Raw genomic sequence first — 82,806 nt, 5'->3', positions numbered from 1 at the left:
GCCGGCGAGCCGGGCCAGCTCCTCCTCGACGATCGACGGGTCGAGCTTGCGGAAGACCGGCTTCGGCGCCGCGAGCGGCCGGCCCACCTGCAGCGGTACGGACTCCCAGCGCGCGCCGACCGTGTAGTCCCCGGTCAGCACCGGGTACGCCGGCCCGCCGTCGAGGTCGTCGACCTCGGAGATCACCGGCATCGGCGCGTGCACGCCGGTGCCGCCGAGCAGCTCGTGGATCTTCTGCGCGGAGTGCGGCAGGAACGGCGTGAGCAGCGTGTTCGCGTCGCTGACGACCTGGAGGGCGACGTGCAGGATCGTGCCCATCCGGGGCTTGTCGTCCTCGCCCTTGAGTTTCCAGGGGGCCTGCTCGGAGAGGTACCGGTTGGCCTCGGCGACGACCCGCATGGCCTCGCCGATGGCCTGCTTCTGCCGGTGCCGGGCGATCAGGTCGCCGACGGTCGCGAAGCCGGTCCGCGCGGTGGCGAGCAGCGCCTCGTCGGCCTCGGTGAGCCCGGCCGGGTCGACCGGCGGGATCGCGCCGAAGTTCTTCGCCGCCATCGAGACGGACCGGTTGACCAGGTTCCCCCAGCCGGCCACCAGCTCGTCGTTGTTGCGGCGGAGGAACTCCGCCCAGGTGAAGTCCGTGTCGTTGCTCTCCGGGCCGGCGACGGCGATGAAGTAGCGCAGCGCGTCCGCGTCGTACCGCTCGAGGAAGTCCCGCACGTAGATGACGACCTTGCGGGACGAGGAGAACTTGCGCCCCTCCATGGTGAGGTACTCGCTGGAGACCACCTCGGTGGGCAGGTTGAGCCGGCCCAGGGCGCCCGGTGAGCCGTCGCGGTCGCCCGCGCCGGAGTACCCGCCGAGCAGCGCCGGCCAGATCACCGAGTGGAAGACGATGTTGTCCTTGCCCATGAAGTAGTAGCCCAGGGCGTCCTTGCCCTCGGCGTCGGCGGACCACCACTTGCGCCACGCCTCCGGGTCGCCGGTGCGGCGGGCCCACTCGATGGAGGCGGAGAGGTAGCCGATGACCGCGTCGAACCAGACGTAGATGCGCTTGTCGGGGCGGTCCCGCCAGCCGTCGAGGGGGATCGGCACACCCCACTCCAGGTCACGGGTGATCGCCCGGGGCTGGAGGTCGTCGAGCAGGTTCTTCGAGAACCGCAGCACGTTGGGCCGCCAGCCCTCCCGGCTGTCCAGCCACCGCCGCAGCGCGTCGGCCAGGGCCGGCAGGTCGAGGAAGAAGTGCTCCGTCTCGACGAACTCCGGCGTCTCGCCGTTGATCTTCGACTTGGGGTTGATCAGGTCGACCGGGTCGAGCTGGTTGCCGCAGTTGTCGCACTGGTCGCCCCGGGCGCTGTCGTACCCGCAGATCGGGCAGGTGCCCTCGATGTAGCGGTCGGGCAGGGTGCGCCCCGTCGACGGGGAGATGGCGCCGATGGTGACCTTCGGGACGATGTAGCCGTTGCGGTGCAGCCCGGCGAACACCTCCTGCACCACGGCGTAGTGGTTGCGGGTGGTGGTGCGGGTGAACAGGTCGTACGACAGCCCGAGCGCCCGGAGGTCCTCGGCGATCACCCGGTTGTACCGGTCGGCCAGCTCGCGCGGGGTGACCCCCTCGGCGTCGGCCTGCACCTGGATCGGGGTGCCGTGCTCGTCGGTGCCGGAGACCATGAGCACGTCGTGGCCGGCCATGCGCATGTACCGGGCGAAGACGTCGGAGGGAACGCCGAAACCGGAGACGTGGCCGATGTGGCGCGGGCCGTTGGCGTACGGCCAGGCTACCGCCGCGAGAACGTGACTCATGACCAGCAAGCCTAGTGACCGCCTCGCGCGCCCCGCGAACCAATGGGGCTGCCGACGCGCCGCGCGCCGGGTCGGGCCGCCGCGACGGCCCGGTGCGGCACGCGGCACGACCTCGCCCCGGCCGATCCTCTCCCCGCCCGAATTGTCGCCGACACGCGGCCTGAGCTGCCCTTCATCCGGCCCCGGGCGGTGTCCAATGAACGCCGTGACTGGCAGACGAGCCGGCCCGGAGCACGAGGACGCGTCCTCCGGCCCGGCGGCCGACGACGACCCCGGACCGCCGCCCCGGCCCGCCCCGGTCGCGCCGCACCCCCGCCCCGGCCCGCCGGGCGAGCTCGGTACGCCGCCCGCCCCGCCGGGCGACCCCGGTGCGCCGGGCAATCCCGTTCCGGCCGGCGGTCCCGTCCCGGCCGGCAATCCCGCCCCGGCCGGGGGTCCTGGCGCGCCGCACCCCCGCCCCGGGCCGTCCGGCGACCCCGGACCGCCGCCCGCTGCGGCCGGGGGTCCTGGCGCGCCCGGCCCGCCCGAGCAGTCGACCGGCCGCCCGCACCGCCCGGTGGAGGTGGAGCCGACCACCGGCGCGCCCGTCGACGCCGTACCCCGTCGGGTCCCGGTCCGGCAGCCCGGCGGCCGGATCGGACCGACTCCCGGCGCGGGCGCGCGGGCCGACGACGAGGGGCTGTTCTGGGCGCCGATCGAGCAGGCGCACTGGGACGGCACGCCGCTGCGCGAGGAGCACGGCCGGCGGCGCTGGTGGTGGCGGGGCCTCGACCCCGCCTCGGGCGTGCGCCTGCGTCGGCGGCGGACCGCCGACCGCCGACCGCACCCGCCGCAACCCTGGCAGGGGCTCTCGGCGCTGCTGGCGCTGAGCCTGCTCGCCGCGTTCTTCGCCTGGGTGAGCGCCGGCCCGTTCTGGCTGGCCGTCGGGCACGGCACCGGCGGCAGCGCGGTCGTCGGCGAGTGCACCGGCGGCGGGCTGACGCAGCGCTGCCGGGGGATCTTCACCGCCGACGGCGACCGGTTCGTCGCCTTCGGGGTGCGCATCAGCGGGGTCCCCGGCGAGCGCGCCGCCGCCGAGGCCACCCTGCCGGCCCGGATGACCGGCCCGGACGGCGACACCGCGTACGCCGACACGGGCGCGGCCCGGCACCTGCGCTGGCTGCTCGGGCTGGCGCTGGTGCTCGCCTGCGGCGCGGGGATCGCCCGGTACACCGGCGCGACCCGGCTCGCCGACCGACGGGCCCGCCGCTGGGCGGTGACGGTTGCCGTGGCGGGCCCGCTCGTGATCACCGCGGGGTTCCTCGCCGCCGCCTGGTGACCCGCCTGCCCCGACCGCCCCGCCCGCTCCGCCCGCCGGCGACCCGCCCGCCGGACGAGGTTAGGAAGGGACCCTTCCTCTACCGAATGCGTTAATAAGGTGCCCTTCCTTACACCGTGTGCACGACGGTGTAGAGGTCGCGTCGGCGCAGGCCGTGCTCGGTGGCGACCTCGGTGATCGCGTCGCGCCGGGACAGCCCGGCGGCCTCCCGCTCGGCGACGGCGGCGCGCAGCGTCTCGTCGTCGGGGCGGCGGGCGGCGGCCGGCGGCGCACCGGCCACCACGAGGGTGATCTCGCCGCGCGGCCCGCTCCCGGCGGCCCACGTCGCCAGCTCGCCCAGCGGGCGGCGCACGACCTCCTCGTACGTCTTGGTCAGCTCCCGGCACAGCGCGGCGGGGCGGTCGGCCCCGAACTCGGCGGCCAGGTCGGTCAGCGCCCCGGCGATCCGGTGCGGTGCCTCGAACAGGACCAGGGTCCGCTCCTCGGCGGCCAGGGCGCGCAGCCGCGACCGCCGCGCCCCGGGCGTGCGGGGCAGGAAGCCCTCGAAGCAGAACCGGTCGCTGGGCAGGCCGGACAGGGCCAGGGCCGTGGTGACGGCACTGGGCCCGGGGGCGGCGGTGACCGGCACCCCGGCGTCCAGGGCGCCCCGGACCAGCCGGTACCCGGGGTCGGAGACGCTGGGCATCCCGCCGTCGGTGACGAGCGCGACGACGTACCCCGCGCGGAGCACCTCGACCAGTTCGGGGGTGCGACGCTCCTCGTTGCCCTCGAAGTAGGAGACGATCCGGCCGGGAACGGTCACGTCGAGATCCCGGGCCAGCCGGGTGAGCCGGCGGGTGTCCTCGGCGGCCACCACGTCGGCGGCGGCGAGCACCTCACGGAACCGGGCGGACGCGTCGGCCGGGTTGCCGAGTGGCGCGCCGAGGAGGATCAGGCGGCCAGATTCCGGCATTTCACCCACGACACGCACTCCTTCATCGACAGTTGTACCGGTATCGGAGACGACGGGCGCCACCGGGCACCTCCGCAGCCTACGATCGCAGCGTGACGAGTGCGTCGACAGCGCAGAGCGCGAGCGCGGGCCAAACGGGATCGGAGCACGCCGGGGCTGCCGGCGACGCGACCGAGGCACCCGAGGCTCCACCGACCTCCAACCGGGGCGTCCCGGCGATCGTGCGGCGCCGGCTGGCCACCGTCGAGGCCCGGCTGGACGGGTACTCGTGGCTGGCCACCGCCGTGGTGGTGGCGATCGCGGCGATCGTGCGCTTCGTCGGCCTCAGCGGCCCCAAGGGCAAGGTCTTCGACGAGATCTACTACGCCCGCGACGCCTGGGGGCTGGTCGAGCGGGGCGTCGAGTGGAACTACAAGGACAACGCCGCCTCGTACGTGGTGCACCCGCCGCTGGGCAAGTGGCTGATCGGGCTCGGCGAGTGGGCGTTCGGGTACGCCGACGCGGAGCACAACATCTCCGTGCCGGGGCACCTGATGACCACCGCGCCGGAGTTCGCCTGGCGCTTCGGCGCCGCGCTCGCCGGCACCCTGTCCGTGCTGCTGCTGGTCCGCATCGGCCGCCGGCTGTTCCGCTCCACCGTGCTCGGCTGCGCCGCCGGCCTGCTGCTCGCCCTGGACGGCTTCCACCTGGTGCTCTCCCGCACCGCCCTGCTCGACATCTTCCTGCTGCTGTTCGTGCTGGCCGCGTTCGGCGCGCTGGTCCTCGACCGGGACGCCCGGCGGCGGCGGTGGAGCCGCGCCCTGGACGCCGGCCTCGATCCGACCCTGCCGGGGCGGGCCGGGCGGCCGGCCGGCGGCTGGCGGAACTGGCCGTGGTGGCGGCTGGCGGCCGGGGCGCTGCTCGGCTGCGCCTGCTCCGTGAAGTGGAGCGCGATCTACTTCCTGCCGGCCTTCGCGCTGCTGGCCCTGCTCTGGGAGGTCGGCGTGCGCCGCTCCGCCGGGGTGCCCCGGCCGTGGCGGGAGGCCCTGCGCGGCGAGCTGCCCTGGCTCGCGCTGGCCGGCGTGGTCATGGTCGTCACCTACGTCGCGACCTGGTCGGGCTGGCTGCTCAGCGACGACGGCTACTACCGGCGGGCCGTCCCCGGCAACCCCGCCCTGAGCGACACCCCGTTCATCGGGGCGCTGAACAACCTGTGGGAGTACCACAAGGCCGCGTACGGCTTCCACACGCAGCTCGACGACGAGCACAAGTACCAGTCCTGGCCCTGGCAGTGGCTGTTGCTCGGCCGCCCGGTGGCCTTCTACTGGTCGGGCGAGGGCGCGTGTGGCGCGCCGAGCTGCGCCGCGGAGATCCTGCTGCTGGGCACGCCGCTGCTGTGGTGGTCGTTCCTGCCGGCCCTGGTCGGGGCGGCCTGGATCGGCCTGGCGCGGCGGGACTGGCGGGCCGGGGCGATCCTGCTCTGCGTGGCCGCCGGCCTGCTCCCCTGGTTCTGGTTCGCCCTCGACGGCCGCACCATGTTCTCCTTCTACGCCGCGCCGGCCCTGCCGTTCCTGGTGCTGGCGGTGGTCTACGTGCTCGGCGCGATCGCCACGCCGGCCACCGCCCGGGCGGGGCGGGCGTCCGCCGGCTCCGACGACGACGTGGCCGAACGCCGGCTGGTGGGCAGCATCGCCGTGGGCGCGTACCTGCTGCTGTTCACGCTCTGCTTCGCGTACTTCTATCCGATCTTCGTGGGCAAGCTGCTGCCGTACGCGGAGTGGTCTGCCCGGATGTGGCTGGACGGCCGTTGGATCTGACGTCACCGGCCGGGCTTCTCCCCCGCCCCACCCCATTGATCAAGAGGTTTGCGTCGGGATCGGGCCCACCGCAGACCCAAACTTCTTGATCAACGAGCCGGGCGGGGCCGGCGCGGTGGGGCGGGCAGGGCCGGCGCGGCCGGGCCGGCGCGGCCCTGCGCGTCGGGTGACCGAGCGGTGGGAGGCCGGTCGGTGCGCGGTTTTGGTCTGGATATCGGACACCGGGTGACCGGCGGCGGGGCGCGGACGCCTGCGCGCAGGCCGGCGGGTCGGCCCCGGGCACACAGAAGCGCGCCCCGATCGCCTGCCACGGGGGAAGCGGGCGATTGGGGCGCGCAACAAGAGCTTAGCCACCGTGCACCACCGGCACAACGGTCCGACTCAGGTCAGATTTCCGATGAACGTCACCCCGCCGAATGGTTTACGTCCGACAGCTAACCGACAGTTATCGGCGGGGTCTCGCCGACGCCGCGCCACCGGGCGGGCCCGGCGGTCGGGGCTGCCCGAGCCTCCCCTGTGGATCTCACTAGAATCCGCCCGGTGATCAACAACAGACGATCGACAGCCGTCATCCGCGGGCTGCTGGCGGCGACCGTCCTGCTCGGCACGGTGGTCGCGCCGGGCGCACCCGCCCGGGCGGACGAGGAAACCCCCGCCGGACCACCCAGGGTCGAACTGGTCCTCGACGTCAGCGGCTCGATGCGGGCCAGGGACATCGACGGGCGCAGCCGGATCTCGGTGGCGCAGCAGGCGTTCAACGAGGTCGTGGACGCGCTGCCCGAGGAGACGCAGCTCGGCATCAGGGTGCTCGGGGCCACCTACAAGGGCAAGGACAAGAAGGTCGGCTGCCAGGACACCCAGCAGATCGTGCCCGTCGGCCCGGTGGACCGCACGCAGGCCAAGGCCGCCGTGGCCACCCTCCGGCCCACCGGCTTCACCCCGGTCGGCCTGGCGCTGCGCTCGGCCGCCGAGGACCTCGGCTCCGGCGCGACCGCCCGCCGGATCGTGCTGATCACCGACGGCGAGGACACCTGCGCCCCGCCGGACCCGTGCGAGGTGGCCCGGGAGCTGGCCGCGCAGGGCACGAAGCTGGTGGTGGACACCCTCGGCCTCGCCCCGGACGAGAAGGTGCGCCGGCAACTGCTCTGCATCGCCGGGGCGACCGGCGGGACGTACACGGCCGCGCAGAGCGCCGACGAGCTGACCGGCCGGATCAAGCAGCTCGTCGACCGGGCCCGGGACACGTACACGGCCGCGCCGGCCGTGGTGGGCGGCTCCGCCCGTTGCCCGGACGCCCCGCTGCTCGCCCCCGGCGTCTACACCGACCGGGAGCGATTCTCCGAGCACCGCTGGTACCGGGTTCCGGTGCGCGCCGGGCAGGAGCTGCGCGCCTCGGTGAGCATCGCGCTGGACCGCCCGGTCGCCCCCGACCACGGGGTGCTGCTGCGGGCCACCGCCCCCGACGGCCGGGAGCTGGTCCGGGGCGTGGACGCCGGCAGCGGCCGGACCGACGTGGTCTCCGCCGGCCTGCGCTGGTCGGCCGACGCCGACGCCGAGGACGCCGACGAGGCCCGGGACGCCGACGACGCCGAGGGCGGGGAGACCCCGGCCCCGGGCGGCGTCGACGCCGCCCCGACCACGGTCTGCCTGGTGGTCAGCAACGCGTTCGCCCCCCGCCCCGGCACCCGGGCCACCCCGGGAATGCCGATCGAGTTGACCGTCGACGTGGTCGCGTCGTCGCCGGCCCCGGCCGGGCCGGACCTGGGCCGGGGGTGGTGGCTGCTGGTGCTGCTGACCCTGGCCGGGCTGGCCACCGGCCTCGTCGCCGGCCTGCTCACCCGCTGGTGGGTCGCGACCTGGAGGGAGAACTGACGATGCGTACCCCGCTGATCCGTTCGGGGGCGGCGCTGGTCGCCGCCGCCGCGCTCACGCTGCCGGCCGCCCCCGCGCTGGCCGCGCCCACCCCCTCCCCCGGCGCCGCGACGGTCACCAAGGCCGGCACCTCGTTCCTCACCGCGACCGGGATCACCGCCGGTCAGCCGGTCCGGGTGGGGGCCTCGACCGGCGACTACCTGTACTGGTCCTTCCCGGCCGACGCCGGCCAGGTGCACGAGATCACCGGCACGGTCACCTTCCCCAAGGGCCGCACCGGCGCCTCCACCTGGACCGTCGAGGTCTTCGACGGGCTGCGCCGCCGGCAGGCGTGCACGGCGGGGGCGCAGACCCCGACCGCCGCGGCGTCGGCGACCAGCGTCGCGCTCGGCTGCACGCTGCGCCAGGTCCGGTCGTGGGCGGAACCGTGGTCGGCCGACCCGCTGCCCGGCACGTACTACGTGCGGCTCTCGGTCGTGGACCTGCCGGAGCCGGACCTCGGCCTGCCCGTCGACGTGGAGCTGCTGGTCTCCGCCGTCGGCGACGGCGATGCCCCCGACGACGGGGAGCTGAGCGCGCCGCTGGTGCCGAACACGAAGGCCGGGACGGTGTTGACCGCCGAGCCGGCGACGCCGGCCGAGGAGGACGACGAGGGTTTCCTCGACGGCTGGCTGCCCGACCTGTCGTCGCGGTGGATCTGGACCACGACCGGCGGCGTGCTCGCCGCGGTGGCCGGCGTGGTCGGCTTCGCGCTGACCCGCCGCCCGCGCCGCCCCTGAACCGGTCCGGTGGCCGCCCCGCACCGGGGCGGCCACCGGCGCAGGGCGGGTTGACCACGGCACGAGGCGGGCCGGTGCGAGTTGACCACGACACGAGGGGGCCGGCGCGAGCTGACCATGGCGCGAGGCGGGCCGGCGGCCGGCACGAGGCGGGGGTGTCGGGGTGTCGCCCGGCTGCGGTACGTTCGGCCTCGATGAGCATCCGGTACCTGCCCGGCCCCGCCACGGGGGGCGCAACGGTCGTCCCGGTGGCCCGGCGTGCGTGACCTGCTGCCGCCCGAGGTCGCGGTGGCCGTCGCCGGCCCCGACGACTGGCGCGGCGAGCTGCTGCCCGAGGAAGGGGCCTGCCTCGGTGAGCGGGCGGTGGAGAGCCGTCGCCGGGACTTCACCGCCGGGCGGGTCTGCGCCCGGCGCGCGCTCGCCCGGCTCGGCGTGCCGGCGGTCGCGGTTCCGTCCGCGCCGAACCGCGCGCCGGTCTGGCCGGCCGGGGTGGTCGGCACCATCACGCACACCCCGGGCTACTGCGCAGCCGCCGTGGCCCGCGCCGACGAGGTGCGCTCCGTGGGCATGGACGCCGAGCGGCACCGGGAACTGAACGCAGGGGTACGCCGGCTGGTCGGCCTGCCCGAGGAGTGGGACGACTGCGCGCGGCTGCCCGGCGGGATCTCCTGGGCGGCGGTGCTCTTCAGCGTCAAGGAGACGATCTACAAGGTGTGGCACCCGGTCGTCGGCACGTGGCTCGACTTCCACGACGCCCGGGTCACGCTCGACCCGGAGTCCGGGCTGTTCACGGCCCGGATCGCCCCCGCTCGGCTGGACGCGGCCCCGGTGCCCGATCCACCCGCGACGGTCACCGGCCGGTTCTCGGTCGACGCCGACCTGGTCCGCAGCGCCGCCGTGTTGTCACCGCGCTGAGCCGGTGGCGGTGACCGCGATTTGGCCGGCGACGATACCGTCAGGGCGTTCGAGACCGCCATGAGGTGCCGAGGAGTACGGTGAGTCACCCCCAGCCCCCCTACGGGCCGCAGGACCCCTACCAGCCGAGCCCGGACCCGACCGCCCCGGCTCCGCACTGGCCGGCCGACCCGACCGCACCCCTGCCCCCGCCGACCACCCCGCAACCGCCGGTCTCCGGCGCGCCGTGGACGCCACCGCCGGTCAGCGGCGCCCCGCAACCAGCCTCCGGCTCGCCGTACCCGCCGATCTCCGGCTCGCCGTACCCACAGCCGGGGCCCTTCTCCGCGCCGCTCGCACCGGACGCGGGCTACCAGCCGGGTGCGGCCTACCAGGCACCTGACCTGGGCGCCGCCTACCCGCCGGGCGCGGCCTACCCACCGCCGCCCCCGGGCGCGGCCTACCCGCCGGTGTCCGGCGCGCCGTACCCGCCCGTCTCGAAAGCGCCGTTCCCGCCGTACCCGCCGGGCGGCCCCGGCTACCCGCACGGCCCGGGCAAGAGCAGCAGCGCGAAGCCCGTCTTCATCACCCTGGCCGTCGTGGCGGTGCTGGCACTGCTCTGCTGCGTCTGCGGCATCGTGGTGATCGGCAAGGGCATCGACGAGGCCGCGAAGAAGGCCGATCGGCCCCAGCCCTGGCTGACCAGCGCCCCGGACCGACCCGGAGTGGCCGGCCCGGTCTCCCCCACCCGCCCGAGCAGCGGCAGGGCCTTCAACCTGAAGGCCGGCGAGACCCTGGTCATCGACGACGAGGACGGCACCCTGGAGATCACGGTGCTGCGGTTCCGCACCTCGACCAAGGGCTGCCGGTCCTACTCGCCCGATCCCGACAAGGGCCTCTACCTGACGGCGGACGTGACCGCGACCGTGAAGAAGGGCAGGATGTCGATCAACCCGTTCTACTTCCAGTGGGTGGCCACCGACGGCACCACGCAGAACGGGCTCGCGAGCGCGCTCGCCGGCTGCGGCGACCTGCTCGACTCGGGCGTGAACCTGCCGGAGGGCAGCAAGCGCACCGGCAGCGTGACCTTCGACGTGGCGGACAAGGACGGCGTCATGGAGTACCGGCACAGGCTGGAGACCGCGGGATCCTGGAAGCCGTAGGCCCCGGTGCCGTAGGCCGCGCGGCTCGTTCCTCGGCGGAGGCCGCCCCGACGGGGGCGGCCTCCGTTGCACAGGTGGCCCGGGACGGACCTACCGCCACCTGCCGCGCGCGAGCCGTACGCCGAACGCGACCGCGCCGACGACGAGCACGGCACCCAGGAGCTGGAGGCCCGGGGAGTCGTCGGCCTCCCCGTGCACGATGCCGGCGACGCCGGCCGCGACGGCGAGGACGACGACCAGGCCGAGGACGTACTTCATGGCTGCCCCTCTCATTCCTCGACCCATTCGAGGAGGTCGCCGGGCTGGCAGTCGAGCACCCGACACATCGCCTCCAGGGTGCTGAAGCGGACGGCCTTGGCGCGGCCGTTCTTGAGCACCGCCACGTTGGCCGGGGTGAGCCCGACGCGCTCGGCGAACTCGCCGACGCTCATCTTGCGTTTCGCCAGCTCGACGTCGATGCGGACGACGATGGGCATCAGATCACCGCCTCCATGTCGGTCCGCAGCGTGGTGGCCTGCCGCAGCAGCGCCCGCATCACCACCATCAGCAGCCCCAGCGCGGCGACCCCCACCAGCAGCAGGAACAGCAGCAGCGGCAGTCCCGGGTCGTCGGCCTGGAAGCCGACGTAGAGGAACACGCCCAGCAGCACCACCCAGGCGGCGGCGATCGACCACACGATCGCGTCCACCCAGACCAGGGCGGCGTCGCTGAAGATGCGGTCCCTCTGCACGAGGGTGAGCAGCCGCCAGGTGCACACGACCACCGCCTGGACGCAGAGCACCCAGAAAACCGTGACGGCGGTCATCGGCCACCGGAGGTGGGCGAGGTCCGGGGACTCCCGGGCCATGTGGGCGAACTGCCCGGGCAGCGAGAAGGTCTGCAACATCACCAGGATGCCGAACAACAGCACGAGGAAGACTCTGAGCGGCGCGACCGCTCGACGCTCCGTAACCATATATCGAATATCGCTTTGATTCTATCGATTGTCAATAGGTTCTGGGAATCGGAGCGGCATCCCGCCGGGACGGCGCGTGCGGGCCCCCGGGACACGGCGCAGGGCTTACAGTCGCGCGATGAACGTGGAGCAGGTCCAGCGGGCGTACGCCTCCGTCGCGGATCTCTACATCGAGCTGTTCGGCACGACCGGGCAGGTGCCCGCCGACGACCTCGCCCTCATCGGGCGTCACCTGTCGAACCGGCCCGGCCGGGTGCTCGATCTCGGCTGCGGGCCCGGTCACCTCACCGCGCACCTCCGGTCGCTCGGCTCCGACGCGGCGGGCATCGACGTCGTCCCCGAGTTCATCGCCCACGCCGCGACCACCCACCCGACTGTCGAGTTCCGCCTCGGGTCGATGACCAACCTCGACGTCGCGGACCACTCGGTCCACGGCATCCTGGCCTACTACTCGTTGATCCACCTGCCGCCGCAGGACCTCGACGGCGTACTGGCCGAGTTCCGGCGAGCGATGGCCCCGTCCGGGGCCCTGGTGGTCGGGTTCTTCGACGGCGACGAGGTCGCCGCCTTCGACCACAAGGTCGTGACGGCCTACCGCTGGCCCGCCGACGAACTTTCCGAACGGCTGGCGCGGGCGGGCTTCACAGAGGTCGAGCGCCTCCGGAGGCCCGGCGACGACACCCATCGACCGCAAGCCGCGATCGCCGCGACCGCGACGGACCTGCGAGCCGGGGCCGGAGAGCGGCGCGCCTGATGATCGAGGGGGCAGGGCCTCGCGCCGGCGGGACCTGCCCTCCGGGCAGCCACGGGGCCGACGGCCTCTCAGCGGAACGGGCCCGCCCGACTGCCGCCCAAGACCCGAAAGGCCGTCTCCGACTTATCGGAAACGGCCTTTGAACTGGGTGGAGCTGAGGGGATTTGAACCCCTAATGCCTTGGGCCAAGTAAAGATCATCCAGAATCGGGCAGATCTGGCCCCTGATCAGGGCTGGAGTCCTCAGCGTCTCTCGACGTTTTACAGGCGCTTCCGGGCTCAGTTGTGCCGGATCTGTGCCCGATGATCATGCCAGAGCATCGAACTTGATCGAGCTTTCGGCGTACGGATTCCGCTACAGCGTCAGGTACGCGCTGACGTACAAAGATCCGCCCGCTCCGAGAAGCAGCATGCCGCTGGCCATCGGCCCAGCCAGCCTCCGCATCAAGGCCTACGCTCAGTTACCGGCAGCAGTCGGCCAACGCCCGGATCGCGGCAGATCCGGATGACCGTTGGCAGGGGGACATCTGATTTATCGAGGCACTACCTCTCGCAGCGCCGCCGCGCGAGATGGAGGGTGATGTCGGCGGCAATCTCGACCGTCTCAGGCAGGACCTGCATGATCCGGCTATATACCTGCTCTTGCTCGGAGGCCGGCAATACGAGATAAGCCGAGATGGTCGAGAGATGGCCAACGTAGTCGCGAGCACTCATCGTCAAGCGCCGCTCGATCATGGACTGCTGAACATCGGCGAACCACTCAGACCGTTGGAGCTCCGTACCCGGCCACTGCATGTCATGTCCCAGAGGCGTCCCATCTGGAGACGGAACCTCGTCGCTCTCCAAGAACGGTGCCCGGGCCGCGCGCACAGCCTCCTCCACCGCCGGGTCAGCCAGCCGGACTGGTCCACCGCACGAGGCAAACACGCCACCCGGCTTCAGCAGCGCGGCCATGCGCGACCACCGACTCTCCGGGTTCGTCCAATGCAGCGCCGCTGCCGCATAAACCAGCCCGTAGCTCTCGCCCGGTCGCAAGTCCTCGAACGCGGCTTGCACGGTCTTGACGTTTGCTGGCACGTGCTTACGCAGCTCGGCGAGCATGGCCCCGTCAGGATCGGTCGCGGTGACCGTGAGCCCCCGGTGAGCGAACAGGCGGGTTGCTTTGCCTGTCCCAGCGCCAATCTCGAGGGCAGTCCGAACCGGCTGACCCGCGTACGTCATCACCATGTCGAAAAGCTCCACGGGATACCCCGGCCGGAACCGTTCGTATGCTTCCGCCATCGCTCCGAAGCTCAGTGCGCGACCAGACATGCCGAGCATCCTGGCACGATCTGCGCCGTCGATGCTCGGTCTTTTCGCGCGACCCAGCCGCCGATCACGGGCAGCGGAACTCTGAAGCAACGACGACCGGTCATCGGCAGATCAGGACGCCGCCAGAAACGGTCCGTCGTCACTCAACGTAATGATCGATCGTCCGCATCCCGATGTCGTCTGGCTCACTCCGGTGCTGACGGCCGACACCCAGGGCGACAAGGCAACCTGTCACACCTCGTTCGTCGGCGGCCTGCGCTCTATTCAGTGCGGCTTTACGAACGTGCCCTTCCCGGGCACCACGTAGACCAGGTCCTCAGCGACCAACACCCGAACCGTGTGCAGGATCGTGCCGCGCGCCAGGCCGTACGACCGCACCCGACCAGCGGTGGTGCGGCGACATCACCTACCTGCGCGTCGGTGGCGGCTGGCTCTACCTGGCCACGGTCATCGACATCGCCACCCGCCGCCTGATCGGCTGGTCGATCAACACCCACATGCGCGCGGAACTGGTCATCGACGCCTTGGACGCCGCAGCCGCCGCCCGCGCCGGCCAGGTCGACGGCGTGATCTTCCACTCGGACAGGGGCGCCCAATACGGCAGCGGTGACTTCGCCGACGCCTGCCAACGGCACGGCATCCGCCGCTCGATGGGGCGCACCGGCTCGTCGTACGACAACGCCCTGGCCGAGTCGTTCTTCGCCACCCTGAAGCGAGAGTTGGACGTCGACCGCCGACGCTGGACATCCGAGACTGATGCCCGCCGCGACATGTTCCGGTGGATCGCCTTCTACAACCACCGGCGCCGCCACTCCGCACTCGGCTACCTCAGCCCCGCCGATTACGAACAGACCCTTGCGCCGACTACGCTGCATCAGGTCGCGGCATAACCCGGTGTCCACATCCCGGGGGGAACCTCACCTCAAGCCACCTATCCAGGCTGGGTGTGGCTGACGGGCTACCAGCTCGATGAGCGGGGCAACGCTGTCAACAAACGGGAGATCTTCGTCAGGCTGGCGGGCCTGCACTCTGCCCGTCGATCTGATGGGCGCCCGGGGTCGGGGTCGGCTTTCGTGTCACGGTCCGGCACCCGGCGGACACCGCCACAGCGGCGCTCTTGACCTAAACCGCGACCAGGCGCGGAGTCGGCTCCTGGCCGATCGCCCCGACCCCGGCGGCTGCCCACCCCCTTCCAGGCGCAGGGTTTGACCTGACCCGGACTCGGTAGGAGCTGGCACAGGGGTCGTCTGCTCGGACACCGCAGACGCCGCCCCCATGCTTGGGGCTTGCCGGTCCTGCCCCGCGCGTCATTCTCGGCGCTCAGTCCCCGGCGGCGGCCCGTTCTGACGCCGGGGCACACGAGGGGTTAGCCCAATCGGCCGTGGAGCTGCACTGCGGCTGTCAAGGGCTCCCCTGATACGCCGTGCGCCGGGGCGTGACCGGCCGCCAGGCCGCACGCGCGCCCCGGCGCGAACACGGCGGCGGGCCGCAGGCCCGCCCTTGACGACCATGTGGCGCTGGTGCTCGCGGAACACGTCCGCAAGTACCCGCCCGCGTTGGTCGAGCTGGCCGACATCACCGCCGGGACACCCGACCCGGGGAAGCCGGCGAAGCGGCGGGCGGTCCCGCTGCTGTTCACCGACGAACAGGGCAGGCCGATTCATGATCAGCGTTGGTCCGACCTGTGGCGTGGTTGGCGCCGGGCGGCGGGCTGGCCCGACGAGGGCACGTTTCACTCCCTGCGGCACTACTTCGCGACGCGTCTGATCACCTCGGGTGCCGACCCGACCGACGTGCAGAACGCGCTACGGCACTCCAGCCTGCGGATCACGTTGGAGACGTACGTGCACTGGTGGCCGAAGAAGAACCGTCGCCGCAACATCGTCAGCACGGCGCTTCGGGAGGCTGCGGGCAACCGCTCGGGGGTGGGCCTTCCGGGCTGAGTTGTGCCGGATCTGTGCCAAACGATCAATGGCCAGCGTTTCCGCTGGCCATTGATGTTCTGGGTGGAGCTGAGGGGATTTGAACCCCTGACCCCCTCGATGCGAACGAGGTGCGCTACCGGTCTGCGCCACAGCCCCTCCGCCGGCGAACCGGCTTCGGTCCCACCCGGCTTTCACCGGGCGGGCCGGCGACAAGACTAACAGCACACCCGCCCACCGAGCGAATCCGCCCCACCTGTCGCCGAAAACCCCGGTCGAGGGCGAGGCCGGACGCGGTGACGGCGACATGGCGGGGTCACCGGGGGTGGGATACCGCGATGTCGCCGACACGGAGTCAATCAAGGCCGGCGGGGCCGATCAGGGCCGCACCGTGCCGATCAAGGCCGCGCGGAGCCGATCATGGGCGCACGGGGGCCGACCAAGGTCGCGCGGGGCCGGCTCATTCCGCGCCCGGACACCGCAGACCGGTGAAGCGGGGCTCAGGCCGAGTGGGAGGTGCGGCCCGACTGGTACGGGCGGCCCCGCAGCCCGCCCGCGCGCCGGTACGACACCGAGCCGCCGCCGCTGGCCGCCGGGGGAAGGTCGGCCGGGCGGTCGAGGCCCATCGCCGTGCGGCGTACCGCCTCGCGCTGGGCCGCCAGGCGGCGCTGGGCCTCCCGGCGGGCCGCCGCCCGGCGGGCCTGCTCCCGGCGCACCTCGGCCTGGCGTGCGGCCAGCCACGCCGCCTCGCGGGCCCGGGCGCGCCGCCGCCGGCGCTCGGCCAGCACCAGCCTGCGCAGGTGCACGACGTACGCCAGCAGCAGGGTCGCCGTGACCGAGAAGCTGATCCAGAACCCGGGGCCGACCACGACCACGCCGATCAGCTCGACGAAGTTGAGCAGCAGCAGGGCGGCCAGCACCCGACGGCGGCGGTAGACCGCCGGGGTGTGCTGACGGCGGCGGGCGACCCGTCGGCGGGACTTGCCGGGGGGCGGGACGGCGCTCAGCCGGCGTCGCCGCCGGGACGGGGCGGGCGGGGCGGAGACCGGCGCGGTGAGGCTTCCAGTGGTCGCATCTTCGCTCAGGGTGACCACAAGGGCACGCGGCGCGTTCACCGGGCGGCGGCCGGGGACAGTGCGACGCCGCCGGCGGCGCTGGAGCACCCGCGCCGTCGACTGCGCCCGCTCCGCCACCAGCCGCTCGGCAGCGTCGTACCGGCGAACCAACGCCGGCGCGAGGGCGAGCAGACCGGCGGCGGCGAGGACGGCGAGGAGCACCGAGGTCGGCACCCTCACCCCTCCCGTCACCGAATTCGGGGCAACCGTCGCGTGACCGCACAATATTCGACGAACCCCGCTTCGGGCGGCCGATCGTGCGGGCGTGCAGCGCTTGCCACAGCTTGCAGTTACTTGAGGTTACGGGCCGCCAACCATCTTGATTGTGCGCCGCGCCGATCACGTCCGGGTGGGACGGTTCACCTCATCGCTGCACGCAGTCGGTGCCAGCGGGCCAGCAGCCCGCCCTCGGCCGCTACTTCCTCGCTGGTCATGGCATATCCGATATGGTCGCGCCAGGCACCGTCGATGTGCATGTACCGCACGTGGTACGACTCCTCGCGGAAGCCCAGCTTCTCCACCACCCGGCGGGACGGCTTGTTCTCCGGCCGGATGTTCACCTCGATCCGGTGCAGCCTCCCGGGGCCGAAGGCGTGGTCGACGGCGAGCGCCAGGGCGGTGGGGATGACCCCCTGACCGGCCACCCGGGAGTCCACCCAGTACCCGGCGTACGCGGAGCAGAACGCCCGCCGGACGATGCTGCCGATGTTCAGGTGCCCGACCAGCCGCTCCCGCCCGTTCTCGCGCAGGCAGACCGCGAAGGGCATCCCCTCGCCGGTGCGGGCCGACCGGCGCTGGTCCCGGCGCACCCAGCGGAACGCGGCCGGCGAGTTCAGCTCGTGCCAGCTACCCGGCAGCGCGGACTCCCACGGCGCCAGCCAGGCCTGGTTGGCGCGGCGCACCTCCGACCAGTCCGCCGCGTCGGAGCGCCGGTACGGGCGCAGCAGCACCGGGCCGTCCGCCAGCACCACCGGCCACCCCGGCGACCGCCCGCTCCACACAGAACTCACCCAGCCCGCCTTCCGCTCACGACCGCAGGGCTCGCAAGCTCACTCCTCGCGCTCACCGAGCCCGCCCCGCTCGCGACTACGGGGCTCGCAAGCTCACTCCTCGCGCTCACCGAGCCCGCCCCGCTCGCGACTACGGGGCTCGCAAGCTCACTCCTCGCGCTCACCCTGCCAGCCCTGCTCGCGACTGCGGGGCTCGCAAGCTCACTCCTCGCGCTCACCGGCGCCGGTCGAGTAGGAGGACGTCCACCGTGGAGCCGGCGGCGGCGGTCGTGACGCGCTCGCCGAGCACCATCAGGCCGTTCGCGTCGGCCAGGCCGGAGAGGGTGAACGGCCCGCCCGCCAGCGGCTGGACCGTGTACCCCCCGCCGCGCCGCTCGGCGACGTGCGCGGGGCGGAACTCGCGCAGCCCGCCGGGCGAGGTGCAGGTCTCCAGCAGGTGCGCGCGGACGCTCGGCCGGAACACCGGCTCGGCCCCGGCCAGGAGGTTGATGGCGGGCCGCGCCAGCACCTCGAAGCCGATCAGCGCCGCGCCGGGCTCACCGGGAAGACAGACCACCGGCACCTCCTCGGCGCCGACCGTACCGAACCCCAGGGCGGTGCCGGGATAGAGGGCCACGTCCGTGAAGGTGACGGGCCCGGCCCGGCCCCCCTCCCGGCGGGACAGGATGCGCCGGACCATGTCGCCCGGCCCGGTGCCGGTGCCGCCGGTGGTGATGATCAGATCCGCGCGCAGCGTCTGGTCCTCCAGCAGCCCCCGCAGCCCCTCCGGGTCGTCGTCGCAGATCCCCACCCGGTACGCCAGCGCCCCGACCTCGGCGGCGGCGGCGGTCAGGGCGTGGGAGTTCGCGTCGACCACCTGGCCGGGCTGGCTGCCCCGGCCCACGTCGACCAGCTCGTCGCCGGTCGCCACGATGACGACCCGGGGGCAGGGCCGGACCACCACGTGCCCGATCCCGGTGGCGGCGAAGACCGCGACCAGGGCCGGGGAGACGTACGCGCCGGCGCGGGCGAGCACGGTGCCCGCCGGCAGCTCCTCGCCCGCGCGGCGCACCCCGTACCCCCGCTTGGGGGTGCGGAAGATCTCCACGGCGGCCATGCCCTGGTCGGTCCACTCCACCGGCACCACCACGTCGGCGGCGATCGGCAGCGGCGCCCCGGCGGCCACCGAGAAGCAGGAGCCGGGGGTGAGCCGCACGGGACGCCAGCTCGCCGCCCCCAGGTCGCCGACCACGTTCAGCCGCAACGTGCGGGAGCCGGGCGCGCCGGAGGCGGCGTAGCCGGCCGCCCGGCCCACGCCGGAGAGGTCGTCCCAGCGGGCCGCGTACCCGTCCACGGCAGCCTGGTCGAAGGCGGGGAAGGAGTGCGGCGCGACGACGTCCTCGGCGAGGACGTTGCCGTACGCCTGGGTGAGGTCGAGGTCGAGCGGAGGCAGCGCGCGTAACCTGCGCAGCACGCTGCCCAGGTAGTCGGCGAGCGGCGTCAACTCGTTCGCGGCCGCCTCGGCGTCGGCCGTCGCGGTCATGTATTAGAACCGACCGACGCGTCGGCCTTCACGAACTCGCCGAGCCAGGCGCGGAACTCGGCTCCGAGGTCGTCCCGCTCGGCGGCGATCTGCACCACCGTCTGGAGGTACCCCAGCGGCATTCCCGTGTCGTAGCGGGTGCCCCGGTAGACGATCGCGTGCACCGGGACGCCCTCGGTGCGCAGCAGCTCCATCGCGTCGGTGAGCTGGATCTCGCCGCCGCTGCCCGGCTCGGTGCGCCGGATCGCGTCGAAGATCCGCCCCGGCAGCACGTACCGGCCGAGGACCGCGAGGTTGCTCGGCGCGTCCTCCGGCTTCGGCTTCTCCACCATGCCGGTGACCTTCACGACCTCGCCGACGTCGGTCAGCTCCGCCTCGGCCGGCTCGACGGAGGCGATGCCGTACCGCTTGGTCTCGGCCGGGTCGACCTCGAAGAACGCCAGCACGACCCCGCCGGTGCGGGCCTGAAGCTCCAGCATCGCCGGCAGCAGCGGCTCGGACGGCTTGACGAACTCGTCGCCCAGCAGGACCGCGAAGGGCTGGTCGCCGACGTGCGACTCGGCGTACCCGACGGCATGGCCGAGGCCGAGCTGCTCGGGCTGGCGGCAGGTGTAGATCTCGGCCAGCTCGCTGGGGCGGCGCACCGCCTCCAGCCGCTCGGCGTCGCCCTTCGCCTCCAGCCGGGCCTCCAGGTCGGGCCGCCGGTCGAAGTGGTCCACCATCGATGTCTTGCCGCGCCCGGTGATCAGCAACACGTCCTCGATGCCGGCCTGGGTTGCCTCCTCGACGATGTACTGCAGCACCGGCCGGTCCACGACCGGCAGCAGTTCCTTGGGCACCGCCTTCGTGGCCGGCAGGAACCGGGTGGCCAGGCCGGCGGCCGGGATGACGGCCTTGACCGCGCGGGAACGACCGGCGGCGGCCGGTGAGGGGTTCGCTGAGTGCTCCGACATGTCGCGAGACTATCGGCCACGGGCGGACCGCGACGGGTGAGGACCGGAAGACGCGCCGCCCGGCCCGGACCGCGCCACCGGCGGATCCGGCCACCCGGGGCCCCGGTCGGGCGGGCCGACGGTCGCCCCGGCGGGGGCCGGCGGGCCGGACGGATCGGCCGCCGTGCCCGCCGGATCGCTCCCCGCACCCGGCGGATCGGTCGCCGTCACAGGTGGATCGGCCGCCGCACCGGCCCGGGGCAGGCCGTCGGGCGGGCTGACCGACGTCGTCGGCACGACGATCTCCTCCACCGGGGGCCAGGGCCGGGCCTCGGCGAGCCGCCAGGTGTCCCGGCCGGCCGCCTTCGCCGCGTACAGGGCGACGTCGGCGGCGTCGAGGGCCTGCTGGCCGGTGGTCGCGTGGTCCGGGTACACGGCGATGCCGACGGAGACGGTCACCCTGATGGCCGCGCCGCCGGGCCCGTCGAGCGGGACGGGCACGTCCCGGGTGGCCGCCCCGAGCCGCTCAGCCACGATGGCCGCCCCCCGGGCGTCGGTCTCCGGCAGCAGCACCACGAACTCCTCCCCGCCCTGGCGGAAGGCCAGGTCCACCTCGCGGATCTCGCCGCGGACCCGACGGGCGAACTCGGCGAGCACGGCATCCCCGGCGGCGTGCCCCCAGGTGTCGTTGATCGCCTTGAAGCGGTCCAGGTCCAGGGCGAGGACGCTGAGCATCCGGCCGAACCGGCTGGCCCGCTCCACCTCCCGGCGGAGCGACTCGCGCAGGTAGCGGTAGTTCCACAGCCCGGTCAGCGGGTCGGTCAGGGAGAGCCGCTGGGCCTCCTCGTGCATACGCACGTTCTCCAGCGCCACCGCCGCGTGCCCGGCGAAGGTCCGCAGGGTCACCAGGTCGTCGTCGTCGAACTCGTCCCCGCCGAGCCGGTCGTAGAGGACCAGCACCCCCAGCGCCGCTGCCGGCTCCGACCCGGCCTGTTCCACCCCGGCCCGCTCCGGTCCGGCCTGCTCCACCCCGGCCCGCTCCGGTCCGGCCTGCTCTGCCCCGGCCCGCGACGGTGGGTCGGCCGGGCCGCCGGGGGCGGCGAAGGGCACCGCGACGTACGCCTCGCAGCGCGGCTCCCCCGTCGGTTCCGCCGACGGGTCGGCCCGGCCCCGGGACGGCTCGCCGGTGGCCGCCACCGCGCCCACGATCCCCCGGCCCACCGGCACCCGCAGCGCCCCGGCGTCGATCGCCTCCGGCCCGCTCGCCTCCGACCCCGCCCCGGCGTCCGGCCGGCGGTCGTCGGACCCCCTCCCCGCGTCGGGCCGGCGCCCGTCGAGGCCAGGCCCCACGTCGGGCCGGCCGTCGAGGCCCGGCCCCGCGTCGGGCCAGCGGCCGTCGAGGCCCTCCGCGCACTGGCCGACCAGCGCGCCGCCGTCGACCAGCAGCACCGCCCCGGCGCGGGCCCCCGTGGCGGCGATCGCGCTACGCAGGATGACCCGCAGGATGCGGTGCAGGTCGTGGGTGCTGGCCAGGGTGTCGCCGAGCACCGCGAGGTGCCCGCGCAACTGGTCGCGGCTGCTGGTAAGCGCCTGGACGTAGGCGGCGGTCTCCCGGGTCATCCGGTTGAACGCGCCGGCCAGCCGGCCCAGCTCGTCGCGGCTGCGCACCGGCACCCGGGCGTCGAGGTCGCCACGGGCCACCCGGTCCACCGCGCTCGCCAGCTCCGCCAGCGGGCGGGTGGTGACCCGGGCCAGCCGCCAGGCGGCGGCGACCGCCAGCAGCCCGGCCAGCACCACCGCGCCGACCAGCGCCGCGTAGAGGCCGGGGGGCTGCTCGCTGGGGACGGAGAGCACCAGTGGCAGCGGCTGCCCCGGCGACGGGCCGATCCGGCGCACGTACCGGCCGTCGCCCGTGTCGGCGACCCGGTCGTCGGTGGCCCGGCGGGCGGCGGCGAGCACCGCGTCGCGTACCCGGGGGGCCTCGGTGGTGTGGACGGCGCCCGGCGCGCCGTCGAGGACGGTGACCGCGACGCCGGTGACCGCCGCCAGCCGGGCCACGAACTCCGGGTCGACCGGCTGGGCGGCGGCGACCGTGCCGAGGTCCGCGCCGGTCGGGTCGCGCAGCCCCACCCGGGCGGCGAGGGCCCGGACCGGGCCGGCGGCCGGGCCGGCGGCGGCGCAGTCGCGCCAGGGCCGCGCCGGGGCGCCGGGGGTGGTGTAGGCGGGGCTGCCGGTCACGTCGGTCACCAGCACGGCGGCGGCCAGGCCCCGGCTGACCACCTGTCCGGCCGCGCCCGCCCGGGCGGCGGGGCCGGCGAGGGCCACCGCGTCGGCCGCCGCGCGCAACTGCTGGCAGAGGGCGTCCACCGAGGTACGCGCCGTCGCGGCGGCCAGGCCGAGCCGTTCCGCCGAGCGGCTGCGGTCGACGGCCGCCAGGGTCGAGCCGACGAAGAACGCCCCGAGCAGGACGGGACCGAGCGCCACCGCGAGGAAGGCCGCCGTCAACCGCCCGCGTAGCGTCAACGCTCCCCCCGGAAGTTCGCGCCCGATGTAGCGATGCTGACACAGTGCGACCGAGCGGCAAACGTTGCGTCAGGAGTGTTGCGTGCCTGATTTTTCTCATGAAGCGGAAGTGGCCCGTGAGGCGAAGCGCGGCGCCCGGCGCGAGCTGCTCGCCCGCCGCCACGCGCTGCCCGCCGAGGCCCGCGCGGAGGCGGCGGCGCGCGTCCGGGCCACGCTGACCGACCTGGTACGCCGGCTGCGTCCCGCCCGGATGACCGCGTACGTCCCGGTCGGCTCCGAGCCGGGCGGCCCCGGGCTTCCCGAGGCGCTTCGTGCGGCGCTGCCGCCCGGGGGCGAGCTGCTCCTGCCCGTGCTGCGCGACGATCTGGACCTGGACTGGGCGGCGTACTCGGGGCCGGGCTGTCTGGTGGCGGCCGGGCGCGGGTTGCGGGAGCCGACCGGCCCCCGGCTCGGCCCCTCGGCGGTGGCCGGAGCGCGGCTCGTGCTGGTGCCGGCCTTGGCGGTGGACCGGCGCGGGCGGCGGCTGGGGCGCGGCGGCGGCTCGTACGACCGGGCGCTCGCCCGGGTCGGCGACACCGCCCTGACGGTGGCCCTGCTGCACGACGGTGAGCTGCGCGAACGCCTCCCCGTCGAGCCGCACGACCGCTCGGTCCGCGCGGTGGTGACCCCCGGCGGCGGCCTGCGTACGCTGACGGGCGACTCCGTGGCGGTCCCGGGACTTCCGCTGGACGAACCCGGGTCCGATGACGCACCATTGGCACTCGAATGAGTCGAGTGCCAACCGGCCGTGCCAGATCCGGAGGAGAACGTGCCCACGTACCAGTACGCCTGCACCGCGTGCGGCCACCAGCTCGAGGCGGTGCAGTCCTTCTCAGCCGAGCCGCTGACCGAGTGCCCGGCGTGTGAGGGGCGGCTGCGCAAGGTCTTCAACTCGGTCGGCATCGTCTTCAAGGGCTCGGGCTTCTACCGCACCGACTCCCGCTCCGGCTCGGACCCGGCCAAGAACGGCACGGGCAAGCCGGCGAAGTCCGAGTCGTCCTCCGGTGGCGACTCCGGCTCGTCGAGCGGGTCGGCGGGCGCGTCCTCGGGTTCGTCGTCCAACGGGTCCTCGTCCGGGTCGTCCGGCTCGTCGTCGGGGTCGTCGTCCTCGGGCGGCTCAGCGAAGGCGTCGGCCGCCACCGGCTCCGGCGCTTCCTGACCGGCCACCGGCTCCGCGCCCTTAGCAGATCATCGGGCCCGGTGGGGGTCGTCCACAGCCGGCTCCGTTGTCCACAGGCCCCGCCCCGACGCGGGCGGGGCCGACTGCTTCCCGGCTAGCCTGCTGCTCCCGACGCCGTCGCGGCGCGGGGACGAAGGCGGACGCCCCGACACTCGCCGGGGCGGGGCGGGAGGGCTCCGTGGCGGACACCGGGTCACTACGTCCGGTACGGCGGCCCCGGCTCCCCGGGCGGTCGGCCCTGCTGCGCGCCGCGCTGGTCGCCGCCCTGCTCGGCCTCGCCGCCGCCGTCCTGCACGCCCCGCCTGGCTGCCCACCGCCACCGGCAGCGTCACCCGGCTCGGCCGCAACGCGACCTCCGGGCGGCCCGCCTACCGGCTCCGGCACCGCGCCGTCCGGCACGTCCGCCTCCCACGGGCGGGCGTCCCCTCCCGGCCCCGGGGCACCGCCGTCCGCGCTGCCGCTGCCCGACGGGGCGGTCGGCGTCCCGATCCGACTGGCCGAGCCCGCCGCCCTCGCGGTGGTCCGCCCCGGCGCCCGGGTCGACCTGCTCGCGGTGCCGGCCGGCGGCCCGCCCGGCGGGGCGGGTTTGGTGGCCCCCGGCGCGCTGGTGCTCGACGTCATCGGGGCCGACGCGACGGACGGCTCCTCGGCCCTCTACCTGGCGCTGTCCCCGCCCCAGGCACGCAAGGCCGTCACCCTCCCGGACAACACCCGCTTCGCCATCATGATCCGCAACTGACCCACCCCGGCACCGAACCGCCACCCGCCCTGCCGCGCAGGCGGCCTGCGCAGGGCCTTCGGCCCTGCGCGGAGCCGAGGCCCTGCGCGGAGCCGATCAAGAGGTTTGCGTCGGGGTCCGGCTGGTTTCCCGACGCAAACCTCTTGATCACCTTGTCTGCCGACCGAGGGCGGCCCGGCGGGGCGGTCAGCCCCAGTGCGGGGGGCGCTCGGCGAGCAGCCAGTCGTCGTTGCCGCCGGACGACTCGCCCCAACCCCGGTCGGTGTCGTCGGAGGTCTGCTCGGGCAGCACCACGAAGTCCTCGCTCAGGTCGACGGCGCGGTCGTCGTCGCCGCGTGCCTGCGTCCCCGGGTCGATGCTCACGAGCGGCAAGACTACCCGGGCCCGGCCCGCGTCCGGCCGGCCACGCGCCTGCGGTGTTGGTAGCGTCGGACGGCGTGACGACGCCCAGCGGTGACCGGCCCGAGGACGACTACTGGCGCCGTCCGCCGGAGCACGCCGGCACCGGCGGCGCGCCGGCCGGACCGGTGCCGCCGGGCGGCACCGGCGGCCCGGCCGCCGGGTACGGCGGGCCGCCGGCCGGCACGCCCCCGCTGCCCGGCTGGCGGCCCCCGGTGCACGTGCAACCGGCCCCGCCCCGACGCCTCCCGCCGCAGGACATGGCCGAGCTGGACGCGGCGGAGCAGCGGGCGCAGCGGGTCACCTGGGGCGTCGGCGGGGTCGTCGCCGTGGTGCTGGTCGCCCTGGTCTGCCTGCTCTGCTCCCGCGCGATCTTCTGAGGGCCCCGGGCCTCGGCCGACGTGACGGGCGCGGGCACCGGCCGACGCGGCAGGCGCGGGTGCCGGGCGGCATGACAGGCGCGGGTGCCAGCCGGTCAGAGGATCTGGCCCCAGGCCGCCTCGGCGCCGGAGTCGCCGGTCAGGTAGACGTAGACCAGCGCGGCCGCGCCGAGCGCGATCACCACCACAGTCAGCAGCAGGGGCACCCAGGACGGCAGGCGGGAGACCCGGTCGCCACGGGTGACCAGCAGCAGGAGGATGGTCGCGACCGCCAGGCCGAGGGTGAACCAGAGCAGCCTCCCCCCGTAGTCGGCGTGCGCGCTGATCTGGGCGAGCAGGGACGGGTCGAAGCCCTTCTCCTGGAACGTCTCCTGCAGCGCCTTGCCGGATACGGTCGACACCACCGTGACGATCGGGGTGAGTACCGCGAGGATCGTCACCGCCCAACCCAGCCGGGCACGCCACTTCGGCACCAGCCCGTAGGCGGCGGCGAGCAGCGCCAGCAACGGCACGAACACCACTGTCGCGTGGATAACCAGGACGTGGGTGGGCAGCCCGTTGACATCCCTCAACACCGTCACCTCCGGCGGCGGACGCGGTCCGTCGCGGCGGGCCGGCGTACGACGACGCGGCCCCCAACGACGGTTCTGACGACCGGGTACACGCGCGCTGGTCGGGTCCGGTTCAGCGTTCCGGCAACAATCTGCGGTCGTTTCGCTACGCGGCGGCGACCGCCTTCGGGTCGGTCGGGCTGTGGCGCGGGCCACCCCCGCGCCCAGCTCGCTTGTCCCCTGCTGGGGGCCGTGCTGTCATGGGACGCGTGCCCGGTGGTGAGGAACTGCTCCGGTCGAGGGGCCTGCGGGTCACCCGACCGCGCCTCGCCGTGCTTGGCGTCCTCGCCGAGGGCGGCCACCTGGAGGTGGACGAGATCACCCGCCGGGTGCGCAAGCGCCTCGACTCCGTCTCCACCCAGGCCGTCTACGACGTCCTCGGCGCGCTGTCCCGCGCCGGGCTCTCCCGCCGGCTCGAGCCGGCCGGCAGCCCCGCCCGGTACGAGGCCCGGGCCGGCGACAACCACCACCACGTGGTCTGCCGGGGCTGCGGTGAGATCGCCGACATCGACTGCGCGGTGGGCGCGGCGCCCTGCCTCGACCCGAACACCGCCCACGGCTTCGAGGTGGACGAGGCCGAGGTGACCTTCTGGGGCCTCTGCCCGACCTGCCAGCGACGCCGCACCGCCGACGTCTGACCCGCCCGGCCACGTCCGCTCCCGCCCCGGCGACTTCCGGCCCGTCCGGACCGGCGTGGCACCCTTGGTCGGGTGGACTCCGATGACCTCGGCCTGTTCGGTCCCGGATCGGTGACGTGGAAGGTGCACGAGGAGCCGATCCTGATCGTCGCGGGCCTGCGCTCGCTCTACCTCCAGGCGCTGCACCCCCGGGCCATGGCCGGGGTGGCGCGGAACAGCAGCTACCGCACGGACGCGTGGGGCCGGCTCGTACGCACCTCCACCTACGTCGCCACCGTCATCTACGGCACCACCGCCGAGGCGGAGGCCGCCGGGGCGCGGCTGCGCCGGCTGCACGGCCGGCTGCGGGCCACCGACCCGTTCACCGGGGAGGAGTTCCGCATCGACGACCCGGAGCTGCTGCGCTGGGTGCACGTCACCGAGGTGGAGTCCTTCCTCGGCACCGCCCGCCGGGCCGGCCTCCCGCTGACCGACGCCGAGGTCGACGGCTACTACACCGAGCAGCGCCGGGCGGCGGCCCTGGTCGGGCTGGACCCGGCCGACGTGCCGGGCACGGCGGCCGAGGTGGCGGAGTACTACCGGCGCATCCGGCCGGAGCTGCGGATCACCCGGCAGGCCGCGGAGACGGCTCTCTTCCTCGCCGCGCCGCCCCTGCCGTGGAAGCTCAGCCTCCCGGCCCGCATCGGCGTCAACCTCGGCCCGCCCCGCCTGGCCTACCTCGGCGTCGCCGGCACCGCGTTCGCGCTGCTGCCACCCTGGGCCCGGCGGATGTACGGCGGGCTGGGGCTGCCGACCACCGAACTGTCGGCCGACGTGACCGTCCGCGCCCTGCGGCTCGGCCTGGCGGCCCTGCCGCGCCGCTGGCGGGAGGGCCCGCTCCAGCAGGCCGCGAAGGCCCGGGCGGCGCGCCTCGCCGCCGGCCTGGCCGACCCCGCCTAGACCCCGGGCCAGCCCTGGCGCGGCTCGCCGCCGACCCCGCCCAGCCCTCGGTTCAGCCCAGGCGCGGCTCGCCACCGGCCCCGCCCAGCCCTCGGTTCAGCCCAGGCGCGGCTCGCCACCGGCCCCGCCCAGCTCGGGTCAGCCCTCGGCGGGGCGGCGGTCCATCGCCGCCCACGGCTCCTTGCCCGGCACCTGCGCGCCGGTGGGGCAGGTGCGGCGGTAGTCGCACCAGCCGCAGCGCGGCCCGGCGGTGGTCGGGAACGCCTCGTCGGGGTCGACGCCGTCGGCGACGGCCTGCTCGGCGGCCATGATGTCCCGGGCGGTCTCCTCCGCGCGGGTGACCTGCCGGGCCAGCGACTCGGCGGTGTGCTCGTGCGCGGCGACCGTGCCGGTGGGCAGGTGGTGCAGCTCCACCCGACGGCACGGCCGGCGGAACACCCGCTCGGCGGCGTACGCGTAGAGGGCCAGCGCCTGCGAGCCGCGCGCGTCGTCGGCGCCCAGTCCGGTGCGGCCGGTCTTGTAGTCCACGATGACCAGCTCGGGGCCGGACGCGCCGGGGCGGGAGTCGATCCGGTCGGCGCGGCCGTTGAAGGCCAGCACCGCCGTCTTGACCGCCACCACCCGCTCGACGCCGACCGGCTCGGCCTCTGGCTCCAGCGTGCCGACGTAGGACTCCAGCCAGGCCAGTGCCCGCCCGTAGGCGTCGCGCTCCTGCTCGTCGTCGCGGTACCCCTCGCGCACCCAGGTGCCCTTGAGTAGCCGGGCCAGAGCCTCGGGGCGACGGCGGTCGGCGGGCAGCGCGTACCAGTTCTTCAGCGCGTTGTGGACGCTGGCGCCGAGCGAGTTGTGGGCCCACGGCGGGCCCTTCGGCGGCGTCGGCCGGTCGACGTAGGAGTAGCGGTAGCGACGGGGGCAGTCCGCGTACGCGCCGAGCTTGCTGGGGGTGCAGACGAACAGCCGCTGCGGCATGCCGTCGAAGCCGAGCTGCTCGGGCTGGCCGGCGCGGGCGCGCGGGGGCCGGCCGCGCCCGACGGATCGGCCTTGCTCGGCGGATCGGCCTTGCTCGGCGGATCGGCCGCGCCCGGAGGAAGGCCCGGAGGAGGAGGCTGGTCGCACCCGACTGATCCTGCCACCCGTGTACGACAGCGGTCGGCGGGGCGGGGCCCGCTCAGGCCATGTCGATGTACTGCGTCACGAAGGCGGCGATGGCGTCGGCAATGAGCTGCACCGCGATGGCGGCGAGCAGCAGGCCGGCGATGCGGGTGAGCACCTCGATCCCGCCGGGACGCAGGATCTTGACGATCCCGCCGGAGAAGCGCAGCACGATCCAGACGGTGAGCATCACCGCCAGGATGGCCGCCGCGATCGCCCCGTAGTCGACGGCCCGGTCGGCCTGCTGGACGAAGAGCATGGTGGCCACGATCGCGCCCGGGCCGGCCAGCAGCGGGGTGCCCAGCGGCACCAGGGCGATGTTGGAGGTGGCCTGCTGGGCGGGGTCGTCGGCCTTGCCGGTCAGCAGCTCCAGGGCGACGAGCACCAGCAGCAGCCCGCCGGCGGCCTGGAGCGCCGGCAGGTCCACGTGCAGGTAGTCGAGCAGGGTCTGCCCGGCCACCGCGAAGATCACGATCACCCCGAGCGCCAGCGCCACCGCCTGCCAGGCGGCGCGGTTGCGGTCGCGGGCCGGCAGCGGTCCGGTCAGCGCGAGGAAGATCGGCATCATGCCCGGCGGGTCGACGATGACCAGCAGGGTCACGAAGACCTCGACAAAGAGCTTGAGATCCACCCGGACACGGTAGCCGCGCGGGCGGAGACGATCAGGTCGAAGCGACCGGGGTCACCCCGCCGGCCTCGGCGACGATCCGCGCGTACGCCTCCGGGGCGGTGGTGAACGCGCCCAGCCGGACGGTCTTGTGGGTGCCGTGGAAGTCAGACGAGCCGGTGACGAAGAGACCCAGCCGGGCGGCGAGGGCCCGCACGTGCTCCCGCTCGGCCGGGGAGTGGTCCTCGTGGTCGGCCTCCAGCCCGGCCAGCCCGGCCGCCGCCAGCTCGACGATCAGCTCGTCGGGCACGATCGGACCCCGGCGGCTGGCCCTCGGGTGGGCGAAGACGGGCACGCCGCCGGCCGCCCGGACCAGCCGGACCGCCCGGAACACGTCGATGTCGGCCTTGGGCAGCCGGTACCGCTGGCCCAGCCAGTCCGGCCCGAACGCCTCGGTGGTGGTGGCCACCAGCCCGGCCCGGATCAGCGCCTGGGCGATGTGCGGCCGGCCGACCGTCCCCCCGGCCGCCGCAGCGAGGATCTCCGGCCAGCTCAGGTCGACCCCGTCGGCGCGCAGCAGCTCGACGATCCGCTCCCCGCGCACCTCGCGGGCCGCCCGCACCCGGGCCAGCTCCGCCGAAAGCTCCGGCTCCTCGGGGTCGAAGAGGTACGCGAGCAGGTGCAGCGCCACCGGCGGCTGCGCGTCGTACCAACGGCAGGAGATCTCCGCGCCCCGGACCAGGGTGAGCCCCGGGGGCAGCGCCGCCACGGCGGGCGCCCAGCCGGCGGTGCTGTCGTGGTCGGTGATGGCCAGCACGTCCAGCCCGGCGTCGGCCGCGGCCCGGACCAGCTCCGCCGGGGTGAGGGTGCCGTCGCTGGCCGTCGAGTGGGCGTGCAGGTCGATGCGGGCGTCGGCGGTCACGGGGCACGGGGTCATCGTCCGAAGCTACCCGCCGCCACGCGCGGCCCGCCGCCGGCCGTCCGCCACGCGCGGGCTGTCGCCGGCCGTCCGCCAGACGGGGCAGGGCTGTGGCGGCTCGCGGCGGGGATCACCGGGCCGGGTCGGTGACGACCACCGGCCGCCGCCCGGCCGCCTCGACTCCGGCCACCGGCTCGGCGGCCCGGTTCCCGGCGAGCACCCGGTCGACGGAGAACGAGACCAGCCGGTCCCGCGCGTCGACGTACCAGGCGGTCCCCGCCGGCGTCCAGGACACCGCGCCGGTCAGCGCGGGGCCGGCGGGCCGGGCCACCGGCGTCCCGGCGAGGGTGGTCAGGTCGACCAGGAGCGCCCCGGTGGCGCCCGACGCCGCTCTACGGCCGTTGAGCAGCAGCCAGTGGCCGTCGCCGGAGACCCCGCCGGCCCCGTCGCTGTCAAGGGCGGGCCCGCAGGCGGTACGGGTGGGCGTCAGCCCCCGGGCGGGGTCGAGCAGCGCCAGGCAGGGTCGTCGGGGCGTACCGGCGTCGACCAGGCCGACCAGCCGACCGTCCGGCAGCGCCCCGTGGACGGCGAGGACGTCGCGCCAGGGGTCGACGGGGAGGACACCCGTGGCGGGCCGCCAGAGCGCGTACCCGGGACCTCCCGGCTCCCGGCGCACCAGGACGGCGTCCCCGGCGAAGCCGGCCGGCACGGCCGCGCCCGGGGCCGGCGTGCTGGTGACCGCGACGATCTGGTCGCCGACGATCCCGGCGACGGAGAGGCGGTCGCCGGCGCGCCAGGCGACCCGGTCACCGGCGGGGGCCACGGCGATCGCCTCGGCGCCCGCGAGCAGCACCCGGGTGGAGCCGCCCGGACGTACGGCGAGCAGGGCCCGCCCCGCCACCGTGGGCTCGCCCACGACCAGCCAGCCGGCCCGGTCGGGCAGACGCTGGGCCCGGTCGGCCGCGACCAGCCCGAGGGGAATGGCCGCAGCCCCGGTGGGGTGCAGGGCACCGCCGAGGACCAGGTCGACCGTGACGCCGTCCGGCACCCGATCGGGGGCCGACGGCGGGCTCGGCACCGGCTCGGGGGCCGGCCGGGCGGAGGAGCCGCGCGGGTCGCCGAGCACCACGGTCGGCGTGGTGTGGTGCCCCGCCTGCCCGGCGAGCTGCGTCACACCGGCGCCGGCCAGCACGGTGGCCAGCCCGGCGAGGGCCGTGCCGGCGAGGGCGCGGCGGCGGCGCGCCCGGACGGCCCGACGGATGGCCAGGCCGGCCGGGTCGGCGGCGAACGGCCGGGGCATGGCGACCTGCCGGGCGAAGGTCTCCCGGACGGCGCGCTCCAGCTCGTCCGTCGTCATGCTTGTGGAACGCCCGGAGGTGGCGTGTCGGTTGTCGGGCCGTCGCACGCCGCTCACCTCCCCTCCGCGCCGGTGTAGGCGGCCGGCACCGCCGTGACCGGCCAAGCGGCGGCGTCGCCCGGCGGCGCGGCGGCCCCGGGAAGCGCGACCTCCGGGGGACGCGGGGCCTCCGGGGGACGCGGGGCCCGGGGCGGCGCGGTGTCGGTCGGGCCGGTGCCGGGCGCGGCAGCGGCCGGGACGGGCCGGCGCGGCGTGCGGCCGACGGACATGGTCGCCGCGCCCCTGTCGGCTCCGGCCGACGTGCGGCCGGCGGGCCGGGTCGCCGTGGGCGGCGCGGCCGGCAGGTCGAGGGCCGCCTGCTCCCCGAGCCGCCGCCGCAGGGTGGCCAGGGCCCGGGAGGTCTGGCTCTTCACCGTGCCCGGGGAGATCTCCAGCAAGGCGGCCGTCTGCGCCTCCGACATGTCCTCGTAGAAGCGCAGCACCAGCACCGCCCGCTGCCGGCTGGGCAGCGCCCGGAGGTGACGCCAGAGCAGGTCCCGGTCGAGCTGCTGCTCGATCTCGTCGGCCCCGGCCCGCTCCGGCAGCACGGCGGTCGGCCGCTCACCGTGCCAGCGCCGCCGCCACCAGCTCGTCGAGGTGTTGACCATGACCCGGCGGGCGTACGGCTCGATCGCCTCGATGCCGCCGAGCCGCTTCCAGGCCAGGTACGTCTTGGTCAGCGCCGTCTGGAGCAGGTCCTCGGCCGTGGCCCAGTCCCCCGCGAGCAGGTACGCGGTGCGCAGCAGGGCACCGGAGCGCGCCGCGACGAACTCCCGGAACTCCTCCTCCAGCGGGTCCCTGCCGACCACCGCCCACCTCCCCCGCCCCCGTGTCTGCTGGCAGGCTGCCACGGCGGTACGGCGCGGGTCGACGGCGAAAGGTGCGCTGTTTCCCCGATGTTCGGACGAGAGGCTTCACGCCCCGTCGTCGGCCTTGGCCTCGTCCGCCTCCTTGCCCAACCGCGCCTCGACCGCCTGCGGCTCGTACATCTCCTCGACGACGCGCAGGTAGAGCTCGTTCGGGTTGGGAAGGTTCTTGATCTCACGGAGCGCCTGGTCCTGGCCGGCGGACTCCAGCACGAACGTGCCGTAGTTGAGCGCGCGACCGGCGGGGCTCTGCTCGTACTTCATGTCGGTGACCCGGGCCAGCGGCATCATCGCCACCTTCCGGGTGACGATGCCGGTGACCACCATGACCCGCTTGTTGGTCAGGATGAACCGGTCGTACCACCAGTCCGCGACCTTCCAGGCGACCCAGCCCATCACCGCGAACCAGAGCAGCACCGCGACGGTGGTCAGGGCGCTGACGTCCCGCCCGGCGAGGAAGCCGGAGAGGTAGCCGAGGATGAAGGTGGCGGCGATGCCCACGATGATCGGGGTGGTGAGGTGGATCCAGTGCCGCTTCCACTCGCCCCGGTACCGCTCCGTGGGGAAGAGGTAGCGCGCCACCAGCGAACTGGGCTCGTCCTCCAGGGGAAGGACGCGCCGGGGGCCACTCGGCATGCCGGAGGCGTCGACCCGCAGGCCGGCCAGTTCCTCCTCGGAGATCTGCGGAGGCTGGTAGCTGGCCTCGGGGTCACGCACCCAGGCGCGCCCGGAGCGGCCCTCGCCCGCGAACGGGCCGTCGCCGTAGCCGACATCGTCCGAAAAGGGCGGACCGTCGGAGAAACCCGTCCCCCGCCCGGGGCCCGGTGGATCGTCGGGCCCGATGCGGGGAATCGGCTCCGTGTCTCGATCCCGGCGCTCCCGGTCAGGGTCGTCGGGGTCGAAGGGTGGACCGGAGGGGCTTCCCATCGGCGGCTAGGCGATGAGACTCGTGAAGAAGTCGCCAAACCCCTGGGCGATGTCCATGATGCCGCCACCGATCGACTTGAAGACGTCTGCGGCCGAGCTCGGCCGATACGCAACAAAGAAGATCAAGAATGCGATACCGGCCCAGGTGAGGACCTTCTTGACCATGGCGGGCCCATCCTCTCGCGCGGCGCCGGGTCCATTTACCGCAGCGGCACCCAGAGTATCAGTTAGGTGTCCTACAGTGAATCTCTGCGTCCGTTCTCCGACAGAACGGGAGACTGCCCGGGGCGTGGTGGCCCCGTCAAGCCTTCCCGTGCAGGTACGGAGACGGTGCGCCGTACACGAGCTCGGTAGGCGTCCACTCTGTGAGGTCGTGCAACTCCACGTCCTCGGCGAGCAGATGCCCCGCACTCGCTGGCCAGGCTATCGCATGAAGCCACAATCCCCGAGCCTCTCCGGCGTACGCACTTCGATCTGTCGGGGAACTCACGAGCCACAGTGGAGTCGGGTGCCCGGCCACCCGGATCCTGGCCTGCCCGACATGCTCGGGATGCCCGGGGCCGGGGTCGTCCAGCGCCTCGGCGAGTTCGGGGCCCGGGTCGGGGCCCGCCGTCCCGGCGAACCGGGTGCCCAGGCCGACGCCCGGCTCCTCGGCCACGAAGATCAGGTCGGCGGGGCCGCCGCCGAAGGGCTCGGGCCCGGCGCAGGCCACGACGGTGGCCCGCACGCCGCCGCGCTCGTCCCCGGCGTACGCCACCCCGGTGAGCGTCCAGCCGGGCGGCAGCGGCCAGGGGCACCAGACCGGCGTCGCCGGCGCCGCCTCGGGCGCGGCGGCGGCGACCCGGCCCACCACGCTGGCCACGATCTCCGCCCCGATGTGCTCGGGGACGTGCAGCGGGGGTACCGGCCCGCAGCGGGAGCACCGCCACTCGGCGTGCATCAGGTCCGGTTCCCGCACGGATCCACCACATCTGGGGCAACTCACCGCGACGCTCACGTCTTCCACCGTCACCCCGCAGCCGTGCGGCGTCAAGCGGAGCGGGCGAGACACCGCGAAATCGCCGACCCGGCGCGATTCCGCCGCCGCCGGGATCGCTCCATGTCGGCGACATGGCGCGGTCCCGCCCCCGAGGACACCGCCACGTCGCCGACACGATGACGCAAGCGCCCGGGGCGGCGGGGCCCGGTGCGGGCGGGGAGCGTCAGGCGGGCGGGGGCCCCGCGTGGGCGCGGATCCAGGCGTGCATCGCGATCCCGCTCGCCACCCCGGCGTTGATCGAGCGGGTGGAGCCGTACTGCGCGATCGAGAAGAGCTGGTCGCAGGCGGCCCGGGCGGCGTCCGACAGGCCCGGCCCCTCCTGGCCGAAGAGCAGCACGCAGCGGCGCGGCAGGGTGGTGGTCTCCAGCGGGTGGGAGCCGGGCAGGTTGTCGATGCCGACCACCGGCAGCTCCCCCGCCACCGCCCAGGCGGCGAACTCCTCGATGGTCTCGTGGTGCCGGACGTGCTGGTACCGGTCGGTCACCATCGCGCCCCGGCGGTTCCACCGCCGTCGCCCGACGATGTGCACCTCGGCGGCCAGGAAGGCGTTGGCGTTGCGGACCACCGTGCCGATGTTGAGGTCGTGCTGCCAGTTCTCGATGGCCACGTGGAAGTCGTGCCGCCGCCGGTCGAGGTCGGCCACCACGGCCTCGCGCCGCCAGTACCGGTACCGGTCCACGACGTTGCGCCGGTCGCCCTCGGCGAGCAGTTCCGGGTCGTACCGCGGATCGTCCGGGAGGTCGCCGGGCCACGGCCCCACGCCGACCTCGATCTGGTCACCGGTCACGGTCTGCAGAGGGTACGGCCCGCGCGGTCGCGCCGGCCGGCCGGGTGAGGCGGATCAGCCCAGGTCGAGCGCCGCGCCGAGCCGGTCGAGGAAGCGCCGGTCGGCCGGCGCCACGGGCGCGTCCGCCGGGGCCGGGGCCCCCTCGGGGGTGACCCGGCAGACCCGGGCCGCCACCGACTGCACCCACTGCCGGTACGCGGCCGAGTCGGCCGGGTCCGCCCGGCGGCGCAGCACCCGGACCGCGGCCCGGCAGGCGGCCAGCAGGTCGACGAGGTCGACGGCCGGGGCGCTCGTCCCGTCGAGCCGGGAGCTGACCTCGTCGCGCCCGGAGTGGGCCCCGTCGTGCCCGGAGCAGGCGTCCTCGTGCCCCGAGCAGGCCCCGTCGTGTCGGGAGTAGATGGCGGCGACCACGGCGCGGACCAGGTCGCTGTCGGAGGCGCGGCCGGCGGCCACGGCGTCCACGCCGGCGAGCCCGGCCGCGACGCCCCGCGTCGGGTGGCTCGTCGCGGGCCTCGTGGGATCGGCCGTGGCGGACCGCATGGGGTCGGTCGTGGCGGGCCGGGCAGCGGCCACGAGGACGCGGCCGGGGAGGCCGGTCAGCAGGTCCCACTCGGCGGCGGAGTAGGCGGCGGTGGTCAGGGGCGCGGCGCGGCGGCCGGCCGGGTGCGGCCCCCCGGCGACGGAGCGGCTCATGGCTACCTCCGGCGTCAGCATATGGGCCCCGTAGGGCGCACCGGGCCCCTTCCCCGGGGAACGTCGCCGCGGCCTCGCCCCCGGGCCCCTCCTCCCGGGAGCTGAGAGAAGGGGGGCGGCTCAGCGCGGGTCGGGGAAGCTCGGCCGCTCGGGGTCGACGCCCTCGGGGACGGCCGCCGCCGCGTACTCCCGCTTGCCGACCATGACCCGGCGGCGGAAGACGCAGACCATGGTGCCGTCCTGCTTGTAGCCGCGGGTCTCCACCGTCACCACGCCCCGGTCCGGCTTCGACTCGGACTCGCGCTTGTCCAGCACGGTGGTCTCGCCGTAGATGGTGTCGCCGTGGAAGGTCGGGGCGACGTGCCGCAGCGACTCGACCTCCAGGTTGGCGATGGCCTTGCCGCTGACGTCGGGCACGGACATGCCGAGCAGCAGCGAGTAGATGTAGTTGCCGACCACGACGTTGCGCTTGAACTGGCTCGCCGACTCGGCGTAGTGCGCGTCCATGTGCAGGGGGTGGTGGTTCATCGTGAGCAGGCAGAAGAGGTGGTCGTCGTACTCGGTGACGGTCTTGCCCGGCCAGTGCCGGTAGACCGCGCCGACCTCGAACTCCTCGTAGTAGCGGCCGAACTGCATCGGTGTCCCCCTCAGGGCGGCGACGAAGTTCGGGCCAGCATGCCTTATCGATGGTTAAGGTCGCGCCCCGGGCGGATCGGCCGTGGAAATGTCACACCGGCCGCCTCCCCTGGGGGGAGACGCAATGAGCGGCGGGGCCCTCCCCGGCACCCGCCGCCCACGCTCTGATGGAAGAGATTCTGCCGTACGCAAGCGGTCTTGGAACAGAGACCCGCATCACATTTATCAGTTCGTAACAACACGTGGCGTAACTGCCAGTGAGCCCGAAAGCGATCTCCGCAGGTCGGATCGGCCCTAGTCAGGCGATGGATCGCCGATCGGGGTTGCGCGCTCGGGCGATCCGACCTGGAAGCGCTCCCATCACGTCCGGTCACGCAAATGCATAACGCACGTGCGCTCCGCAACTCGGAGAGCGACAGACAGTGGTCGATTCCAGGAGGAGCCTCCCCAGGCGGGGGCCGGTTTCGGGGGGAGCCCCCCGGGAATTCGACGGGACCCGTCCTGGTTCCAGGACGAGTAGGTGATTCCGCGGTGATCGGAGAGTCCACATGGCAACCGTTGAGCTGACCACGGCGAACTTCGACGAGGTGGCGGGCGGCGACGGCATCGTCCTCGTCGACTTCTGGGCCGAGTGGTGCGGCCCGTGCAAGCGGTTCGCCCCGGTCTACGAGCGCTCCTCCGCCAAGCACCCCGACATCGTCTTCGGCAAGGTCGACACGGAGGCGCAGCAGGAACTGGGCGCGAAGTTCGACATCCGCTCGATCCCGACGATCATGGCGATCCGGGACGGCGTGATCGTCTTCGCCCAGCCGGGCGCCCTGCCCGAGTCCGCCCTGGAGAACCTCATCGAGCAGGTCCAGGCCCTCGACATGGACGACGTCCGCAAGAAGCTGGCCGAGCACAACCACTGAGTTCCGAGCCCCACGACGCGACGGCCGGGCCCCGCACGGGCCCGGCCGTCGCGCGTCTCGCCCACCGGCGACCGACGGCCCGGCTCGCCCACCGGTCGGTGCCCCGCGCCCGCGTCACCGGTACGGCTGGCCCGCGCCGCCCGACGGAAGGAGCCGGAGCGCCCCTTCGATCCCGTATGGTCCTGAACCGATGGAGACGCTGACCCCGCAGGGCCGGGCGGTCCGGCTGTTCGCCACGGCACTGGGCCTCGCCGTGCTGCTCGCCGGCACCGCCTGGGGCACCGACGACGACTTCCCGTTCGGCCCGTTCCGGATGTACTCGACCTCCGACCCGGCGAACGCCGCCGCCCCGGACACCCGGATCGAGGGCGTCGACCGCACCGGCGCGGTGGTCGACCTGGGCGAGGACGCCACCGGCCTGCGCCGCGCCGAGATCGAGGGCCAGCAGAGCCGGTACGTCGCCGAGCCCGCCCGACTGCGCCAGGTCGCCGACGCGTACGCCGAACGCCACCCCGACGCCGCCGGCCTGGTCGAGGTCCGCATCGTGATCCGCTGGTACGGCATCGAGGCCGGCCGCCCCACCGGCCGCTGGGCCGACGAGACCGTGGTCGCCTGGCGGGCGGAGCCGTGATCGGCTGGCTGTTCGAGGCGGTCCCGCGCGGCCGGGTGGCCGCCTTCCGCACCCTGGTCTACCTCTTCGTCGCCGCCGACCTCGTGGTCTTCACCCCCTGGGTGCGCACCCGGGCCGCCGTCCCCGGGGAGCTGTACCAGCCGCTGCTCGTCGGCCGGGTACTGCCGCTGCCCACCCCGACGCCCGCGCTGGTCGCCGCGGTCTTCTGGGCGCTGCTCGTCGTCGCCCTGCTCGCCGCGACCGGGCGCGCCCACCGGCTGCTCGGCTGGACGGTCTTCGCGCTCTACCTGGAGTGGATGATCATCGCGATGAGCTACGGCAAGGTCGACCACGACCGGTTCGGCCTGCTCGTCGCGCTCGCCGCGCTGCCCGCCGCCGGCCGGGCCCGGCACGGCGACCCCACCCGCACCGAGGCGGGCGGCTGGGCGCTGCGGGTCACCCAGATCGCGGTGATCTGCACGTACTTCCTGGCCGCGTTCGCGAAGTTCCGCTTCGGCGGCCTCGACTGGGCCACCGGGTCGGTGCTCGCCAAGGCGATCATCCGGCGCGGCACCGACCTGGCCGACCTGGTCGCCTCGGTGCCGTACCTGCTGCTCGTGGCGCAGTTCGGCATCCTCGCCTTCGAGCTGCTCAGCCCGGTGGTCTTCCTGCTGTCCGAGCGCTGGCGGCTGGCCACGGTCGGCTTCTTCTACTCGTTCCACGCAATCACCATGGCGACGATCACCATCTCGTTCGCGCCGCACCTGGTGGCGATGGCCAGCTTCCTGCCGCTGGAGCGGGTGCGCCCGGTGGTCTGGGCCCGCCGGCTCGCCGGCCGCCGACCCGGCCGGACCGGGGGCGCGGAGGACGCGGCCACCGGGGGGCCGCCGCCCGGCCCGGCGGTCGACGGCGGGCTGCCCGGTCAGGCCCCGGTGGTCGGGCGGCCGGCCGGGCCGTAGAGTCGCTCCCGCGCCTCCTGGGGCAGCGAGCAGGCGGCGGTGCCACCCGGCAGCCGGTGCCGGTTCCGGGCCACCCAGCGGTACGCCGGCCAGGCCGCCGCGCGCACCGGCGGGAACCGCAGCCCGCCTCCCGCCACCCGCCAGAACGGGCCGCTGTCGCCGAGCAGCCGCGCGATGGCGTCGGGGCCGGCCGCGCGGGAGCCGTCCGCGCCGACCCACTGCACCGCCTCCTCGCACTCGGCGGCGGTCAGGCCGAGCGCCTCCAGGTCGGCGAACTGCCAGGGCAGCACCCGCGCCCCGGTGGGGATGCGGCGCTCGATGAACTCCGCGCACTTCGTGCAGAACGCGCAGTCGCCGTCGTAGACGAAGGTCGACCTCTCCATGGCCCCATCCTCCCCCCGGCCGGCGGCGGGCCGCGCCGGGGTGTCCGACAGGTCACTTGCACGTCGTTAGAACGTGTGTTCGAATGATGGTCATGCGCTGGGACAACCTCTCCGCTCCCCCGGACGAGGGCCGTCCCGAGCGGGCAGCGCCGGCGGCACCACCCCTGCCGCTGGCGCTGCCCGGCGCGACCGTCCGCACCTTCGACACCCCCGGCTTCGCCGGGATGACCTTCCACGAGGTGCGGGCGAGTGGTACGCGCACTGGCTCGGCCGGGAGCACCCGCGCCTGGTGCCCCGCTACCGGGAGCTGTACCGGGCGGGTGCGTACGCGCCGCAGGCGTACCAGCGGGAGCTGACCGCCCGGGTGCGCATCGCCGCCCGCCGGCACGGCCTGCCCCGGGCCGCCCCGACCGGGGGCCACCGGTTGGCCAGGCCGCCCGCGCCGCCGCCCGCTGAGCAACTCACCCTGCTCTGAGCGCGGCGAGCGGCTATCGTCGCGGCGTGCGCAGCGCCCAGCAGATCCTCGCCGAGTCCGCCGTCATCGCCGTCGTGGGCGCGTCCCGCGACCCGGCCAAGGCCGCCCACCGGGTGCCGGCCCAGATGCAGCGGTACGGCTGGCGGATCGTCCCGGTCAACCCGACCGTCGAGGAGCTGTTCGGCGAGCGGGCGTACGCGTCCCTGGCCGACATCCCGCACCCGGTCGACCTGGTGAACGTGTTCCGCCCGGCCCGGGACGCGGTCGAGGTGGTCCGGGACGCGGTGGCGATCGGCGCGCCGGCCGTCTGGTTGCAGCTCGGGATCGTCTCGCCGCAGGCGCGGCGGATCGCGGAGGAGGCCGGCATCGACTACGTCGAGGACCGCTGCCTCATCGTCGAGCGCGCCGCCGCCGGTCTCACCCGCCTCGGCTGAGGCCGCCGCCCCCGGTGGTTAGGAGGGGACCCTTCCTCTACCGAAAGCGTTAACAGGGGGCCCTTCCTTGCACCTCAGAGCTTGTACTCCTTGAGGAGGCCCCGGGAGATGATGGTCTTCTGGATCTCCGAGGTGCCCTCGCCGATCAGCAGGAACGGGGCCTCCCGCATCAGCCGCTCGATCTCGTACTCCTTGGAGTAGCCGTAGCCGCCGTGGATGCGGAACGCCTCCTGGACGACCTCGGCGCAGTACTCGGAGGCGAGCAGCTTCGCCATGCCGGCCTCGACGTCGTTGCGCTGGCCGGCGTCCTTGAGCCGGGCGGCGTTGACCATCAGGGCGTGCGCGGCCTCGATCTTCGTGCCCATCTCGGCGAGCTTGAAGGCGATGGCCTGGTGCTTGGCGAGCGGCTGGCCGAAGGTGCGGCGCTGCTGGGCGTACGCGACGGCCAGCTCGAACGCGCGCAGGGAGATGCCGCAGGCGCGGGCGGCGACGTTGACCCGGCCCACCTCGATGCCGTCCATCATCTGGTAGAAGCCACGGCCGACCTTCTCCTCGCCGCCGAGCACGGCGGAGGCGGGGACGGTGACGCCGTCGAGGACCATCTCGGTGGTCTCGACGCCCTTGTAGCCCATCTTGTCGATCTTGCCGGGGATGGTCAGGCCGGGCGCGGTCTCGCCGAAGCCCGGCTCCTTCTCCAGCAGGAAGGTGCTCATGTTGCCGTAGACGGAGTCGGCGCCGGTGTCGGTCCGGACGAGGGTGGCCACCACCGAGGAGTACGCCCCGTTGGTCAGCCACATCTTCTGGCCGTTCAGGACGTAGTCGTCGCCGCTGCGGACCGCCTTCGACTTGATCGCCGAGACGTCGGAACCGCACTCCGGCTCGGACATCGAGAACGCGCCACGCACCTCGCCGGTGGCCATCCTCGGCAGCAGCCGGGCCTTCTGCTCCGCCGAGCCGTGCTGGGAGATCAGGTACGCCACGATGAAGTGCGTGTTGACGATGCCGGAGATCGACATCCAGCCCCGGGAGAGCTCCTCGACCACCAGCGCGTACGTCAGCAGGGACTCGCCCAGCCCGCCGTACTCCTCGTCGATGGTGAGGCCGAACAGCCCCATCTCGCGCATTCCGTCGAGGATGTCGGTGGGGTACTCGTCGGCGTGCTCCAGCCGCTGGGCGTGCGGGATGATCTCCTTGTCGGCGAACTCCCGGACGGTCTCCAGGATCGACTGCTGCACGTCGGTCAGGCCGGGCGTCTGGGCGAGTCGGGCCATCTCAGCCTCCGGGGGATCGGGGCAACTACTCACGGGTAACTGAACGTTCGGTCAGTATCGACGTCCCGGCCGCCCCGGCCAAGGCGAACAGTCGGCCCAACCGCTGTGAAAAGGTTCACCGCTGCGGGTAGCGTCCGCAATGGGTGGGTCACGACGGGTGCGCGGGAGGTGCCGGATGAGTTATCCACCGCAGGAGCCGGAGCAGCCGCCGTCGCCCTACGAGCCCCCGCCGGGCCGGCAGGACGAGCCCGGCCCCGGGCACGGGCCGCAGGCCCAGCCCGACCCGTACCAGCAGCCCGAGCCGTACGGCACTTACCAGCAGCCGGAGCACCACGGCCAGTACCAGCAGCCCGAGCCGTACGGCAAGTACCAGCAGTACGGCCCGCCGCCCCCCGGGTACGGCGGGTACGGCCCGCCCGGCCCAGCCCGGGGGACGAACGTCCTCGCCGTGCTGTCGCTGGTCTTCGCGTTCGTCTTCTCGCCCGCCGGCATCGTGCTCGGCTACGTGGCCAAGCAGCAGATCCGCCGCACCGGCGAGGAGGGCGAACAGCTCGCCACCTGGGGGCTGATCCTCGGCTACGTCTTCACCGCGCTCGGCCTGCTGATCTGCTGCGGCTGGGCCGCCCTGGCCTTCGTGAGCGGCTCCGGCGGCAACTCGTACTGACGGCGGTGCCGCCCGGCGCGCGGGTCAGCGGAACTGCGACTCCCGGACGCTGTTGCCGCCGTCCACCACGATCATCTGCCCGGTGATGTACGACGCGGCCGGCGAGCAGAGGAAGACGATCGCGGCGGCCACCTCGTCGGGGGTGCCGGGGCGGCCGACGGGGGTGCCGAGGCCCTGGCGGAGCTCGGCCACCGTGGAGGCCGCCGTGTGGATCGTGCCGGGGGCCACCGCGTTCACCGTCACCCCGTCGGCGATCATCTCCATCGCCAGCGCCCGGGTCAGCCCGACCACGCCCGCCTTCGCCGCCGCGTACCCCGCCTCGGTGGGCAGGGCGTTGACCGGCCCGGCGGTGGCGGCGAGGTTGACGATCCGGCCCCAGCCGCGCTCGGCCATCCCGCCGATGAACGCCCGGCTGCACAGGAACGCGGTGCTCAGGTTCCGGTCGATCTCGCCGCGCCACTCGTCGTAGCTGAGCTGGGCCACCGGGCGCAGCACCTCGGGGCTGGCCCGGCTGGCCAGGCCGGCGTTGTTGACCAGCACCTCCACGTCGCCGAGCTGTTCGGTGACGGCGTCGGCGAGCGCGCCGACCTCCGACTCGTCGGTCAGGTCGGCGACGAACCCGGTCGCCCCCAGCTCACCGGCCCGCTCGTGGATGCGCCGGGTGGTGGAGACGATGGCCACCCGGGCGCCCAGGTCGACCAGGCGGCGGGCGGTCGCGTACCCGATGCCGTCGGGGCTGCCCGCCCCGGTGACCAGGGCGACCCGGCCGTCGAGCCGCATGGTGACCGGCTCGGCCAGCGGCGCCGGGTCGTCGTCCTCCCCGGTCGGGCCGGCCCCGACGGTGGTGCGACCGCGTCGGACCAGGCCGGGGCGGCTCACGTCCCGTCGTGGTCGGCTGCCGGAACGGTCCGCGGCGCGCGCGTCGATTGCCATGCCGCGATCCTGCCCGCTCCGCCTCCCCCGGGCAACGCGGCACCCGGTGACGGGGCCAACGGTTCTGGGCGGCCCTGGCTACCCTGACCGCGCACCCTCGACAGACGCGGAGACACCGATGACATACCCCCCTCCGACCGACGGCCAGAACGAGCCGTGGTCCCAGCCGTCCGCCCCGCCCGTCGACCCGACCCTCGTGAGCGGGCAGCCGGCCGGCCTCGACCCGTACCCGCCCGCCGACCCGTACGCGGGGATGAAGGTGGAGCGGGCCGCCCCGGTCGCCGACCCGTACGCCGCGCCGGGCTACGCGCCAGCCGGCTACCCGCCCCCCGGCTACCCCGGCTACGGCTACCCGGTCGCGCCGAAGACCAACGGCCTGGCCGTCGCGGCGCTGGTGCTCGCCCTGGTCGGCCTCGCCTCCTGCATCACCGCGCCCATCGGCGCGATCATGGGTCACGTCGCCATGAAGCAGATCCGGCAGACCGGCGAGGCCGGCGAGGGGATGGCGAAGGCGGCCATCATCGTGGGCTGGATCCTCACCGGCCTGCTGGCGCTGTTGATCATCTTCTACATCGTGGTGATCGTCATCGCGATCTACGCGGGCAGCACGAGCGGCAGCAGCAGCTACTGACGCGCGCGGTGCGGCGGGTGCCGCCCCGACCCGGGGCGGCAGCGCCCCGCTAGGCCGGAGGCGTGAAGCTGGACGTGCGGGTCATCCCGGCCGCGCGACCCTTGGCCGCGATCACCAGGGCCATCTTGCGGGACGCCTCGTCGATCATCTCGTCGCCGAGCATCACCGCGCCGAGCCGGCCGCCCGCCTCCGAGGTGAAGTGCTCGTACGCGTCGAGGATCAGCTCGGCGTGGTCGTAGTCGGCCTGGGCCGGCGAGTAGACCTCGTTCGCGGCGTCGATCTGGCCGGGGTGCAGCACCCACTTGCCGTCGAAGCCCAGCGCGGCCGAGCGCCTGGCCACCTCGCGGAACCCGTCGACGTCGCGGATCTGGAGGAACGGGCCGTCGATGGCCTGCTTGTCGTGCATCCGGGCGGCCATCAGGATCCGCATGAGGATGTAGTGGTACGGGTCGCCCGGGTAGTCGGGGATCAGCGCGCCCACCACCAGCGACTTCATGTTGATCGAGGCCATGAAGTCGGCCGGGCCGAAGATGATCGTCTCGACCCGGGGCGACGCGGCGGCGATCGCGTTGATGTTGACCAGGCCGGCGGCGTTCTCGATCTGCGCCTCGATGCCGATGCGGCCGACCGCCAGGCCGAGGGTCTTCTCGATCTGGGTGAGCGTGAGGTCGAGCCACTGCACCTGGGCGGCGTTCTGCACCTTCGGCAGCATGACGCAGTCGAGGTTGGCCCCGGCGCCCTCGACGACCTCGACGACGTCCCGGTACGTCCACGGGGTGGTGAGGTCGTTCACCCGGACCACCCGGGTCTTGCCGGCCCAGTCGCCCTCGTTCAGCGCGGCCACGATGTTCTTGCGCGCGTCCGGCTTGGCCAGCGGGGCGACGGCGTCCTCCAGGTCGAGGAAGACCTGGTCGGCGGGGAGGCCCTGGGCCTTGCCGAGCATCTTGACGCTGGAACCCGGCACGGCGAGGCAGGACCGGCGGGGGCGACCGACAGCGGCCATCGAATGCGCTCCTTCCCGCGTCGACGCGGCGGGTCGACGGGCAGACAGGGGCCCGCCGCAGCGGCGGACTTAACGATCGCAAAGGTGTTTGTGACGCCACGGTAACCTCGCGCCATGAGCGGGGTGAACGGAGCTGTGGAAGATCTCACTGGGCGTCGGACCGTCGTGGTGACCGGGGCCAGCTCCGGCATCGGGCTGGCCGCCGCCGTCGACCTGGCCCGGCGCGGCGACCGGGTGGTGCTCGTCGGCCGGGACCCGGCCCGCCTCCAGGCCGCCGGCGACCGGGTACGGGAGGCCAGCGGCGAGCGGCCCGAGCTGTTCCGGGCCGACTTCGCCGTCCTCGACGACGTGCGGGGGCTGGCCGAGCGGCTGCGCGCCGCGTACGACCGGATCGACGTGCTCGCCAACAACGCCGGGGCGATCGTGTTGCAGCCGGTGACCACGGTGGACGGGTTCGAGCTGTCGATGCAGGCCAACCACCTGGCCCCGTTCCTGCTCAGCGTCCTGCTGCGCGACCGGGTGGGCCGGATGGTGGTCACCGCCTCCGCCGCGCACCGCAGCGGGGTGCTGGACCCGGACGACCTCAACCGGACCCTGCGCGGGTACGGGCCGATCCGCGCCTACGGCACCAGCAAGCAGGCCAACATCCTGTTCACCGCCGAGGCGGCGCGGCGCTGGCCGGAGGTCGCGGCGTACTGCTTCCATCCCGGCGTGGTGCGGAGCCGGTTCGGCACGGACAGCCGCCTGGTCGCCCTCGGCATGCGGCTCCTGCCGTTGCGCAGCCCGGAGAAGGGCGCGGAGACCCTGGTCTGGCTCACCAACCAGGACCGGGCCCGGCTGGTCGACGGCGGCTACTACGCCGACCGCCGGCCGCGCCGACCGCTGCCCAGGGCCGCCGACCCCCGGCTCGCGGCCCGGCTCTGGGCGGCCAGCGCGAGGGCGGTCGGCGTCGAGGCGTGACCCACCGAGGGCCGTGAGGCGGGGCCGGGCCGGAGCCGGTAGGCGGACCGACGGAAGGCGGGGTCCGGGAGGCGGGTCCGGCGTGCGTCGTCACTCGCCCAGGTGGACCGGGACGCTGGTCACCACGACGCCGGGCAGCGCCTGCAACGCGCCGCGCAGCCGGTGCTCGGCTCGGCTGTGCAGCGGCCGGTGCCAGCGGCGGCGCGGCACCACCTCGGGCACGATCACGGTGAGCACCAGGTCGGCCCGGGAGGCGTGCAGCGCCTCCAGGTAGTGCGCCAGCGGCCCGACCACCGCCCGGTACGGCGACACGATCGTCTCCAGCCGCAGGTGGTCCCCCCACGCCTCCCACTGCTCGCGGAACCGGTCCGCCTCCCCCTCCTCCGGGGCGATGTGCACCGCCAGCGTCGGCTGGCCGAGCGAGGCCGCGTACGCCAGGGCGCGCAGCGACGCCCGGTTCAGCCGCGCCACCGGCACCACCACCAGGTTGCGCACCTGCTGCGGCAGTTCCTCCCCCTCCGGCGGGGCGGCCCCGGCGGGCGGGGGCGGGCGCAGGGCCAGCGCCCGGTGCAGCGTCCGGTAGTGACGCTGCACCCGCTGGAAGACCAGCACCAGCAGCGGCACGGCGACGACCACCACCCACGCGCCCTCGGTGAACTTGGCGACGGCGGCGGTCGCCAGCACCAGCCCGGAGACCGTCGCGCCGAACGCGTTGACCGCCAGCCGCCGCCGCCAGCGCCGGCCCCGCTCGCGCCGCCAGTGCACCACCATGCCGGCCTGGGAGAGGGTGAACGCCAGGAACACCCCGACCGCGTACAGGGGGACCAGCGCCTCGGTGTGCCCCCGGAAGATGACGAAGACGGCGGCGGCCGGGAGGCAGAGGGCGACGAGCCCGTTGCTGAAAGCCAACCGGTCCCCCATGTGCAGGAACCGGCGCGGGGCGTGCCCGGCCCGGGCCATGAAGTACAGCAGTCGGGGGAAGTCGTTGAAGGCGGTGTTCGCGGCCAGCAGCAGGATCAGCGCGGTCGCCGCCTGCACCAGCGCGTACCAGGGGCCGGTGGGGAAGCTGGCGCGGGCGAGCTGGGACAGCAGGGTCTGCCCCGGCCTCGGCGCGAGCCCGTCGAGGTGCACCAGCACGGTGATGCCGGCGAAGAGCAGCACCAGCATGGCCACCATCCAGCCGAGGGTGGTGCGCGCGTTGCGCCACTCCGGCGGGCGGAACGCCGGCACCGCGTTCGACACCGCCTCGATGCCCGTCATCGACACCGCGCCGGAGGAGAACGCCCGCAGCACGAGCAGCAGGCCCAGCCCCTCCACGGCCGGCACGTCCGGCGGCGGCAGCGCCGCGAACCCCCGGCCGGCCGCGTCGTGGAACCCGGCGCCGAGCACCGCCAGCAGCGCGACCACGAAGGCGTACGTGGGCAGGACGAACAGGTTCCCGGCGGTACGGACGCCGCGCAGGTTCCCGGCGAGCAGCGCGGCGATCACCAGCACGCCGAGCGGGACGGTGAACCCGGCGAGCCCCGGCAGCGCCGAGGTGACCGCGCGCACCCCGGCGGAGACCGAGACCGCCACGGTCAGCACGTAGTCGATCATCAGGCCGGCCGCCGCCGCCAGCCCCGCCAGCGACCCCAGGTTGTCGCCCGCCACGATGTACGAGCCGGCGCCGTGCGGGTAGGCCGGGATCGTCTGCCGGTAGGAGACGCCCACCGCCACCATCAGCAGCACCAGCGCGGCGGCCAGCGGCAGGGACAGCGCCAGCGCGCCGCCGCCGGCCAGCAGCAGCACGGTCAGCATCGCCTCCGGCCCGTACGCCACCGAACTGAGCAGGTCGGAGGAGAGCACCGGCAGGGCGACCAGCTTGCGCATCCGCTCGTAGAGCACCGCCGCGCTGGTCAGCGGCGGGCCGAACACGGTACGCCGGAGCCGGGCGAGGCCCCGGCCGAGGCGGGACCCGGGCAGGTTGGCCCGTTCCGTGGCGACCAGCTCGTCCGGCTCGCCGACGCGGAACAGCTCTATCGGCGTCAGCCGGCCGAACCGGCTCGGGGCGGGACGCAGGCGGTACCGCCCGAGGGTCGGGTCGACCGGCAGCGGCGCGGCCCGTCCCGCCGCCCGCGCCGCCCCCCACCGTTCGCCGACGCGGCGCAGCGCCCGCACCTCGTCCGGCGTCGGCGCCGGGAACTCCGCCGCCGGTGTCACGGAGAGGCCGTCCCCGCCCTCCTCGCCCACCCGCCACCACCCCCTCCCCTCGCACTCTGGACGGAACGGACCCGGCCCGGCGGCGGAACGGCGACTCTCGGGGACGATCCCCGCTTCAGGCGGAGGGGCGCTCGGTCGACGGATCGGCGTCGGCCGACAGCGTCGCGTCGGCCGGGAGCGGGGTGGCGTCGGCCGGGAGCGGGGTGGGCAGGGCGCGGCGGCCGGCGCGCGCCCCGCCGAGCACCACCACGGCGACGCCGACGAGGAGCAGCGCCAGCCCGGGCAGCGCGGCGGCCCGGGGAAGCTGGCCGAGCCAGGCCCAGGCGATCACCGCTGCCCCCGGCGCCTCCAGCAGGCCCAGCACGCTGACCGTGGTCGCCGGGACCCGCCGCAGCGCGTAGTTGAACATCGAGTGGCCGAGCAGTTGGGCCCCGGCCACCAAGGCCAGGATCGCCAGCCAGGTGCCGGTGTCCCAACCGGCCAGCGGCACCCCGCCGACCAGGCAGACGACCAGCAGGGCCAACGCGCACACCCCGTAGCAGACGGTGGTGTACGTGGTGGTGCTGACCGTGGCCCGCGCCCGCTCGCCGAGGGCGGTGTAGACCGCGGCGAACAGGCCGCCGGCCACCGCCAGCAGGTCGCCGGCGAACGCCGGGCCGGAGACGGCGACGTCGGCCCCCGAGGCGAGCGCGGCACCGCCCACCGCCACCCCGATGCCGACCCAGACCACCGGCGGCAGCCGGCACCCCTGGAAGCGGGCGATCAGCCCCTGCCACACCGGCTGGGTGGCGACCAGGGCGGTGGCGGCGGCGACGGACGTGAGCTGGACGCTCGGCATCCAGGTGGCGAAGTGCGCGGCCAGCGCCAGCCCGGACAGCACGCAGTACGCGCCCGCGCGCCGCCCCGCGCCGACGGTCAGCGCCCGGAACTCGGCCCGCCGCCGGGCCAGCGCGAACGGGCCGAGCGCGCCGGCCGAGAGCAGGTTCCGCCAGAACGCGATCGCCAGGGCCGGCGCGGCGGCGAACGCGACCAGCGGCGCGGACGACGACACCGCGACGACGGCGAGGACGACGGCCCCGCCGGTCAGCGGGTCGACCGGCGGGCGGTGGGGCGCGGGGAGGGACACGGAAAGCAATCCTCACACGGCACGGCCACCACAGAACGTAGACGTCCGGTTACGATCATGGCGTCCCGGCGACCCTCCCCCTCGACGCCCGGAGGCACTCCCCCATGCCCTTTTTCCAGGCGGTGCTGTTCGACTTCTTCGGCACGCTCACCCGTTCCGTGCGGCGCGGCGCGGGCCACCGCTCCACCGCAGAGCTGCTCGGCTGCCCGGTCGACGCGTTCATCGAGGTGCTCGACGGCAGCTACTACCAGCGGGCCAGCGGTCGCCTCGGCGACGCCGAGGCCACCCTGCGCTGGGTGTGCGCGCAGGCCGGCGTACACCCGCCGGAGGGCGCGCTGCGCGCGGCGGTGGCCGCCCGCCACCGGGCCATCCGGGCGGACACCCGCCTGCGCGACGAGGCGGTGCCCGTGCTGACCGCGCTGCGCCGGCGGGGCGTACGCACGGGCCTGGTCAGCGACTGCACCCACGAGCTGCCGGCGTTCCTGCCGCGGCTCGCCGTGGCCCCGCTGCTCGACGCGCGGGTGTTCTCGGTGCTCCTCGGGCGCTGCAAGCCCGACCCGGCGCTCTACCTGGCCGCGTGCCGTCAGCTCGGGCTGACCCCGGCCGACTGCCTGTACGTCGGCGACGGCGGCAGCCAGGAACTCACCGGCGCGCGGCGGGCGGGGATGACGGCGGTACGGCTCGCCGCGCCGGACCTCGCCGAGCACATGGTCTTCAACGCCGAGCCCGCCTGGGACGGGCCGGTGCTGCGCTCGCTGAGCGAAGTCCTCGGCCTGCTGGACCCGATCGCCGTACCGGCCTGATCCCGGGCCCTCCCTCGACGGACGGCCGGAGCGGGGCCGCCGGTCGGCCGGCCCGGCGGCCCCGCCCCGGTCGGCGGTCCAATCGTCCGGCGGGTCCGGGAATCCGGCGGTCCGGCCCGTTTGGCGGCCAGGCCGTTTGGCGGTCCAGCGGCCCGGCCGTTTGGCGGTTCGGCCGTCCGGCGGCCAGGCCGTTTGGCGGTTCGGCCGTCCGGCGGCCCGGCCGGTTGGCGGCCCGGCCGGTTGGCGGCCCGGTTCAGCGGCGTCGGACGCGGTGCAGACGGAACGGCTTGCGGACGGCCCGGACCGCCGGGGTCTCCCGGGGCGGCTCGGCGAGCGAATCGTCGGGCAGCCCGTCGCCGGCCACCGGCTCGCCGGCCGGCGTCAGCCGGACCAGGGCGCAGCCGTCGGCGGCCCACCGGGCCACGAGGTCCGCCGTGGGCCCGGGGGCGTTCAGCCGCTTGGCGGCGACCGTCGGGGCGAGGGCCGCCCACTCCTCGGTGTCCGGCGCGACCCCGGTCACCCGGGCCGGCCAGGTGACGATCCGCCCGCCGTGGTCGCCGCGCAGGGTGACGTGGGCCTCGGCCGCCTCCGCCAGCCCGGGCGCGGCCTGCTCGCCGGGGCCGCTCACCACCAGGAGCGACCCGTCCGCCGGTACGCACCACAGCGCCCGCGCCGGCTCGCCCGCGACGCCCACCCAGGCGACGGCGGCCTTCTTCACCGCCTCGTCGACCAGGGGCGTGCTGACCCGGTCGTCCACCTCGTCGGTCACCCCGGCATCCTCCCGCATCCCGACTCCCCGTCCTCCCACCCACCGCGCCCCGCAACACCGGTGTTGGTGAGAAGGGTTCCCTTCTCTACCGTAGGCGTTAACAAGGGGCCCTTCCTTACCCCAGGAAAGGGGGGACCGCGATCTCGCCCCGGGCCACGGGCATCACGTGGCCGCTCACCGTCGCGCCGACCGCCGAGCCCTGCGCTGCGGTGACCGTGCAGGTCAGCAGCGACGGGCGGTTGATCTCGGCGCCCTGCCGGACGACGTAGTCGGAGAGCCCGTCGCCGGGGAGCAGGCCGCTGGCGACCAGCCACACGCCGAGCCCGAGGGCGGCCGAGCCGGTCGCCGGGTCCTCCGGGACACCGTGGCCGGGGACGAAGACCCGGGCGTGCGCGGTTTGCGAGTCGGCGTTCCAGGAGAAGACGCTGACATGCTCGATGCCGTACCGCTCCGCCGCCGCCGCGTTGACCCGGGCGCGGGCCACCGCGTCCGGGCGCACCGGCAGGTACGGGAACTCCAGCCCGCAGCCGGCCACCCGGGGCGCCGGGCCGGTGTGGTCGTCGGCGTCGAGGCCGACCATCTCCAGCAGCGGCTCCAGGTCCAGCTCCGGGCCGAGGGTCGGGCTGCCGCCGGTCAGCGTCGCGCCGGTGGCGGTCACCTCGATCGGCAGCACCCCGGCCCCGCACTCCTGGGTGACCTGCCCCACGCCGAACATGCCGCGCCGGCTCGCGGTCACCGCCGCGCCGACGCTCGGGTGCCCGGCGAACGGCAGCTCGTCGGTGGGGGTGAAGATCCTTGCCCGGTAGGTGGCCGCGAACTGGGTGGGCGGCAACACGAACACCGTCTCGGAGAGGTTGAACTCCAGCGCGAGCGCCTGCATCTGCTCGGTGGCGAGCCCTTCGGCGCCGAACACCACCGCGAGGGGGTTGCCGGCGAAGGGGCGGTCGGTGAAGACGTCCACGATCTCGTAGGCCAAGGTCGACATGTACGTAGACAGTAGGCGCTTAGGCTGGTCCTCGTGAGCACGCCGAACCGGATCTACGTGGCCAGGCTCGCCGGGGTCGCCGTCTTCGACCCGAACGGCGACCAGGTGGGGCGGGTCCGGGACGCGGTGGCCCGGCTCCGGCCGACCCAGCGCCCGCCCGAGGTGGTCGGCCTGGTGGCGGAGATGCCGATGCGCCGGCTCATCTTCCTCTCCATCAACCGGATCACCTCCATCGACGCCGAAGCGGTGGTGCTCGGCAGCGGCACCCTCAACCTGCGCCGGTTCTCCAAGCGCCCGAACGAGCTGCTGGTGCTCCAGGAACTGCTGGACCGGCGGGTGCAGCTCGACCCGGGCGGCCAGTCCGGCTCGGTGGTCGACGTGGCGATGGAGTGCAGCCGCGGCGGCGAGTGGGCGCTGACCCGGGTCGCCGTCCGCGAGCAGACGGGCCGGCTCACCCGCCGGGGTCACCTGCACCAGGTCGAGTGGGACCGGGTGCGCGGCCTCAGCGGCGTCGCCGAGACCCGGGGTACGGCGAACCTGCTCGCCGTACTGGAGGACATGCGCCCGGCGGACCTGGCCAACGCCCTCCAGGACCTGCCCGACGCCCGGCGCAACGAGGTGGCGGCGGCGCTGGACGACGTGCGGCTGGCCGACGTGCTCAGCGAGCTGCCCGAGCGCGACCAGGTGGAGATCCTCGCCGCGCTCGACCGGGAGCGCGCCGCCGACGTGCTGGAGGAGATGGACCCGGACGACGCCGCCGACCTGCTCAACGAGCTGCCCCCGCCCGAGCAGGACGTGCTGCTGGACCTGATGGAGCCCGACGAGGCCGACCCGGTCCGCCAACTGCTGAAGTACACCTCGGGCACGGCCGGCAGCGTGATGACCTCGGAGCCGGTGATCCTGCCACCGGACGCCACGGTCGCCGAGGCGCTCGCCCGGATCCGGGAGGAGCAGCTCTCCCCGGCGGTGGCGGCGCAGGTCTTCGTGGCCCGCGCGCCGATGACCACCCCCACCGGCCGGTACCTGGGGATGGCGCACTTCCAGCGGCTACTCCGGGAGCCCCCGGCCGACCTGCTCGGCGGGATCGTGGTCAACGACATCGACCCGCTGCGACCGGCGACCCCGCTGCCGGAGATCACCCGCCGGATGGCCACGTACGACCTGGTCGCCATGCCCGTGGTGGACCGGAACAACCGGCTGGTCGGCGCGGTCACCGTCGACGACGTGCTGGACCACTCGCTGCCGCGCGACTGGCGGGAGCGGGGCACGCCGACGGGCCCGTCCCCCGCCGGTGAGGCGCTGGACGGCGCCGATGAGTGAGCAGCGGCGGGCCGAACGGCTGGACCAGCCGCGCGAGCCCCGGGGCGTGAAGCTGCCCCGGTTCGACCCGGAGGCGTTCGGCCGCTGGTCGGAGGGGATCGCCCGGGGCATGGGGACGGCGAACTTCATCGTCTACATGACGGTGGTGATCGCGGCCTGGTTCGGCTGGAACACCCTGGCCCCGGCGAACCTGCGCTTCGACCCGTACACCTTCACGTTCCTGACCCTGGTGCTCTCCCTCCAGGCGTCCTACGCGGCGCCGCTGATCCTGCTCGCCCAGAACCGGCAGACGGACCGCGACCGGGTGGCGCTGGACGAGGACCGGCGGCGGGCGACCATGCAGAAGGCCGACACGGAGTACCTGGCCCGGGAGGTCGCCGCGCTGCGGATCGCGCTGGGCGAGGTGGCCACCCGGGACTTCCTCCGCTCGGAGCTGGCCCGGCTGGCCGAGGAGCTGGACGCGGCCGCCCAGCGCCGGCAGCGGCTGGAGCGCCGCCAGCAGGAGCGGGGCGCGGGGCGCGGCGGCGGGGAGCCCCTGGGCGAGCCCCGCGACGAGCCGGCCGGCGACCTCACCCGGAGCGGCCGACTGGAGGGCCCGGCCCGGGAACGCTGACCCGCGTTCCGGCCCACCGGACGCCGCCCCGGCGGCGGAGGGCGGGTCCGCCGCGAGGGCCATCGATTCGCTCACACCGGCCGCTGTCGGCGGCGGCGCGGATCGCCCCCGACGTAGCATTGCGGGCATGTCAGCACCCGTGCACACCGTCGAGGAAGCCGTCCAGGCCGCCCTGGCCACCGTCGACGACCCGGAGATCCGCCGGCCCATCACCGATCTCGGCATGGTCCGCTCCGCCCTGGTCGGCGACGACGGGGTGGTCCGGGTCGAGCTGCTGCTCACCGTGGCCGGCTGCCCGCTGCGGGAGAAGCTGCGCAGCGACATCACCGCCGCCGTGGGCGCGGTGCCCGGGGTGACCGGCGTGGAGATCGAGTTCGGGGTGATGAGCCCCGAGCAGCGTCAGGAACTCCAGTCGAAGCTGCGCGGCGGCGGCGCCACCGAGGAGCCGGTGATCCCGTTCGCCCAGCCCGGCTCGCGCACCCGGGTCTACGCGGTCGCCAGCGGCAAGGGCGGCGTCGGCAAGTCCAGCGTCACGGTCAACCTGGCCGCCGCGCTGGCCGCCCGGGGGCTCTCCGTGGGCGTGGTCGACGCCGACATCTACGGCCACTCGGTGCCCCGGATGCTCGGCGCGGACGGCCGCCCGACCCGCGTCGAAGACATGATCATGCCGCCGCAGTCGCACGGCGTGAAGGTCATCTCGATCGGCATGTTCACCGCCGGCAACGCCGCCGTGGTGTGGCGCGGCCCGATGCTGCACCGGGCGTTGCAGCAGTTCCTCGCCGACGTCTACTGGGGCGAGCTGGACGTGCTCCTGCTGGACCTCCCCCCGGGCACCGGCGACGTGGCCATCTCGCTGGCCCAGCTCCTGCCGAACGCCGAGATCCTGGTGGTGACCACCCCGCAGGCCGCCGCCGCCGAGGTCGCCGAGCGGGCGGGCGCGATCTCGCTGCAGACCCACCAGCGGGTGGTCGGCGTCATCGAGAACATGTCCTGGCTGGAGCTGCCGGACGGCACCCGGATGGAGGTCTTCGGCGCCGGCGGCGGCGCGGCGGTCGCCGAGTCGCTGACCCGCACGATCGGCGCCGAGGTGCCGCTGCTCGGCCAGGTGCCGCTGGACACCCGGGTCCGGGAGGCCGGCGACGCCGGCAACCCGATCGTGCTGGCCGAGCCGGAGTCCCCGGCCGCGCAGGCGCTCGGCCGGGTCGCCGACCGGCTCGCGGTGCGGCGGGAGTCGCTGCTCGGCAAGCCCCTCGGCCTCAAGCCGGCCGGCCGCTGACCCGGCCGATCCTCGTACGACGGGGGCGGCGTTTCCCGACGGGGAGCGCCGCCCCCGCCGCGCGTCCGGGCCGGATGCGGCGACCGGCCGCACGCCGCAGCGGGTCGGGCGACCGACCGCAGGCCGGGGCGGGTCAGGCGACCGGCCGTACGCCGGAGCGGCCGGGGCCAGCCTCCGGGTCGGTCGGGCGGGTCAGGTGGCGTCGTCGTAGCTGGGCCGGCGGGGGGCCGGCGCGGCACCGCCCGGAGCGACCGTGCCGGACCTCCGGGAGCCCTTAGCGCGCGGGTCGGCGGCGGCGGCGACGTCCTTGAGCTCGTCGTGCACGCCGGTGACGTCGGCGCGCAGGTTGTCGTACACGCCCTGGAGCGGCTTCCGGATCGCCTGCTCCTCCTCCTCGCTGAGCAGGTGCTTGCGGATGAACGCCTTCGGGTGCAGGTCCTCCAGCTGGATGTCGGTGCCCAGCTCACGGCTGAGGTCGGTGGTGGCGTTGCGGGCCATGGAGCGCAGATTGCGGATCATGCGCAGCCCGTCGCCGATCACGGCGGGGAGCCGGTCACCGAAGATCAACAGCGCCAGGAGCAGCAGCGCACCGATCTCCCACCAGTTCAGGTTCTCGAACACTGCCTCGGCCTCCTCGTCGGCGTCAGGGCAAGACTACGCACGCCGGACGCCGACGGGGAGGGGTGAGCGCGTCTCACTTGGCGTCCGCGGCGAGGGTCACCGAGGCGTTCTGCCGGCTCGACCCGCGCCGGTACTCCACCGTCACCACCGAACCCGGGGCGAACTTGCGCACCAGGGCGGTCAGGTCCGTCGGATCGGCCGTCGGGCGGCCCGCGATCCGCAGGATCACGTCACCCGCGCGCAGCCCGGCCGCCGCCGCCGGGCCGGACGGCTCCACCGCCGCCAGCCGTACGCCGCCGCCGGTCGCGCCGGCGCCCCCGACCCGCGCGCCGATCACGGTGCGGCGGGCCTTGCCGGTGTCGATGATGTCCTGGGCGACCCGCTTGGCCTGGTTGATCGGGATGGCGAAGGCGAGGCCGATGTTGCCGGCCTCCTGGCCGTCGGCGACCAGCGACTTGATCGTCGAGTTGACCCCGATCACCCGCCCGCCCGCGTCGACCAGCGGGCCGCCGGAGTTGCCGTGGTTGACCGCCGCGTCCGTCTGGATGGCCGCGTAGTAGCGGACCGGGCCGCCCGGCTCGGCGGCCTGCATCGTCCGGTCCAGGGCGCTCACGATGCCCGAGGTCACCGTGTTGGCCAGGGACAGCGGCGAGCCGATGGCCAGCACCGGGTCGCCGACCGCGAGCGCCTCGGAGTCGCCGAACTCCACCGGCCGCAGACCGCTCCGGGCGACCTTGATCACCGCGATGTCGGACTCGGGGTCCTGCCCGACGAGGGTGGCCGGGGCGGTGCTGCCGTCGTTGAAGACGACGCTCGCCTTGCCGGTGCCACCGGCGACGACGTGGTCGTTGGTGACCACGTGCCCCTCGGCGCTGACGACGAAGCCGGAGCCCTCGCTCGTCCCGCCCGGACCGGCCACCCGGACGGTCACCACGCTGGGCAGGACCCGCGCGGCGACCCCGGCCAGCGACTCCGGCCTGCGCTGGGCCAGCGCCGGCGCCTCGGCGGGGGCCGCGCCGAGCACCGTGCCGCCGGCCAGGCCGCCGCGCACCGCGAAGGCGTACCCCAGGGCACCGCCGAGCGTGCCGGCGAGCAGCGCGGTGATCAGGGGGATCAGCAGCAACTGCCGCAGCCTCGGCCGGCCCGGCGCGTCCGGGTCGGTGACCGGCTCCGGCTCGGCGCCGCCGTCGATCGGGGCGGGCACGACGACCGCCGCCGGGGCGTACGGGTCGCGCCACGGGTCGGAGAGCGCGTCGGACCACCAGGGCGAGGGCGTGGGATCGCCGTGGACGCCCGCGGACGCCGCCGGCGGCACCCCGCCCCCCGGCGGCCCCGCCGGCGTCGGAGCTTCCCCGGGCTGGCGCCAGTCCCAGCCGTCGGTCACGTCGGTGCCTCCCAGTCGTCCCCGGCTCCCTGCCCCACGGGCCGGCCGGTTGGCCACTTCCGGCGACGGGATACCGCATCCAGGATTACACGAATGCGGCGAGCGCAGTCGGCCGTTGCAGCGCGTGATCGTCCGGCGGCGGCCTCCCCGTGGGGCGTGTCCAGCGATGATCGTCCGGGACCGGACTCGCGGCTGCGTCCGCCCGCCCTCGCCTCTAGGCTCATACCGCCAACCCGCCCCCGACGGAGGTGTCCCATCGCCACGGCCGCCAGCTTCGGCAGCTCGACGAACCCGGCGTCGCAGTTCGTCGAGTCGTACGTCACGGAGGATCTCGTGCTGCGGACCGCCCGCAGCCTCGCCCACGAGGTCGGCCTCGACGCGGTGACCCCGGGCGCGGGGGCGGCGCTGCGCCTGCTCGCCGCCGCCGGCAGCGCCCGCGCGGTGGTCGAGATCGGCACCGGCACGGGGGTCAGCGGGGTGTGGCTGCTGCGCGGTATGCGCTCCGACGGCGTCCTCACCACCATCGACGTCGAGGTCGAGCACCAGCGGATCGCCCGCCGGATCTTCGCCGAGGCGGGCTTCCCCGCCGGGCGCACCCGGATCATCGCCGGCCGGGCGCTGGACGTCCTGCCCCGGCTCGCCGACGGCGCGTACGACATGGTGTTCGTCGACACCGAGGCCACCAGCTTCACCTCGTGCGTGGACGCGGCCCTGCGGCTGCTGCGCCCCGGCGGGGTGCTCGCCCTGCACGGCACCCTGGTGGACGGCCGGATCGGCGACCCGGCGGCCCGGGACGTGGAGACGGTGACCACCCGGGAGGCGATCAAGGCGATCCGCGAGTCCGAGCACTGGACGCCGGCGCTGCTCCCGGTCGGCCACGGCCTGCTCGCCGCCGTGAAGTGCTGAGGCCCCGCCCAGTGGGCGGGGCCCGGCCGCCGGGCGTCGGCAGGAGGCCCCTGCTCTACCGCGGGCGCTGACAGGTGCTCCTACCCCAGGGTGGGGAGCCAGCGGAGCAGGCTGCGGACGCCCCAGCCGGTGGCGCCCCGGGTCAGCTCGGCGGAGTCCGCGTCGGCCCAGGACGGCGCGGACATGTCGACGTGCAGCCAGCGCTGCCGCAGGTCGCCGGTGAACTCGCGCAGGTAGAGCGCGGCCAGCACCGAGCCGCCGCCCTGGTTCGGGGCGCTGTACAGGTCGGCCACCTCGCTGGCGAGGTGCTCGACGTAGTCGGCCGTCAGCGGCATCCGCCAGGCCGCCTCGCCGGCGGCGTCGATCGCGGCCAGCACGTCGGCGGCCAGCTCGTCGTTCTCCGAGTAGAGCGCGCCGGTGCGCTTGCCGAGCGCCACCGCGTTGGCCCCGGTGAGGGTGGCCAGGTCGATCAGCAGGTCGGGCTTCAGCTCGGCGACGGCGTAGGCCAGCGCGTCGGCGAGCACCAGCCGCCCCTCCGCGTCGGAGTTGGTGGTCTCGCTGGTCACCCCGCCGTAGTGGGTGATCACGTCGCCGGGGCGGAACGCCGAGCCGCTGACCGCGTTCTCCGCCAGCGGCGCCAGGGTGGTGACCCGGACGGGCAGCCGCAGCGCCGCCGCGCCCAGGGTGGCGGCGACCACCGCGGCGGCACCGGCCATGTCCTTGCGCATCAGCTTCATCGCCGGCACCGGCTTGATCGAGATGCCGCCGGTGTCGAAGGTGATCCCCTTGCCGACGAGCACCACGTGGGTCCGCGCGCCGGCCGGCCGCCAGTCCAGCTCCACCAGGCGCGGCCCGCTGGCCGATCCGCCGCCGACCGCGAGGATGCCGCCGAAGCCCTCGGCGGCCAACTCGTCCGGCTCGCGGACGCGCAGGTGCAGGTCGGGATGGCCGGTCGCGGCCTCCTCGACCCGCTCGGCGAACCACTGCGGGTTCTTCACCGACGACGGGGTGTTGGTCAGGTCCCGGGCCAGGCGGGTCATCCGGGCGGTGACCTCGGCCCGTTCGAGGGTGTACGCGTACCGGGCCGGGTCGGTGACCGCGAGGTCGACGTCGGCCAGCGCGGGGGTGTCGCCGGCCTCGGTGAGCCGGAACCGGTACGACGCCAGGAGCAGCCCCTCGACCAGGCCGCGCACCGCCTCGGGCGGCACATCGGCCGGCATCGCGATTGTGATTTGCGTCTCATTCGAGCCTGCGCGGGCCAGCGCCGCGCCCGCCGCCCGCCAGCCGGGCTCGTCCCCGGAGCCGATCCCCACCAGCAACAGCCGCCCGGGGGTGCGCCCGGGGCGCAGGTGCGGGTGCACCTCCCCGGCCCGCCCGGTGGCCCGGGTCGCCGGGACGAGGGCGGTCGCCTCGGTCAGCACGTCGTCGGGCAGCACCGGCAGGTCGGGTGACAGCGCGGCCGGAACGCCCCCGCCCTCGACGGATCGCACGGGCAGGACCAGGACGTCGGGCCGCTCGGCCCCGTCGACCAGACGGATCGCAAGCACGCTGGAACGCACCTCCAGGGGATCGGGAGAACGGGCCGCGTGCCCGCACCGAGGATGAAGGCCCTGAGCCACCGGCACCGCCGGTGGCTCAGGGATGGGTGAACCGTCCGCCCGACGACCGCCGCCCGGACCGCTTTCGCCTCAGCCCGCCGCCGCCTTCAGCGCCTCACCGAGCGCGTTGGCCTCGTCGGGCGTCATCTCGACGACGAGCCTGCCACCACCCTCCAGCGGGACCCGCATGACGATGCCCCGGCCCTCCTTGGTGACCTCCAGCGGACCGTCGCCCGTCCGCGGCTTCATCGCCGCCATGTCGTCTCCCCTCAGACCTGCAACAGGGTCGGTGGGTTGCCCCACAGCCTCTTCGCCATCACCCACCGCAAACGTAGTCGGCGGTGTCGACCAACGATTTTCCCTGATGAACACCGCCGGACCCAAACCGAAGCAGCATTGATGTAACAGCATCTAGCATATCCCGAGAAGTCCTGTCACAATATGCGGTCATGCAGGCACGGTCGGCACTCTTCGACCTGTACGGCGACCACCTACGGCCACGGGGCGGTCGCGCGCCGGTCGCCGCCCTGGTCAAGCTGCTCGCGCCGCTCGGGATCGCACCCCCGGCGGTGCGGACCGCCGTGAGCCGGATGGTCCGCCAGGGCTGGCTCGACCCGCTCCGGCTCGCCTCCGGGCCGGGCTATTCGATCACACCGAAAGCCGCCCGACGACTCGACGAGGCCGCCGCCCGGATCTACCGGACCGGCCGGGTCGCCTGGGACGGACGGTTCGACCTCCTCGTCCTGGAGACCCCCGTCTCCCGCCGGGAGCGGCAGCGGCTCGCCGCGAACCTGAACTTCCTCGGCTACGGCCCCCTGGACGAGCAGACCTGGGTCGCCACCCGGCACGCGGAGGACGTCGACCTCCTGCTCGACGAGGCCGGCGTGCGGTACGAGCGGTTCACCGCCGCGCACGCCGCCGGGACCCCCGGGGCGACGGGTGTCGTCCGCCGCGCCTGGGATCTCGCCGAGATCGGGCACGCCTACGAGCGGTTCGTCGCCGAGCAGCGCCCCCTGCTGGCCGGGGTGACCGTGCGCAGCGACGACGAGGAGGCGTACGCGGCGCGGTTCCGGCTCGTGCACGCGTGGCGTACGTTCCTGTTCCGGGACCCGCAGTTGCCACCGGCGCTGCTGCCCGAACGCTGGCCCGGCACCGCCGCCGCCAGCTTCTTCGACCGGCACGCGGCCCGGCTGCGTCCGGCCGCCGACCGGTACGTCGAGCGCTGCCTCGACGCCGCCACCCGCGACAGAAGGGTCGTCAGAACGTGACCGAGCCGCTGCTCGTCGACCGCACCGACGCCGTCGTCACCCTGACGCTGAACCGCCCGACGGCGATGAACGCGCTCGACGTGGCGCTCAAGGAGGCGCTGCGGGACGCCCTCGCCGAACTCGAGTCCGACCGGAGCTGCCGGGCCGTGGTGCTCGCGGGCGCGGGCGGCTCGTTCAGCGCCGGTCAGGACCTGCGCGAGCACGTGCAGACCCTGGAGTCCGCCACGACGGACCCGCTGGGCACCGTGCACGCGCACTACAACCCGATCGCCGCCCGGCTGGCCAACCTGGCCAGGCCGGTGGTCGCCGCCGTCCGGGGCATGGCCGCCGGGGCCGGGGCGTCGCTGGCGTTCCTGGCCGACTTCCGCGTCGGCGGGCCGAAGACCCGCTTCCTGATGGCCTTCGCCGGGGTGGGGCTCGCCGCCGACACCGGCGCCTCGTGGACCCTGCCCCGCCTGGTCGGCCACGCCAAGGCCGTCGAGCTGCTGATGCTCGCCGAGCCCGTGGCCGCCGAGGAGGCCCACCGGCTGGGCCTGCTGACCCGGCTCGTGGACGACGACGAGAAGGTGCTGCCGACCGCGCAGGAGCTGGCCGCCCGGCTCGCGGCCGGCCCGACCGTCGCGTACGGGGCGATCAAGCGGCAGCTCTCCATCGCCGACGCCGGCACCCTCGCCGACGCCCTCGCCGCCGAGGCCCAGGCCCAGACCATCTGCGGCGGCACCGCCGACCACCGCGCCGCCACCCTGGCCTTCGTCAACAAGCAGCAACCCACCTTCGAGGGCCGCTGACCCCGTCCCCTCCCCCGCCCGTGTGAAATTGCCCGCTGGCCGGGTGGGGATGGGGGCGTCACCGGGCCACGTAGCCGCCGTCGACGGGGATGGTGTGGCCGGTGATCCAGGACGCGTCGTCGGAGGCCAGGAAGAGCACCACTGCCGCCACGTCGTCCGGGGTGGGGATGCCCGGCTTCGGGTTGAACGTCTCCATCTGCCGGCGCGCCTGCGACGGGTTGGACGCGTCGTCGATGAAGTGCTGGACCATCGGGGTGTTCACCGCCGTCGGGGCCACCGCGTTGACCCGGATGCCGCGGGCCGCGTACTCGACGGCGGTGGAGCGGGTCAGGCCGGCGACGCCCGCCTTGGTGAACGTGTGCGGGGAGACGTTCTCCAGGCCCGCCAGGGCCGTGATGGACGAGGAGTTGACGATGGCGCCCCCGTCGCCGCGCAGCATCGCCTCGATGCCGTACTTGAGGACGAAGAAGACGCCGTCGCCGTTGATCCGGCGCGCCCTCTCCCAGCTCGCCACGTCTATCTCGTGCAGGGGCCGCTGCTCGCCGTCGGTGCCCGCGTTGTTGAAGATCACGTCGATCCGGCCGTACCGCTGCATGATGTCCGCGACGGCCTGCTCGACCGACGCGGCGTCCCCGACGTCGACGGTGACCGCGAGGGCGTCCGGGAGTTCGCCCGCGACCCGCCGCGCGCCCTCGGCGTCGATGTCGGCGATCGCCACCCGCGCCCCCTCGGCGGCGAACCGGCGGGCCGTCGCCTCGCCGAGCCCGGAAGCCGCCCCGGTGACGACCACGACCCTGTCCTGGAACCGCATCGGCCCTCCCAGGAGGGCCCGACGACGGTGCCGGCCCCTCTCCGGGCCGCCGCTTACCCGGACAGCCCCGGCCTAGTCGTCCTCCTCCGGGTCCTGGTTCGCCTCGGCGCCGAGCACGAACGCCTGCATCGCCAGCTCGTCACCGGAGGGCGAGACGAACGCGGGCAGCTCGCGGGGGCCCAGGTCCCGCACGTACGACCAGAAGAGCCGGACCGCCTCGGCCCGGGTCTCCGCCTCGATCGGGAGGTCCAGGCTGACCAGCCAGGACCGGCGGGCCGGCAGCGGCCCCAGCCGCGCGGCCAGCTCCTCGTAGGCGTCGGCGGCGAGCGCGGTGACCAGGCCGTCGACGGTCAGCCCCTCGACCGCCACCGGCTCGTCGAAGACCCGCCGGGTGTAGGCGACCACCAGCGCGCCGGAGGCCGGGTCGGACTGCGGGTCGTCCGGGTCCTCCTGGCGCTCGGCGGTGGGACGGGCGACCCGGCCCAGGGCCACCAGGCGCAGCGGATCGTCGGCCAGCACCGCCACCCGGTCGCCGGGGCGGGGCCCGGCGGCGGCACCGGCCCCGCCGGCAGGGGCGGGAGCGGCCGGGCCGACGGCGGCGGTGGGGGCGGCCGGGGCGTCCAGGCCGGTCAGCTCCAGCGTGTCGTGGTGGACGAGCCGCTCGGCGTCGTACCGGCCCGGTGGCAGGAGGACGGCCCAGGCGCCGGTGCCCCGCCCGCCGTCGCCCCGGGCGGGGATCGCGCCGCTCACGCGGTGGTCGGTGTCGGTCATGGGGCCAATCCCATCACGCCGGGGCGGGAGCGGTGACGTGGCAGCCGGCCAGGTGATCGTCGACCATTCCGGTGGCCTGCATCAGCGCGTACGACGTGGTGGGGCCGACGAACCGGAACCCGCGCTTCTTCAGCGCCTTGGCCAGCGTCGTGGACTCCGGGGTCAGCGCGGGCACCTCGGCCGACACCGCCGGCCGGCCGGCCCGGGGCGGCGGCGCGTACGACCAGAGCAGGTCGGACAGGCCCCCGGGCAGCTCCAGGGCGGCACGGGCGTTGGCGATCGCCGCCTCGATCTTGGCCCGGTTGCGGACGATGCCGACATCGGCCATCAGCCGGGCCACGTCGGCCTCGCCGTAGGCCGCCACGGCCTCGATCCGGAAGTCGGCGAAGGCCAGCCGGAAGGCGGGCCGTTTGCGCAGGATCGTCAGCCAGGACAGCCCGGACTGGAACGCCTCCAGGGTCATCCGCTCGTAGAGCGCGTCGTCGCCGCGCAGCGGGCGCCCCCACTCGCGGTCGTGGTAGACGGCGTAGTCGGGGGTGCTCGCCCCCCACGCGCAGCGCGGCAGCCCGTCCGCGCCGATCACCAGGTCGGTGCTCATCACCAGGTCAGTCACGGCGTACACGCTAGACCGGACGGCCGACCGCCCGCCGCCGTGACGCCCTCGTTGCGGTGTCCGACCCGCCGGGATGCCCCCATGTCGGCGACGTCGCGGCTACGACGGGCCCGGCGGTCAGGGCAGGCGGCCCTGCTCGACCAGGCGGCCGAACTTCCTCAGGGCGGTGGTGAGGCTGAACTTGGAGCCGGGCCAGAGCACCGGCCAGGCCACCCGGCCGGCCGGCCCGCCGGGCACGTGGAACCACTCGTGCCAGACCACCTGCGTGCGCCCGCCCTCGATCTGCGTGCAGCGCAGCACCCCGGGGCCGCGCAGCAGCCGGCCGCAGTGCACCACCCCGATCTCGTACGGCGCGTCGACCCGGACCACGCGCATCTCGTCGCGCAGCACCGCCGGCCCGAGCGCGGTGACCGCCTCCACGAGGCTCCCCTCGCCGCCGTCGCCCTGCACGACCCGGACGGTGGTGAACGGAATCCAGTCGGACTGCCGCTCCCAGGCGAGGAGCCCGGCGAAGACCCGCTCGGCCGGCGCGTTGACGATCACGGTGGCGGTGACCTCGCCGGCTCCGGGCTGGGCCGCCTCGTGGAGGCCCTCGGCGTCCGCCGAGCCGGTCACGCCGGCTCCGACCGGGCCGCCCGCCCGCCGGTCGCGTCCGTCGGCCCGCCGTCCGCCGACCCCGGTGCCGGGGCGGCCCCCGGCGCGCCCGCCACGGCGTCCTGCCGCTCGCCGGCCGCTGCGCCCTCCGGCGCGCCGGCCCCGGTCGCCTCCACCTTTCCGGCCACGGCGGTCTCCACGGTGCCGGTCGCGGCGGTCCCCGGCACGCCGGCCGGGTCACCGCCCGAGGCGGCCGGGTCGGCGAGGAGGAGGGTGTCGGAGGCACCGGCGGCAGTAGCCGCCACGGCGGGGGCGGGGGCGGACGCCGAATCGGCAGAGGCGGAAACGGACGGGGCGGGGGCGGAATCAGCGAGGGTGGAATCGGCGGGGGTGGCCGGGGCGGCGTCGTCGGCCACCTCGGCGACGGCCTGCTCGCGGGTCCGGCGCAGCTCGTCGGCGTCGGCGACGCGTCCCTCGCGCAGCGCGGTGACCTCCGCCTCCAGCACCCCGATCAGCTCGGACTTGTACCCGATGTCGTAGGCCGCCCGGCGCAACGCCTGGTCGACCTGGGCCATCCGGTATCCCCGTGGCGCGGTGTCGAACCGCGCCTCGGCGACGTCGGACTCGCGCAGCGGCCGGCTGGCGGGCAGCGGAACGGACCGCCCGTCCGGCTCGACGGGCGCCAGCCCGGGATCGCGGCCGGCGACGAGCACCGTCACACCGAAGACCACCGCCGCGGCAGTGAGCGCGACGACCAGCAGGAGCAGCACCTGACCCATGTAGGAGATCGTGGCACGTCGACGGGCGCGGAGCGACCCCGCCGGGCGGTACTCCCACAGATCGGCGCGGATCTGTGCCCCCGTGCCGCCGGGATGGGACGCCGGGCGACCGGCTAGCGTCGGGGAAAGGCCGGGCCACCCGGCCGGCGCGGAGATCGGGAGGCGTGCATGGCCGGGGCGTTTCGGCTCGGAAGTCGTACGTTCGCGCCGGGCGAGCTGGTGGTGATGGCCATCGTCAACCGCACGCCGGACTCCTTCTTCGACCGGGGGGCGACCTTCGCGCAGGACAGCGCGCTGCGCGCGGTGGAGCGGGCGGTGACCGAGGGCGCGGAGATCATCGACATCGGCGGGGTCAAGGCCGGCCCCGGCGACGAGGTCGACGTGGCCGAGGAGATCCGCCGTACCGTGGACACCATCGCCGCCGTCCGGGCCGCCTTCCCCGACGTGGTGATCTCCATCGACACCTGGCGGGCCGAGGTGGCGACCGAGGCCGTCGCGGCGGGCGCGGACCTGCTCAACGACACCTGGTCGGGGGCGGACCCGGCACTCGCCCGGGTGGCCGCCGCCACCGGGGCCGGGCTGGTCTGCTCGCACGCCGGCGGGCTCGCGCCGCGCACCCGCCCGCACCGGGCCGCCTTCGCCGACGTGGTGGCCGACGTGGTCGCGACGGTGACCGGCCTCGCCGAGCGCGCGGTCGCCCTGGGGGTACGCCCCGACGGCGTCCTCATCGACCCGGCGCACGACTTCGGCAAGAACACCCGGCACTCGCTGGAGATCACCCGGCGGCTGGACGAGCTGTCGGGTACGGGCTGGCCGCTGCTGGTGGCCCTGTCGAACAAGGACTTCATCGGCGAGACGCTGGACCTGCCGGTGGCCGAGCGGCTGGAGGGCACCCTCGCGGCGACCGCCGTGTCGGCCTGGCTGGGGGCCCGGGTCTTCCGTGCCCACCAGGTGCTGCCCACCCGCCGGGTGCTGGACATGGTGGCGTCGATCCGGGGCGACCGCCCGCCGACGCTGACCCGGCGCGGCCTCGCCTGAGGCCCGGAGTCGGGCGCGGGCGCTCAGGTCCAGCGCAGGATGTCCTTGCGCCAGGCGTAGAGGATGCCGAGCGCCAGCACGGCCACGAAGACGCCCATCTCGGCGACCGTGACCAGCCCGAAGCCGGGCCGGTCGAAGACCACCGCCCAGGGGAAGAGGAAGACCGCCTCGACGGCGAAGAGCACGTACAGGTAGGCGTAGACGTAGTAACGGATCTGCATCTGCGCCCAGTCGCCGCCGACCGGGTCGAGGCCGCACTCGTAGGTGGCCCGCTTGCCGGGCGGGTCGGCGGGGCGCGCGGGGCGCAGCACCCGGTTGGCCGCGAACGCGGCGACGAAGAAGAGGGCTCCGGCGAGCAGCAACAGCCCGAGCGTCGCGTACGAGCCCAGGTAACCGGTCACGGTGGGTCAGCCTACCGTGTCACCCCGGGGACGTACCGGACATGTTACGGAAATGTTTCCCCGTGGGACTAGTGCGACGGGCCCGGGTTACCGAGGATTAGACCCTCATCGACCAGCCCTCGGAGGGATTGCCCGCGTGGACGTACGCCCCGTTCGGCGGGCAGCCGACCGACGCGTCGCGGCGCTGCTCGTGGCATCCCTCGTGGCCGGTGGCCTGGTCTCGGCCGCAGCGCTGCCGGGCGGGGCCACCGCCGCCCCGGCCGCGACCCGCGCGGCGGCATACGCGGCCGACCCGCCGGTGGGCCCGGAGGGCGAGCCCGGCGGTGAGACCCCGCCCGTCGAGCCCAGCCCGCCGACCGAGCCGGTGCCCAGCGACGCGCCGTCGACCGAGCCGCCGCCCGCGCAGACCACTCCCCCCGCGCCCACGCCCGCCGACCCGACCCCGACCACGCCGCCCACGCCCGCCGACCCGCCCCCGCCCACCGCGCCGGCGGCCACCACCGCTCCCCCGCCCCCGGCGACCTCCGCCCCGCCCGTCCCGCCGCCCCCGGCGTCGGGCGCGCCCGCGCCGGGCCGGCTGGGCGTGCGGGTCAGCACGGAGGACATCGCGCTGACGGAGGCGTACTGGAACGCGGGGGGCACGACGACCACGCTGCGGGTCACCGTGGCGAACACCGGCGAGGTGCCCGAGCTGGTCGGGCTGTCGTACACCCTCCCGGCCGGCCTGACGGACGCGGGCACCCCCGGCTGCGCCGCGACCGGGGGCGGCGAGCACCGCTGCGGCGGGTGGACGACCGCGCCCGGGGCCCGGTTCAGCACCCTGGTCAGGGTGCGGGTCGACGGTGCGGCATGGCGCGGGATGCCGCTGAGCGGCGCGGTCCGGGTGAGCGCGACCGCCCCCGGCGTGGCCGGCTCGGCGGAGGACAACGAGGGCTTCGCGGTGCTCTTCCCGCCGGGGCCGCCGGTGCCCGGCATCTCGCTGCGGGCCGAGGGGGTGGCCTTCGACATCAGCGGGGCCGCCAGCGAGCTGGGCGTCCGGCTGGGCAACACCGGCCAGGTCGACGCCTCCGGCCGGGTCGAGGTGGTCCTGCCCGCCGGGGTGACGGTGCCGGCCCCGCCCGCCGGCTGCGTCGTGCTGAGCGCCACGCGCACCCGGTGCGACGTGGGCGTGGTCCCGGCCGGCGACGCCGTGAGCCTCCGGCTCCCGGTGAGCGCGACCCCCGAGGCCCAGCGGGACGCGCCGCTGGCCGGCGCCGTGGTCGGTCGGCTCGAACCGCTCAGCGGTCGCGCCCGGCAGTTGCAGATGAGCTTCCGGATCACGGCGGCGGCGGCGATCTCGACCCCGGCCGCGACGCCGGCCCCGGCCGGTTCCCAGGGCGTGCTCGCCGCGGCCGGGGCCGCCCGCGACCCCGGCGGTCTCGGCGACGTGCGGGGCGCCGCGATCACCCTGATCGTGATCTCCGTGCTGCTGGTGGCCCTGGCGCTCGCGTTGGCCACCGCCTCGCTGCGCCGCCGGCTCACCGGCCCGCCCGGCGCGGCCCCGGCCCCACCCGCGGCGGCCCGCTCGGACTGATCGCCGCCCGGCCGCCTTACCTACCTACCAAGTCGGGTGATTCTGATTACGGCGGCCGGGGCAAAACGGCGATGAACCCCCCATAATCGCCCCGTTTTCGATCCCAGTCGGCGGACCTCTTGGAGAGTTCGACCCCCCGTTCGACGTACGCTCTCGGGTGGAGGAACAGACCGGACCGGACCAGCCACGGACGGTGCGGGTGCGGCGGCACGTCAAGGAGGTCCCGTGGCCGGGCAAGGCGAGGTCACCACCATGTTCAGCCGCCCGCGCTTCCGCGCCGAGCGAAGCGAGGTGCAGGCGTGAGCGCGAGGCGTGAGCCGGGTCTGCGAGCCCCGCAGTCACGAACGAAGGGGGCACAGTGACCAAGCAGATCCGTCAACTCGACCGGGTGGTCATCCGGTTCGCCGGGGACTCCGGCGACGGCATGCAGCTCACCGGGGATCGGTTCACCTCGGAGACGGCACAGTTGGGCAACGACATCTCCACGTTGCCCAACTTCCCGGCCGAGATCCGGGCCCCCGCCGGCACCCTGCCGGGCGTGTCGAGCTTCCAGGTGCACTTCGCCGACTACGACATCCTCACGCCCGGCGACTCGCCGAACGTGCTGGTGGCGATGAACCCGGCGGCGCTGAAGGCCAACCTGGCCGACCTGCCGCGCGGCGCGGACATCATCGTCAACACCGACGAGTTCACCAAGCGCAACCTCGCCAAGGTGGGCTACCAGGCCAACCCGCTGGAGGACGACTCCCTCACCGGGTACGTGGTGCACCCCGTCGCGCTCACCTCGATGACCGTCGGGGCGCTGGCCGACCAGGCCGTGTCCAAGAAGGACGCCGAGCGGGCGAAGAACATGTTCGCCCTCGGCCTGCTCTCGTGGATGTACTCGCGCCCCTACGAGTCGACGCTGCGCTTCCTGGAGCGCAAGTTCGCCAAGCGCCCCGAGCTGGTCGCGGCGAACATCGCGGCCTTCCGGGCGGGCTGGAACTTCGGCGAGACCACCGACTCCTTCGCCGTCCGGTACGAGGTGAAGCCGGCCCGGATGCTGCCGGGCACGTACCGCAACATCACCGGCAACGCGGCGCTCTCCCTCGGCCTGGTGGCCGCGGGCGTGCGCTCCGGTCTGCCGGTGTTCCTCGGGGCGTACCCGATCACCCCGGCCTCGGACATCCTGCACGAGCTGAGCAAGCACAAGCGGTTCGGCGTGGTCACCATGCAGGCCGAGGACGAGATCGCCGCCGTGGGCGCGGCGCTGGGCGCCTCGTACGGCGGCGCGCTCGGCGTCACCACCACCAGCGGCCCCGGCGTGGCGCTCAAGAGCGAGACGATCTCCCTCGCGGTGGCGCTGGAGCTGCCGCTGGTCGTCGTGGACGTGCAGCGGGCCGGGCCGTCGACGGGCATGCCGACCAAGACCGAGCAGGCCGACCTCAACATGGCGCTGCACGGCCGGCACGGCGAGGCCCCGGTCGCGGTGATCGCCCCGAAGTCGCCCTCGGACTGCTTCCACGCGGCCATCGAGGCGGCCCGGATCGCGCTGACCTACCGCACCCCGGTGCTCCTGCTGTCGGACAACTACGTCGCCAACGGCTCCGAGCCGTGGCTGCTGCCCGACGTGGAGTCCCTGCCCGACCTGCGGGTCGAGTTCGCCACCGAGCCCAACGGCGAGGACGGCGCCTTCCTGCCGTACCTGCGCGACCCGGAGACCCTGGCCCGGCCGTGGGCCGTGCCGGGCACGCCGGGGCTGGAGCACCGCATCGGCGGCCTGGAGAAGGCCGACAAGACTGGCGACATCTCATACGACCCGGCGAACCACGACTTCATGGTGCGCACCCGGGCGGCCCGGATCGAGACGATCCCGGTGCCGGACGTCGAGGTGGAGGACCCGGACGGCGACGCCCGCGTGCTGGTGCTGGGCTGGGGCTCGACGTACGGCCCGATCGGCGCGGCCTGCCGGGGGCTGCGCCAGCGCGGCCTCTCCGTCGCCCAGGCGCACCTGCGGCACCTGGCTCCGATGCCGGCCAACCTCGGTGAGGTGCTGCGCTCCTACGACCGGGTGGTCATCCCCGAGATGAACCTCGGCCAGCTCGCCCACGTGATCCGGGGCCGGTACCTGGTCGACGCCATCGGCTACAACCAGGTCCGCGGCCTGCCGTTCACCGCCGCCGAGCTGGAGACGATGCTGGAAGAGGTCCTGAAGAATGTCTGAGCCCGTCGCCCTCAAGCTCACCGCGAAGGACTTCAAGTCCGACCAGGAGGTGCGCTGGTGCCCCGGCTGCGGTGACTACGCGATCCTCGCCGCCGTGCAGCAGTTCATGCCGGAGCTGAACATCCCCCGGGAGCGGATCGTCTTCGTCTCCGGCATCGGCTGCTCCTCGCGCTTCCCGTACTACATGAACACCTACGGGATGCACTCGATCCACGGCCGCGCCCCGGCGATCGCCACCGGCCTGTCGGTGTCCCGCCCGGACCTCTCCGTCTGGGTCGTCACCGGCGACGGCGACGCGCTGTCGATCGGCGGCAACCACCTGATCCACGCGCTGCGCCGCAACGTCAACCTGAAGATCCTGCTCTTCAACAACCGGATCTACGGGCTGACCAAGGGGCAGTACTCCCCGACCTCCGAGGTCGGCAAGGTCACCAAGTCGACCCCGGTCGGCTCGGCGGACGCGCCGTTCAACCCGCTCTCGCTCGCCCTCGGCGCGGAGGCCACCTTCGTGGGCCGCACGATCGACTCCGACCGCAAGCACCTCCAGTCGGTGCTGCGGGCCGCCGCGGAGCACGAGGGCTCGGCGTTCGTGGAGATCTACCAGAACTGCAACATCTTCAACGACGGGGCGTTCGACCAGCTCAAGGAGCCGGGTATCCGGGACGACCACCTGATCCGCCTGGAGCACGGGCAGCCGATCACGTTCGGCGCCGACGGGCAGTTCTGCGTCGTCCACCCGCCGGGCGGCTTCGGCCTGGAGGTGCGGGAGACGGCGGCCACCCCGGCGGAGGAGATCGTCGTGCACGACGCGACCGTCACCGACCCGGCGTACGCGTTCGCGCTGTCCCGGCTGCCCGGGCTCGACCTGCGCAACACCCCGATCGGCGTGTTCCGCTCGGTCGAGCGTCCCTCCTACGACAGCGTGGTGCAGGCCCAGGTGGCCGCGGCCACGGCCGAGGTCACCGAGACGCCGGAGCAGCAGCTCGCCGGCCTGCTGAGCAGCGGCGACACCTGGACGATCCTCTGACCGCCCCCTAGTCGCCAGTCGCAGGAGCCCGCCACCGGACGGTGGCGGGCTCCGCGCGTCTCGGCGGTCGGGCGTCAGCCGGGCGTGCCGGCCGGCTGGGGGCGGTCGTCGCGGACGTGCACGAGCATGTCGCCGGTCTCGACGACCGCGCCGGCCTTGTCGGCGAGCGTGACCACCTTGCCCCGCCGGACCAGCGCGATGACCAGGGATTCCAGCTCGCGCGGCGAGCGGCCGACCTCGTCACGCTCGGCCGAGCGCATGGCCAGGGCCATGCCCTGGCCCGGGGTGAGCAGGTCCTCCACCACGTCGATCAGCGGCGGCGCGGAGGTGGAGAGGCCGAGCAGGCGACCCGCCGTGGCGGAGGAGACGATCACATGGTGGGCGCCGCTCTGCTTGAGCAGCGGGGCGTTCTCGGCCTCGCGGGCCGCCGCGATGATCCGCACCTGACCGGCGGTGAGCTGCCGGACGGTGAGCGCCACCAGCACCGACGCGTCGTCGCTGTCGGTCGCGATGATCACCGCCTTGGCCGACTTCACGTGCGCCTCGTTGAGCACCGACGAGCGGGTCGCCGAACCCTCGATCGCGACGAGCCCCGCCGAGGTCGCCTGCCGCAGCGCCGCCGGGCTGCGCTCGACCACCACGATGCGGGACCGCTCCAGGCCGTTCTCCAGCAGGGCCGAGACCGCGCTGCGGCCCTTGGTGCCGTAGCCGCAGATGATGACGTGGTTCTTCACGCTTCTCCTCCACCGGGTCAGGCGACGGCCGGTCCGGTACTGCTCGGTCAGGACTTCCAGGGTGGTGCCGACCAGGATGATCAGGAAGAGCACCCGGGCCGGGGTGACGAACAGGACGTTGACCAGGCGCGCGGACGGGCTGGCCGGCGTGATGTCGCCGTACCCGGTGGTGGAGAGGGAGACCACCGCGTAGTAGAAGCAGTCGAGGAGGGTGAGGCCGTCCTCGTTGACGTCGCGGTAGCCGTCGCGGTCGAGGTAGACGGCGGCGACGACGGCGAGGACCAGGCCGAGGGCGGCGGCCAGGCGCAGACTCAGCGCGCTCAGCGGGCCCCGCCGCTGCGCGGGAAAATGGATCACTGTCGAACCCGCTCCGCCTCCGTCGCCTGCACGTGCCCAACATAGCGGGTGGGCGTGCGGCCGGCGCGCCAGGCCGGGGGTCTGTGCGCGGCCCGCCGAACCGGCATGATGGGACGTACCGCCATCGCGAGGAGGCAGGGCGATGTCATTGCTGCGACGGGTGATCGGCGCGGTGCTGCGCAGGGTGCGGCAGCGTCAGGGCCGGACGCTGCGCGAGGTGGCCGAGGCGGCGGGGGTCTCCCTGCCGTACCTGTCGGAGGTGGAGCGCGGGCGCAAGGAGGCCAGCTCCGAGGTGCTGGCCGCCGTCTGCCGGGCCCTCGGCATCGGCCTGTCCGACCTGCTGGAGGAGGCCCGCGACGACCTGCGCCGCGTGGAGCGCCGGGTGCCGGCCGCGCCGAGGTCCGCCCTGGCCCGGCTGGAGGGCGTGCCGGTGGGCGGCGAGCCCGCCCCGCGCCCGCGCGTCGGGTTCCACGCCGACGCGACCGCGCCGCAGCCGGCCGGGCCGCCGCGCGGCGCGGGGGCGACGCGGGTGACCGCCGGCCCGGTGCTCCGGCTCGGCGGGGTGACCCCGGGCGCGGGCGGGCGGCTGCTGCACGTCGGCGGGTCGGGCTTCGGCGCGCCCACCCTCTCGGTGGGCGGTGCGGTGGGGCACCCCGGCCCGCCCCTCGACGTCGCGCGGGTCCGGCTGGTCGGGCCCGCGCCGCTCGGGCGCCCGGCCGCGCGTACCGCCAGGATGCTGGCCCGGCGGCGGGCCGTGGCGCGCCGCCGCCGGCTGACCCTCCGCTAGGCCCGGCCGGCGACGGAGACACCGCGCGGCGGTCGGTGCGCGGGCGCGAGCCCGCCGGACGGGCCGCCCGGGCGGTCAGACGGTCGGCACGACCATCGGGGTGCCGGTCGCCGGGTTCGGCATCACCACGCTGGGCAGGCCGAAGACCTCCCGCATGAGTTCCGCGTCCACCACGTCGGCCGGCGGCCCCTGCGCGACGACCCGGCCACCCTTCATCGCCACGAGGTGATCGGCGAAGCGGCACGCCTGGTTGATGTCGTGCAGGACCGCGACGATCGTCCGGCCCTCGTCGCGCAGCCGCGCGAAGAGCGCCAGCAGCTCGTACTGGTGGGTGATGTCGAGGAACGTGGTGGGCTCGTCGAGCAGCAGGTACGGCGTCTCCTGCGCCAGCACCATCGCGATCCAGACGCGTTGCCGCTGGCCCCCGGACAGCTCCTCGACCCGCCGCTCGGCCAGCTCGGCGACGCCGGCCACCTCCATCGCCGAGCGGACCGCCTCGGCGTCGGCGGCCGTCCCCGTGCCGAGCAGGGACCCGTGCGGGTAGCGGCCCCGGGCGACGAGCCGCCGGACGACGATGTCCTCGGGGGCGACCAGGCCCTGCGGCAGGAACCCGACCTGGCGCGCGAAGCGCTTCGGGCGGTGGTCGGCGACGTCCCGGCCGTCGAGGCGAACCGCCCCCGACGACGGGGTGAGCAGCCGGACGAACGCCTTCAACAGCGTCGACTTTCCGCACGCGTTGGGCCCGACGATGGCCGTGAACGCACCGTCCGGCACGGCCAGGCTCACCCGCGCCGACACCACCCGCTCGCCGTAGCCGAGCGTGACGTCCTCCGCGGTCAGGCGGCTGCTCACCGTCGTTTCACCTCCATGCTCAACAGCCAGATGAGATAGCAGCCGCCGATCGCCGTGGTGACCACCCCGACGGGCAGGGCGACCGGGGCCAGCAGCAGTTGCGCGACGAGATCGGCGGCCAGCAGCAGCACCGCGCCCGTCAGCGCCGCCGGCACCAGGGGCACGCCGGCGGCCCGCGCCAGCCGCCGGCCGATCTGGGGCGCGGCGAGGGCGATGAACACGACCGGCCCGGCGACCGCGGTCACGGTGGCGGTGCAGCCGACGCCGGCCAGGACCATCAGCAGCCGCAGCCGGCCCAGCCGTACGCCGCTGGTGCGGGCGATCTCGTCGCCCAGGGCCCCCTGGTGCACGGCCTGGGAGATCACGAGGAGCAGCAGCACGAAGAGGCCGATGACGGCGAACGGCAACCGGATCTCGGCCCAGTCGACGCCGTTCAGCGAACCGACGTTCCACCCGGTGGCGGCGAGCGCCACGTCGATCTCGGCCCGCAGCACGATCCAGCAGTTGAGCGCGGTGAGCATCGCGTTGACGGCGATCCCGACGACGACCAGCCGCAGGCCGCTGAGCCCGGAGTCCAGCGAGAGCAGGTAGACGACCGCGGCGGCCAGCAGCCCGCCCGCCACCGAGCCCGCCGCGAGCTGCCCCGCGGTGCCGTTCAACAGGGTGATCGCCACCAGCGCGCCCGTGTACGCGCCCGCGTCGAGGCCGATGACGTCCGGGCTGCCCAGCGGGTTGCGGGTCAGGTTCTGGAAGACCGCCCCGGCGAGCCCCAGGGAGGCGCCGAAGACCAGCGCGGCGGCCACCCGGGGCAACCGCCACTCCCTGATCACGAAGGCCGACTCGCCGCCCCGGGTCAGGGCCGTGAACACCTCCGCCGGGGTGGCCCAGTCCTGCCCGTGGCAGAGCGCCAGCAGGGCGAGGCCCGCCGCGAGGCCGACGAGCACCGCCGACACGACGGCCGTACGCCGTTCGACCTCGATCACGACCGAACCCACCCGCAGCGTCAGCGTGCTCACCGCGCCCCCGCCCCGTAGCGGCGGACGGCCCAGATGAGCACCGGGCCGCCCAGGAACGCCGTGACGATCGACACCGGGACCTCGCCGGTGGGCAGCAGGACCCGCGAGCCGATGTCGGCGACGAGCAGCAGGAGCGGCCCGAGCAGCATCGAGTACGCCATGCCCCACGGAATCGAGTCGACCGCCAGTCGCCGCGCCAGGTGCGGCACCATCAGGCCGACGAACGCGATCGGGCCGGCGACGGCGGTGGCGACGCCGGTGAGCACGGTGACGAGCACCAGGACGGCGAGCCGGACCCGGGTGACGTGGGCGCCGAGCGCGTGGGCGACGTCCTCGCCGAGGGCCAGCGCGTTCAGCGGCCCGGTCGTGGCCAGCGCGGCGACCAGGGCGACCACGGTCACCAGCACGGGCAGCAGCAACGGCGTCTGCTCGGTGCCGGCCAGCGCCCCCACCGACCAGAACCGGTACCGGTCGAAGACGTCGGGGAAGGTCAGCCGCAGGCCGAGCGAGACGCCCGTCAGGACCCAGCCCAGCGCGACGCCGGCCAGGACCAGCCGCAACGGCGAGACCCGCCCGACGGCGTAGACCACGATCGCGGCGAGGGCGGCGCCGGCCACCGCGAGCCCGAGCTGCCCGGCCTGCGACCCGGTGACGCCGGCCAGGACACCCAGGTTGATCGCGAAGCCGGCCCCGGCGGTGACGCCGAGGACGCCGGGCTCGGCCAGCGGGTTGCGGGTCAGCGTCTGGATCAGCATGCCGGCCGCGCCGAGGGCGGTGCCGACGCAGACGCCGAGGACGGTGCGGGGCAGCCGGATGTCGCGGACGACGTGGTGGTCGGTGGTGCCGGCGAAGTCGGTGAGGGCCCGCCACACCTCGCCCACCGCGACGGGGCGGGCGCCCACCGCCATGCTCGCGCCCGCCGCGACGACGAGCAGCGCGACGGAACCGAGCAGGAGGGTGGCCCGGCGGGGCAGGTCAGTCTTCAAGCCCGACGGTCCCGCGTTTCCAGTAACCGGTGATCAGCGAGTCGACGGCGCGGTCGCGGCTCCAGGCGCGCAGCGGCCTGATGTCGGTCGCCTCGCCGGCCGCGAAGAGGAACGTCCGCCCGGCCGGCAGGCGCAGCGACCGCACCGTCTCCGCCAGCGTCGAGTGGCCGCCCTCGCGCACCAGCCAGGTCACCGTCACCCCGTCGCGCGACGCCAGCGGGTAGCCCCGCTCGGCGGCGTCGTCGACCTCGGCCACGACGTGGGCCGACACGTCGGCCGGCGCGTCCTCCAGCCACCGGGCGGCCGCCGGCAGCGCCGTGCCGTCGACGGCGAGGACGTAGTGGTCGTGGTGGTGCGGGAACGCCTTCGCCCCGGGCGGGCCGGCGATCGTCACCTCGTCGCCCACCGCCGCCGAGGCCGCCCAGGTCGAGGCGACGCCGCCGTCGTGCAGCACGAAGTCCAGGTCGAGTTCGTGCGCGGCGGCGTCGTACCGGCGCACGGTGTACTTCCGGGTGAGGGGGAAGGGTTCGGGCCAGTCGAGCATCCCCTGCCCGTCGGGAACGGGGTCGCGCTGGGTGCCGTCCGGGTCGGGGAAGACGATCCGGACGTGGTCGTCGGCCTGGTACGTGTGGAAGCCGGCGAGGCCCGCTCCGCCGAGGGTCAGCCGCAGCATGCGCGGGGTCACCTGCTGCCGGGCGACGATCCGGACGCGTCGTACCCCGATGGGGTAGCCGATGCGGGCGACACCGCTGCCGGCGCGGTGGTGGGCGGCGACCCGGCCGGCGGGGTCGTGACGGTCGGCGCTCATCGGGCGAGCAGCGGCGCGAAGGCCCGGTCGATGGCGTCGAGGGTCTTCAGCGCGGACTCGTGGGTCGACGCCTCGGTGTGCCGCAGCGGGAACACCCGACCCGCCTTGACCGCGGGCAGGTTCTTCCACAGCGCGGAGTCGAGCACGTGCCGCACCGCCTCGCCCGGGGTGCCGTCGGGTTCGAGCGTGTACGTGATGGCGTCGGCCTCGCCGAGGCTCTCCGGCAGCTCTTCGAGCGCGGGGTACTCGGTCACGTCGAGCGCGCCCCCGTCCTTCTTCCTGACGGCTCCGTAGTAGTTCACCCCGATGTCCTGGGCGATGTTGGTGCCCCACGATCCGGCGAACTCGCGGTGGAAGGTGCCCTTGGCGACCTCGCCGTAGGCGCCCAGGTGGCCGAACTTCAGGCCGCCGAGCACGCTGCCGTACTTCTCCTTCAGCTCCCCCGCCCGCTTCTCGTACGCCTCCCTGCTCGCCTGGAAGTGCGCCGCGCGGCCGGCGGCGTCGACCTGCTGGCGGGAGACCTCGCGCCAGCCGTCGGGCAGCTTGGGGCCGATCGCGACGACGGGGGCGATGCTCTCGAGCCGCTTCATGTCGATGTCGCCGAGGACCGGCTTCGGGACGCCGATCACGATGAGGTCCGGCTTGGCGGCGGCGATGGCCTCGTAGTTGGTCTCGGCGGCCATCTCGCCGGCGACCTTGGGCAGGCGGTCGTAGGTGGATCGGTCCTGCGCGGTCATCATCGGCAGGCCACGCCGCCAGGAGGAGATCCCCACCAGGGCGGCTTCCGCCTCGATGAGGACCGGCACCGCGTAGCCGGTGGCGACGACGCGCTCGGGATCGACCGGGATTCTGACCTCGCCGTTGTCGGCGGCGAAGACGCGGGTGTCGGAGGCACCACCGGACTTCTCGCCCGAGGCGGCGCCCTCCGCGCCGCAGCCGGTGAGGGCGGCGAGGGCCAGGGCTGCGGCGAGGATCAGACGCCGGTGCTGTCGTACGGACATCTACCAGTTCCTTTGAGGGGCTTCAGTGGGGTGGCAACCCCGCTGGGCTGCGAAGGTTAGGCTAGCCTTACCTCCGCGTGCGGAATGTCGACGAGAGGTCAACCCATGTCGGGCAGAGGTCAGAGCGGGACGGTCACGGCCCCGGTCGCAGGCGATCCGGGGCGCTGCGACGAGTTCGGCTACGGCCTCGGCCACCCCGACGGCATCCTCGTCCTGCGCTACCGGTCGGCGACCCGGCTGGCGTTCGCCGAGAGCCGGCAGGACTTCCTGCACCAGCTCTACTGGTCGCCCGACGGCCTGCTCTCCGCCCGCCACGGCCGGCACGCCGCCTTCGTCGGCCCGGACGAGGTCTTCTGGGCCCACCGGGCGGTGACCCACGAGGTGCACGCGGCGGACCGGCAGTCCGTCTACCGGATCTGCCTTCGCGAGGTGCCCGCCGCCCTGGACGGGCTACGGGCCGGCGTCGCCGCCATCGACGCCGGGGCGGCCCGGCTCGTCCTCGCGCTCACCGAGCGGGGATACGACGAACGTGACGCGCCCGAGGCCCGCCGCCGCATCATGGCCGGGCTCACCCCCCGGCCGCAACCGGCCGACGACCGGCCGGCCGGCGGCCCGGGCGTCGCGGTGGCGGTCGCCACGGCCCTGGCACAGGACCCCGGCGACCCCACCGGCCTCGCCGAATGGGCCGAACGCCTGCACGTCAGCGTCAAGACGCTGCAACGCGACTTCGCCCGCGAGTTCGGCATGTCGTACTCGCAGTGGCGGACGAGGATGCGCCTGCGCGCGTCGCTGGCGCTGCTGGAGACCCGGCCGGTCGGCGAGGTCGCCCGCCGCATCGGATACGCCAGCCCGTCCGCCTTCATCTCCGCCTTCGCCCGGGAGTACGGCTGCACGCCGGGTCGCGCCGCCACGATGAGGCCCACCCCCGACGGGCCGCTGCCGCCGTCTGGCACCGGTCAGGGTGCCGTCCGGCCGTAGCCGGCCGGTTCTGCCGTCGGCGGATCTGCCACCGGCAGAAGCACTGGGCCGACCGGCGCGGCCGGGGAGACGCTGGACGGGTCGGTTCCCGGGCGCGTCACGTCGCCCGCCGGCGGCGGGAGGCCCATCATGATCAGGTACGACGTACGGATGCTGGACGGGGGGCAGCCGTCCTTCGACGGCCAAGTCTTCCAGCGGTTGCTGCGGGAGCGGATCGTCTTCCTCGGCACGGAGGTCACCGACGAGTCGGCCAACCAGATCTGCGCGCAGATCCTCCTGCTCGCCGCCGAGGACAGCGAGCGGGACATCCACCTCTACATCAACTCGCCGGGCGGCTCGGTCAGCGCCGGGATGGCCGTCTACGACACCATGCGGTACGTCCGCAACGACGTGGCCACCCTCGCGCTCGGCTTCGCCGGCTCGATGGGTCAGTTCCTGCTCTGCGCGGGCACGGCCGGCAAGCGGTACGCCCTCCCGCACTCGCGGATCATGATGCACCAGCCGTCGGGCGGGTTCGGCGGCACGGTCGCCGACATCACCATCCAGGCGCAGAACATGCTGCACGCCAAGCGGACCATGCAGGAGCTGATCGCCCGACACAGCGGGCGCGACCTGGAGCAGATCCAGCGGGACTCGGACCGCGACCGCTGGTTCACCGCCGAGGAGGCCCGCGAGTACGGCCTGGTCGACCGGGTGCTCAGCCGGGCCGACCAGATGTCGGGCTGACCGCCCCGCCCCGCCCCGGCCGGACCGCGACGCGGGCGGGGCGACGGCGGCTCAGCCGGCCGGGCGCTCCACCGGAATCCACAGCTCGGCGTCGGCCCGCGTGCCGTCCGCCGAGACCCGGGACCGCAGGATCTCCGGGCCCGGCCGGCTGCGGTACGGGTTGGCTGGGAACCACTCGGTGAACACGTCCCGCCACAGGTGCTGGATCGCCTGCGGGAACTCCCCCGAGCTCTCGAAGACCGCCCAGGTGCCGGCCGCCACCGGCATGCCGTCCAGATCCTGCGGCGGGTTGGCGCCGGTGACCACGCCGTGCCAGTAGTCCAGCTCGACGCCCTCCTCCCGGCTGCCCGGCAGGTCGTCGCTCACGTTGACGATCCCGCGCGGCTCCTGGTCGCACAGGGCCTCGATCCGGGCGACCGTCCCGGCGTCGATGCTCCGGACGAACGCCACGATCGCCGGGTTCATCCCCGCGTGCACGAGCGGGACGCGCGCCTTGCGCCCGATGAGGTGGAACGCGTCCTTCTCGACGATGCGGTACCGCATGTCGGTGCTCCCCTCGACGATGAGCCGGAAGGACATCCGGGGCTGCGACCGCAGCACCGCGCCGGTGCGCCGGGCCTCGCCCGGCCCGACCCCGTGCACCGCCTGGAACGCCCGGCCGAACGCCTCCGCCGAGCCGTACCCGTAGCGGACGGCGATGTCGAGCAGCGTGCGCTCCCCGGCGAGCACCTCGGCGGCGGCGACGGTGAGCCGCCGACGCCGGACGTACTCCGACAGCGGGACGCCGGCCAGCGCGGAGAACATCCGTCGGAAGTGGTACTCCGACGTGACCGCGATCCGCGCCAGCTCGGCCACCTCGATCCGCTGGTCGAGATGCCGCTCGACGTAGGCCATCGCCTCGTTCAGCCGGTCCAGCACCCGCTGCGTCCCTTCCTCTGCCGCCCACCACCCTAGGAGGAGCGCCCCCACGGGACCCGACATCCCGTGCCCGAACCGGTCGGGTGCCGCCGCCGCAGGTCAGCGCTGCCAGCGCACCACCCCGCCGACCACCGTCAGCGCCACCGCGAGGTCGCGCAGGGCCGCCGACTCCACCCGGTACGGGTCGGTCGGCAGCGCGATGAAGTCGGCGAGCATCCCCGGGCGCAACTGCCCCTTCAGGTGCTCCTCGTAGGAGGCGTACGCGCCGGAGATCGTGTGGCAGCGCAGCGCGGCGTCGAGGTCGAGCCGCTCGTGCGGGTCCACGCCCCCGGGCGGGGTGCCGTCGGCCTGCTGCCGGGTCACGGCGGCGTGGATGGCGTGCAGCGGGTCCGGGGCCTCCACCGGGGCGTCCGAGCCGAACGCCACCGTCGCGCCCGCGTCCAGCAGGCTGCGCCAGGCGTACGAGGCGAGGTCCCGTCCGGCGAGCATGCTGCTGGTCAGGGGAATGTCGCTGGTGCAGTGGGTGGGCTGCATCGAGGCGATCACGCCCAGCCGGGCGAGCAGCGGCACGTCCTGCGGCCGCAGGTGCTGGGTGTGCTCGATCCGGTGCCGCAGCCGCCGTGCCGCCGGCTCGGCGCCCGCCGTCTCCCGCCAGCGCGCGTACGCCCGCAGCACCATCGCGTTCGCCGCGTCGCCGATGGCGTGCGCGGCCACGGCGATGCCGGCCCCGGCCGCCTTCGCCACCAGCCGCTCGAACTCCTCCGCCGAGGTGACCGCGATGCCGTGGTTGTCCGGCTCGCCCTCGTACGGCTCGGTCATCAGGCAGGTGTGCGAGCCGAGCGCCCCGTCGGTGAAGATCTTCACCGGCCCGGTACGCAGCCAGCGGTCCCCGTCGCCGGTCGCCCAGCCCAGGTCGATCGCCTCGTCCAGCGCGGTCACCGGGATCGACTTGTGCACCCGCAGGGGCAGCTCGCCCCGGGCGTACAGGGTCTCGAAGGCGGCCCGGCAGTCCTGCCCGTCGATGTCGTGGATGCTGGTGAGGCCGACGGCCAGCAGCCGGGGCAGGTGGGCGCGCAACTGCGCGACCAGGTCACCGGCGACCGAGGAGCGCAGGACGTCGTAGGCCGCGTCCCCGGCCGACTCCCGCAGGATGCCCGTGGGCTCGCCCCGCTCGTCGCGGACGATCTGCCCGCCGACCGGGTCCGGGGTGCCGGCGTCGTAGCCGAGCCGCCGCAGGGCGGCGGAGTTGACCCAGGTGGTGTGGCCGTCGACGCTGGGCAGCACGGCGGGGCGGTCCGGGCAGATCCGGTCCAGGTCGTACCGGTTCGGCTGCACCGGCCGCGCCCACTTGTGGCTGTCCCAGCCGTTGCCGAAGACCCACGCGTCGGGCGGCAGGGCGGCGGCGTGCCGGGCGACCCGGGCCAGCGCCTCGTCGAGGCTGGCCGTGCCGCGCAGGTCCGCCTGCTCCAGGCCGCGCACGTAGAGCCCCGAGTGGATGTGGCTGTCGATCAGGCCGGGCAGCACGGCCGCCCCGCCGAGGTCGACCCGGCGCGCGCCGACGCCGGCGCGGCCCCGGCACTCGTCGAGGTCTCCGACGGCGACGATCCGCTCGCCGCGCACCAGCATGGCCTCGGCGCGGGGACGGGCGGGATCGAGGGTGTGGATGCGGGCGTTCTCGAAAACCGTGGCGGTCATTTTTCCTGATTCGACGGACGGACAGGGGCAGATCATGCTAGACGGGGGAAGGGCGGGCGCGGGAGCGCTGGTACGGTCGGCGGGTGATCGTCGAGCAGCACTGGTGGAACGGGGACCCGACGCCCCGAGGACGCCGGGACATCTACATCCGCACCGATGGCCGTCGGTGGGAAGTTCAGGCGCAGATCGGTGGCGAGAACGGCCGCTCGAAGGTGCTGGAGTGTTCCAGCCGCAACTCGGCGAGCATCCTCGCCGGGGCCTGGCGCGGCGGCAGCGGGAACTGGCGCGAACTGCCCCGCTGAGCGCCACCTCCGCCTGGCGCGCACCGCCCCGCTGAACGCCCCTCCGCCGCCCTCGGGTGCCGGCTTGACCCGAGGGGTGCCGATGCGCCGCCCCCGCGCCATCTCGGCCGTCCGCGACCGGTGGCGATCGGCGCGCGGCCAGGGGCGTCAGGAGGTTCCCGGCTGCCCGCGTACGTCGTCCGGGCCGTCCTCCGGCGCGACGGCGCGACGTCCTGTCCCCCGGTCGGTGCCGGCGGCGGCGAGGAAGGCGTTGTAGCGGGCGAGGTCGTCGGCCTCGCCGGTGGCCTCGGCGCGGTCGGCGGAGCGGTCGAGACGGGCCTGCTCCCGCTGGTCGGAGCGGATCCACTGCCGGACGAGAAGGATCATGACGACGGCGGCGGGG

The 82,806-nt window shown here is 74.7% G+C and carries 88 protein-coding genes, 1 tRNA gene and 3 pseudogenes; 39 read left to right on the top strand and 53 right to left on the bottom strand.

Going from position 1 to position 82,806, the window contains the following annotated elements; all coding sequences use genetic code 11:
• A partial coding sequence (gene metG / locus LPU43_RS24150; RefSeq protein WP_229402796.1) for a methionine--tRNA ligase occupies positions 1-1,800 on the bottom strand: 1,800 nt, incomplete at its 3' end.
• 196 nt (positions 1,801-1,996) lie between these two features.
• On the opposite strand from metG, the gene LPU43_RS24145 reads away from it, so the two are divergent.
• Positions 1,997-3,118 (top strand): hypothetical protein, encoded by a 1,122-nt coding sequence (locus tag LPU43_RS24145; protein ID WP_373321804.1) that lies wholly within the window; start codon positions 1,997-1,999, stop codon positions 3,116-3,118.
• Between the two features lie 109 nt (positions 3,119-3,227).
• On the opposite strand, the gene rsmI is transcribed toward LPU43_RS24145, so the two are convergent.
• On the bottom strand, positions 3,228-4,070 hold the full coding sequence (gene rsmI / locus LPU43_RS24140) for a 16S rRNA (cytidine(1402)-2'-O)-methyltransferase (RefSeq protein WP_229402812.1): 843 nt from the start codon (positions 4,068-4,070) through the stop codon (positions 3,228-3,230).
• 92 nt (positions 4,071-4,162) lie between these two features.
• On the opposite strand from rsmI, the gene LPU43_RS24135 reads away from it, so the two are divergent.
• The 5 genes from LPU43_RS24135 to LPU43_RS24115 all read left to right on the top strand — a co-directional run bounded on the left by LPU43_RS24135 (position 4,163) and on the right by LPU43_RS24115 (position 10,574).
• Positions 4,163-5,866, top strand: coding sequence for a dolichyl-phosphate-mannose--protein mannosyltransferase (locus LPU43_RS24135; protein WP_373321803.1), 1,704 nt, complete (start codon positions 4,163-4,165; stop codon positions 5,864-5,866).
• Positions 5,867-6,406: 540 nt separating this feature from the next.
• Positions 6,407-7,738, top strand: coding sequence for a VWA domain-containing protein (locus LPU43_RS24130; RefSeq protein WP_229402795.1), 1,332 nt, complete (start codon positions 6,407-6,409; stop codon positions 7,736-7,738).
• 2 nt (positions 7,739-7,740) lie between these two features.
• Positions 7,741-8,517: a peptidase gene (locus tag LPU43_RS24125; protein ID WP_229402794.1), complete on the top strand. Its 777-nt coding sequence runs from the start codon at positions 7,741-7,743 to the stop codon at positions 8,515-8,517.
• 258 nt (positions 8,518-8,775) lie between these two features.
• Positions 8,776-9,432 (top strand): 4'-phosphopantetheinyl transferase family protein, encoded by a 657-nt coding sequence (locus LPU43_RS24120; RefSeq protein WP_229402793.1) that lies wholly within the window; start codon positions 8,776-8,778, stop codon positions 9,430-9,432.
• Positions 9,433-9,512: 80 nt separating this feature from the next.
• Positions 9,513-10,574, top strand: a complete 1,062-nt coding sequence (locus LPU43_RS24115; RefSeq protein WP_229402792.1) for a DUF4352 domain-containing protein — start codon at positions 9,513-9,515, stop codon at positions 10,572-10,574.
• A 90-nt stretch (positions 10,575-10,664) separates the two neighbouring features.
• Here the strand turns inward: LPU43_RS24115 and LPU43_RS24110 are convergent, their stop codons facing one another.
• The 3 genes from LPU43_RS24110 to LPU43_RS24100 are packed head-to-tail and all read right to left on the bottom strand — an operon-like array spanning position 10,665 to position 11,484.
• A complete protein-coding gene (locus tag LPU43_RS24110) occupies positions 10,665-10,832 on the bottom strand; it encodes a hypothetical protein (RefSeq protein WP_229402791.1) in 168 nt (55 codons plus the stop codon).
• A gap of 11 nt (positions 10,833-10,843) precedes the next feature.
• The gene (locus LPU43_RS24105; RefSeq protein ID WP_091094605.1) at positions 10,844-11,050 is read right to left on the bottom strand and encodes a helix-turn-helix domain-containing protein; all 207 of its coding nucleotides are present in this window, start codon (positions 11,048-11,050) and stop codon (positions 10,844-10,846) included.
• Positions 11,050-11,484 (bottom strand): DUF2975 domain-containing protein, encoded by a 435-nt coding sequence (locus LPU43_RS24100; RefSeq protein ID WP_229402790.1) that lies wholly within the window; start codon positions 11,482-11,484, stop codon positions 11,050-11,052. Before LPU43_RS24100 ends, LPU43_RS24105 begins: the two co-directional genes overlap by 1 nt.
• Before the next feature lie 163 nt (positions 11,485-11,647).
• Between LPU43_RS24100 and LPU43_RS24095 the strand changes: the two genes are divergently transcribed.
• Entirely contained in the window at positions 11,648-12,283 is a 636-nt protein-coding gene (locus tag LPU43_RS24095; RefSeq protein WP_229402789.1) for a class I SAM-dependent methyltransferase, read from the top strand.
• Between the two features lie 542 nt (positions 12,284-12,825).
• Here LPU43_RS24095 and LPU43_RS24090 read toward each other — a convergent pair.
• On the bottom strand, positions 12,826-13,602 hold the full coding sequence (locus tag LPU43_RS24090; RefSeq protein ID WP_229402788.1) for a class I SAM-dependent methyltransferase: 777 nt from the start codon (positions 13,600-13,602) through the stop codon (positions 12,826-12,828).
• Positions 13,603-13,744: 142 nt separating this feature from the next.
• Between LPU43_RS24090 and LPU43_RS24085 the strand changes: the two genes are divergently transcribed.
• Positions 13,745-13,900 carry a hypothetical protein gene (locus tag LPU43_RS24085; protein ID WP_229402787.1) on the top strand — a complete coding sequence of 52 codons (156 nt, stop codon included), beginning with the start codon at positions 13,745-13,747 and terminating at the stop codon, positions 13,898-13,900.
• Here LPU43_RS24085 and LPU43_RS28815 read toward each other — a convergent pair.
• A pseudogene (locus LPU43_RS28815) lies at positions 13,858-13,968 on the bottom strand (GntR family transcriptional regulator); the annotation flags it as partial. The gene LPU43_RS24085 and the pseudogene LPU43_RS28815 sit on opposite strands and share 43 nt — an antisense overlap.
• On the opposite strand from LPU43_RS28815, the pseudogene LPU43_RS24080 reads away from it, so the two are divergent.
• Both LPU43_RS24080 and LPU43_RS24075 read left to right on the top strand, forming a co-directional pair.
• Positions 13,965-14,483, top strand: a pseudogene (locus tag LPU43_RS24080) (IS3 family transposase); the annotation flags it as partial. The pseudogenes LPU43_RS28815 and LPU43_RS24080 sit on opposite strands and share 4 nt — an antisense overlap.
• A gap of 630 nt (positions 14,484-15,113) precedes the next feature.
• Positions 15,114-15,536 (top strand): tyrosine-type recombinase/integrase, encoded by a 423-nt coding sequence (locus LPU43_RS24075; RefSeq protein WP_229402786.1) that lies wholly within the window; start codon positions 15,114-15,116, stop codon positions 15,534-15,536.
• 64 nt (positions 15,537-15,600) lie between these two features.
• On the opposite strand, the gene LPU43_RS24070 is transcribed toward LPU43_RS24075, so the two are convergent.
• The 6 genes from LPU43_RS24070 to LPU43_RS24045 form a co-directional block, all read right to left on the bottom strand.
• Positions 15,601-15,674: transfer RNA gene (locus LPU43_RS24070), tRNA-Ala, on the bottom strand.
• Positions 15,675-16,015: 341 nt separating this feature from the next.
• Positions 16,016-16,810 carry a divisome protein SepX/GlpR gene (sepX, locus tag LPU43_RS24065; protein ID WP_229402785.1) on the bottom strand — a complete coding sequence of 265 codons (795 nt, stop codon included), beginning with the start codon at positions 16,808-16,810 and terminating at the stop codon, positions 16,016-16,018.
• A gap of 179 nt (positions 16,811-16,989) precedes the next feature.
• Positions 16,990-17,598, bottom strand: a complete 609-nt coding sequence (locus LPU43_RS24060) for a GNAT family N-acetyltransferase (protein WP_229402810.1) — start codon at positions 17,596-17,598, stop codon at positions 16,990-16,992.
• 256 nt (positions 17,599-17,854) lie between these two features.
• Entirely contained in the window at positions 17,855-19,162 is a 1,308-nt protein-coding gene (locus tag LPU43_RS24055; RefSeq protein ID WP_229402784.1) for a molybdopterin molybdotransferase MoeA, read from the bottom strand.
• Positions 19,159-20,115 (bottom strand): UTP--glucose-1-phosphate uridylyltransferase, encoded by a 957-nt coding sequence (locus LPU43_RS24050; protein ID WP_229402783.1) that lies wholly within the window; start codon positions 20,113-20,115, stop codon positions 19,159-19,161. Before LPU43_RS24050 ends, LPU43_RS24055 begins: the two co-directional genes overlap by 4 nt.
• Before the next feature lie 9 nt (positions 20,116-20,124).
• On the bottom strand, positions 20,125-22,617 hold the full coding sequence (locus tag LPU43_RS24045) for a diguanylate cyclase (RefSeq protein ID WP_229402782.1): 2,493 nt from the start codon (positions 22,615-22,617) through the stop codon (positions 20,125-20,127).
• A gap of 109 nt (positions 22,618-22,726) precedes the next feature.
• Between LPU43_RS24045 and LPU43_RS24040 the strand changes: the two genes are divergently transcribed.
• From LPU43_RS24040 to LPU43_RS24030, 3 genes are all read left to right on the top strand, one after another.
• Positions 22,727-23,386, top strand: coding sequence for a 5-formyltetrahydrofolate cyclo-ligase (locus LPU43_RS24040; RefSeq protein WP_229402781.1), 660 nt, complete (start codon positions 22,727-22,729; stop codon positions 23,384-23,386).
• Positions 23,387-23,404: 18 nt separating this feature from the next.
• Positions 23,405-23,815, top strand: coding sequence for an FmdB family zinc ribbon protein (locus tag LPU43_RS24035; protein ID WP_229402780.1), 411 nt, complete (start codon positions 23,405-23,407; stop codon positions 23,813-23,815).
• 199 nt (positions 23,816-24,014) lie between these two features.
• The gene (locus LPU43_RS24030) at positions 24,015-24,575 is read left to right on the top strand and encodes a flagellar biosynthesis protein FlgA (protein WP_229402779.1); all 561 of its coding nucleotides are present in this window, start codon (positions 24,015-24,017) and stop codon (positions 24,573-24,575) included.
• Positions 24,576-24,761: 186 nt separating this feature from the next.
• Here LPU43_RS24030 and LPU43_RS24025 read toward each other — a convergent pair whose 3' ends face one another.
• Positions 24,762-24,947 (bottom strand): hypothetical protein, encoded by a 186-nt coding sequence (locus LPU43_RS24025; protein WP_229402778.1) that lies wholly within the window; start codon positions 24,945-24,947, stop codon positions 24,762-24,764.
• Positions 24,948-25,012: 65 nt separating this feature from the next.
• Between LPU43_RS24025 and LPU43_RS24020 the strand changes: the two genes are divergently transcribed.
• On the top strand, positions 25,013-25,354 hold the full coding sequence (locus tag LPU43_RS24020; protein WP_229402777.1) for a hypothetical protein: 342 nt from the start codon (positions 25,013-25,015) through the stop codon (positions 25,352-25,354).
• 95 nt (positions 25,355-25,449) lie between these two features.
• Here LPU43_RS24020 and LPU43_RS24015 read toward each other — a convergent pair whose 3' ends face one another.
• The gene (locus LPU43_RS24015; protein ID WP_229402776.1) at positions 25,450-25,929 is read right to left on the bottom strand and encodes a DUF2231 domain-containing protein; all 480 of its coding nucleotides are present in this window, start codon (positions 25,927-25,929) and stop codon (positions 25,450-25,452) included.
• A 245-nt stretch (positions 25,930-26,174) separates the two neighbouring features.
• Between LPU43_RS24015 and LPU43_RS24010 the strand changes: the two genes are divergently transcribed.
• The gene (locus tag LPU43_RS24010) at positions 26,175-26,603 is read left to right on the top strand and encodes a Fur family transcriptional regulator (protein ID WP_229402775.1); all 429 of its coding nucleotides are present in this window, start codon (positions 26,175-26,177) and stop codon (positions 26,601-26,603) included.
• A gap of 72 nt (positions 26,604-26,675) precedes the next feature.
• The gene (locus LPU43_RS24005) at positions 26,676-27,542 is read left to right on the top strand and encodes an oxygenase MpaB family protein (protein WP_229402774.1); all 867 of its coding nucleotides are present in this window, start codon (positions 26,676-26,678) and stop codon (positions 27,540-27,542) included.
• A 138-nt stretch (positions 27,543-27,680) separates the two neighbouring features.
• On the opposite strand, the gene LPU43_RS24000 is transcribed toward LPU43_RS24005, so the two are convergent.
• From LPU43_RS24000 to LPU43_RS23950, 11 genes are all read right to left on the bottom strand, one after another.
• Complete coding sequence (locus LPU43_RS24000) at positions 27,681-28,511, bottom strand: RecB family exonuclease (RefSeq protein ID WP_229402773.1); 831 nt, start codon at positions 28,509-28,511, stop codon at positions 27,681-27,683.
• Positions 28,512-28,710: 199 nt separating this feature from the next.
• A complete protein-coding gene (locus LPU43_RS23995) occupies positions 28,711-29,325 on the bottom strand; it encodes a MarC family protein (RefSeq protein WP_229402772.1) in 615 nt (204 codons plus the stop codon).
• Positions 29,326-29,356: 31 nt separating this feature from the next.
• Complete coding sequence (locus LPU43_RS23990; protein ID WP_229402771.1) at positions 29,357-30,238, bottom strand: PHP domain-containing protein; 882 nt, start codon at positions 30,236-30,238, stop codon at positions 29,357-29,359.
• Between the two features lie 112 nt (positions 30,239-30,350).
• Positions 30,351-31,577: a hypothetical protein gene (locus LPU43_RS23985; protein ID WP_229402770.1), complete on the bottom strand. Its 1,227-nt coding sequence runs from the start codon at positions 31,575-31,577 to the stop codon at positions 30,351-30,353.
• 53 nt (positions 31,578-31,630) lie between these two features.
• On the bottom strand, positions 31,631-32,425 hold the full coding sequence (locus tag LPU43_RS23980; RefSeq protein ID WP_229402769.1) for a SigE family RNA polymerase sigma factor: 795 nt from the start codon (positions 32,423-32,425) through the stop codon (positions 31,631-31,633).
• A 105-nt stretch (positions 32,426-32,530) separates the two neighbouring features.
• A complete protein-coding gene (locus LPU43_RS23975) occupies positions 32,531-33,409 on the bottom strand; it encodes a PH domain-containing protein (RefSeq protein WP_229402768.1) in 879 nt (292 codons plus the stop codon).
• A gap of 6 nt (positions 33,410-33,415) precedes the next feature.
• Complete coding sequence (locus tag LPU43_RS23970) at positions 33,416-33,574, bottom strand: hypothetical protein (RefSeq protein WP_229402767.1); 159 nt, start codon at positions 33,572-33,574, stop codon at positions 33,416-33,418.
• A 136-nt stretch (positions 33,575-33,710) separates the two neighbouring features.
• Entirely contained in the window at positions 33,711-34,394 is a 684-nt protein-coding gene (locus LPU43_RS23965; protein ID WP_373321805.1) for a DUF6758 family protein, read from the bottom strand.
• A gap of 217 nt (positions 34,395-34,611) precedes the next feature.
• A complete protein-coding gene (locus tag LPU43_RS23960; protein ID WP_229402766.1) occupies positions 34,612-35,235 on the bottom strand; it encodes a TrmH family RNA methyltransferase in 624 nt (207 codons plus the stop codon).
• Positions 35,236-35,289: 54 nt separating this feature from the next.
• A complete protein-coding gene (locus LPU43_RS23955) occupies positions 35,290-35,928 on the bottom strand; it encodes a hypothetical protein (RefSeq protein WP_229402765.1) in 639 nt (212 codons plus the stop codon).
• 120 nt (positions 35,929-36,048) lie between these two features.
• Positions 36,049-36,564, bottom strand: a complete 516-nt coding sequence (locus LPU43_RS23950; RefSeq protein WP_229402764.1) for a MaoC family dehydratase — start codon at positions 36,562-36,564, stop codon at positions 36,049-36,051.
• A gap of 548 nt (positions 36,565-37,112) precedes the next feature.
• On the opposite strand from LPU43_RS23950, the gene trxA reads away from it, so the two are divergent.
• From trxA to LPU43_RS23935, 3 genes are all read left to right on the top strand, one after another.
• Positions 37,113-37,475, top strand: coding sequence for a thioredoxin (gene trxA, locus LPU43_RS23945; protein ID WP_229402763.1), 363 nt, complete (start codon positions 37,113-37,115; stop codon positions 37,473-37,475).
• A 190-nt stretch (positions 37,476-37,665) separates the two neighbouring features.
• Entirely contained in the window at positions 37,666-38,106 is a 441-nt protein-coding gene (locus tag LPU43_RS23940) for a hypothetical protein (protein ID WP_229402762.1), read from the top strand.
• Entirely contained in the window at positions 38,103-39,044 is a 942-nt protein-coding gene (locus LPU43_RS23935) for an HTTM domain-containing protein (protein ID WP_229402761.1), read from the top strand. Before LPU43_RS23940 ends, LPU43_RS23935 begins: the two co-directional genes overlap by 4 nt.
• Here LPU43_RS23935 and LPU43_RS23930 read toward each other — a convergent pair.
• Positions 39,008-39,427 (bottom strand): thiol-disulfide oxidoreductase DCC family protein, encoded by a 420-nt coding sequence (locus tag LPU43_RS23930; RefSeq protein WP_229402760.1) that lies wholly within the window; start codon positions 39,425-39,427, stop codon positions 39,008-39,010. The genes LPU43_RS23935 and LPU43_RS23930 overlap by 37 nt on opposite strands.
• A 229-nt stretch (positions 39,428-39,656) precedes the next feature.
• Between LPU43_RS23930 and LPU43_RS23925 the strand changes: the two are divergent.
• Both LPU43_RS23925 and LPU43_RS23920 read left to right on the top strand, forming a co-directional pair.
• Positions 39,657-39,902 (top strand): annotated as a pseudogene (locus tag LPU43_RS23925) (Rv2578c family radical SAM protein); the annotation flags it as partial.
• A gap of 26 nt (positions 39,903-39,928) precedes the next feature.
• On the top strand, positions 39,929-40,336 hold the full coding sequence (locus LPU43_RS23920; protein WP_229402758.1) for a CoA-binding protein: 408 nt from the start codon (positions 39,929-39,931) through the stop codon (positions 40,334-40,336).
• Positions 40,337-40,410: 74 nt separating this feature from the next.
• Here LPU43_RS23920 and LPU43_RS23915 read toward each other — a convergent pair whose 3' ends face one another.
• A complete protein-coding gene (locus LPU43_RS23915; protein ID WP_229402757.1) occupies positions 40,411-41,607 on the bottom strand; it encodes an acyl-CoA dehydrogenase family protein in 1,197 nt (398 codons plus the stop codon).
• A gap of 175 nt (positions 41,608-41,782) precedes the next feature.
• Between LPU43_RS23915 and LPU43_RS23910 the strand changes: the two genes are divergently transcribed.
• On the top strand, positions 41,783-42,271 hold the full coding sequence (locus LPU43_RS23910) for a DUF4190 domain-containing protein (protein ID WP_229402756.1): 489 nt from the start codon (positions 41,783-41,785) through the stop codon (positions 42,269-42,271).
• Positions 42,272-42,295: 24 nt separating this feature from the next.
• Here the strand turns inward: LPU43_RS23910 and LPU43_RS23905 are convergent, their stop codons facing one another.
• Positions 42,296-43,135, bottom strand: a complete 840-nt coding sequence (locus LPU43_RS23905; protein ID WP_229402808.1) for an SDR family NAD(P)-dependent oxidoreductase — start codon at positions 43,133-43,135, stop codon at positions 42,296-42,298.
• Positions 43,136-43,322: 187 nt separating this feature from the next.
• On the opposite strand from LPU43_RS23905, the gene LPU43_RS23900 reads away from it, so the two are divergent.
• Complete coding sequence (locus LPU43_RS23900; RefSeq protein WP_229402755.1) at positions 43,323-43,835, top strand: DUF4190 domain-containing protein; 513 nt, start codon at positions 43,323-43,325, stop codon at positions 43,833-43,835.
• Between the two features lie 49 nt (positions 43,836-43,884).
• On the opposite strand, the gene LPU43_RS23895 is transcribed toward LPU43_RS23900, so the two are convergent.
• A complete protein-coding gene (locus LPU43_RS23895; protein WP_229402754.1) occupies positions 43,885-44,838 on the bottom strand; it encodes an HpcH/HpaI aldolase/citrate lyase family protein in 954 nt (317 codons plus the stop codon).
• A gap of 135 nt (positions 44,839-44,973) precedes the next feature.
• On the opposite strand from LPU43_RS23895, the gene LPU43_RS23890 reads away from it, so the two are divergent.
• Complete coding sequence (locus LPU43_RS23890) at positions 44,974-45,798, top strand: SDR family NAD(P)-dependent oxidoreductase (RefSeq protein ID WP_229402807.1); 825 nt, start codon at positions 44,974-44,976, stop codon at positions 45,796-45,798.
• A 90-nt stretch (positions 45,799-45,888) separates the two neighbouring features.
• Here LPU43_RS23890 and LPU43_RS23885 read toward each other — a convergent pair whose 3' ends face one another.
• Both LPU43_RS23885 and LPU43_RS23880 read right to left on the bottom strand, forming a co-directional pair.
• Positions 45,889-48,027: an APC family permease gene (locus tag LPU43_RS23885; protein ID WP_229402753.1), complete on the bottom strand. Its 2,139-nt coding sequence runs from the start codon at positions 48,025-48,027 to the stop codon at positions 45,889-45,891.
• Between the two features lie 85 nt (positions 48,028-48,112).
• Positions 48,113-49,123: a DMT family transporter gene (locus LPU43_RS23880; protein ID WP_229402752.1), complete on the bottom strand. Its 1,011-nt coding sequence runs from the start codon at positions 49,121-49,123 to the stop codon at positions 48,113-48,115.
• 104 nt (positions 49,124-49,227) lie between these two features.
• Between LPU43_RS23880 and LPU43_RS23875 the strand changes: the two genes are divergently transcribed.
• Positions 49,228-49,926, top strand: a complete 699-nt coding sequence (locus LPU43_RS23875) for an HAD family hydrolase (RefSeq protein ID WP_229402751.1) — start codon at positions 49,228-49,230, stop codon at positions 49,924-49,926.
• 253 nt (positions 49,927-50,179) lie between these two features.
• Here LPU43_RS23875 and LPU43_RS23870 read toward each other — a convergent pair whose 3' ends face one another.
• Together LPU43_RS23870 and LPU43_RS23865 are read right to left on the bottom strand one after the other, a co-directional pair.
• A complete protein-coding gene (locus tag LPU43_RS23870) occupies positions 50,180-50,713 on the bottom strand; it encodes a hypothetical protein (protein WP_229402750.1) in 534 nt (177 codons plus the stop codon).
• A gap of 97 nt (positions 50,714-50,810) precedes the next feature.
• Positions 50,811-51,680, bottom strand: coding sequence for a PhzF family phenazine biosynthesis protein (locus LPU43_RS23865; protein ID WP_229402749.1), 870 nt, complete (start codon positions 51,678-51,680; stop codon positions 50,811-50,813).
• A 33-nt stretch (positions 51,681-51,713) separates the two neighbouring features.
• Between LPU43_RS23865 and LPU43_RS23860 the strand changes: the two genes are divergently transcribed.
• The 3 genes from LPU43_RS23860 to LPU43_RS23850 all read left to right on the top strand — a co-directional run bounded on the left by LPU43_RS23860 (position 51,714) and on the right by LPU43_RS23850 (position 54,889).
• Entirely contained in the window at positions 51,714-53,000 is a 1,287-nt protein-coding gene (locus tag LPU43_RS23860) for a magnesium transporter MgtE N-terminal domain-containing protein (RefSeq protein WP_229402748.1), read from the top strand.
• A complete protein-coding gene (locus LPU43_RS23855; RefSeq protein WP_229402747.1) occupies positions 52,993-53,613 on the top strand; it encodes a DUF1003 domain-containing protein in 621 nt (206 codons plus the stop codon). The genes LPU43_RS23860 and LPU43_RS23855 overlap by 8 nt, the downstream gene beginning before the upstream one ends.
• Positions 53,614-53,740: 127 nt before the next feature.
• Positions 53,741-54,889 carry a P-loop NTPase gene (locus tag LPU43_RS23850; protein WP_229402746.1) on the top strand — a complete coding sequence of 383 codons (1,149 nt, stop codon included), beginning with the start codon at positions 53,741-53,743 and terminating at the stop codon, positions 54,887-54,889.
• A gap of 192 nt (positions 54,890-55,081) precedes the next feature.
• On the opposite strand, the gene LPU43_RS23845 is transcribed toward LPU43_RS23850, so the two are convergent.
• Both LPU43_RS23845 and LPU43_RS23840 read right to left on the bottom strand, forming a co-directional pair.
• Positions 55,082-55,510 carry a twin-arginine translocase TatA/TatE family subunit gene (locus tag LPU43_RS23845; protein ID WP_229402745.1) on the bottom strand — a complete coding sequence of 143 codons (429 nt, stop codon included), beginning with the start codon at positions 55,508-55,510 and terminating at the stop codon, positions 55,082-55,084.
• Positions 55,511-55,583: 73 nt separating this feature from the next.
• Complete coding sequence (locus LPU43_RS23840; RefSeq protein ID WP_373321802.1) at positions 55,584-56,894, bottom strand: S1C family serine protease; 1,311 nt, start codon at positions 56,892-56,894, stop codon at positions 55,584-55,586.
• Between the two features lie 255 nt (positions 56,895-57,149).
• Between LPU43_RS23840 and LPU43_RS23835 the strand changes: the two genes are divergently transcribed.
• A complete protein-coding gene (locus LPU43_RS23835; RefSeq protein ID WP_255686607.1) occupies positions 57,150-57,800 on the top strand; it encodes an O-methyltransferase in 651 nt (216 codons plus the stop codon).
• An 80-nt stretch (positions 57,801-57,880) separates the two neighbouring features.
• On the opposite strand, the gene LPU43_RS23830 is transcribed toward LPU43_RS23835, so the two are convergent.
• Positions 57,881-59,347 (bottom strand): leucyl aminopeptidase family protein, encoded by a 1,467-nt coding sequence (locus tag LPU43_RS23830; RefSeq protein ID WP_229402743.1) that lies wholly within the window; start codon positions 59,345-59,347, stop codon positions 57,881-57,883.
• A gap of 141 nt (positions 59,348-59,488) precedes the next feature.
• Positions 59,489-59,656: a DUF3117 domain-containing protein gene (locus tag LPU43_RS23825; RefSeq protein WP_229402742.1), complete on the bottom strand. Its 168-nt coding sequence runs from the start codon at positions 59,654-59,656 to the stop codon at positions 59,489-59,491.
• 191 nt (positions 59,657-59,847) lie between these two features.
• On the opposite strand from LPU43_RS23825, the gene LPU43_RS23820 reads away from it, so the two are divergent.
• Entirely contained in the window at positions 59,848-60,666 is an 819-nt protein-coding gene (locus LPU43_RS23820) for a PaaX family transcriptional regulator (protein WP_229402741.1), read from the top strand.
• The gene (locus LPU43_RS23815) at positions 60,663-61,454 is read left to right on the top strand and encodes an enoyl-CoA hydratase-related protein (protein WP_229402740.1); all 792 of its coding nucleotides are present in this window, start codon (positions 60,663-60,665) and stop codon (positions 61,452-61,454) included. The genes LPU43_RS23820 and LPU43_RS23815 overlap by 4 nt, the downstream gene beginning before the upstream one ends.
• Before the next feature lie 58 nt (positions 61,455-61,512).
• On the opposite strand, the gene LPU43_RS23810 is transcribed toward LPU43_RS23815, so the two are convergent.
• The 5 genes from LPU43_RS23810 to LPU43_RS23790 form a co-directional block, all read right to left on the bottom strand.
• Positions 61,513-62,265, bottom strand: coding sequence for an SDR family NAD(P)-dependent oxidoreductase (locus LPU43_RS23810; protein ID WP_229402739.1), 753 nt, complete (start codon positions 62,263-62,265; stop codon positions 61,513-61,515).
• Between the two features lie 72 nt (positions 62,266-62,337).
• Entirely contained in the window at positions 62,338-63,036 is a 699-nt protein-coding gene (locus LPU43_RS23805) for a hypothetical protein (RefSeq protein WP_229402738.1), read from the bottom strand.
• 13 nt (positions 63,037-63,049) lie between these two features.
• Positions 63,050-63,634 carry a DNA-3-methyladenine glycosylase I gene (locus LPU43_RS23800; RefSeq protein WP_229402805.1) on the bottom strand — a complete coding sequence of 195 codons (585 nt, stop codon included), beginning with the start codon at positions 63,632-63,634 and terminating at the stop codon, positions 63,050-63,052.
• Between the two features lie 132 nt (positions 63,635-63,766).
• Positions 63,767-64,264 carry an SRPBCC family protein gene (locus LPU43_RS23795; protein ID WP_229402737.1) on the bottom strand — a complete coding sequence of 166 codons (498 nt, stop codon included), beginning with the start codon at positions 64,262-64,264 and terminating at the stop codon, positions 63,767-63,769.
• Entirely contained in the window at positions 64,261-65,022 is a 762-nt protein-coding gene (locus tag LPU43_RS23790) for a DivIVA domain-containing protein (protein WP_229402736.1), read from the bottom strand. Before LPU43_RS23790 ends, LPU43_RS23795 begins: the two co-directional genes overlap by 4 nt.
• Positions 65,023-65,190: 168 nt before the next feature.
• Between LPU43_RS23790 and folP the strand changes: the two genes are divergently transcribed.
• Positions 65,191-66,060 carry a dihydropteroate synthase gene (gene folP, locus LPU43_RS23785; RefSeq protein ID WP_229402735.1) on the top strand — a complete coding sequence of 290 codons (870 nt, stop codon included), beginning with the start codon at positions 65,191-65,193 and terminating at the stop codon, positions 66,058-66,060.
• Between the two features lie 23 nt (positions 66,061-66,083).
• Here folP and ndhC read toward each other — a convergent pair whose 3' ends face one another.
• Positions 66,084-66,461 carry an NADH-quinone oxidoreductase subunit A gene (ndhC, locus tag LPU43_RS23780; RefSeq protein ID WP_229402734.1) on the bottom strand — a complete coding sequence of 126 codons (378 nt, stop codon included), beginning with the start codon at positions 66,459-66,461 and terminating at the stop codon, positions 66,084-66,086.
• A gap of 136 nt (positions 66,462-66,597) precedes the next feature.
• On the opposite strand from ndhC, the gene LPU43_RS23775 reads away from it, so the two are divergent.
• The 3 genes from LPU43_RS23775 to LPU43_RS23765 all read left to right on the top strand — a co-directional run bounded on the left by LPU43_RS23775 (position 66,598) and on the right by LPU43_RS23765 (position 71,264).
• Positions 66,598-68,034: a hypothetical protein gene (locus LPU43_RS23775; RefSeq protein ID WP_229402733.1), complete on the top strand. Its 1,437-nt coding sequence runs from the start codon at positions 66,598-66,600 to the stop codon at positions 68,032-68,034.
• A 358-nt stretch (positions 68,035-68,392) separates the two neighbouring features.
• The gene (locus tag LPU43_RS23770; protein WP_229402732.1) at positions 68,393-70,237 is read left to right on the top strand and encodes a 2-oxoacid:acceptor oxidoreductase subunit alpha; all 1,845 of its coding nucleotides are present in this window, start codon (positions 68,393-68,395) and stop codon (positions 70,235-70,237) included.
• The gene (locus LPU43_RS23765; RefSeq protein WP_229402731.1) at positions 70,230-71,264 is read left to right on the top strand and encodes a 2-oxoacid:ferredoxin oxidoreductase subunit beta; all 1,035 of its coding nucleotides are present in this window, start codon (positions 70,230-70,232) and stop codon (positions 71,262-71,264) included. The genes LPU43_RS23770 and LPU43_RS23765 overlap by 8 nt, the downstream gene beginning before the upstream one ends.
• Positions 71,265-71,338: 74 nt before the next feature.
• On the opposite strand, the gene LPU43_RS23760 is transcribed toward LPU43_RS23765, so the two are convergent.
• Entirely contained in the window at positions 71,339-72,355 is a 1,017-nt protein-coding gene (locus LPU43_RS23760; protein WP_229402730.1) for a potassium channel family protein, read from the bottom strand.
• A gap of 142 nt (positions 72,356-72,497) precedes the next feature.
• On the opposite strand from LPU43_RS23760, the gene LPU43_RS23755 reads away from it, so the two are divergent.
• On the top strand, positions 72,498-73,142 hold the full coding sequence (locus LPU43_RS23755) for a helix-turn-helix domain-containing protein (protein ID WP_229402729.1): 645 nt from the start codon (positions 72,498-72,500) through the stop codon (positions 73,140-73,142).
• A 75-nt stretch (positions 73,143-73,217) separates the two neighbouring features.
• Here the strand turns inward: LPU43_RS23755 and LPU43_RS23750 are convergent, their stop codons facing one another.
• From LPU43_RS23750 to LPU43_RS23730, 5 genes are read right to left on the bottom strand one after another with little or no spacing between them, the layout of a single operon-like run.
• Positions 73,218-73,994 carry an ABC transporter ATP-binding protein gene (locus LPU43_RS23750; protein ID WP_229402728.1) on the bottom strand — a complete coding sequence of 259 codons (777 nt, stop codon included), beginning with the start codon at positions 73,992-73,994 and terminating at the stop codon, positions 73,218-73,220.
• A complete protein-coding gene (locus LPU43_RS23745) occupies positions 73,991-75,010 on the bottom strand; it encodes a FecCD family ABC transporter permease (RefSeq protein WP_229402727.1) in 1,020 nt (339 codons plus the stop codon). Before LPU43_RS23745 ends, LPU43_RS23750 begins: the two co-directional genes overlap by 4 nt.
• Entirely contained in the window at positions 75,007-75,996 is a 990-nt protein-coding gene (locus LPU43_RS23740) for an iron chelate uptake ABC transporter family permease subunit (RefSeq protein WP_229402726.1), read from the bottom strand. The genes LPU43_RS23745 and LPU43_RS23740 overlap by 4 nt, the downstream gene beginning before the upstream one ends.
• Positions 75,986-76,804, bottom strand: coding sequence for a siderophore-interacting protein (locus LPU43_RS23735; protein ID WP_229402725.1), 819 nt, complete (start codon positions 76,802-76,804; stop codon positions 75,986-75,988). Before LPU43_RS23735 ends, LPU43_RS23740 begins: the two co-directional genes overlap by 11 nt.
• On the bottom strand, positions 76,801-77,805 hold the full coding sequence (locus LPU43_RS23730; RefSeq protein ID WP_229402724.1) for a TroA family protein: 1,005 nt from the start codon (positions 77,803-77,805) through the stop codon (positions 76,801-76,803). The genes LPU43_RS23735 and LPU43_RS23730 overlap by 4 nt, the downstream gene beginning before the upstream one ends.
• Positions 77,806-77,910: 105 nt before the next feature.
• On the opposite strand from LPU43_RS23730, the gene LPU43_RS23725 reads away from it, so the two are divergent.
• Positions 77,911-78,783 carry a helix-turn-helix transcriptional regulator gene (locus LPU43_RS23725; RefSeq protein ID WP_229402723.1) on the top strand — a complete coding sequence of 291 codons (873 nt, stop codon included), beginning with the start codon at positions 77,911-77,913 and terminating at the stop codon, positions 78,781-78,783.
• 129 nt (positions 78,784-78,912) lie between these two features.
• The gene (locus LPU43_RS23720) at positions 78,913-79,509 is read left to right on the top strand and encodes an ATP-dependent Clp protease proteolytic subunit (protein ID WP_229402722.1); all 597 of its coding nucleotides are present in this window, start codon (positions 78,913-78,915) and stop codon (positions 79,507-79,509) included.
• Between the two features lie 51 nt (positions 79,510-79,560).
• On the opposite strand, the gene LPU43_RS23715 is transcribed toward LPU43_RS23720, so the two are convergent.
• The gene (locus tag LPU43_RS23715) at positions 79,561-80,427 is read right to left on the bottom strand and encodes an AraC family transcriptional regulator (RefSeq protein ID WP_229402721.1); all 867 of its coding nucleotides are present in this window, start codon (positions 80,425-80,427) and stop codon (positions 79,561-79,563) included.
• Positions 80,428-80,526: 99 nt separating this feature from the next.
• Entirely contained in the window at positions 80,527-82,122 is a 1,596-nt protein-coding gene (locus tag LPU43_RS23710; protein WP_229402720.1) for an amidohydrolase, read from the bottom strand.
• A gap of 83 nt (positions 82,123-82,205) precedes the next feature.
• On the opposite strand from LPU43_RS23710, the gene LPU43_RS23705 reads away from it, so the two are divergent.
• The gene (locus tag LPU43_RS23705; RefSeq protein WP_229402719.1) at positions 82,206-82,424 is read left to right on the top strand and encodes a hypothetical protein; all 219 of its coding nucleotides are present in this window, start codon (positions 82,206-82,208) and stop codon (positions 82,422-82,424) included.
• Positions 82,425-82,571: 147 nt separating this feature from the next.
• On the opposite strand, the gene LPU43_RS23700 is transcribed toward LPU43_RS23705, so the two are convergent.
• Positions 82,572-82,806 (bottom strand): hypothetical protein (locus tag LPU43_RS23700; RefSeq protein ID WP_229402718.1); only part of this gene is annotated, 235 nt, incomplete at its 5' end.

This window comes from Micromonospora okii, from assembly GCF_020884795.1.
Classification (GTDB): domain Bacteria; phylum Actinomycetota; class Actinomycetes; order Mycobacteriales; family Micromonosporaceae; genus Micromonospora; species Micromonospora okii.
Note: the sequence above shows the minus strand (reverse complement) of the source record. Positions and strands in the feature narration are given on the sequence as shown.

Excerpts from the sequence above, each read along its gene's own strand:
- LPU43_RS24090 (WP_229402788.1), bottom strand. The coding sequence starts at position 13,602 with ATGCTCGGCATGTCTGGTCGCGCACTGAGCTTCGGAGCGATGGCGGAA.
- rsmI (WP_229402812.1), bottom strand. The coding sequence starts at position 4,070 with ATGCCGGAATCTGGCCGCCTGATCCTCCTCGGCGCGCCACTCGGCAAC.
- LPU43_RS23950 (WP_229402764.1), bottom strand. The coding sequence starts at position 36,564 with ATGCAGTTCGGCCGCTACTACGAGGAGTTCGAGGTCGGCGCGGTCTAC.
- LPU43_RS23735 (WP_229402725.1), bottom strand. The coding sequence starts at position 76,804 with ATGAGCGCCGACCGTCACGACCCCGCCGGCCGGGTCGCCGCCCACCAC.
- LPU43_RS23900 (WP_229402755.1), top strand. The coding sequence starts at position 43,323 with ATGACATACCCCCCTCCGACCGACGGCCAGAACGAGCCGTGGTCCCAG.
- LPU43_RS23855 (WP_229402747.1), top strand. The coding sequence starts at position 52,993 with ATGAGTGAGCAGCGGCGGGCCGAACGGCTGGACCAGCCGCGCGAGCCC.
- LPU43_RS24055 (WP_229402784.1), bottom strand. The coding sequence starts at position 19,162 with ATGACCGCGACGGCCGACGCCGAGGCGGCCGCGAACGAGTTGACGCCG.
- LPU43_RS23975 (WP_229402768.1), bottom strand. The coding sequence starts at position 33,409 with ATGGGAAGCCCCTCCGGTCCACCCTTCGACCCCGACGACCCTGACCGG.
- LPU43_RS24125 (WP_229402794.1), top strand. The coding sequence starts at position 7,741 with ATGCGTACCCCGCTGATCCGTTCGGGGGCGGCGCTGGTCGCCGCCGCC.
- LPU43_RS23955 (WP_229402765.1), bottom strand. The coding sequence starts at position 35,928 with ATGAGCCGCTCCGTCGCCGGGGGGCCGCACCCGGCCGGCCGCCGCGCC.
- LPU43_RS23810 (WP_229402739.1), bottom strand. The coding sequence starts at position 62,265 with ATGCGGTTCCAGGACAGGGTCGTGGTCGTCACCGGGGCGGCTTCCGGG.
- LPU43_RS23985 (WP_229402770.1), bottom strand. The coding sequence starts at position 31,577 with ATGACGACGGACGAGCTGGAGCGCGCCGTCCGGGAGACCTTCGCCCGG.
- LPU43_RS23915 (WP_229402757.1), bottom strand. The coding sequence starts at position 41,607 with ATGGCCCGACTCGCCCAGACGCCCGGCCTGACCGACGTGCAGCAGTCG.
- LPU43_RS23875 (WP_229402751.1), top strand. The coding sequence starts at position 49,228 with ATGCCCTTTTTCCAGGCGGTGCTGTTCGACTTCTTCGGCACGCTCACC.
- LPU43_RS23895 (WP_229402754.1), bottom strand. The coding sequence starts at position 44,838 with ATGGCCGCTGTCGGTCGCCCCCGCCGGTCCTGCCTCGCCGTGCCGGGT.
- LPU43_RS24145 (WP_373321804.1), top strand. The coding sequence starts at position 1,997 with ATGAACGCCGTGACTGGCAGACGAGCCGGCCCGGAGCACGAGGACGCG.
- LPU43_RS23755 (WP_229402729.1), top strand. The coding sequence starts at position 72,498 with ATGTCATTGCTGCGACGGGTGATCGGCGCGGTGCTGCGCAGGGTGCGG.
- LPU43_RS23725 (WP_229402723.1), top strand. The coding sequence starts at position 77,911 with ATGTCGGGCAGAGGTCAGAGCGGGACGGTCACGGCCCCGGTCGCAGGC.
- LPU43_RS23910 (WP_229402756.1), top strand. The coding sequence starts at position 41,783 with ATGAGTTATCCACCGCAGGAGCCGGAGCAGCCGCCGTCGCCCTACGAG.
- LPU43_RS23805 (WP_229402738.1), bottom strand. The coding sequence starts at position 63,036 with ATGACCGACACCGACCACCGCGTGAGCGGCGCGATCCCCGCCCGGGGC.
- LPU43_RS23790 (WP_229402736.1), bottom strand. The coding sequence starts at position 65,022 with ATGGGTCAGGTGCTGCTCCTGCTGGTCGTCGCGCTCACTGCCGCGGCG.
- LPU43_RS23970 (WP_229402767.1), bottom strand. The coding sequence starts at position 33,574 with ATGGTCAAGAAGGTCCTCACCTGGGCCGGTATCGCATTCTTGATCTTC.
- LPU43_RS23720 (WP_229402722.1), top strand. The coding sequence starts at position 78,913 with ATGATCAGGTACGACGTACGGATGCTGGACGGGGGGCAGCCGTCCTTC.
- LPU43_RS23765 (WP_229402731.1), top strand. The coding sequence starts at position 70,230 with ATGTCTGAGCCCGTCGCCCTCAAGCTCACCGCGAAGGACTTCAAGTCC.
- LPU43_RS23825 (WP_229402742.1), bottom strand. The coding sequence starts at position 59,656 with ATGGCGGCGATGAAGCCGCGGACGGGCGACGGTCCGCTGGAGGTCACC.
- LPU43_RS24050 (WP_229402783.1), bottom strand. The coding sequence starts at position 20,115 with ATGTCGGAGCACTCAGCGAACCCCTCACCGGCCGCCGCCGGTCGTTCC.
- LPU43_RS23930 (WP_229402760.1), bottom strand. The coding sequence starts at position 39,427 with ATGGAGAGGTCGACCTTCGTCTACGACGGCGACTGCGCGTTCTGCACG.
- LPU43_RS23940 (WP_229402762.1), top strand. The coding sequence starts at position 37,666 with ATGGAGACGCTGACCCCGCAGGGCCGGGCGGTCCGGCTGTTCGCCACG.
- LPU43_RS23850 (WP_229402746.1), top strand. The coding sequence starts at position 53,741 with ATGTCAGCACCCGTGCACACCGTCGAGGAAGCCGTCCAGGCCGCCCTG.
- LPU43_RS24000 (WP_229402773.1), bottom strand. The coding sequence starts at position 28,511 with ATGCCGCAGCGGCTGTTCGTCTGCACCCCCAGCAAGCTCGGCGCGTAC.
- LPU43_RS23990 (WP_229402771.1), bottom strand. The coding sequence starts at position 30,238 with ATGACCCCGTGCCCCGTGACCGCCGACGCCCGCATCGACCTGCACGCC.
- LPU43_RS23710 (WP_229402720.1), bottom strand. The coding sequence starts at position 82,122 with ATGACCGCCACGGTTTTCGAGAACGCCCGCATCCACACCCTCGATCCC.
- LPU43_RS23730 (WP_229402724.1), bottom strand. The coding sequence starts at position 77,805 with ATGTCCGTACGACAGCACCGGCGTCTGATCCTCGCCGCAGCCCTGGCC.
- LPU43_RS24095 (WP_229402789.1), top strand. The coding sequence starts at position 11,648 with ATGAACGTGGAGCAGGTCCAGCGGGCGTACGCCTCCGTCGCGGATCTC.
- LPU43_RS23800 (WP_229402805.1), bottom strand. The coding sequence starts at position 63,634 with ATGAGCACCGACCTGGTGATCGGCGCGGACGGGCTGCCGCGCTGCGCG.
- trxA (WP_229402763.1), top strand. The coding sequence starts at position 37,113 with ATGGCAACCGTTGAGCTGACCACGGCGAACTTCGACGAGGTGGCGGGC.
- LPU43_RS23870 (WP_229402750.1), bottom strand. The coding sequence starts at position 50,713 with ATGCGGGAGGATGCCGGGGTGACCGACGAGGTGGACGACCGGGTCAGC.
- LPU43_RS23865 (WP_229402749.1), bottom strand. The coding sequence starts at position 51,680 with ATGTCGACCTTGGCCTACGAGATCGTGGACGTCTTCACCGACCGCCCC.
- LPU43_RS24105 (WP_091094605.1), bottom strand. The coding sequence starts at position 11,050 with ATGCCCATCGTCGTCCGCATCGACGTCGAGCTGGCGAAACGCAAGATG.
- LPU43_RS24110 (WP_229402791.1), bottom strand. The coding sequence starts at position 10,832 with ATGAAGTACGTCCTCGGCCTGGTCGTCGTCCTCGCCGTCGCGGCCGGC.
- LPU43_RS23820 (WP_229402741.1), top strand. The coding sequence starts at position 59,848 with ATGCAGGCACGGTCGGCACTCTTCGACCTGTACGGCGACCACCTACGG.
- LPU43_RS24085 (WP_229402787.1), top strand. The coding sequence starts at position 13,745 with ATGATCGATCGTCCGCATCCCGATGTCGTCTGGCTCACTCCGGTGCTG.
- folP (WP_229402735.1), top strand. The coding sequence starts at position 65,191 with ATGGCCGGGGCGTTTCGGCTCGGAAGTCGTACGTTCGCGCCGGGCGAG.